At 43.5% G+C, this 115,343-nt stretch carries 102 protein-coding genes, 1 tRNA gene, 1 pseudogene and 1 riboswitch (1 of these 105 running past the window's edge); of the genes and pseudogenes, 37 read left to right on the forward strand and 67 right to left on the reverse strand.

Annotation, left to right across the window (positions count from 1 at the left end):
• From HUZ36_RS15010 to deoC, 15 genes and pseudogenes are all read right to left on the reverse strand, one after another.
• Positions 1-77: pseudogene (locus HUZ36_RS15010) on the reverse strand (GTP-binding protein); the annotation flags it as partial.
• Between the two features lie 57 nt (positions 78-134).
• Positions 135-2,249: an elongation factor G gene (fusA, locus tag HUZ36_RS15015; RefSeq protein WP_125251556.1), complete on the reverse strand. Its 2,115-nt coding sequence runs from the start codon at positions 2,247-2,249 to the stop codon at positions 135-137.
• A gap of 27 nt (positions 2,250-2,276) precedes the next feature.
• Complete coding sequence (rpsG, locus tag HUZ36_RS15020; RefSeq protein WP_099031881.1) at positions 2,277-2,747, reverse strand: 30S ribosomal protein S7; 471 nt, start codon at positions 2,745-2,747, stop codon at positions 2,277-2,279.
• A 101-nt stretch (positions 2,748-2,848) separates the two neighbouring features.
• Positions 2,849-3,223 (reverse strand): 30S ribosomal protein S12, encoded by a 375-nt coding sequence (gene rpsL / locus HUZ36_RS15025; protein WP_010387308.1) that lies wholly within the window; start codon positions 3,221-3,223, stop codon positions 2,849-2,851.
• Positions 3,224-3,608: 385 nt separating this feature from the next.
• On the reverse strand, positions 3,609-7,790 hold the full coding sequence (rpoC, locus tag HUZ36_RS15030; RefSeq protein WP_147389240.1) for a DNA-directed RNA polymerase subunit beta': 4,182 nt from the start codon (positions 7,788-7,790) through the stop codon (positions 3,609-3,611).
• A gap of 109 nt (positions 7,791-7,899) precedes the next feature.
• On the reverse strand, positions 7,900-11,925 hold the full coding sequence (gene rpoB, locus HUZ36_RS15035; protein WP_125251554.1) for a DNA-directed RNA polymerase subunit beta: 4,026 nt from the start codon (positions 11,923-11,925) through the stop codon (positions 7,900-7,902).
• A gap of 347 nt (positions 11,926-12,272) precedes the next feature.
• A complete protein-coding gene (gene rplL, locus HUZ36_RS15040; protein ID WP_125251553.1) occupies positions 12,273-12,635 on the reverse strand; it encodes a 50S ribosomal protein L7/L12 in 363 nt (120 codons plus the stop codon).
• A 71-nt stretch (positions 12,636-12,706) separates the two neighbouring features.
• Positions 12,707-13,201: a 50S ribosomal protein L10 gene (gene rplJ, locus HUZ36_RS15045; protein WP_125251552.1), complete on the reverse strand. Its 495-nt coding sequence runs from the start codon at positions 13,199-13,201 to the stop codon at positions 12,707-12,709.
• Between the two features lie 335 nt (positions 13,202-13,536).
• Positions 13,537-14,241, reverse strand: coding sequence for a 50S ribosomal protein L1 (gene rplA, locus HUZ36_RS15050; RefSeq protein ID WP_125251551.1), 705 nt, complete (start codon positions 14,239-14,241; stop codon positions 13,537-13,539).
• Between the two features lie 6 nt (positions 14,242-14,247).
• Positions 14,248-14,676, reverse strand: a complete 429-nt coding sequence (rplK, locus tag HUZ36_RS15055; RefSeq protein ID WP_099642992.1) for a 50S ribosomal protein L11 — start codon at positions 14,674-14,676, stop codon at positions 14,248-14,250.
• A 167-nt stretch (positions 14,677-14,843) separates the two neighbouring features.
• Complete coding sequence (gene nusG / locus HUZ36_RS15060) at positions 14,844-15,401, reverse strand: transcription termination/antitermination protein NusG (protein ID WP_010376230.1); 558 nt, start codon at positions 15,399-15,401, stop codon at positions 14,844-14,846.
• A 4-nt stretch (positions 15,402-15,405) separates the two neighbouring features.
• Positions 15,406-15,783 carry a preprotein translocase subunit SecE gene (gene secE, locus HUZ36_RS15065; protein ID WP_010376231.1) on the reverse strand — a complete coding sequence of 126 codons (378 nt, stop codon included), beginning with the start codon at positions 15,781-15,783 and terminating at the stop codon, positions 15,406-15,408.
• Positions 15,784-15,916: 133 nt separating this feature from the next.
• Positions 15,917-15,993, reverse strand: a tRNA-Trp gene (locus HUZ36_RS15070).
• 96 nt (positions 15,994-16,089) lie between these two features.
• On the reverse strand, positions 16,090-16,590 hold the full coding sequence (locus tag HUZ36_RS15075; protein ID WP_176033277.1) for a hypothetical protein: 501 nt from the start codon (positions 16,588-16,590) through the stop codon (positions 16,090-16,092).
• Positions 16,568-17,323: a deoxyribose-phosphate aldolase gene (deoC, locus tag HUZ36_RS15080; RefSeq protein WP_128730626.1), complete on the reverse strand. Its 756-nt coding sequence runs from the start codon at positions 17,321-17,323 to the stop codon at positions 16,568-16,570. The genes HUZ36_RS15075 and deoC overlap by 23 nt, the downstream gene beginning before the upstream one ends.
• Before the next feature lie 350 nt (positions 17,324-17,673).
• Between deoC and cysG the strand changes: the two genes are divergently transcribed.
• The 6 genes from cysG to cysQ are packed head-to-tail and all read left to right on the forward strand — an operon-like array spanning position 17,674 to position 24,592.
• Positions 17,674-19,095, forward strand: coding sequence for a siroheme synthase CysG (gene cysG, locus HUZ36_RS15085; protein WP_176033278.1), 1,422 nt, complete (start codon positions 17,674-17,676; stop codon positions 19,093-19,095).
• Positions 19,096-19,137: 42 nt separating this feature from the next.
• The gene (cysD, locus tag HUZ36_RS15090; protein WP_125251547.1) at positions 19,138-20,037 is read left to right on the forward strand and encodes a sulfate adenylyltransferase subunit CysD; all 900 of its coding nucleotides are present in this window, start codon (positions 19,138-19,140) and stop codon (positions 20,035-20,037) included.
• The gene (gene cysN / locus HUZ36_RS15095; protein WP_176033279.1) at positions 20,037-21,452 is read left to right on the forward strand and encodes a sulfate adenylyltransferase subunit CysN; all 1,416 of its coding nucleotides are present in this window, start codon (positions 20,037-20,039) and stop codon (positions 21,450-21,452) included. Before cysD ends, cysN begins: the two co-directional genes overlap by 1 nt.
• A gap of 33 nt (positions 21,453-21,485) precedes the next feature.
• Positions 21,486-23,210, forward strand: a complete 1,725-nt coding sequence (locus tag HUZ36_RS15100; RefSeq protein WP_176033321.1) for an SLC13 family permease — start codon at positions 21,486-21,488, stop codon at positions 23,208-23,210.
• Between the two features lie 11 nt (positions 23,211-23,221).
• Positions 23,222-23,818: an adenylyl-sulfate kinase gene (gene cysC / locus HUZ36_RS15105; RefSeq protein WP_147389247.1), complete on the forward strand. Its 597-nt coding sequence runs from the start codon at positions 23,222-23,224 to the stop codon at positions 23,816-23,818.
• A gap of 3 nt (positions 23,819-23,821) precedes the next feature.
• Complete coding sequence (gene cysQ, locus HUZ36_RS15110) at positions 23,822-24,592, forward strand: 3'(2'),5'-bisphosphate nucleotidase CysQ (protein ID WP_176033280.1); 771 nt, start codon at positions 23,822-23,824, stop codon at positions 24,590-24,592.
• Positions 24,593-24,671: 79 nt separating this feature from the next.
• Here cysQ and HUZ36_RS15115 read toward each other — a convergent pair whose 3' ends face one another.
• Positions 24,672-25,490, reverse strand: a complete 819-nt coding sequence (locus HUZ36_RS15115; RefSeq protein WP_254879562.1) for an arylamine N-acetyltransferase family protein — start codon at positions 25,488-25,490, stop codon at positions 24,672-24,674.
• A 98-nt stretch (positions 25,491-25,588) separates the two neighbouring features.
• On the reverse strand, positions 25,589-28,246 hold the full coding sequence (locus tag HUZ36_RS15120) for a sensor domain-containing protein (protein WP_176033282.1): 2,658 nt from the start codon (positions 28,244-28,246) through the stop codon (positions 25,589-25,591).
• Between the two features lie 156 nt (positions 28,247-28,402).
• Here HUZ36_RS15120 and HUZ36_RS15125 point away from each other — a divergent pair, with 156 nt between their 5' ends.
• Entirely contained in the window at positions 28,403-29,383 is a 981-nt protein-coding gene (locus HUZ36_RS15125) for an extracellular solute-binding protein (RefSeq protein ID WP_252095152.1), read from the forward strand.
• Here the strand turns inward: HUZ36_RS15125 and HUZ36_RS15130 are convergent.
• On the reverse strand, positions 29,360-30,019 hold the full coding sequence (locus HUZ36_RS15130; RefSeq protein ID WP_176033284.1) for a hypothetical protein: 660 nt from the start codon (positions 30,017-30,019) through the stop codon (positions 29,360-29,362). The genes HUZ36_RS15125 and HUZ36_RS15130 overlap by 24 nt on opposite strands.
• A gap of 80 nt (positions 30,020-30,099) precedes the next feature.
• Complete coding sequence (locus tag HUZ36_RS15135; RefSeq protein WP_125251538.1) at positions 30,100-30,369, reverse strand: hypothetical protein; 270 nt, start codon at positions 30,367-30,369, stop codon at positions 30,100-30,102.
• A gap of 199 nt (positions 30,370-30,568) precedes the next feature.
• Between HUZ36_RS15135 and HUZ36_RS15140 the strand changes: the two genes are divergently transcribed.
• Both HUZ36_RS15140 and acnA read left to right on the forward strand, forming a co-directional pair.
• On the forward strand, positions 30,569-30,940 hold the full coding sequence (locus tag HUZ36_RS15140; RefSeq protein ID WP_125251537.1) for an RNA-binding S4 domain-containing protein: 372 nt from the start codon (positions 30,569-30,571) through the stop codon (positions 30,938-30,940).
• 198 nt (positions 30,941-31,138) lie between these two features.
• Entirely contained in the window at positions 31,139-33,877 is a 2,739-nt protein-coding gene (acnA, locus tag HUZ36_RS15145; RefSeq protein ID WP_176033285.1) for an aconitate hydratase AcnA, read from the forward strand.
• A gap of 199 nt (positions 33,878-34,076) precedes the next feature.
• Here acnA and HUZ36_RS15150 read toward each other — a convergent pair whose 3' ends face one another.
• The gene (locus HUZ36_RS15150) at positions 34,077-34,838 is read right to left on the reverse strand and encodes a hypothetical protein (RefSeq protein ID WP_176033286.1); all 762 of its coding nucleotides are present in this window, start codon (positions 34,836-34,838) and stop codon (positions 34,077-34,079) included.
• Between the two features lie 95 nt (positions 34,839-34,933).
• Between HUZ36_RS15150 and HUZ36_RS15155 the strand changes: the two genes are divergently transcribed.
• The 3 genes from HUZ36_RS15155 to HUZ36_RS15165 all read left to right on the forward strand — a co-directional run bounded on the left by HUZ36_RS15155 (position 34,934) and on the right by HUZ36_RS15165 (position 36,934).
• Entirely contained in the window at positions 34,934-35,371 is a 438-nt protein-coding gene (locus HUZ36_RS15155) for a PaaI family thioesterase (protein ID WP_176033287.1), read from the forward strand.
• A 78-nt stretch (positions 35,372-35,449) separates the two neighbouring features.
• Complete coding sequence (locus HUZ36_RS15160) at positions 35,450-35,668, forward strand: hypothetical protein (RefSeq protein WP_176033288.1); 219 nt, start codon at positions 35,450-35,452, stop codon at positions 35,666-35,668.
• A 171-nt stretch (positions 35,669-35,839) separates the two neighbouring features.
• On the forward strand, positions 35,840-36,934 hold the full coding sequence (locus HUZ36_RS15165; protein WP_176033289.1) for an NAD(P)/FAD-dependent oxidoreductase: 1,095 nt from the start codon (positions 35,840-35,842) through the stop codon (positions 36,932-36,934).
• On the opposite strand, the gene HUZ36_RS15170 is transcribed toward HUZ36_RS15165, so the two are convergent.
• The 5 genes from HUZ36_RS15170 to HUZ36_RS15190 all read right to left on the reverse strand — a co-directional run bounded on the left by HUZ36_RS15170 (position 36,931) and on the right by HUZ36_RS15190 (position 42,972).
• Entirely contained in the window at positions 36,931-37,467 is a 537-nt protein-coding gene (locus HUZ36_RS15170; RefSeq protein ID WP_176033290.1) for a DUF4124 domain-containing protein, read from the reverse strand. The two genes, HUZ36_RS15165 and HUZ36_RS15170, sit on opposite strands and share 4 nt — an antisense overlap.
• Before the next feature lie 4 nt (positions 37,468-37,471).
• Positions 37,472-38,302, reverse strand: coding sequence for a transporter substrate-binding domain-containing protein (locus tag HUZ36_RS15175; protein WP_252095147.1), 831 nt, complete (start codon positions 38,300-38,302; stop codon positions 37,472-37,474).
• Between the two features lie 310 nt (positions 38,303-38,612).
• Positions 38,613-39,353, reverse strand: coding sequence for a phosphoadenylyl-sulfate reductase (locus tag HUZ36_RS15180; RefSeq protein ID WP_176033291.1), 741 nt, complete (start codon positions 39,351-39,353; stop codon positions 38,613-38,615).
• Between the two features lie 38 nt (positions 39,354-39,391).
• Positions 39,392-41,113 carry an assimilatory sulfite reductase (NADPH) hemoprotein subunit gene (gene cysI / locus HUZ36_RS15185; protein ID WP_176033292.1) on the reverse strand — a complete coding sequence of 574 codons (1,722 nt, stop codon included), beginning with the start codon at positions 41,111-41,113 and terminating at the stop codon, positions 39,392-39,394.
• Positions 41,114-41,157: 44 nt separating this feature from the next.
• Positions 41,158-42,972, reverse strand: coding sequence for an assimilatory sulfite reductase (NADPH) flavoprotein subunit (locus tag HUZ36_RS15190; RefSeq protein WP_176033323.1), 1,815 nt, complete (start codon positions 42,970-42,972; stop codon positions 41,158-41,160).
• Between the two features lie 297 nt (positions 42,973-43,269).
• Between HUZ36_RS15190 and HUZ36_RS15195 the strand changes: the two genes are divergently transcribed.
• Positions 43,270-44,880, forward strand: a complete 1,611-nt coding sequence (locus tag HUZ36_RS15195; protein ID WP_176033293.1) for an endonuclease — start codon at positions 43,270-43,272, stop codon at positions 44,878-44,880.
• A gap of 93 nt (positions 44,881-44,973) precedes the next feature.
• Here HUZ36_RS15195 and HUZ36_RS15200 read toward each other — a convergent pair whose 3' ends face one another.
• Positions 44,974-46,140 carry a DUF3103 family protein gene (locus HUZ36_RS15200; RefSeq protein WP_176033294.1) on the reverse strand — a complete coding sequence of 389 codons (1,167 nt, stop codon included), beginning with the start codon at positions 46,138-46,140 and terminating at the stop codon, positions 44,974-44,976.
• A 118-nt stretch (positions 46,141-46,258) separates the two neighbouring features.
• A complete protein-coding gene (locus HUZ36_RS15205) occupies positions 46,259-46,639 on the reverse strand; it encodes a hypothetical protein (RefSeq protein ID WP_125251527.1) in 381 nt (126 codons plus the stop codon).
• Positions 46,640-46,817: 178 nt separating this feature from the next.
• On the opposite strand from HUZ36_RS15205, the gene HUZ36_RS15210 reads away from it, so the two are divergent.
• From HUZ36_RS15210 to HUZ36_RS15220, 3 genes are all read left to right on the forward strand, one after another.
• Positions 46,818-47,522 carry a hypothetical protein gene (locus HUZ36_RS15210; protein ID WP_128730610.1) on the forward strand — a complete coding sequence of 235 codons (705 nt, stop codon included), beginning with the start codon at positions 46,818-46,820 and terminating at the stop codon, positions 47,520-47,522.
• A 90-nt stretch (positions 47,523-47,612) separates the two neighbouring features.
• The gene (locus HUZ36_RS15215) at positions 47,613-48,233 is read left to right on the forward strand and encodes an endonuclease (protein WP_176033295.1); all 621 of its coding nucleotides are present in this window, start codon (positions 47,613-47,615) and stop codon (positions 48,231-48,233) included.
• A gap of 63 nt (positions 48,234-48,296) precedes the next feature.
• Positions 48,297-49,901, forward strand: a complete 1,605-nt coding sequence (locus tag HUZ36_RS15220; RefSeq protein WP_176033296.1) for a S41 family peptidase — start codon at positions 48,297-48,299, stop codon at positions 49,899-49,901.
• A 216-nt stretch (positions 49,902-50,117) separates the two neighbouring features.
• On the opposite strand, the gene HUZ36_RS15225 is transcribed toward HUZ36_RS15220, so the two are convergent.
• Positions 50,118-50,999 (reverse strand): LysR family transcriptional regulator, encoded by an 882-nt coding sequence (locus HUZ36_RS15225; protein ID WP_176033297.1) that lies wholly within the window; start codon positions 50,997-50,999, stop codon positions 50,118-50,120.
• Between the two features lie 107 nt (positions 51,000-51,106).
• On the opposite strand from HUZ36_RS15225, the gene HUZ36_RS15230 reads away from it, so the two are divergent.
• Together HUZ36_RS15230 and HUZ36_RS15235 are read left to right on the forward strand one after the other, a co-directional pair.
• The gene (locus HUZ36_RS15230) at positions 51,107-51,673 is read left to right on the forward strand and encodes an NADPH-dependent FMN reductase (RefSeq protein ID WP_125251522.1); all 567 of its coding nucleotides are present in this window, start codon (positions 51,107-51,109) and stop codon (positions 51,671-51,673) included.
• 445 nt (positions 51,674-52,118) lie between these two features.
• Positions 52,119-52,811, forward strand: coding sequence for a 4'-phosphopantetheinyl transferase family protein (locus HUZ36_RS15235; RefSeq protein ID WP_125251521.1), 693 nt, complete (start codon positions 52,119-52,121; stop codon positions 52,809-52,811).
• 309 nt (positions 52,812-53,120) lie between these two features.
• On the opposite strand, the gene HUZ36_RS15240 is transcribed toward HUZ36_RS15235, so the two are convergent.
• From HUZ36_RS15240 to HUZ36_RS15255, 4 genes are all read right to left on the reverse strand, one after another.
• A complete protein-coding gene (locus HUZ36_RS15240; protein WP_125251520.1) occupies positions 53,121-53,636 on the reverse strand; it encodes a DUF2489 domain-containing protein in 516 nt (171 codons plus the stop codon).
• The gene (gene yihI / locus HUZ36_RS15245; protein WP_125251519.1) at positions 53,636-54,223 is read right to left on the reverse strand and encodes a Der GTPase-activating protein YihI; all 588 of its coding nucleotides are present in this window, start codon (positions 54,221-54,223) and stop codon (positions 53,636-53,638) included. The genes HUZ36_RS15240 and yihI overlap by 1 nt, the downstream gene beginning before the upstream one ends.
• A 6-nt stretch (positions 54,224-54,229) precedes the next feature.
• Positions 54,230-54,901: a methyltransferase domain-containing protein gene (locus HUZ36_RS15250; protein ID WP_176033298.1), complete on the reverse strand. Its 672-nt coding sequence runs from the start codon at positions 54,899-54,901 to the stop codon at positions 54,230-54,232.
• Between the two features lie 632 nt (positions 54,902-55,533).
• Positions 55,534-56,166, reverse strand: a complete 633-nt coding sequence (locus HUZ36_RS15255; RefSeq protein WP_125251517.1) for a c-type cytochrome — start codon at positions 56,164-56,166, stop codon at positions 55,534-55,536.
• Positions 56,167-56,623: 457 nt separating this feature from the next.
• Between HUZ36_RS15255 and yihA the strand changes: the two genes are divergently transcribed.
• The gene (gene yihA, locus HUZ36_RS15260; RefSeq protein WP_147391119.1) at positions 56,624-57,259 is read left to right on the forward strand and encodes a ribosome biogenesis GTP-binding protein YihA/YsxC; all 636 of its coding nucleotides are present in this window, start codon (positions 56,624-56,626) and stop codon (positions 57,257-57,259) included.
• 28 nt (positions 57,260-57,287) lie between these two features.
• Here yihA and HUZ36_RS15265 read toward each other — a convergent pair whose 3' ends face one another.
• The 3 genes from HUZ36_RS15265 to polA form a co-directional block, all read right to left on the reverse strand.
• Positions 57,288-57,818, reverse strand: coding sequence for a DUF1285 domain-containing protein (locus tag HUZ36_RS15265; protein WP_176033299.1), 531 nt, complete (start codon positions 57,816-57,818; stop codon positions 57,288-57,290).
• Positions 57,805-58,374, reverse strand: coding sequence for a YceI family protein (locus HUZ36_RS15270; RefSeq protein WP_125251514.1), 570 nt, complete (start codon positions 58,372-58,374; stop codon positions 57,805-57,807). The genes HUZ36_RS15265 and HUZ36_RS15270 overlap by 14 nt, the downstream gene beginning before the upstream one ends.
• A gap of 673 nt (positions 58,375-59,047) precedes the next feature.
• Positions 59,048-61,804, reverse strand: a complete 2,757-nt coding sequence (gene polA / locus HUZ36_RS15275) for a DNA polymerase I (protein WP_176033300.1) — start codon at positions 61,802-61,804, stop codon at positions 59,048-59,050.
• A gap of 432 nt (positions 61,805-62,236) precedes the next feature.
• On the opposite strand from polA, the gene elbB reads away from it, so the two are divergent.
• The 4 genes from elbB (at position 62,237) to HUZ36_RS15290 (ending at position 66,483) form a co-directional block, all read left to right on the forward strand.
• On the forward strand, positions 62,237-62,887 hold the full coding sequence (gene elbB, locus HUZ36_RS15280; RefSeq protein WP_147391116.1) for an isoprenoid biosynthesis glyoxalase ElbB: 651 nt from the start codon (positions 62,237-62,239) through the stop codon (positions 62,885-62,887).
• A 282-nt stretch (positions 62,888-63,169) separates the two neighbouring features.
• Positions 63,170-63,562 carry a c-type cytochrome gene (locus HUZ36_RS15285; RefSeq protein WP_125251511.1) on the forward strand — a complete coding sequence of 131 codons (393 nt, stop codon included), beginning with the start codon at positions 63,170-63,172 and terminating at the stop codon, positions 63,560-63,562.
• Between the two features lie 173 nt (positions 63,563-63,735).
• A complete protein-coding gene (locus tag HUZ36_RS21875; RefSeq protein ID WP_303246191.1) occupies positions 63,736-63,858 on the forward strand; it encodes a hypothetical protein in 123 nt (40 codons plus the stop codon).
• 54 nt (positions 63,859-63,912) lie between these two features.
• Positions 63,913-66,483, forward strand: a complete 2,571-nt coding sequence (locus HUZ36_RS15290; protein ID WP_176033301.1) for a bifunctional diguanylate cyclase/phosphodiesterase — start codon at positions 63,913-63,915, stop codon at positions 66,481-66,483.
• Here HUZ36_RS15290 and rep read toward each other — a convergent pair.
• A complete protein-coding gene (rep, locus tag HUZ36_RS15295; protein ID WP_176033302.1) occupies positions 66,469-68,484 on the reverse strand; it encodes a DNA helicase Rep in 2,016 nt (671 codons plus the stop codon). The two genes, HUZ36_RS15290 and rep, sit on opposite strands and share 15 nt — an antisense overlap.
• Positions 68,485-68,678: 194 nt before the next feature.
• Between rep and ubiK the strand changes: the two genes are divergently transcribed.
• Positions 68,679-68,948: a ubiquinone biosynthesis accessory factor UbiK gene (ubiK, locus tag HUZ36_RS15300; protein WP_125251507.1), complete on the forward strand. Its 270-nt coding sequence runs from the start codon at positions 68,679-68,681 to the stop codon at positions 68,946-68,948.
• A 174-nt stretch (positions 68,949-69,122) separates the two neighbouring features.
• Here the strand turns inward: ubiK and can are convergent, their stop codons facing one another.
• The 9 genes from can to ilvG form a co-directional block, all read right to left on the reverse strand.
• On the reverse strand, positions 69,123-69,794 hold the full coding sequence (gene can, locus HUZ36_RS15305) for a carbonate dehydratase (protein WP_176033303.1): 672 nt from the start codon (positions 69,792-69,794) through the stop codon (positions 69,123-69,125).
• 14 nt (positions 69,795-69,808) lie between these two features.
• Positions 69,809-70,981, reverse strand: a complete 1,173-nt coding sequence (locus HUZ36_RS15310) for a methyltransferase (protein WP_128730423.1) — start codon at positions 70,979-70,981, stop codon at positions 69,809-69,811.
• A gap of 36 nt (positions 70,982-71,017) precedes the next feature.
• On the reverse strand, positions 71,018-72,070 hold the full coding sequence (locus HUZ36_RS15315) for an ABC transporter substrate-binding protein (protein WP_176033304.1): 1,053 nt from the start codon (positions 72,068-72,070) through the stop codon (positions 71,018-71,020).
• A gap of 106 nt (positions 72,071-72,176) precedes the next feature.
• Positions 72,177-72,608 (reverse strand): hypothetical protein, encoded by a 432-nt coding sequence (locus HUZ36_RS15320; protein WP_176033305.1) that lies wholly within the window; start codon positions 72,606-72,608, stop codon positions 72,177-72,179.
• Between the two features lie 106 nt (positions 72,609-72,714).
• The gene (gene ilvA, locus HUZ36_RS15325; RefSeq protein WP_176033306.1) at positions 72,715-74,256 is read right to left on the reverse strand and encodes a threonine ammonia-lyase, biosynthetic; all 1,542 of its coding nucleotides are present in this window, start codon (positions 74,254-74,256) and stop codon (positions 72,715-72,717) included.
• 2 nt (positions 74,257-74,258) lie between these two features.
• Positions 74,259-76,115 carry a dihydroxy-acid dehydratase gene (gene ilvD / locus HUZ36_RS15330; protein ID WP_125251502.1) on the reverse strand — a complete coding sequence of 619 codons (1,857 nt, stop codon included), beginning with the start codon at positions 76,113-76,115 and terminating at the stop codon, positions 74,259-74,261.
• An 88-nt stretch (positions 76,116-76,203) separates the two neighbouring features.
• A complete protein-coding gene (locus HUZ36_RS15335; RefSeq protein ID WP_125251501.1) occupies positions 76,204-77,127 on the reverse strand; it encodes a branched-chain amino acid transaminase in 924 nt (307 codons plus the stop codon).
• A gap of 25 nt (positions 77,128-77,152) precedes the next feature.
• Entirely contained in the window at positions 77,153-77,395 is a 243-nt protein-coding gene (ilvM, locus tag HUZ36_RS15340; RefSeq protein ID WP_125251500.1) for an acetolactate synthase 2 small subunit, read from the reverse strand.
• Positions 77,392-79,053: an acetolactate synthase 2 catalytic subunit gene (ilvG, locus tag HUZ36_RS15345; RefSeq protein WP_176033307.1), complete on the reverse strand. Its 1,662-nt coding sequence runs from the start codon at positions 79,051-79,053 to the stop codon at positions 77,392-77,394. The genes ilvM and ilvG overlap by 4 nt, the downstream gene beginning before the upstream one ends.
• Positions 79,054-79,577: 524 nt before the next feature.
• On the opposite strand from ilvG, the gene HUZ36_RS15350 reads away from it, so the two are divergent.
• Both HUZ36_RS15350 and HUZ36_RS15355 read left to right on the forward strand, forming a co-directional pair.
• Complete coding sequence (locus tag HUZ36_RS15350; protein ID WP_176033308.1) at positions 79,578-80,453, forward strand: TraB/GumN family protein; 876 nt, start codon at positions 79,578-79,580, stop codon at positions 80,451-80,453.
• Positions 80,454-80,611: 158 nt separating this feature from the next.
• Positions 80,612-81,229: a hypothetical protein gene (locus tag HUZ36_RS15355; RefSeq protein ID WP_147389187.1), complete on the forward strand. Its 618-nt coding sequence runs from the start codon at positions 80,612-80,614 to the stop codon at positions 81,227-81,229.
• Between the two features lie 6 nt (positions 81,230-81,235).
• Here the strand turns inward: HUZ36_RS15355 and HUZ36_RS15360 are convergent, their stop codons facing one another.
• Positions 81,236-82,927: a response regulator gene (locus HUZ36_RS15360; protein ID WP_176033309.1), complete on the reverse strand. Its 1,692-nt coding sequence runs from the start codon at positions 82,925-82,927 to the stop codon at positions 81,236-81,238.
• A 208-nt stretch (positions 82,928-83,135) separates the two neighbouring features.
• Positions 83,136-83,311, forward strand: a riboswitch (Lysine riboswitch).
• 115 nt (positions 83,312-83,426) lie between these two features.
• Here HUZ36_RS15360 and dapA point away from each other — a divergent pair.
• The 5 genes from dapA to HUZ36_RS15385 all read left to right on the forward strand — a co-directional run bounded on the left by dapA (position 83,427) and on the right by HUZ36_RS15385 (position 88,659).
• On the forward strand, positions 83,427-84,311 hold the full coding sequence (dapA, locus tag HUZ36_RS15365; RefSeq protein ID WP_176033310.1) for a 4-hydroxy-tetrahydrodipicolinate synthase: 885 nt from the start codon (positions 83,427-83,429) through the stop codon (positions 84,309-84,311).
• A gap of 11 nt (positions 84,312-84,322) precedes the next feature.
• On the forward strand, positions 84,323-85,063 hold the full coding sequence (locus HUZ36_RS15370; protein WP_176033311.1) for a 2,3,4,5-tetrahydropyridine-2,6-dicarboxylate N-succinyltransferase: 741 nt from the start codon (positions 84,323-84,325) through the stop codon (positions 85,061-85,063).
• Complete coding sequence (locus HUZ36_RS15375; RefSeq protein ID WP_176033312.1) at positions 85,063-86,268, forward strand: PLP-dependent decarboxylase; 1,206 nt, start codon at positions 85,063-85,065, stop codon at positions 86,266-86,268. Before HUZ36_RS15370 ends, HUZ36_RS15375 begins: the two co-directional genes overlap by 1 nt.
• A gap of 2 nt (positions 86,269-86,270) precedes the next feature.
• Positions 86,271-87,383, forward strand: coding sequence for a succinylglutamate desuccinylase/aspartoacylase family protein (locus tag HUZ36_RS15380; RefSeq protein WP_147389191.1), 1,113 nt, complete (start codon positions 86,271-86,273; stop codon positions 87,381-87,383).
• Between the two features lie 253 nt (positions 87,384-87,636).
• On the forward strand, positions 87,637-88,659 hold the full coding sequence (locus tag HUZ36_RS15385; RefSeq protein WP_147389192.1) for a phospholipase A: 1,023 nt from the start codon (positions 87,637-87,639) through the stop codon (positions 88,657-88,659).
• Positions 88,660-88,707: 48 nt separating this feature from the next.
• Here the strand turns inward: HUZ36_RS15385 and HUZ36_RS15390 are convergent, their stop codons facing one another.
• Positions 88,708-89,607 (reverse strand): bifunctional GNAT family N-acetyltransferase/hotdog fold thioesterase, encoded by a 900-nt coding sequence (locus HUZ36_RS15390; RefSeq protein ID WP_125251490.1) that lies wholly within the window; start codon positions 89,605-89,607, stop codon positions 88,708-88,710.
• Between the two features lie 169 nt (positions 89,608-89,776).
• On the opposite strand from HUZ36_RS15390, the gene HUZ36_RS15395 reads away from it, so the two are divergent.
• Positions 89,777-90,466 carry a spermidine synthase gene (locus tag HUZ36_RS15395; RefSeq protein WP_125251489.1) on the forward strand — a complete coding sequence of 230 codons (690 nt, stop codon included), beginning with the start codon at positions 89,777-89,779 and terminating at the stop codon, positions 90,464-90,466.
• A gap of 92 nt (positions 90,467-90,558) precedes the next feature.
• Here HUZ36_RS15395 and dtd read toward each other — a convergent pair whose 3' ends face one another.
• The 3 genes from dtd to HUZ36_RS15410 all read right to left on the reverse strand — a co-directional run bounded on the left by dtd (position 90,559) and on the right by HUZ36_RS15410 (position 92,989).
• Positions 90,559-90,999 carry a D-aminoacyl-tRNA deacylase gene (gene dtd, locus HUZ36_RS15400; RefSeq protein WP_176033313.1) on the reverse strand — a complete coding sequence of 147 codons (441 nt, stop codon included), beginning with the start codon at positions 90,997-90,999 and terminating at the stop codon, positions 90,559-90,561.
• 15 nt (positions 91,000-91,014) lie between these two features.
• Entirely contained in the window at positions 91,015-91,959 is a 945-nt protein-coding gene (locus HUZ36_RS15405; protein ID WP_147389194.1) for an alpha/beta fold hydrolase, read from the reverse strand.
• Between the two features lie 109 nt (positions 91,960-92,068).
• Entirely contained in the window at positions 92,069-92,989 is a 921-nt protein-coding gene (locus HUZ36_RS15410) for a virulence factor BrkB family protein (protein WP_444428395.1), read from the reverse strand.
• Between the two features lie 115 nt (positions 92,990-93,104).
• Between HUZ36_RS15410 and HUZ36_RS15415 the strand changes: the two genes are divergently transcribed.
• Positions 93,105-93,752 carry a DUF2959 domain-containing protein gene (locus tag HUZ36_RS15415; RefSeq protein ID WP_125251486.1) on the forward strand — a complete coding sequence of 216 codons (648 nt, stop codon included), beginning with the start codon at positions 93,105-93,107 and terminating at the stop codon, positions 93,750-93,752.
• Between the two features lie 399 nt (positions 93,753-94,151).
• A complete protein-coding gene (locus HUZ36_RS15420) occupies positions 94,152-94,748 on the forward strand; it encodes a PLAT/LH2 domain-containing protein (RefSeq protein WP_176033314.1) in 597 nt (198 codons plus the stop codon).
• 77 nt (positions 94,749-94,825) lie between these two features.
• Here HUZ36_RS15420 and HUZ36_RS15425 read toward each other — a convergent pair whose 3' ends face one another.
• The 3 genes from HUZ36_RS15425 to HUZ36_RS15435 are packed head-to-tail and all read right to left on the reverse strand — an operon-like array spanning position 94,826 to position 98,093.
• Positions 94,826-95,581 carry a 3-hydroxybutyrate dehydrogenase gene (locus HUZ36_RS15425; RefSeq protein WP_128730410.1) on the reverse strand — a complete coding sequence of 252 codons (756 nt, stop codon included), beginning with the start codon at positions 95,579-95,581 and terminating at the stop codon, positions 94,826-94,828.
• Between the two features lie 13 nt (positions 95,582-95,594).
• Complete coding sequence (locus tag HUZ36_RS15430; protein ID WP_176033315.1) at positions 95,595-96,773, reverse strand: E22 family MetX-like putative esterase; 1,179 nt, start codon at positions 96,771-96,773, stop codon at positions 95,595-95,597.
• A 15-nt stretch (positions 96,774-96,788) separates the two neighbouring features.
• Complete coding sequence (locus HUZ36_RS15435) at positions 96,789-98,093, reverse strand: GntP family permease (protein ID WP_125251483.1); 1,305 nt, start codon at positions 98,091-98,093, stop codon at positions 96,789-96,791.
• 248 nt (positions 98,094-98,341) lie between these two features.
• Here HUZ36_RS15435 and HUZ36_RS15440 point away from each other — a divergent pair, with 248 nt between their 5' ends.
• Together HUZ36_RS15440 and HUZ36_RS15445 are read left to right on the forward strand one after the other, a co-directional pair.
• Entirely contained in the window at positions 98,342-100,624 is a 2,283-nt protein-coding gene (locus HUZ36_RS15440; protein WP_176033316.1) for a TonB-dependent receptor, read from the forward strand.
• Positions 100,625-100,721: 97 nt separating this feature from the next.
• Positions 100,722-101,387: a response regulator gene (locus HUZ36_RS15445; protein ID WP_128730417.1), complete on the forward strand. Its 666-nt coding sequence runs from the start codon at positions 100,722-100,724 to the stop codon at positions 101,385-101,387.
• Here the strand turns inward: HUZ36_RS15445 and HUZ36_RS15450 are convergent, their stop codons facing one another.
• The 13 genes from HUZ36_RS15450 to rpsJ all read right to left on the reverse strand — a co-directional run bounded on the left by HUZ36_RS15450 (position 101,388) and on the right by rpsJ (position 110,308).
• Positions 101,388-104,846 carry a hybrid sensor histidine kinase/response regulator gene (locus HUZ36_RS15450; RefSeq protein WP_176033317.1) on the reverse strand — a complete coding sequence of 1,153 codons (3,459 nt, stop codon included), beginning with the start codon at positions 104,844-104,846 and terminating at the stop codon, positions 101,388-101,390.
• A 168-nt stretch (positions 104,847-105,014) separates the two neighbouring features.
• A complete protein-coding gene (gene rpsQ, locus HUZ36_RS15455) occupies positions 105,015-105,287 on the reverse strand; it encodes a 30S ribosomal protein S17 (RefSeq protein WP_167508225.1) in 273 nt (90 codons plus the stop codon).
• A gap of 56 nt (positions 105,288-105,343) precedes the next feature.
• Entirely contained in the window at positions 105,344-105,601 is a 258-nt protein-coding gene (gene rpsQ / locus HUZ36_RS15460; RefSeq protein WP_125251479.1) for a 30S ribosomal protein S17, read from the reverse strand.
• Positions 105,601-105,792: a 50S ribosomal protein L29 gene (rpmC, locus tag HUZ36_RS15465; RefSeq protein WP_058031280.1), complete on the reverse strand. Its 192-nt coding sequence runs from the start codon at positions 105,790-105,792 to the stop codon at positions 105,601-105,603. Before rpmC ends, rpsQ (HUZ36_RS15460) begins: the two co-directional genes overlap by 1 nt.
• Complete coding sequence (gene rplP / locus HUZ36_RS15470) at positions 105,792-106,205, reverse strand: 50S ribosomal protein L16 (RefSeq protein ID WP_095728988.1); 414 nt, start codon at positions 106,203-106,205, stop codon at positions 105,792-105,794. The genes rpmC and rplP overlap by 1 nt, the downstream gene beginning before the upstream one ends.
• Positions 106,206-106,218: 13 nt before the next feature.
• Positions 106,219-106,920 carry a 30S ribosomal protein S3 gene (gene rpsC / locus HUZ36_RS15475; protein WP_010376374.1) on the reverse strand — a complete coding sequence of 234 codons (702 nt, stop codon included), beginning with the start codon at positions 106,918-106,920 and terminating at the stop codon, positions 106,219-106,221.
• 12 nt (positions 106,921-106,932) lie between these two features.
• Positions 106,933-107,265, reverse strand: coding sequence for a 50S ribosomal protein L22 (gene rplV, locus HUZ36_RS15480; RefSeq protein WP_010376375.1), 333 nt, complete (start codon positions 107,263-107,265; stop codon positions 106,933-106,935).
• A gap of 12 nt (positions 107,266-107,277) precedes the next feature.
• Positions 107,278-107,556 carry a 30S ribosomal protein S19 gene (gene rpsS / locus HUZ36_RS15485; RefSeq protein ID WP_010376377.1) on the reverse strand — a complete coding sequence of 93 codons (279 nt, stop codon included), beginning with the start codon at positions 107,554-107,556 and terminating at the stop codon, positions 107,278-107,280.
• Between the two features lie 16 nt (positions 107,557-107,572).
• Entirely contained in the window at positions 107,573-108,397 is an 825-nt protein-coding gene (gene rplB / locus HUZ36_RS15490; RefSeq protein WP_010607737.1) for a 50S ribosomal protein L2, read from the reverse strand.
• A gap of 17 nt (positions 108,398-108,414) precedes the next feature.
• Positions 108,415-108,717: a 50S ribosomal protein L23 gene (rplW, locus tag HUZ36_RS15495; protein ID WP_095728987.1), complete on the reverse strand. Its 303-nt coding sequence runs from the start codon at positions 108,715-108,717 to the stop codon at positions 108,415-108,417.
• Complete coding sequence (gene rplD / locus HUZ36_RS15500) at positions 108,714-109,316, reverse strand: 50S ribosomal protein L4 (protein ID WP_125251478.1); 603 nt, start codon at positions 109,314-109,316, stop codon at positions 108,714-108,716. Before rplD ends, rplW begins: the two co-directional genes overlap by 4 nt.
• Positions 109,317-109,333: 17 nt before the next feature.
• On the reverse strand, positions 109,334-109,969 hold the full coding sequence (gene rplC, locus HUZ36_RS15505; protein ID WP_010376387.1) for a 50S ribosomal protein L3: 636 nt from the start codon (positions 109,967-109,969) through the stop codon (positions 109,334-109,336).
• 27 nt (positions 109,970-109,996) lie between these two features.
• Positions 109,997-110,308, reverse strand: a complete 312-nt coding sequence (rpsJ, locus tag HUZ36_RS15510; protein WP_010376390.1) for a 30S ribosomal protein S10 — start codon at positions 110,306-110,308, stop codon at positions 109,997-109,999.
• A gap of 457 nt (positions 110,309-110,765) precedes the next feature.
• Here rpsJ and plsB point away from each other — a divergent pair, with 457 nt between their 5' ends.
• Positions 110,766-113,192 carry a glycerol-3-phosphate 1-O-acyltransferase PlsB gene (plsB, locus tag HUZ36_RS15515; protein ID WP_176033318.1) on the forward strand — a complete coding sequence of 809 codons (2,427 nt, stop codon included), beginning with the start codon at positions 110,766-110,768 and terminating at the stop codon, positions 113,190-113,192.
• Positions 113,193-113,356: 164 nt separating this feature from the next.
• Here plsB and HUZ36_RS15520 read toward each other — a convergent pair whose 3' ends face one another.
• Positions 113,357-115,343, reverse strand: partial view of a TRAP transporter permease gene (locus HUZ36_RS15520; protein ID WP_176033319.1) — the 3' portion only. It continues 113 nt past the right edge of the window; the window shows 1,987 of its 2,100 coding nt (coding positions 114-2,100); its start codon lies off the right edge, out of view — the gene reads right to left on this strand; its stop codon occupies positions 113,357-113,359.

Below are 115,343 nucleotides of genomic sequence, written 5' to 3' on the forward strand. Positions count from 1 at the left end.
GTTTTACCGTGGTCAACGTGGCCGATTGTACCTACGTTTACGTGCGGTTTTACGCGTTCAAACTTTTCTTTTGCCATTTTAAAATTTCCTATAAAGAAATTAAAGTCCAGCCCTAAGACCGGACCGAACTAAAATTACTTAACAGCGCGAGCTGCAATTATTGCATCAGCTACATTTTTAGCCGCTTCAGCATACTTTAGAAACTCCATTGAGTATGATGCGCGACCCTGAGTAGCAGAGCGTAAATCTGTTGCATAACCAAACATTTCAGAAAGCGGTACCTGAGCATTAACTTGCTTAGAGCCACCAAATGCTTCTTCCATGCCTTCAATTATGCCACGACGACGGTTTAAGTCGCCTACTACATCACCCATGTTTTCTTCAGGGGTGATTACTTCTACTTTCATGACAGGCTCAAGTAAAACTGGACTTGCTTCTAGCGCACCATTTCTAAAGCCCATCGAACCGGCGATTTTAAACGCCATCTCGTTTGAATCGACATCGTGGAACGAGCCATCAAACAAAGTGGCTTTGACACCCAATAGCGGATAACCAGCAAGAACACCTTGCTTCATCTGCTCTTGAATCCCTTTATCAACCGCTGGGATATACTCTTTTGGTACTGTACCGCCTACGATTTCGTTAACGAATTCATATATTGGCGCATCGTCATCAGAGACATCCATTGGTTCTAGCTTCAACCAAACGTGACCATATTGACCACGACCACCAGATTGACGCACAAACTTACCTTCAGCTTCAACAGAAGCTCGGATAGTTTCACGGTATGCAACCTGAGGCTTACCAACGTTACACACAACGTTAAACTCACGCTTCATACGATCGACAATGATATCTAAGTGAAGCTCACCCATACCAGAGATAATCGTTTGACCTGATTCTTCGTCCGTTTCTACGCGGAATGAAGGATCTTCTGCTGCAAGTTTACCGAGTGCAACGCCCATTTTTTCTTGGTCAGCTACTGTTTTAGGTTCTACTGCGACTGAGATTACGGGCTCAGGAAATTCCATACGTTCTAACGTAATTGGCGCTTCTTGAGCACAAAGTGTATCACCAGTAGTTACATCTTTTAGGCCGATAGCAGCCGCGATGTCACCCGCATGAACTTCTTTAATCTCTTCACGCGAGTTAGAGTGCATTTGAACAATACGTCCAAAACGCTCTTTTTTACCTTTAACAGGATTTAGTACCGAATCACCCTGGCTCACTTTACCAGAATAAACTCGGAAGAAAGTAAGTGTGCCGACGAATGGATCGGTTGCGATCTTAAATGCAAGCGCCGCAAACGGTGCATTATCGTCAGCTTCACGCGTATCTTCGGTTTCGTCATCTAAGACACCTTGGATAGCCTTTACTTCAGTAGGCGACGGCATGAATTCAATTACAGCGTCAAGCACAGCTTGAACACCTTTGTTCTTGAATGCGCTACCTGTCGTCATAGGCACAATTTCATTGGCCAATGTGCGTTGGCGAAGGGCTGATTTAATCTCTTCTTCGCTCAACTCACCATCTTCAAGATATTTTTCCATTAGTTCTTCAGAAGCTTCTGCTGCACTCTCAATTAGATGAGAGCGCCATTCTTCAGCAAGCTCCTGAAGGTCTGCAGGGACCTCTTCGTAAGTGAAAGTCATCCCCTGGTCTTCTTCATTCCAGTTAATCGCTTTCATTTTGATGAGGTCAATAACACCTTTAAATTCGTCTTCAGCACCAATCGGCAACTGAATAGGCACAGGTGTAGCACCAAGACGTTTTTTAACCTGCTCAACTACAGACAAGAAATCTGCACCCGTACGATCCATCTTATTGACAAAAATCATACGTGGCACTTCATACTTATTTGCCTGACGCCAAACCGTCTCAGTTTGCGGTTGCACACCTGATGAAGCACACAACACAACAACAGCACCATCAAGTACACGCAATGAGCGCTCTACTTCGATAGTAAAATCTACGTGTCCTGGAGTATCGATGATGTTTATACGATGCTCATCAAACTGAGCATCCATCCCTTTCCAAAAACACGTTGTTGCAGCAGAAGTGATCGTGATACCACGCTCTTGCTCCTGCTCCATCCAGTCCATAGTTGCGGCACCGTCGTGTACTTCACCAATCTTATGAGAAAGACCAGTATAGAAAAGTACGCGCTCGGTCGTAGTTGTTTTACCCGCATCTACGTGAGCACAAATACCGATGTTACGGTAGCGCTCAATAGGAGTTGTCCGTGCCATAATATCCTCTTAAAGGGTGTTAGCAGATTACCAACGGTAGTGAGCGAATGCTTTGTTCGCTTCAGCCATACGGTGAACGTCTTCACGTTTCTTAACCGCAGTGCCTTTGTTTTCAGCAGCGTCGATCATCTCTTGAGCAAGACGAAGACCCATTGATTTTTCGCCACGCTTACGAGCAGCTTCAACCAACCAACGCATACCTAGTGCGTTACGACGCACTGGACGTACTTCTACTGGTACTTGGTACGTTGAACCACCAACACGGCGAGATTTAACCTCTACCTGTGGGCGAACGTTATCAAGTGCAGCTTCAAAGATTTCTAGGTGCGACTTGCCTGATTTTTCAGCAGCCACGTCTAGCGCACCATATACGATTTTTTCAGCAGTAGATTTCTTGCCGTCAAGCATTACTACGTTAACGAATTTAGCAAGAAGCTCTGATCCGAACTTCGGATCTGGAAGAATTTTACGTTGACCTATTACGCGTCTTCTAGGCATTTTCTTTCTCCGGTATCTTCAGGTCCGTGTGTTACACGGATTCCCAAAACAATATATAAAAATTTAAAACTTAAGTGCTTGGCCTTACTAACGGAGAACCATTAGCCCTTAGGACGTTTTGCACCGTACTTAGAACGACCTTGCTTACGGTCGTTAACACCCGCACAGTCAAGCGCACCACGAACTGTGTGGAAACGCACACCTGGTAAGTCTTTAACACGACCACCACGGATTAGGATTACACTGTGCTCTTGAAGGTTGTGGCCTTCACCGCCAATGTATGAAGTTACTTCGAAACCGTTCGTTAGACGAACACGCGCTACTTTACGTAATGCAGAGTTTGGTTTCTTTGGTGTCGTTGTATATACACGAGTACATACTCCACGCTTTTGTGGACAAGCTTTAAGAGCAGCTGAGTTGCTCTTAGTAACCTTGCTACGACGTGGCTTACGCACTAGCTGGTTAATAGTTGCCATTAAATAGCTCCTGAATTAATAAATTACTACTGAAAAATAAAATCTTACCATTTAAGCGCGCTTCAATTTATTGAACGACTAAAATGGGTGGCCGAATTTTAATGACCAAAGTTTAACCTGTCAACCAAAAGTAATCATTAGCGGTCTTTAAATACCTTGAACCTAGCCTATTTTCAGCTTGAACTTATTGAAAGTTAACAAATCTTATGGGATTAGCGGAAAAACGATTATTGCAGTATACATATTCATATGACGTTTTGATGGCAACACGACAGGTCGCAACTTTGGCATGCTTTTCCTTAAATAGACCATAATAGTATAGGCATAAAAAAACCGCTGTGGAGTTAGCACAGCGGCTTTTAACTTATTTAGCTAACTGACTCGATTACTCGTTGCCACCTAGTAAATCAGCGTTTAATGCGTCTGTTAGCGCTTGAGTTGCTTCTTCCGCACTTACTGTTTGCTCTTCAAGTGCAGCTTCGCCTTGCTTACGACGATTGATACGCTCTTCATGGTAAGCAAAACCTGTACCCGCTGGGATCAAACGACCCACGATTACGTTTTCTTTCAGACCACGTAGCTCATCGCTCTTACCATTCACAGCCGCTTCTGTTAGAACACGAGTTGTTTCTTGGAACGATGCAGCTGAGATGAACGACTCAGTCGCAAGTGATGCTTTGGTAATACCCATCAGCTGAATTTCAAACTTAGCTGGGATCTTACCTTGCTTTTCTAGCTCACGATTTGCGATGTTAACGCGCGCAACTTCTGCTTGCTCACCTGCTAGGAATTCGCTGTCACCACCATCAAGGATGATACACTTACGAAGCATCTGACGAACGATAGTCTCAATGTGCTTATCGTTAATCTTTACACCCTGTAGGCGGTATACTTCTTGTACCTCGTTAGTGATGTAATTAGATACATCAGTAACACCACGCAAACGTAGGATGTCGTGCGGTGATTCTGGACCATCGGCAATAACTTCACCTTTAGCCACTTGCTCACCTTCGAACACGTTAAGCTGACGCCATTTCGGGATCATTTCTTCGTACGCATCACCTTCATCAGGTGTGATCACAAGGCGCTTCTTACCTTTAGTCTCTTTACCGAAGCTAACAGTACCTGTGATTTCTGCAAGAATTGCAGGATCTTTTGGTTTACGCGCTTCGAATAGGTCAGCAACTCGAGGTAGACCACCTGTAATGTCACGTGTCTTCGAACCTTCTTGTGGGATACGAGCTAGTACAGAACCTGGTAGTACTGTTGCACCATCTGTGATTTCAATCGTTGTGAATGAAGGTAGACGGATCTCTTGAAGACCACGCTCTTCGTTCTCAATGATTAGTTTAGGCTCTTTCGCGTTTACTTTCGCAAGATCCTTAACAACCACACGTGTTAGACCAGTTAACTCATCAGTCTGTGCTTCAGTGTTTGAATCGTCGATATCGCTGAACGATACTTTTGATTCATGTTCAATGATGATTGGGTGACTATGCGGATCCCAAGTAGCAACGATGTCGTTACCTTTAACGTCAGCACCATCTTGTACAGTTAATACTGCACCGTAAGGTACTTTATAACGCTCTTTCTCACGACCGTGCTCATCGATAATCGTGATCTCGGTTGAACGAGACGTGATAACGATTTTGCCATCAGCATTGATTACAAACTTCGCATTGTGCAGCTTCAAGTTACCATTGTTCTTAACTTGAACACTGTTCTCTGCAGACGCTCGAGATGCCGCACCACCGATGTGGAATGTACGCATCGTAAGCTGTGTACCCGGCTCACCGATTGACTGTGCCGCGATTACACCAACTGCTTCACCAGGATTGATGATATGGCCACGGGCCAAGTCACGACCGTAACAGTGTGCACACACACCAAAGTCGTTTTGACAGGTGATTACAGAACGTACTTTAACTTCGTCTACTGAATGCTCTTCTAAAAGATCACACAGTTTTTCGTCAAGCATTACGTTACGTGCAACAAGTACTTCAGTAGTACCTGGCTTACATACATCTTCCGCAACAACACGACCTAGTACTCGCTCGCGAAGTGGTTCTACAACGTCACCACCTTCGATTAGCGGCTTCATTACTAGACCTTCTTCGGTGCCACAGTCTGATTCGTTGATAACCAAATCTTGTGCTACGTCTACTAGACGACGAGTTAGGTAACCCGAGTTCGCTGTCTTAAGTGCTGTATCCGCTAGACCCTTACGTGCACCGTGCGTCGAGATAAAGTACTGTAGTACGTTTAGACCTTCACGGAAGTTCGCTGTAATTGGCGTTTCGATGATTGAACCATCTGGACGTGCCATTAGACCACGCATACCCGCTAGCTGACGGATCTGAGCAGCACTACCACGAGCGCCCGAGTCTGCCATCATAAACACTGAGTTAAATGACGGTTGCTCTTCTTCGTTGCCTTCAGCGTTGATAACCGTTTCTTTTGAAAGGTTAGCCATCATCTCGCGAGAAAGGTTTTCGTTTACACGTGACCAGATATCGATAACTTTGTTGTATTTCTCACCGGCAGTTACAAGACCTGATTGGAACTGTTGGTTGATTTCTGCAACCTCAGCTTCCGCACGATCGATGATCTCACCTTTAGTTGGTGGGATTACCATGTCATTGATACCGATAGAAACACCAGACTTCATCGCGTAGTGGAAACCGGTATACATCACTTGGTCAGCAAAGATAACTGTATCTTTAAGACCTAGACGACGGTAACACTCATTAAGAAGACCTGAAATTTGTTTCTTACCTAGTGGTTTATTGATCAGTTCAAACGGCAAACCTTCAGGGATATTCAATGAAAGGATTGCACGACCTACTGTCGTATCTACTAGGTGAGTTAACGTGCCGCGCTCACGTGTTTCTTCGTCGATAGTCACTTCTGTGATACGCACTTTAACACGAGCATGAAGCTCAGCAGCACCTACACGGTATGCTTTTTCAGCTTCTTTTGCATCTTTAAATACAGTGCCTTCACCTTTACCGTTGATGCGATCGCGAGTCATGTAGTAAAGACCTAGTACAACGTCCTGTGAAGGAACGATAATTGGCTCACCGTTCGCTGGTGCTAGGATGTTGTTGGTAGACATCATCAATGCACGCGCTTCCAACTGCGCTTCAAGCGTCAGTGGAACGTGAACCGCCATTTGGTCACCATCGAAGTCAGCGTTGTACGCCGCACACACTAGCGGGTGCAGGTGAATCGCTTTACCTTCGATAAGTACAGGTTCGAATGCTTGGATACCTAGACGGTGAAGTGTTGGTGCACGGTTAAGTAAAACCGGATGCTCACGGATAACTTCGTCTAGTACGTCCCAAACCTCAGGTACTTCACGCTCAACCATCTTCTTCGCAGCTTTGATGGTTGTCGCCATACCACGGCGCTCTAATTTACCGTAGATAAATGGCTTGAATAGCTCAAGTGCCATCTTCTTAGGTAGACCACACTGATGTAGTTTCAGCGTAGGACCAACGGTGATAACAGAACGGCCTGAGTAGTCAACACGCTTACCTAGAAGGTTTTGACGGAAACGACCTTGCTTACCTTTAATCATGTCTGCAAGCGACTTAAGTGGACGCTTGTTAGAACCTGTAATTGCACGGCCACGACGACCATTATCAAGTAGCGCATCAACCGCTTCTTGAAGCATACGCTTTTCGTTACGTACGATGATGTCAGGTGCAGCTAAGTCTAGAAGACGCTTCAAACGGTTGTTACGGTTGATTACACGACGGTAAAGGTCGTTCAGATCTGAAGTCGCAAAACGACCGCCATCTAGTGGTACTAGAGGACGTAGATCTGGTGGAAGTACTGGTAATACGCTCATTACCATCCACTCAGGGTTGTTACCTGATTGGTGGAACGCTTCCATTAGTTTTAGGCGCTTGGTGATTTTCTTACGCTTGGTTTCAGAGTTGATTGTTGGTAACTCTTCACGCATTTCAGCGATTAACTGACCCAGGTCTAGCTCGCGAAGTAGATCAAGTACAGCTTCTGCACCCATCTTAGCTTCAAACTCATCACCGTGCTCTTCAAGCGCATCTAGGTATTCTTCTTCACCTAGTAATTGACCGCGCTCAAGCGTAGTCATACCTGGCTCAGTTACCACGAATGATTCGAAGTAAAGTACACGTTCGATATCACGAAGCGTCATATCTAGCATTAAGCCAATACGTGACGGAAGTGATTTCAAGAACCAAATATGTGCAACTGGGCTAGCCAGCTCAATGTGACCCATACGGTCACGACGTACTTTTGTTAGCGTTACTTCAACGCCACACTTTTCACAGATAACACCACGGTGCTTCAAGCGCTTGTATTTACCACACAAACACTCGTAATCTTTTACTGGGCCGAAAATACGGGCACAGAATAAGCCATCACGCTCAGGCTTGAAAGTACGATAGTTGATTGTCTCAGGTTTCTTTACTTCACCGTAAGACCATGAACGCACCATGTCTGGCGAAGCAAGACCAATGCGAATTGCGTCGAATTCTTCGGTCTTATTTTGTTGCTTCAGAAACTTAAGTAAGTCTTTCACCTTAGCTCTCCTGTCGGAGGTTAATCTTGAGGGTAAACGCTGTTTACCCCTACATTCTTTTCAGTCCGGCTGCTGTTAAGCAACGCCGCAGCGCACTGCGGCGGTCGGATTAAATTTCTTCCAACTCGATGTTGATACCTAGTGAGCGGATTTCTTTCAACAATACGTTGAACGACTCAGGCATACCCGGTTCCATCTTGTGGTTACCGTCAACGATGTTTTTATACATCTTGGTACGACCGTTTACGTCATCCGACTTCACTGTCAACATTTCTTGTAGCGTGTAGGCAGCACCGTATGCTTCTAGTGCCCATACCTCCATCTCACCGAAACGCTGACCACCGAACTGCGCCTTACCACCCAGCGGCTGCTGAGTTACTAGGCTATAAGAACCAGTTGAACGCGCGTGCATCTTGTCATCAACTAGGTGGTTCAGTTTCAGCATGTACATGTAGCCCACTGTCACCTGACGCTCAAACGCATCACCAGTACGACCGTCATATAGCGTAACCTGACCACTTCTCGGATAACCACCAAGCTCTAACATGTCTTTGATTTCAGCTTCACGCGCACCGTCAAATGCTGGAGTTGCGATTGGTAGACCACCTTTAAGGTTTGCTGCCAAGCGACGGATTTCATCATCAGAGAAGTTAGCAATATCTACTTTCTGGCGACAATCACCAATTTCGTAAGCTTTCTTGATGAATTCACGCAGCTCATGAATTTCGCGTTGCTCTTTCATCATTTCTTCAAGACGTTCACCGATACCACGAGCAGCTAGACCCATGTGGGTTTCTAGGATCTGACCGATGTTCATACGAGACGGTACACCTAGAGGGTTAAGTACGATGTCTACAGTACGACCTTTGTCATCGTAAGGCATATCTTCAACAGGAACGATAGTTGAAATAACACCCTTGTTACCGTGACGACCAGCCATCTTATCACCAGGTTGGATACGACGTTTAACAGCTAGGTATACTTTAACAATCTTAAGTACGCCAGGTGCTAGATCATCACCTTGAGTGATCTTGCGACGCTTGTTCTCGAAACGCTTGTCGTAGTCAGCTTTAAGCTCGTCATACTGTGCAGCTAGTTGCTCAAGCTCTGCTTGATGCTCTTCATCCGCAAGACTTTGCGTTAGCAATTTCTCAGTATTAAAGCCAGCTATTTGCTCTTCACTCATACCTGCTTTGATCAGTAGGTTACGAGCGTGAGTTAGGATACCGCCTTCAAGGATTCTAAACTCTTCGTTGAAGTCTTTCTTCGCTTCACGAAGCTGCATTTCTTCAACTTCTAATGCACGTTTGTCTTTTTCAACGCCATCACGCGTAAACACTTGTACATCGATTACTGTACCAGATACTGAGTTTGGTACACGTAGCGAGCTATCTTTTACGTCAGATGCTTTTTCACCGAAGATTGCACGTAGTAGCTTTTCTTCTGGTGTTAGCTGCGTTTCGCCTTTAGGTGTTACTTTACCCACAAGGATATCGCCGCCTTTTACTTCAGCACCGATGTATACAACACCAGACTCATCAAGTTTGCCTAGTGCAGATTCACCCACGTTTGGAATATCCGCAGTGATCTCTTCTGGGCCAAGCTTAGTATCACGGGCAATACATTGAAGCTCTTGGATGTGGATAGTCGTTAGACGATCTTCTTTTACAACGTTCTCTGAAAGTAGGATTGAATCCTCGAAGTTGTAACCATTCCAAGGCATGAACGCCACACGAAGGTTTTGACCAAGTGCTAAGTCACCAAGGTCTGTTGAAGGACCATCAGCAAGTACATCACCACGTACTACCGGCTCACCAACCATACAAGTTGGTTTCTGGTTAATACAAGTGTTTTGGTTTGAGCGTGTGTACTTAGTTAAGTTATAGATGTCGATACCCGCTTCACCAGGGATACGCTCATCTTCATTAACGTTAACAACAATACGGCTCGCATCAGCATATTTAACAATACCACCACGCTTCGCAACGATAGTTACACCAGAGTCTTTTGCTAGTGTACGCTCGATACCAGTACCAACTAACGGCTTATCAGCACGTAGTGTAGGTACAGCTTGACGTTGCATGTTCGATCCCATCAATGCACGGTTTGCGTCATCGTGCTCTAGGAATGGAATAAGTGCCGCGGCCACAGAGATTACCTGCTGTGGAGATACGTCCATATACTGAATGCTGTCGCTTGGCATAAAGGTTGATTCACCTTTAAAACGACAAGGAATTAGTTCTTCAGCAAATTGGTTATCATCAGTTAGCGTTGTATTCGCCTGTGCGATAACGAACTGACCTTCTTCAATTGCTGATAGGTAATCAACATCGTCAGTAACGATTCCATCTACTACTTTGCGGTATGGAGTCTCTAGGAAACCATAGTCGTTTGTACGCGCGTAAGTAGATAGTGAGTTGATTAGACCGATGTTTGGACCTTCAGGCGTTTCGATTGGACAAACACGACCATAGTGCGTTACGTGTACGTCTCGTACCTCGAAGCCTGCACGTTCACGTGTTAAACCACCCGGACCTAATGCAGAAATACGACGCTTGTGCGTTACTTCTGAAAGCGGGTTGTTCTGATCCATAAACTGTGAAAGCTGTGAAGAACCAAAGAATTCTTTTACTGCTGCTGAGATTGGCTTAGCGTTGATCAAATCCTGTGGCATCACGTTATCTAGGTCACCAAGACTTAGACGCTCACGTACCGCACGCTCAACACGTACAAGACCTACACGGAATTGGTTTTCTGCCATTTCACCTACAGAACGAATACGACGGTTACCTAAGTGGTCGATATCATCTACATCGCCTTTACCGTTACGGATGTCGATTAACACCTTCATCACACTAACGATGTCTTCTTTAGATAACGTGCCTTCGCCTTCGTCTGAATCATAACCAACTCGGCTATTGAACTTCATACGACCAACAGTCGATAGATCGTAACGCTCTTCAGAGAAGAATAGGTTATCAAATAACGCTTCTGCAGCTTCTTTTGTCGGTGGCTCACCAGGGCGCATCATGCGGTAGATTTCTACCAATGCCTCTAGGCGGTTATTTGTAGAGTCAATACGTACTGTTTCTGACATGTACGCACCGCTGTCGACTTCATTGATATAAAGGGTATCAATCTTCGTGTGACCAGCTTTTACCAGTTCAGCCATAAGCTCAAGAGAAAGCTCAGCGTTCGCTTCTGCAATGATTTCGCCTGTTGACTCGTCAATATAGTTGTTAGCAACGATACGCCCAATGATGTACTCATGCGGTACTTCAAGGGTATCAATACCTTGCTTTTCGATACTCTTAATATGACGTGCAGTAATACGACGGCCTTGCTCAACTAGTACATCACCATTTGCATCTTTGATGTCAAATGCTGCGGTTTCACCACGCAGACGTGAAGGTACAAGCTCCATCAACACTTTACCATCTTTTACTTCGAAACTGGTTGTCTCAAAGAATAGTGCCAAAATCTCTTCAGTCGTGTACTCAAGTGCACGTAAGATGATAGATGCAGGTAATTTACGACGACGGTCAATACGTACGTAAAGGTTATCTTTTACATCGAATTCAAAGTCTAACCATGAACCACGGTAAGGAATTACACGTGCGTTATATAGTACTTTACCAGATGAATGTGATTTACCACGGTCGTTATCAAAGAATACACCAGGTGAACGGTGTAGCTGAGAAACGATAACACGCTCAGTACCATTAATTACAAAAGTACCGGTGTCAGTCATGAGCGGGATTTCGCCCATGTAAACTTCTTGCTCTTTTATGTCTTTGACCGTGCCAGGTGCATCTTTGTCCATTAGCACAAGACGTAGTTTAACGCGAAGTGGAGCAGAATATGTCACACCGCGGATTTGACATTCTTTAACGTCAAATACTGGCTCGCCAATACGATAACTAACGTATTGAAGCTCAGAATTGCCCGAGTAGCTCTTGATAGGAAATACAGAACGGAATGCAGCTTCCAGTCCAGTATCACCATCAGCGTCAGGCGCAATGAACTTATCGAACGATTCCAACTGCATTTGCAGTAGGAAAGGTATATCCAAAACCTGTGGACGTTTACCAAAATCCTTACGGATACGTTTCTTTTCAGAATAAGAGTAAGCCATGGGGTTCCTCAGCTTGCTGATCTTTGACCCAACCTGTCCAAAATTGAACAGACTTCACTGGCATCTAAGCCATGATAACAACATCTAAATTGTCACACTAACTTGCTTAACTAGGGACTTTAATACGCATCAGTTGCGCTTTATTGAAGTTCTAGTGTAACCAAGACAGTGTATCTTCAAACGCCATTGCGATTTTCAACAAAGATCTAAGTTATTGAAAATTACACTGAAATTTGAAGTTGTATGCACGATAGAAATACATCGCTCTATAGCGCAAAAAGGCCGGTGATTAAATAATCACCAGCCCTTGCCTGATTTCTCAGGCAGCGAACCTAGCGGGAGCTAGATTACTTGATCTCAACTTCAGCACCAGCTTCTTCAAGATCTTTCTTAAGTGCTTCAGCTTCGTCCTTAGATACACCTTCTTTGATAGGTGCAGGAGCAGACTCAACTAGCGCCTTAGCTTCTTTAAGGCCTAGACCTGTTGCGCCACGTACCGCTTTGATTGCAGCAACTTTGTTACCGCCAGCAGCAGCTAGGATTACGTCGAACTCAGTCTTTTCTTCAGCAGCTTCAGCAGGACCAGCAGCAACAACAGCAGCAGCTGCAGTTACACCGAACTTCTCTTCCATAGCTTCAACTAGTTCAACAACTTCCATTACTGACATTTCAGCAATCGCGTCAAGGATTTGGTCTTTAGTTACAGACATTTCAAATTTCCTAATTATTCACGAACCCAAGTGGTTCTAAAAATTTATTGATGAAAGGAGCGGTGCTTGGATTAAGCAGCTTGCTCAGCTTTCTGTACACGTACTGCTTCAATTGTTTTACACAATTTACCGGCAGACGCTTCTTTCATAGCGCTCATTAAGCGTGCAACAGCTTCGTCGTAAGTAGGTAGCTTAGCAAGCATTTCTACGTCAACGATGTTACCTTCGAATGCAGCAGTTTTAAGCTCAAATGCTTCGTTCTTTTTCGCGAAATCAGCAAAGATACGCGCAGCAGCACCTGGGTGCTCTGAAGAGAAAGCGATTAGGCTTGGGCCTACTAGCGACTCGTTAAGACATTCATAGTCAGTGCCTTCAACAGCACGTTTAGCTAGAGTGTTACGAACGACTTTCATCCATACACCCGCTTCACGAGCTTCTTTACGAAGAGCAGTGATCGCGTCTACTGTCACACCACGAGAATCTGCAACAACTGCAGATAGAGCACCTTTGGCAGCTTCGTTGACTTCAGCAACAATTGCCTTTTTGTCTTGAAGATTTAAAGCCATGGGTGTTACTCCTGGTTTGTTGGGAAAAACTTCCCAGTTCTACTTTACTCTACCGAAGTAGAGCTGCTTTTTACGGCGAGAACCAGAAGATTAGGAAAATCTAGCTGGGATTCACACCGTCTACGTAGGCGATTAATTAAGCAAAAGCAAGCTTTTGCACCTACGGTCTTGGACGGAAACGCAATTTATCGATTTATTGTAGACTATTAAGACAACAATTTTCGAAATTATACGCTTCAACCCGAATTCTTTGCTTTGTAAAGAAGCACACTTCTCTACAAAATGGCGCAAAATTATAGTCTAATTTTTACGCCATGTAAACGCCAAACTCTAAATTATACTACTTGAGTATTTAGTGTAGCTTGGTCTACAGCAACACCTGCACCCATCGTAGTAGAGATGCTTACTTTCTTCACAAAAGTACCTTTTGCAGTAGAAGGCTTAGCCTTCTTAAGCGCAATGATTAGCGCTTCAAGGTTTTCTTGAAGTTGGTTAGCGTCAAAGTCTACTTTACCGATAGTAGTGTGGATGATACCGTTTTTGTCGTTGCGGTAACGAACCTGACCAGCTTTAGCGTTCTTAACAGCTTCTGCAACGTTAGGTGTTACAGTACCTGTCTTAGGGTTAGGCATAAGACCACGTGGACCTAGGATTTGACCTAGTTGACCAACAACGCGCATTGCATCTGGAGAAGCAACAACAACGTCAAAGTTCATTTCGCCTTTTTTAACTTGCTCAGCAAGGTCTTCCATGCCTACTAAATCAGCACCAGCTTCTTTAGCAGCTTCAGCATTTGCACCTTGAGTGAATACCGCTACGCGTACTTCACGACCAGTACCGTGAGGTAGTACAGTTGCACCACGTACGTTTTGGTCAGATTTACGAGCATCGATACCCAGGTTTACAGCAACGTCTACACTTTCAACAAACTTAGCAGTAGCAAGTTCTTTAAGAAGAGCAACAGCTTCGTTGATTTCGTACTCTTTAGTGACATCCACTTTTTCGCGGATAGTACGCATACGCTTAGTTAATTTAGCCATTCTCTATTACTCCTCTACGTTCAAGCCCATTGCACGTGCAGAACCTGCGATCGTGCGTACAGCTGCATCCATATCAGCAGCAGTAAGATCTGGACGTTTCATCTCAACGATCTCTTCAAGCTGAGCACGAGTAACTGTACCAACTTTCTCAGTGTTAGGACGACCAGAACCAGACTTGATACCAGCTGCCTTCTTAAGAAGGTATGCAGCAGGTGGAGTCTTCATGTCAAAAGTGAATGAACGGTCACTGTAAACAGAAATAATTACAGGAACAGGTGCACCTTTCTCTAGAGACTCTGTACGTGCGTTGAACGCTTTACAGAATTCCATGATGTTCACACCGTGTTGACCTAGTGCAGGACCTACTGGAGGACTAGGGTTAGCCATACCAGCAGCAACTTGTAGCTTGATTAAAGCTTCAACTTTCTTAGCCATGATAATACCTCAATTGTGGGTCTTTGCCTCGTGCGCGCGAGGACGCGTACTCAAACGGCTTCCCAGTTAAAAAAACAGTCTTTTTGTCGCGTTTTTTTACGCAATAACAAAAAGGCCGCTGATTATAGATTAATCAGCGGCCTTTGACAACTTTTTCAAGTTAGATTTTACTTGTCTTTCTCAACCTGACCAAATTCTAGGTCTACAGGCGTTGAACGACCGAAGATAAGTACCGATACCTTTAAGCGGCTTTTTTCGTAATCCACTTCTTCAACCACACCGTTGAAGTCAGCAAATGGACCATCGGTAACACGAACGACTTCACCAGGTTCAAACAATGTCGCTGGTTTCGGTGCTTCCGCGTTTTCTTGCAGACGGTTAAGAATACGATCAGCTTCTTTCTGACTGATTGGTGCAGGGCGGTCTGACGTACCACCAACAAAGCCCATTACACGTGGTGTGCTATTCACCAAGTGCCAAGACGCATCGTCCATTACCATTTGAACCAAGACATAGCCAGGGAAGAATTTACGCTCAGATTTACGTTTCTGACCTGCACGCATTTCAACCACTTCTTCAGTCGGCACAAGGATCTCACCGAATAGGTCTTCTAGCCCTTCGATTTTAATATGCTCGATAATGGTTTGTGCTACGCGTTTTTCAAAACCTGAAAACGCTTGGATCACGTACCAACGTAATTTCTTTTCTTTATTCTCATCCGACATGGGATCAGATCTCCAATCCAGTTAAAAAGCCTACTGCACGGAAAAGTATACCATCTAATCCCCATAGGATTAATGCCATAATCACCGTTGCAATGATCACGATGAAAGTAGTGTGAGTCGCTTCCTGACGCGTTGGCCAGATAACTTTACGTACTTCAATACGTGATTCTTTAGCAAAAGCGATAAAGGTACGGCCTTTCTCAGTCGTTACCAAAATGCCCAAAGCCGCAGCGATAGCCGCAACTACGCCAACAGCGCGTACTAAAACAGATAAATCGGCATATAGATAATTACCAACTACGGCACCAGTTAGAAGTGCAATAGCAGCTAGCCACTTTACCGTGTCCATCGAGCTTGACGAGTTTTCAACATTAGTGCTCATAATCAATTTTACCTTAAATACAGACACAACAACCCTGCATAGAACAGGGTAAATCCATTCAATCCAAATTTACAAATAAGCGACTTAAGTGGTTTTGGGTCACGTTATTTTAAATGTGGACTTGTTGCTGAATTGGCAGGGGCGGCAGGACTCGAACCCGCAACCATCGGTTTTGGAGACCGCTGTTCTACCAATTGGAACTACGCCCCTGCAAAGTGGATGCCCATTATACTGACGAAGCAAACGAAAACAAGTGTAAAAGATGTGCAAAGTAGCAATTAATCAGATCTTGAATTTGTATCGCGATTAAAAAAGCTGCAAAAGCTCCCCTTGATAAAAATCACAAAGTAGCCAAACCTCCTCAAATGGATGGCTATCCGGTATCGCCCAGCTGTTTTTGAGACGTTTAAAATCCTCACTATGATAAATGGGGCTAGCATTTCGAATTAGTAGCCATACGCGCTCTGAATCATATTTCTTTTTGGCTTTTTGATTTAACAGACGTTGCAGCCCGATACTTAAAGGATCGCTATTAACAGTTTGACTCATTGCCGCCAATTCGCGTTGAATAGAAAGTGATAATGGACGCCCGAGCACCGCCATGGCTTCTTGTTCGCTGGCATAAAAATGGGCAACCTCTATATCAAGTTTGTATTCTCCTTGATAGCAGCTCGCATCCGGCTTATTCGGCTGGTTATGCCAAATATGACGCATAGGTACCGAAAACTGTTCTTCATAGCAACGTAAAAACAGTTTCACGGCATCATGCTCTAATTTAATTTTTTCAGCTTCGCTTGCTCTGTCCATTTACAACCACTGCAACATCACTCAATAAGCTTGAAGCACCGAACCTAAAATTATCAGCGTTCAACCAATTTGCGCCCATAATCTCCTCTGCCATGCGTAAATAGACTTGGGCTTCAGTTACTGACTTTACGCCACCTGCCGCTTTGAAACCAACGTCTTTACCGCTATTTTTAATGACCTGCAAGATCACTTCAGCCGCTTCAGGTGTTGCATTCACCGTAACCTTGCCTGTACTTGTTTTGACAAAGTCAGCACCCGCCATAATCGCTAATTGCGACGCTTCTGCAATTAACTTAGATGTTGCTAGCACACCACTTTCAATAATCACTTTTAGTTTGGCTTTCCCCGCACACAGCGCCTTACTAGATTGTACATATTGCCATGGCGTATCAGGGTCTCCGGCTATCAATTGTTGATAAGGCAATACCAGGTCTATCTCATCAGCGCCATCGGCAATGGCCTGCTGAGTCTGCTTCAGTACTTGCTCTAGCTTTTGTTCCCCTGACGGAAAGTTTGTAACCGTTGCTATTTTTATTGTTTGCCACTGGCGTATTTGCAGTTGCTGCTTCACCAGTGTGACGAATTGTGGGTACACGCAAATGGCGGCAGGTAAACCAATAGTTGGATCTATGCTGTCTAGCAACGCCATGATACTTTGCGTAGTGTCATTGTCTTTCAACGAGGTTAAATCCATCAAACTCAGTGCCAGCTGAGCATCAGCTTTAACTGTCATTATTGTTTTCCTTTTCACTGTATTTAGAAAGCCAAGTTAAAAGCATACGCTAAAACAGCAATAGGACAAATGTCCGCACTTTGATGGATAACTACCCATACTGTGGCTCTTGCTACTTTATAATGAATAACTCATAACCAAAGGCTATATATTAACTTAGGCTGGGTCAAAACAAACTTAACCGCATGAAAAAATAGAAAAATTAATTTAAACTGTGATTTTTATAACTTTTGGTTATATGGGGTCGGTTTAAATTATTTTTTCCTCGTTTTGCAACTCTATATGCTGCCAACTATCAATGATGCTGGACATCGGTCTGACATCCATTATCAAAAAGTTAAGAGGTCGCTGTGCAATACTTGCCTATTTTTACCAAATTAGAAAATAAACCTGTGTTAATCATAGGCGGTGGTGAAGTTGCACTAAGAAAGTGTCGCGCCTTCTTGAAAGTAAATGCAGCTGTTACGTTAGTCGCTCCAATATTTTGCTCTGAACTTGAAACACTTGCTGCCGAAGCTCAAGTGACACTTAGAAATAAAAAGTTTGACGAAACAGATTTAGATAATGCGATGCTGGTAATTGCAGCCACCGACATTGAAGCTGTCAACGCCGAAGTCGCGCAATTAGCAGAAGCACGTAACCTATTTGTTAACGTTGTCGATGACCAACCGAAGTGTAACTTTATCTTCCCCTCTATTGTCGACAGAAATCCAATTACCATCGCCATATCCAGTGCAGGCACAGCTCCGGTACTTGCAAGGCGCTTACGTGAAAAATTAGAAACACTGATACCTCAACATATCGGCCCACTTGCGAATTTAGTGGGCCAATTTAGACATAAGGTAAAGTCACGGTTTAAGCACTTTGCTGATAGACGACAATTTTGGGAATCAGTTTTCGATTCAAATGTAGTTAGTGAAGTACAAGCTGGCAATAATGAAAGTGCACAAATGCAACTTGAAGCCATGTTAGCAAGTACTCCTTCACCTGAAGGTGAGGTTTATGTCGTCGGTGCGGGCCCTGGCGACCCAGAGCTACTGACGCTTAAGGCATTACAACTAATGCAACAAGCAGATGTTGTGGTGTATGATTACTTAGTTTCTGATGAAATCATGGAACTTGTACGTCGCGACGCTGATTTGATCTGCGTCGGTAAAAAAGCAGGCAACCATAGTGTAAAGCAAGAACAAACCAATCAAATTCTGTTAGATCTCGCAAAACAAGGCAAGAAAGTTTGTCGTATAAAAGGGGGAGATCCCTTTATTTATGGCCGAGGTGGAGAAGAAGTTCAAGTACTTGCAGAGCATGGGATCCAATATCAAATCGTACCTGGGATCACAGCAGCAGCTGGCTGTAGCGCCTATGCAGGGATCCCGCTAACGCATAGAGATCATGCTCAAGCGATCCAATTCGTTACTGGCCACTGTAAACAAGATGGCCAAGAATTAGATTGGGATGGGTTAGCGAAAGCCAACCAGACCCTCGCGGTTTACATGGGTGTGATCAAATCTCCCCATATTCAAGCACAATTGCTTGCGCATGGTCGTTCACCTAGCACCCCTGTCGCCATAGTTGAGAATGGCACGCGACAATCACAGCGGGTAATAAGGACACAGCTTGACCAATTAGCCAAAGCAATCGATGAACATAGTATATGCTCGCCTGCTCTGCTGATAATCGGTGAGGTCGCTGCATTACATGAGCAACTAGCTTGGTTTAATAAGAACAATCAAATAAGCAGTTTCGCTCAACCGATTACGCAAGTTGCGTAATCACTGTACAAGATAGTTAAATTTATAAGTAGGACATAAATCATGGCTTTAACTCATCTCCAGCAATTAGAAGCTGAGAGCATAAAGATTATTCGTGAGGTTGCCGCTGAGTTTGAAAACCCAGTAATGTTGTATTCTATTGGCAAAGACTCTTCGGTACTGCTGCACCTGGCGAGAAAGGCATTCTTCCCTGCAAAAATACCATTTCCTTTGCTCCATGTTGATACTAACTGGAAATTCAGAGAAATGATTGAATTTCGCGATCGCTTAGCAAAAGAATATGGCTTTGAATTGCTTGTGCACAAAAACCCTGAAGGGCTCGAAATGAATATTAGCCCCTTCGTCCACGGCTCCGCCAAGCATACCGACATTATGAAAACACAAGGCCTAAAGCAGGCTCTTGACCAATATGGCTTTGACGCTGCATTTGGCGGCGCCCGTCGTGATGAAGAGAAATCCAGAGCAAAGGAGCGAGTTTACTCATTTAGAGATAAACACCACCGCTGGGATCCAAAAAATCAACGACCAGAGCTGTGGAATACCTATAACGGCCAAGTGAATCCTGGTGAGAGCATCCGCGTATTCCCATTATCTAATTGGACTGAGCTTGATATTTGGCAATACATCTATCAAGAGCAAATTGAAATCGTTCCGTTGTATCTCTCTAAGCCCCGCCCTGTAGTAGAAAGAAACGGTACACTTATCATGGTTGATGATGATCGTATGCCACTTGCTGAAGGTGAAGTGCCGGAAATGAAATCTGTACGCTTCAGAACACTTGGCTGCTACCCGCTAACGGGCGCTGTTGAGTCAGAAGCAGATACATTAACTGGTATTATTGAAGAGATGTTGCTATCAACGTCGTCAGAACGTGAGGGCCGAGTCATTGATCATGATTCAGCAGGGTCAATGGAGAAGAAAAAGCGTGAGGGGTATTTCTAATGTCAACGGCAAATGAAGTAAAAGAATTAGGCATTGAAACCTATTTAACGCGTCAACAAGACAAAAGCTTGTTGCGCATGATGACCTGTGGCAGCGTTGATGACGGTAAGTCAACACTGATTGGTCGCCTGCTCCACGATAGTCACCAAATTTATGAAGACCAACTAGCGGCACTACACAAAGACAATGAAAAAGTCGGCAATGCTGGTGAAGAGCTAGATTTAGCATTACTTGTTGATGGCTTACAGGCTGAGCGTGAACAAGGTATTACCATTGATGTGGCTTACCGCTATTTCTCGACAGCGAAGCGTAAATTTATTATTGCCGATACGCCGGGACACGAGCAATACACCCGCAACATGGTAACAGGAGCCTCGACCAGTGATTTAGCCATTATTCTGGTTGATGCCCGATATGGTGTTCAAGTACAAACAAAGCGTCATAGTTTTATCTGTGACTCTTTAGGCATCAAGCAGTTTGTAGTCGCGATAAACAAAATGGATATTGTTGACTTTGAAGAAGCCGTTTTTGAACGCATTAAAGCTGACTATTTAAAGTTTGCTGAGCAACTGAATGTAGAAGATATTCGCTTTGTGCCAATGTCTGCATTGAAAGGTGACAACGTTGTTAATCGCTCAGAAAAAACACCTTATTACAATGATAAGCCACTACTTGAGCTACTCGAAGATTCTCCGGCAGCAGAACCGAATCACACATTCGAAGCGCGTTTCCCAGTACAGTATGTAGTGCGACCCAACTTAGATTTTCGTGGATTTCAGGGAACCCTAACATCTGGCAGCTTACGTGTAGGTGACGCCGTTAAGATCCTACCTTCAGGCAAAACGTCAACGATTAAAGAGTTGGTGACATTTGATGGTAACCTAGCACAGGCAGAAACGGGTCAAGCATTCACCATCACCCTCAATGACGAAGTAGATGTCAGCCGTGGAGATGTCATTGTGCCAGCCAACTCCAGCGCTCAAGTTACCAATAAGCTTAGTGCTAAGCTTGTATGGATGCATGAAACACCGCTACAACTTGGTAAGAGCTACAACATCAAACTAGGCAGCAAGAAAACCACTGCAACCATAACGCACATTGACTATACAATTGATGTCAATACTCTTGAGCATGGCCAGGCAGATTCATTATCATTAAATGAAATTGCCATTGTAACACTCGAGCTTACTGAAAATGTAGTTGCTGACGAGTATAGCCACAATCATGAAACTGGCTCGTTCATTTTAATTGACCGCCTCACCAACCTAACCATTGGTGCAGGTATGGTAGCAGAGGTACAAACTGCGACCACCACATCCTCAAGTCAATTTAGCGACTTTGAGATTGAGTTTAACGCATTAGTTCGCAAGCATTTTCCACATTGGCAAGCGCTTGATATTTCGAAATTAAAATAATGCACCAGCGCCTGTTAGTCGAGGTATGACAGTATTATGGAACAAGTCATTTTAACAGGCATTATGCTAGCGTTAATCGTGTGTCTATTTGCCACACGTATTAACGCAGCTTGGCTGTTTACAGGTGCAATTGCAACGAGTTATTTGACTGGATTGATCGATTTAGAATCCATGCTAGCCAATTATGCTAATCCTTCGTTGATCACGCTTGTTTTGCTCATTTTGGTTTCCATAGCAATAGAAAAAACAACGCTGGTAAGCAAACTTGCCCAGTCAATGGCACAAGGGAGCTTAACAAAAGCGGTTTTAAAGCTTGGACTATCAACTGCATTTTTATCTTCTTTTACCAATAATACAGCTGTAGTGGCATCTCTCATTACTAAGGTTAAGGAGAGTAAAACCCACGCCCCCTCTAAGCTTCTACTCCCATTGTCATATACCGCCATCTTAGGTGGAACTTTGACATTAATAGGGACATCAACAAACTTAATCGTCAATGGTTTTGCTGTTGAAGCTGGTATGGCGCCATTTGGCTTCTTTGATTTTACCTTGGTAGGACTGGCGGTTTTGGCCGTTGGTTTGGTGACTATCACCATCATGCTTAAGTATTTGCCTGATAATGGAAAAAATGATGACGAAGTGGTGCCGTTCTATCTTGAAGGAAGAGTAGAGCCTAGCTCAAAACTCGTCGGTCGTACCGTAGAGGAAAATGGTCTGCGCGACTTGAAAGACTTATTCCTTGCCGAAATCATACGTGGAGAAAGGCGTATTTGTGCAGTTACGCCACAACAAGAGATCCTTTCAGGCGACGTATTATTATTTGTTGGAGACATCAATTCAGTCCCCCTCTTGCAACGTTTTGATGGACTCAAGATAGTCCATGATAAACACGAAAAAGACGTGGAGCATTTAGTCGAAGTCGTTGTTAGCCAATCGTCTCGATTCTTAGGGAAAACCATTAAAGAGATCCGCTTTAGAGAACAGTTTCATGCTGCGATTATCGCCATTCGTCGTGGACATGATCGACTACAAGGAGGGATCGGGCAAGTTAAGTTACAAGCAGGTGACTCATTAATTTTGGCACCGAGTAGTGACTTTTATGCACTGCCAAACCTGAAACGCGAGTTTGTCTATATTTCAGGACTAGACCTTCAAGCACACCTTTCTAGCAATAAGTCTAATACGGTGTTGGCTAGTTTTGCCACCGTCATTGGCTTGAGTATCTTTGGTATTGTGCCGCTAGTTAAAGGGCTAATTGTTTTATTAGGCGCACTTGTACTACTTGGTACTATTAAAGTACCTGAGATGAAACGTCGCTTTCCCATCGAGCTGGTCGCGATCGTCGGCAGTGCAATTGGGCTCGCCAAACTCATGATTGAAACCGGGTTGGCAGCTGAAATTTCATCTAGCCTGCTGTGGCTACTCGGAGATTTTGGTCCTTATGGTGCCTTTATCGCTATTTTTGTGATGACGGTAGTATTTACAGAGCTTATTACTAACAACGCGGCAGCCGCACTGTCATTTCCGGTTGCCTATGCACTCGCGAGCGGCTTTGGGGTCAACCCCTTGCCTTTTGTGATGGCGGTCGCGTTTGGTGCATCAGCAAGTTTTATTTCACCATTTGGTTACCAAACAAACCTAATGGTGTATAGCGCAGGCAACTACCGTATTCGTGACTACATCACCATAGGGCTGCCCTTGTCGCTGATTTATTCCGCAACGGTACTCATTGTAATTCCATTTGTCTTTCCATTTTAACAGAGCAGAATATGGACGAAAATATTGTTTGGCATCACTATGCCGTAGATAAAACCAAACGCAGCCAATTAAAAGCTCATAGACCTTGTATACTTTGGTTTACTGGCTTTTCAGGCTCGGGAAAAAGTACTGTAGCCAATGCCTTAGAACATGCACTGTTAGCGCGAAATATACATACCTATCTATTAGATGGCGATAATGTCAGACATGGGCTCTGTAAAGATTTAGGATTTAGCGATGCTGATCGTGTCGAAAATATTCGCCGGGTTGGTGAGTTAAGTAAGCTAATGGTCGATGCCGGATTGCTCGTGCTCACCGCTTTTATTTCGCCTTTTCAAGCCGAGCGAGATATGGTTCGTGACTTGGTGTCTGAAGGTGAGTTTATTGAGGTTTACCTTGATACTCCACTCGACGTTTGTGAACAGCGAGACCCAAAAGGACTGTATAAAAAAGCGCGTGCAGGCGAGATAAAACATTTTACCGGCATTGATTCTGCGTATGAGCCCCCAATTAACCCAGAAATATGTTTAAATACTTCTGAGCAGTCGTTGGAATGTTCTGTCCAGCAACTAATAGAGTATCTACTGTCAAAAAATATCATAAGGTAAGTCATGAATCATACGGATCTGCTAGAAGAAGTATTAAATCTGAGTATTCGCGCTGGTGAAGCAATTATGAAGATTTATGCCAAGGACTTTAACATTGAATTTAAAGAAGATGAGAGTCCAGTCACTGAGGCAGATCTTGCTGCACATAAAGTGATAGTTGCAGGACTAAAAGAACTTACCCCAGAGCTCCCAATTTTAAGCGAGGAAAGTGCGGTAATTGACTGGGAAGAACGCCGTCAGTGGCAATCATACTGGCTAGTTGACCCAATCGATGGCACAAAGGAATTTATCAAAAAAAATGGGGAGTTTACCGTCAACATCGCGCTTATCAACAACGGCGAACCCATTCTGGGTGTCGTTCATGCTCCGGCACTCAATGAAAGCTACCTCGCTGAACAAAGCATTGGCGCTTTCAAACAAACCGGTGAAGCGCGCATTGAACTTAAAGTCACCACTAAACCAAACCAAGGCGTAATTAAAGTGGTTGGTTCGCGCTCCCACCCGTCAGCTGATCTTGCACAATATCTTACCCGTTTTGAACAAGTTGATATGGTACCAAAGGGAAGCTCATTGAAGTTATGCTTAGTCGCAGAAGGCAAAGCCGATGTATACCCACGCCTAGGCCCCACTTCTGAATGGGATACAGGCGCTGGACATGCAGTTGCAAATATCGCTGGAGCAAGCGTAGTCCAGCTCAATGGTGAGCCGCTACGGTATAACCAAAAAGCTGACTATCTCAATCCCTACTTTGTGGTGTCTAGATTAGAAGAGTGATACCACATAGTCGCTTATACATGTTAGCCCGAGATTAATTCAACCGATACCTCCAATCTTGGCGTAGGGTTTACTTATGCTAAGTATTGGTTGGTTTATTCGCAGCCCGAGTCAGTACTTTATCGTACACCTGTTTTAAAACTTCGCTGGGTACAGTTAAAGAAAATTGTTCTCTTACTAACTTCTCAAGCTGCGCAAAGCTTTCGATCGGTTGTTCTACTACATTTCCATCGCACTCATGCCATTCAAAGTAGCTTTGGTTTCGGATCAAGTAGCGATGGCAATGACTGACACGAGATACAATCAAGTTATTAACAAACCCAGCATCAGGGTGTTGATGAGAGAAAAAATGGCCTATTTCACAATCTGATTCAAAGATTTCACCCAAGTCAACATGATACAAAGTGAGCGGAGCTTCTCCTTCCTCTAACAATGTCACTTTCACATAATCAGATGATTTTTGTACCTGATAAGTTTGGCGTCCTTGTATACTAAGCGCTTGGTTGATATTGATGGGTGCTCGGGGAGACTTTACCCCAAAACCAACGTCAACTAAGTACTCCTCCCCCTCCAGTTCTAGTAGCGTCATGCGATGAGAGCGAGGGTTGTCCTGTTGACCATTGAGCATTACCCTTGCAAGCACAGGTCGAACCGTAAAGCCTAGCTGTTGTAACGCCAAATAGGCAATCTTGTTTTGTTCAAAACAATAGCCACCTTGCTTTTGGGTGATTAGGCGATTAAATAAAGTGTCTTCATCAAGTAATAAGCGTTCACCATACATAGCATTAATACTTGAAAAGGCGTATCGATCTAAATGTTTTTGCTGCAACTCAGTTACAAGTGCAAGGCCTGAGCCCTGCTCTAGAGACAAGCTATCTAGGTAATATTTAATATTCATTGCTAATTCCATCACTGAATCCTTAAGTTGATGGGAGCAGGTTAAAACCTCGACTTAAGTTTAGGTCAATACTTAATATAAACTTTTTACCATCAACATCATGCAAACAACTGATGTATTTTTGAGTCTGATAAAAGTAGGTGCTTTGCGCGCTCTACTGATAAAGGTTTTGACATTAAATACCCCTGACTTTGCTGACAATAAAGCCGAGACATCACAGCTAATTGCGCCGCCGTTTCTATCCCTTCTGCTGTTACGACAAGATTGAAGCTCTTAGCAATAGCGCAAATTGCCTCAATAAGCTGCTCGGCTTTGTCATCATACTCAATCCCTGCGATAAATGATCTATCAATTTTTACTCCGTCAATTGGCAGATGATTGAGCCTAGCCAGACTGCTGTAACCAGTACCAAAGTCATCAATATAGATCCCAAATCCTGCGTCATGTAAGCGTTTTAATGGCTCAACTAGCATATTCTCCTCTGCCATCATCGCAGATTCGGTTAGCTCTAGCTTAATTTGTGATACAGAGATCGATGCGACTTCACACTGTTCTATCAGCCAATCCACAAATTGCTGAGAATGTAGCTGTAACGGAGACACATTGACAGCAACAAACATACTGTCATCCCCCACATCATGAATGAAACTCAGCGCTTGTTCAAAAACCCACTGACCAAGCATGGTAATTTTTCCACACTGCTCAGCGATGGGAATAAACTCAGCTGGGCTTACATCACCGAGCAAAGGATTGTGCCATCGTAACAATGCTTCAAACCCCTTCAAACATTTACCTTGCTGACAATACACAGGCTGCAGATTTAACGTCAGCTCTTGAACAGGGTTCATCACGTTCAATGCCTGCTCCAATTGAATCTTTCGTCCCGCCTCGTTAGCAATCGCGTTAGTAAAAATATGATACGTATTTTTGCCGCGCTTTTTGGCTTCATACATCGAAATATCAGCATCATGCAGTAACTTTTCAGCGTCACAGCTGATGCAAGGTGTTGTGAAATGCCTTACTCCTATACTGCCACTTACACTATGCGCTTGATCTTTTAGTGAAAAGGGTGCACGGATCTGTACTAAAACATCTTCTAATACCCCTTCTATCGGTTGCGGTAGTTGCTTATCATCAATGAGGACGGCAAACTCATCGCCTCCAAGTCGTGCAATCTCAGCGTAACCACTTAGCAACCCACGCATGCGCGAAGCAAACTCAGCTAATAACTTATCGCCAGCTTGATGTCCTAACATGTCATTTATCAATTTAAACCTATCTAAATCAATGTATAACAGTGTATATTTTGCGCTCTGTTTTTCGCGCACTTTATCAACTAAAGAAATAAAACTTTGTCGGTTAAGGAGATCGGTGAGGCTATCATGTTGTGCTTTATACCTCAGCTGCTCTTGAAGTAATTTTCCTTGAGTAATGTCTGTTACTCGGCCTTCATACAGACATGAATCAGGGAGGTGCAACCAGTTGCCTGAGTGCCTAAGCCAAATATGCTCACCACACTCAGACGTTGCCAGCCACTCCATTTCTTGGTGCGCGTGCTTATTCTTTACAGTGTCTTGCCATAGACCTTTGCACTCATAATCTTGCATGAGTGTCGCAAAACTGGTTTCAGGCTTAGGCGGATTGCCCGCAAACAAAAGCTGATTGAATGCTGGGTTTGAGTCTACTATGTTACCATCTTGATTTAAAACGAATAGCCCTTCATGACTATTGATAAACAGGCTTTTATACTTTCGTTCAGCCGCTACCTGTTGCTGCAGTGCCCCTAGTCGTTTATTTGACTCGCTTTGTAACCTTTGATTGGTAATTTCCAATCGTTTGGTTCTCTCAACCACGAGATTATTTACTGTTTTGTTGCGATTCTTTAGCTGTTGCAGCTGCAACCAAACCAAAAGAATACACACAGTGACAACGGATAAGAAAAGCACAATTAAGATTTTATGATTATTTAACCAGCTGGGATGCAAAAGAGACTCATCAAACAACTGCATGGTAATGGGCATACCATAGAAGTTGATGGTTCGCTCAGCACTTGGTGTGAATTCATCCAAAGCAAATTGCTGTTGCCAATCGGAACTATAAATAGCCTCCCCCTTGGAGGCAACCACGAGATGCTGTTTGCGTTGTTGGTAGAGTTGACCAAATAATGATTCCAGCAAAATAGGCAATTCAAAGCTTAACCCAAGTATTACGTTAAACTCGTCCCCTTTAGCTTGCTGTATTAAGAGGCTGAGCTTCTTTTGATTTGGCCACACAAAAGTAGATAGTGCATTTTGATTTTGTTGAGTAAATATATCTTCTGTCAAAAGCTCAGCCTGCCCCACGGTTTGACCAACTTCTGAGACTGGTGCAGCTTTAGTTACCACCAACCAGCGGCCAGATTCACTTACCTCGTTATGACGGATTTTAAAGTCAAAATAACCACGATTTCGCTGTGCGGTTTCAAGTGCTGAGAACTGTCCGGGCTCAACCAATACATATGTTTCCATACTCAACCCTAAATTGGTTGTAGCTAGCTGAGACTGAGCAATTTCATAAAAATCAGCACTTTGATGTCGGTTTAAATAAGCATCTATTGAATAAAGCAAATGAGCCACATGTTGCAATTTACCATTAAGTAAATACTCAAGCCTTGATAACTCCTGCTCTTGTTTATGATCTAGCTGCTCTTGGTAGTAAATATTGACAATCACGCCTACGTAGAGCAAAGACGTAAACAAAAACAATAAACCAAACATTGGCAAGCATCGCCGTATGGTACGCAAGGCTTTAACATCTTTGATATTACTAATTAGCGGTCGTTTAAATCTGGACATATTTACTAAACATTGTATGCTACTGCCATTCGATAATAATTCTTATTTACAATGAATAAAAGTAAACTTTTCCTTTTTTTGCTTTTTTGGGTACATTTTGATCAAGCCATCGCGCTGCAATCATCACAGCCACAAGTTAACGTTTATTCATTTCGAAAATACAAGCTTATCCAACCTGTTATTCACGCTTTTGAGCAAGAGACGGGCATAAGTGTCAATCTCGTCAATGGCAAGTCACAGCAGCTCCTCTCACGCTTAAGAACTGATGGAATTAACTCGCAAGCAGACGTACTACTGACTTCTGATCTGATCCAACTGCATGACTATAAAGATCTACTACGCCCATTAGATGAGATTGGAAGTTGGCACATCATTAATCCTGCGTTTAAAGATGATGATAAACGCTGGGTCAGCGTTTCGATGCGAACTCGCGCCATATTTAGAAGAAAAGCTTCAAATACACCGTTACCACAGGTTTATTCTGATCTGAATAAGCCACAATTTAAAGGGAAGTTTTGTATTCGTCAGTGGTCTCATAGTTATAACCTCGCTCTGGCATCAATACTCTATACTTCTTCATACTCTGGCGATTACATGTGGCTAGAACAAGCCAATACATTGCTAGCAAAACGCCCAGTTGGCGGTGATAGAGATCAACTTAGAGCACTTGCTCTTGGGCAATGTGAACTGGCGTTTGCTAATCATTATTACTGGCTAATGATGCACCACTCTGACAATAAAAGAGACAAGATACTGGCAGAGCAACTCGAGATCCACCATATAAAAATGCACTCGGGTAAAACTCCAGTTTCCACAACCACAGCAGCAATTTCACGACATGCGCCTAATGCCAAGGCAGCCATGCAGTTTGTGGAGTTTTTATTAAAACCAAGTACCCAGTCTATGTATGCTGAGTTACTTCACGAATATCCTGTCCTTGGCAGCGCACAATACAACCTTGTGCCGTTTCATCCAGCTATTGAACAAATCAAACAAGGTTTAAAGCAAGTAAAACGAGCACAGGCGGTGATTAAATCAATTAGCGAAAATCACCTGTAAGTCACAATTAAATATTGGTACAGGTCGTTTGGCTAATTGTATTCTGGTAAATGTTTTAGCCGGCTTTGGACCCTGTAAGGTTTGTACACTGTGCTCATGCTCTGAATATACTTGTTGATAGGGGTATTTGTTATCATTTTCACGCCACGTCAAGGTAAGATGACCACCTTCATAACGCCAGCGACCTTGGTAGTGGCTCCCAACCTGCTCCCAGCTCCCCCTTGGGTTGAGCTGCAATTGCAGCGCATCGTCACATTGATGAGAAAATAATAGGTTTGGAAGTAACTGCACGGCTCTATTTTTAACCAAGTACAGCCCAGCATTCCCGGGAGTATAGCGATGCCCTTCCATGTTAAATTCAGAAGTGGTGAGCGATTCAAAACCAACCGCTTTTACAGCCGCCTCAACTTCTCCAAGCCATCTCTCACCCGATGTCATCGGCGCAATATTCAAACGTGCACTATCATACTTTTCAGGAACAGGCAGTGAAGTAAAACGAAAATTAACCTCTCGCTGCGCTAACTCACGCATCAGATTTTGTCTCGTGGTGTCGTCTAGCCCTGATTCAAAAATGTGTAAAGTTTGGGTACTACAACCGCTCAGCAAGCAAGCGGCTACTAAATAAATATATCTCATATTCATCCTTGAGCACGATAACTTGAGGCTGAATTATATTATCCACTTGCCTTCAAGTTTGGTGCTATTTTTGCTCCAAATTAACACCTAGATAGCCAAGTTTCAACTGCGGATTTTGGATAAAGAATATCTTTGAAAAGATGGTGCTGTTGATGATGTAAATGTTGCTCTTGACTCGGTAACCCTGCTTGGATTTGACTGTGATGCTCATTAAAACGTGAGATGACTGAGAGCTTGTCTTTGGCTTGAGTAAGCGACTCATTGACATAGTGACGTACATCATCCGCGGTCATTAGATCTGTCTTATCGACCTGCATAAGCTCTTTTCTCAATGCTGTGCGAATCCCCATCGTTGCCTCCATTAACATACTGATAAAAACAAATCGCGTGGACGACCTGCAAAATACACACCAAATACTTCAGTAATGTTAAAGACACAGGTTTTAGCAAAAAAGTTTCGTCATTAATCGTAGTAATTTTATATACTGTCGTATAAGGCAATAAGACACTAGCTGTGTTAGGTAAATACGGCATGTTGAGGTTATAAAAATGCAAGATGGGTTTATTGAAATTGAGCTCGAAGAAGAGCCGATAGAGTTGTGCAACCTTTTGAAAGTGCTCGACTTAGCAGAAACTGGAGGACATGCAAAGTTATTGATCACTGAAGGTTATGTAGCAGTCAACGATGAAATATGTACGCAAAAACGTAAAAAGATTTATTCGGGCGATATTCTGCATTTTGATGGCGATGAATTTCATTTAACGTTAGCACCAGACGCGACACCACAGCCTAGAGCAGTTGCAACACCAAAACCATCAACTGCAACGCCGACTGCCAGTAAGAAAAAACGACAAAAGTCGGGAAAATCTTACACACAAGTGGACAAAAATACAGGCCGTAAGCCCATTTCTTTTGGTTAACTCGTATCGCTTTGACAGCAAACCACAACTCTTTTCTCACCGCTGTAGTGCACTAATGCCCCGCTAGAGTGCACTCATCTCTTGAAAAATTCCCTTTTCAACACTAGGACTATAAATGTACAAAAATGCAGCAGGTTTGCAATTGGTACATTCTATGCAAATTTCTTTGCATGATTAGAATAAGGAAAAGGGTCAAGCATGAACAATTCATATAATACCCTGACTCAGCTTACCGTCGGCGAGCGTCAGGTGCACATTCACTCACTACCAGCGTTGAGCGATAGGGCAAAGAGACTGCCATTTTCTCTGAAAATCTTACTCGAAAACCTACTACGCCATGAAGATGGTAAAAATGTTACTGCCAAGGACATCGATGCGCTACTTAACTGGAAGCCTGAAGAAAAACCAAGCAAAGAAGTGGCTTTTACCCCAGCCCGCGTCGTAATGCAAGACTTCACCGGCGTGCCCGCAATCGTCGACCTTGCAGCAATGCGTGATGCGATGGCAAAGCTAGGTGGTGACCCAAATAAAATCAATCCCCTGTCTCCTGCTGAAATGGTCATAGATCACTCAGTGCAAGTAGACGAATACGGTCATGATGGCGCATTTGATTTAAATGCAAAACTTGAGTATCAACGCAATAAAGAAAGGTATGAATTCCTGCGTTGGGGGCAAGGCGCATTCGACAACCTAAAGGTTGTGCCACCAGCAACGGGTATCGTGCATCAGGTAAATTTAGAGTATTTGGCACGAGTCGTGTTTGAAAAAGATATCAATGGCATGCCCTTCGCCTACCCCGACACACTTGTCGGTACAGACTCACATACAACCATGATCAACGGCCTTGGCATATTAGGCTGGGGCGTAGGAGGGATTGAGGCTGAAGCCGCAATGCTTGGTCAACCTATTTCCTTACTCATCCCTCAAGTGGTTGGCTTTAAATTAGAAGGTCAATTACCTGAAGGGACAACCGCAACCGACTTAGTTCTAACAGTAACGCAGATGTTACGTGAGCACGGCGTTGTGGGTAAGTTTGTTGAGTTCTTTGGTGATGGCTTAGCTGACCTGCCACTAGCTGACAGAGCCACGATTGCTAATATGGCGCCTGAGTATGGTGCCACATGTGGGATCTTTCCTATTGATGATGAAACCCTTGAATACCTTCGCCTCACCAACCGTGACGAAGAGAAGATAGCGCTGATTGAAGGTTACGCAAAACATCAAGGCATGTGGCGCGAGCCCGGTGATGAGCCACTTTACACCGACGTTTTGACACTAGACTTAGCGACTGTCGTTCCAAGTCTTGCAGGTCCAAAGCGCCCACAAGATAGAATCCCTCTCAATGACGCCGGTAAAATTATCCAAGCCCATTTAGGAGAATTTCAACATGAGCGCAGTGAAAAAAATGCCGCGTCGGATCAAGATGAAGCTCGCACCGTTAGTGAAGGTGGGGCTTCTCGGGTTGACCAAAACGAACCGGCAACCCTCGGTGTTGGTAAGGTTAAATTTAAAAAACAAGAGTTTGAATTAGTCGACGGTGCCTGCGTTATTGCGGCTATCACAAGCTGCACAAACACCTCAAACCCAAGTGTCATACTTGCTGCTGGTCTTGTTGCAAAAAAAGCCAAAGCACTTGGATTAAAGCCCAAGCCTTGGGTGAAAACGTCATTAGCTCCAGGCTCAAAAGTAGTCACTGATTATCTAAAACAAGCTGACCTTTTAGCGCCACTTGCGGAACTCGGTTTTGATTTAGTCGGCTACGGCTGTACAACTTGTATCGGTAACTCCGGCCCATTACCAAAAGAAATTAACGACGCCATCGTTAAGCATCAGCTGGTCGTCAGCTCAATTCTATCTGGAAATCGTAACTTCGAAGGGCGGATCCACCAAGATGTAAAAATGAACTTCCTCGCATCGCCGCCACTTGTCGTGGCCTATGCAATCGCAGGGCGAACTGATATTGACGTCTACAATGAAGCATTGTGCCAAGCTGATGACGGACAGGGTGTATTCTTAAAAGACATTTGGCCATCGGTCTCTGAAGTCAGTGAACTAGTTTCTCAAACTGTGACCCAAGCCATGTTTGCTGAAAACTATGCCGATGTTTATCAAGGGGATAAACATTGGCAAGAGATCGCTGTTAATCAAAGCGAACGCTATCACTGGCAAGATAGCTCTACTTATATTCGTAAAGCACCCTTTTTTGATGATATGAGCAAAGAGCCACCAGGGATCCCAAACATCAAAGGCGCAAGGTGCCTTGCTAAACTCGCAGATTCAGTTACTACCGATCACATCTCTCCTGCCGGGAACATTAAAGCGTCAGCTCCCGCTGGGGAATATTTACAATCACAAGGCGTGAAGCAAGCGGATTTTAACTCTTATGGCTCACGCCGTGGTAATCATGAGGTAATGATGCGTGGCACCTTTGCGAATGTGCGCTTACGCAATCAGCTAGCCCCGGGTACCGAAGGAGGGATCACTAGGTTATTACCTGATGGCGCTCTTATGAGTATATTTGATGCAGCTGAACAGTACCGACAACGTAATACACCATTGGTGATCTTAGCCGGTAGTGAATATGGTACAGGCTCATCGAGAGATTGGGCTGCTAAGGGTTCATTACTCCTTGGCATCAAAGCAGTTCTGGCAAAAAGTTATGAGCGTATCCATCGCTCTAATCTTATTGGTATGGGTGTGTTGCCTTTGCAGTTCAAACCAGACGAAGGTCATGAAGAGCTTAGTTTAAGTGGTGAGGAGGAATTTGAAATAGAAGGGATCTACGACACCGCAACTGAAGTCATCGTTACCGCCAAAAATGCCAAAGGTGAGGAAAAACAGTTTTCAGCAGACATTCGCATAGATACCCCAAAAGAGTGGGAGTACTATCAACATGGTGGGATATTACAGTATGTGCTGAGACAAATGCTCAATTAATCTAACAACATTAGAAGAGCATAGCACTTAAGCTGAAATCAGCGCTATGCTCTACTTTGATACCGAGCTTCAGCGAAGCTCGTTTGCTGTTGTCATCGCTGATATGCCAGTGCAAACTTGAATCACCTGAACTGCGAATATTTCAGGGTTTTCGAGCGTTAAAGAGTAAGCGCACCTTACCCAAACTTCAGGTTAAGTATCAAAACCGTCCCGTATAAATAAGTGTAACAGTGTTAAGGTCGGCATCGTTTAGATCCGACCCTAAACCAAATCGAACCGCTGAATGAGCATTAAACCAGTACTCTGTTTGCAGCTCAACGATTGACTCATTAAACTCTTCTTCTTGTAGCCTCGCAGACACCGCAACTTGCCAGCTTTTGTTGAAGTAATAACCAGCTTGTACTTGCCAAAAGTCCGTATCTGCTGCCACTTTTTGCATCTTCACATCCCACCCAACACCATCCTCAACCTCGGTATACCTAAAAAAGGGCGCAAGTGCTGTTTCAGTACTATGATCATCTACACCAAAGCCATCAAATTCTGAACGTTGACCGATAAATGTTAAGCCTAACTGCATATTTCGACTGACGAAACGACCCACCTGTAACAGTGCAATGGTATCTTTGGTGGACACAGAAAATGCCTCATCATCACTAAATTGAGTGACATCTACCGCCACCCGCCAGTACCGCCCAATAAACAGCTCAGCATCAGCTTGGTACAATTGCCAATCATCATTTGTAAATCCCCCAATGGAAAAGTTATCGCTTTTCTGTAAATACCCCTGCAAGCTATAAGGTGTGCTATTGTTTTTCAAAGTTGTCAGATAATGCTTATACTGAACACCTAAGAATCCATCCTCAATTTCCAAAAACTCACCGAAACCGATACTTACTTCGTGTGAATTGGCTGCACTCATACCGGAATAAAGTAATAACCCTAGTATTGGTAGTACTCTCATGTTTTCCCCTTTACGTTAATGCAAAGATTGTAACGATGAGAAAAAATCGCCATAGTAAAAAAATGTAAGCATATGTATAAGAAAAGGAGACAAACATGTCCATTTGGTTTTCCCCAATTAGCCTTGAGTTGTGTAAATCACTAGATGAGGGAGCGACGGGTAAAGGTACATTAATGAAAACTTTGGGTATCGAGATTAGCGAAATAGGCGATGATTATCTTGTAGCGACTATGCCTGCGACCCCTCAGCATCACAACCCTATGGGAATTGTCCATGGTGGTGCAAATGTGGTGTTAGCGGAAACCGTCGCAAGTTATGCGGCAAACTTTGTCGTAGATACCGAACGATTTTACTGTGTCGGTCAGGAGATTAATGCAAATCACTTAAAAGCCTCGCGAAACGGTATACTGCGAGCTGTTGCTAAACCTATCCACCTAGGAAAACGCTCTTCAGTGTGGGAAATACGCATTACTAATAGTAAAAATGAACTATGTTGTATCTCACGAATGACAGCAGCAGTGGTATCACGTTAAAGCTTGATCTACCACAATTCATAACGATGCAATTCACCTCATGATTATTGCACCAACAAGCATGGTGAGGTGAATATAATGCCGGCTTCCAAACTCTGGCCTTTACACCTACTTATCGTATCAGGGCTTGCGCTCATTGTGATAGGTCATACTATACTGACGACTCAATGGCTGCATGAGTTGGGGCCAAAGGGGCTTGTAGTAGGTGCCAGCTGTATTGCTCTTGGCCTTACTTGCTCACTACCCACCAAAATCTATCTTACTATTTTACTCATGCGCCGCGAGCATAAAGGGTGATATGTTCTGAGCTTAATTTCAGAAGTCTGTTAGTTAACTACAATAATGTCTAAGTGCAATGGAGTATTGAGTTATAACATGTGGTGCTTAATACCTAGTTGCTCAGTATTACTTGATATTAGAGTGTGATTACTGCACCCTAAACCAAGAGTTTGAGATAGGCGTTAAACAGTGGATAAAGTTGATACTATCATTATTGGCGCGGGCGTTGTCGGCCTTGCTATTGCAGCAAAGCTTAGCCATAACCGTAGTGTGCTTGTCATCGACAAGGAAACTCATGTTGGCGAACATACCAGTAGCCGTAACAGTGAAGTAATCCATGCCGGAATTTACTACTCTTTAGATAGCCTCAAGCAGCTGTTATGTGTTAGGGGTAAAGCGCTTCTTTATGCACGTTGTAAACAACTTAATATCCCTTACAAGCAACTCGGTAAGTTTATCGTCGCGACCGATGAAAGTGAGGCGCAGCAACTCGACGTAATCAAGCAGACAGCGTATAACAACACCGTCACGGATCTGAGCTTCGTTTCGTCTCAAACCATTAGCCAACAATTAAGCCATTTAAGCATTCACAGTGCGTTGTTTTCTCCTACCACTGGTATTGTGGATAGTCATCAGTTGATGCTGTCTTTGATTGCCGAAATTGAAGCCAACGGTGGTATTGTTGCAACCCAAACAGCATTCATGGATGTTCAGAAGCTGGCCGAAGGCTTTGTCATAGCGATGCGCTGTAAGGACGAGTATTATGAACTGTGTTGTAGTCAACTTATTAACAGCGCAGGGCTGTCAGCGCCTGATATACTGAACAAAATAACTGGTAATAACCCCCAAGTGGACGCTTATTATTGTCGTGGTCGCTATTACCGCTATCAAGGGAAACACCCATTCCAACACTTAGTTTATCCTATTCCTAATAGACATGGCCTTGGGGTACATGCCACATTAGATTTGGCTGGACAGTTAAAGTTTGGGCCTGACACCGAGTATGTAGACAACATAGATTATCGTTTTGACGACTCGCACAAGGCACAGTTTATAAAAGCGATAACTCAATACTGGCCACAACTCGACCCCTCTAGACTGACACCAGACTATACCGGGATCAGGCCAAAGCTCAGCCGCCACCAACAAAGTGATTTTGTGATTCAGTTCGAGGCAACACACGGTATCGCTAACTTTGTCAATTTGATGGGGATTGAATCTCCAGGCCTAACTGCAAGCTTAGCGATTGCTGAGTATGTTGAGCAGCACTTATATACTGTTTAGCGGTTTTCCTTTAGCGCCTCATCTATTTTTTTTGCTCTCTCGTCCATTAACTTTTGTACGTCTTGGGTGTCCTTCATTAACTGCTGCACCGCAGCAGGGTTTAACGCTGTCGGTACTACTTTTGAAGAGGAGTTATTGGGCTCTTGTTCAGCCTTGGCGGCAAGAACACTTGTATCTTCAGCTGCTATGACTGTAATTTTACTCTCGTCTATTTGATATGCTTGAGAATGACCATGCGGGTTTGGCTTATCGGAATAATGCCACTGTCCCTTTGCATCCTGCCAGCGATATACTTGTGTATGCGAACTCGACGCTGGCTTACTGTCACCTAACAAGTCGTTTGTATGTGATTTGACTTGATCAATTGCATCTATTCCTTGGCGCTTCAACTCATTTGCATTGTGTTCTACCGACTGGGTTATCGACTGCACACTTAACCAAGGCTTTCCATCTGGTCGTTTGAGCACAAATAAACAGGCTACTGCGACTAGCATGACCATAATCATCAAATAACTCGCGGCTTTCATTTTCATCTCTTCATTGTCCTTTGAGCCCATACTTTAGCAGTATCTTTTTAAATTGTTCAGTCTTTTTAAAGTCAGTTAGAAAATGATTAAAATCATTGCAAAGCGTTTTTGCTTTTTGACTGTATCCAAATTGTAATTGCAATGGTGCAACATCAGATATACCTTGAATCACTAGCTTCTCATCAAAATGGGCGTGTTGTAGCTGGTACCAACGTAGGGTAGGTTTGCCAATAATAGTAAAAGCGATTGCCTTATGCCCGCCACCGGCGAGCACAGATAAAACATCATGCTCAGAGTAATAATCTTTTCTTTGTAACTGGTCATGTTCTAAATACGGCTCCAACTGAGGGTAGGTATAGCCAAAACGCCCAAGAAACAAATGCGATTTTACGTCCGTCATATCAAACTGTTCGGCTTGTTTATGTGTCACGATCACATCTTCAATAACATAAAGAGGCTCACTCCAACACATCGGAGTTATACCTCGATACCACAGCTCTGATTCCATTCTAACCTCAACTGTTCCCTTTTCGATTTCAACTGATGAGCGCCTTTCAGGGTACAGTAGATAGTTGATTTTATATCGATACTGCGCTGCGAAGAGTTTAAACACATCAATAATAAGCCCTTGCTCAGCGCCATGCTCAATAATAAAAGGAGGGTAATATTGAATGGCAAAATTAACATGCTCCTCACTACTAGCAACACGCCCCGATACAACAGTTAGCAAAGTGCAAAGACATGTACAGAAATAACCCACTTTTACAAACGAGATCAAAGCCACCTCCTCGACTTTGATTAAGTAATAGTCTAAGTATGACTGATAGCCACCAATTTCCAAGTTAATGCCTTTGATAATTCGGCTCAGTTATATGAGGCATACACACAAAAATAGACGAATACGCGTCTTTGGGTAACACTGGTTTTTTCAAAATTGACTGGATGCTCAAATGAGCATAACAAGGAGGGTATTCATGAAGTACACACCGCGTTGCTTGGTGATACTCAAACTGCAGAGCGCACTTGTGCCGCTCTATCCTCGCTCACAGCAGCCAATGACTTGCATAGGCGAGGCGGCATCTTTTATACGGCCACGCTCACTATATAGTAGCCCGGCCTTCTATTAGGTTGAAACGTTGTCGTAGTTGGCATTAAATACCGTCACCATCAATATGCAACCCACATTCGCGATTCAAACCAAAGAAGCGCGTTTCTTCCTCAGTCATACCTGGCTCGAGCTTGCGAGTAGTATGTACATCCCCCATTGATACATAGCCTTGCTCCCACAGTGGATGATAAGGCAGATCAAATTTGGTGAGGTATTGATATACATCTCGATTATGCCAATCAATGATAGGGTAGAATTTAACAGTTCCTCGACTTAACTCAACAATCGGTTTGTCAGCGCGTGTCGCAGACTGTTGTCGGCGCAGGCCACTAAACCATGTACCTGCATTAAGCTCACGCAATGCTTGAGTCATGGGCTCCACTTTATTTAGGGTATTATACTGCTTAATCCCCTCTTCACCTTGCTCCCAAAGCTTGCCGTATACTGCTTCTTGCCAAGCTGGACTTTGTTTAGCGCGGTATATTTTAAGATTCAGTGCCAAGCGCTCTGTTAACGATTCAATAAATTGATACGTTTCCGGAAACAAGTAGCCCGTATCGGTCAGTACCACTGGAATATCTGGCTTTTGTTGAGTCAGAAGGTGTAGCATAACCGCTGCTTGAATACCGAAACTAGAAGACAAAAAGTGAGTATCCGGTAAATTTTCCAGTGCCCAAGCGACTCTTTGCTCGGCTGTTTTATCACTCAATAAGGCATTAGCATCAGCAAGTAACATTTGCTGGGTTGCGCCATCAAGAGTTAATATTTGTTTAAAATTACTCATTTTCTCATCCAATGGGCAGCTTAGCTGCCCGTTCTAAGTCAAGCGTGGAAATCAGTTTTTGATACTTTGACTTCCGCAACAATTTCTTTGCGGATAACATAATCACCAAAACACTCGCCTTCGTTACGCTCTTTAACCCACTGCCCAATCAGCTCATCAAGAGCGGGAAGAAATACCTCTTCACCGACATTTTCCAAGTACAGTTTAGGAATACGAGTACCCGCGCGGTTACCGCCTAAATACATATTGTATTTACCAGGTCCTTTACCAACGAACCCAACTTCAGCTAGCATCGCTCGGCCACAGCCATTAGGACAACCAACGACACGAAGAATAATATTCTCCTCAGCCACCCCGTGCTTAGCGAGCAAATCTTCGACTTGTGTGACAAGCCCTGGTAAATAGCGTTCTGCTTCTGCCATTGCCAATGGACATGTTGGTAGTGACACACATGCCATGGAGTTTTTGCGCTGCTCTGAATGCTTACTATCAATCAAACCATGCTCGCGGGCGATTTGCTCGATTTGCGCTTTATCTTCAGCTGCAACTCCCGCAATAATTAAGTTTTGGTTTGCTGTCATGCGGAAATCCCCTTTGTGGATCTCTGCAATTTTGCGACAACCTGTTTTAAGCGGTTTATCTGGGAAATCTAAAATACGACCATTTTCGATAAACACCGTTAAGTGATGTTTACCATCGATACCTTCAACCCAACCAAACCGGTCACCACGATGCGTAAATTCATAGGGGCGGCTTGATTCAAATTTCATACCGGCACGATTTTCAACTTCCGCCTTAAACACCTCAGTGCCAAATGTATCTAGCGTATATTTGGTTTTTGCGTTTTTACGGTTTACTCGGTTACCCCAGTCACGCTGCACAGAGACCACATGCTCAGCAACAGCAAGCGTGTGCTCAAGCGGGATAAAACCGAGGTCATCTGCTTTACGTGGATAGGTATTCACATCACCATGGGTCATCGCCAAACCACCGCCCACAAGCACATTGAAGCCAACTAGTTTGCCGTCATCAGCAATAGCAACAAAGTTGAGGTCATTCGCATGTACGTCTACTTCGTTATTTGGTGGAATGGTTACCGTAGTTTTGAACTTACGCGGTAGATAAGTATCACCTAAAATCGGTTCTGCTGTTGTTTCCGTTTTTTCACCGTTCAACCAGATCTCGGCATATGCTTTGGTTTTTGGTAATAAGTGCTCAGAAATCTTGGCCGCCCACTCATAAGCTTCTTGATGTAACTCAGACTCAACCGGGTTTGTGGTACATAACACGTTACGGTTTACGTCACCAGCCGTCGCAATAGAGTCGATCCCGACGCTATTTAGCAATTGGTGCATGCCTTTGATGTTTGGCTTCAATACACCATGGAATTGGAAAGTTTGGCGCGTTGTTAGACGAATACTACCGTACATGGTTTTATCAGCTGCAAATTCATCAATGGCCAACCATTGATGTGGTTTAATGATGCCGCCAGGCATACGAGCACGAAGCATCACGTTATGCAGTGGCTCAAGGCGTTGCTTAGTACGCTCTGGGCGGATATCGCGGTCGTCTTGCTGATACATACCGTGGAAGCGGATAAGTTGAAAATTATCCGCTGTAAAGCCACCGGTTAGCTGATCGGTCAGATCCGTTGAAATTGTGCCTCGCAAGTGGGCACTTTGTGACTTCAAACGCTCGTTATCAGAAAACTTTGCGTTTGCATCGAGCTTACTATTCGGTTTGATTTCAGAATTGCTCATTGTCTTTCCTACATTAAAATTGGCTGACGGTATAACAAGACGTGTTAGTAAACGTCTTTCTGATAACGGTTTGCGCTGCGCAATGCTTTTAGATATTGCTCAGCTTGTTCATCATCTTTCCCTCCATGGGTTTTAATGATGTCGATAAGTGCTTGATGTACATCCTTAGCCATTCTAGTGGCATCGCCACAAACGTAAAAATGGGCACCCTTTTCAAGCCAAGCAAACACAGCTTCGCCTTTCTCTCTCAACCTATCTTGCACGTAAATCTTTTCTGCCTGATCACGGCTAAACGCTAAATCTACATGGGTCAATAGACCCGACTTTACGTATTTTTGAATTTCTACTTGATATAGGAAATCTTCAGTGAAGTGTGGATTGCCAAAAAACAGCCAGTTTTCACCTTCAGCGTCTCGTGCTTCACGCTCTTGTAGGAAGGCTCTGAACGGCGCGATACCAGTACCTGGCCCTACCATAATCACAGGTGTTGTATTGTCACTCGGCAACCTAAAGTTATCATTATGCTCACTGAATACTTTAACTTTAGCCCCTTCTTCAGCACGATTCGCTAAGTAGCCTGAGCAGCCGCCGAAGTGTTTTTCACCAAAAGCATCAAACTCCACTAAGCCAACGGTGAGGTGTACTTCCTCTTCAACTTCCGCTTGACTTGACGCGATGGAATACAAACGCGCTTGCAATTTACGACAGCAATCAACCAACGCTTGCGCCTCAATGTTCGCAGGGTTTTGTTTAATCACATCAAAGATCTGTCGCTCTTCAATATAGGCACGTAATGCCGCTTTATCGTTTGCAAGTGCGCTTAGTTCCTCATTCCCAGTCGCTATCGCATATTTTTCAACAAAGCCTGGATATGACTGTGTTAGCTCAAGATGCTCAATTAAGGCTGTTTCTACTGAAACAGTTAGGTCACCCAGCATGACAGTTTGCGCTTTATCAAGGTTAAGTACCTCAAGAATAGCAGCCACTTCTTGTGGATCATTTAAGAAGTACACGCCAAGAGAGTCTCCTGGTTGATAAGTAATATCAGAGCCTTCAAGTGAAATCTCGATATGACGAACATCTTTACTGGAATTTCTCCCGGTTATTTTTTGAACCACATTTAGCTCTGCGGCAAACGGATTTTGTTTGGTATATTGACTGGCGGCAGGCTCTGGCATGCCATAGGGCATGTTGATGACATTACCACCTCCGGTTTGCTGCGCTTTGAGCTCTGGCTCAAATACATCTAATGCTTGTGTTATCCACTCTTGTGCTTGCGCTTCATAGTCTACATCTAAGTCAATACGGGGGACGGCAATCTCAGCACCTAACGCGCCTAGGCGCGCTTCAAAATCTTTTGCTGTCTGGCAGAAAAATTCATAACTGGTATCTCCAAGACCGATAACAGCTTGTTTCACGCCAGCAAGTTTAGGAGCTTTTTTACTCACCAAAAATTCATGTAATGCTTCAGCATCTTCAGGCGGTTCACCATCACCATAAGTTGAAACAGCAATCACCAAAAACTTTTCTTTTTTTAGGTTAGCTGGTTTGTAATCTGCCATATTAACGAGCTTGGTCGTCAATCCCCGCGCTTCAGCTTGGGTCTTGATAAGCGTTGCGACGCCTTTTGCGTTGCCAGTTTGTGAACCATATAAAATAGTTAATGGTGCAGAATCACCAACACTCGCAGTTGCTTGACCAGCTACACCTGATAAAGCAGCCGAATTGGCTGTCGCTGCTAAGTAGCCACTCACCCATGCCTGCTGGATTGGATTTAGCTCCCCAACTAAGCCTTGTAATTTTTGCAGTTGTTCATTTGTCAGCGGACTTGCTGCAGCACTAAGTTGACTTAACAACATCATGGATCCCCGTACCCAAAAGGTTTGCTTGCTCATTGCATCATTGGCTCGCTCACAGCGGAGCCTGCTTTTATAAGCCTGAAGCATACGTGGCAAAAGATAAGATCAAAAAGAATAGAATCTGCTTTTATATTCCTTTTAGTTATTGAAGATGAAAAAGTCCAAAGAAAATAACTTAAAAGAAGTGCAATATTTAGCCTTTAAAAGTATTAACATTGCCGTAACAGAGTTGATGTAAAATCAACCTGTCAAATAGACAAATCAATAATATAGATAATGATAATAATGAGAGTAAAAATGAAACACGGGAAATATAAACACCTGCTCATCGGGTCGTGCTGTTCACTATTGAGCCTAAACGCCACTGCACAAGTGCAAAATGGCAGCTTTGAAAGCTGGAGTGGACAGGCTCCAAGTGGATGGACGACGATTGATTCTGGGATAACGCTATCTTCAGTCACAAGCCCTGTAAAAGATGGCAACTATGCTGCCGCAATTCAGGTTAATACTGCAACTCAAAGTAGTACAGACTTGCAACAACAAGTTAATGTTGAAGCGGGAAAAAGCTATCAATTTAGCGCATGGGTTTATCATACTGAGGGTGGTGTCAAAGCAAGGTTAGTGGTGGATGGCTATCATGGTTACTCAGACCAGTTTAATGTCGGACAATGGCAGCAGATTAATCACACCTATACAGCAACCGCAACGACTACTATCAATGTTGGTTTACGCTTTTATGATGGAAGTGGCTTTGATGGCAGTGAAACCGTTTATGTTGACGGCTTTGCACCAAGTAATGTGACGCCAGAACCACCGACAAGTTGTCAAAGCAACAGCTTAAATCTTGCTTTGATCACTGATAACTATGCCAGTGAAACCAGTTGGAAAATTACCAATACCGCAGGTAGTACAATGGCAAGTGGCGGTAATTATAGCAACAACCAATCCGTTAACGAGGGAATTTGCCTTACCGATGGTAATTACACCTTCACTATTTTAGATAGCTACGGTGATGGCATTTGTTGTAGCAATGGTAGTGGGCAATATACTTTAACACATGGCTCTAAAACGATTGCATCTGGGGGACAGTTTACCAGCCGTCAAGATCATAGCTTTAGCCTTGGTAGCACGTTACCACCACCAACGGGAGATGGATACTACGCCACTACCGCGGGGCTAAGCGGTTATGCACTTAAAACGGAACTGCACCGTATCATCCGAAATCATCAATCTCAGGGCTACTCGGCAATTTGGGGCTTCATAGATCAAAGTGAACGAGATAACTACTTTGAAAAAGATAATAGTATTCTTGATAGGTACTCTGAAAAACCATCGGTAAGTGACAGCATCACTTATGTTTCAACCGGTTCACAGTGTGGCACCTACCGTGTAGAAGGAGACTGCTATAACCGTGAGCACTCTTTCCCTAAATCTTGGTTTGGCGGAAAAGTAGAGCCGATGAATTCAGACATCCATCATATTTTCGCCTCTGATGGTTATGTTAATTCAAAACGGAGTAACTTCCCTTTTGGTGAAGTCGGCAGTGCCTCTTATACCTCAAGTAATGGTAGTCGCGTAGGTTCTGCTACGGGTATTAACTATAGTGGTACAGTATTTGAGCCTATCGATGCTTTTAAAGGTGACTTTGCTCGCGCCTATTTTTATATGGCAACACGCTATCAAGATGTTATCGCTAACTGGCAAAATAACACCAGCTATAGTGACGCTGTATTAAATGGCAGTCAGGATCAGGTGTTCGAGACTTGGGTTGTTAATATGCTAAAGAGATGGCATAACGAAGATCCTGTTGATGCGCTTGAACAAGCTCGCAACCAAGCGGCTTATGAATTCCAAGGGAATCGTAATCCTTTTGTAGATCACCCTGAATTTGTTGAAGCAATTTGGTAATGTAAAAGTCTACAATTAGACTTTACAACCTAGTCCTCCTTACGAGGAGGACTAGTCTACACAACTTATCAAAAGTTGCTGAATGGTATTTCACTAACGCGGATTTATCGTCAACGGCTCTAAGGTTATCTTGGCGTTGCCGCTTGCCCCCATATGGTCGTTATAGCGTTGACCTTCAAATAAGGTGTAGTACACATCAACGTAATCATCGTCATTAGTAAACCAGTGACTTGGCATGGCCTTTATCAATTGGTTGGTTAGCTGTGGGATCAGCGCATATCCTTGAACGTTTGGATCAGGGATAGCACGCATCACTTGTGTCACAATATCTAAGAAAGTTGTCGCCAATTCTTGATAATTGGTGTTGTCATCCTGTTCCATCAATAACAAATCAGCCGCTTGCCAACGATATCTTTCCCAGTGAATGATAATTTGATTTGGTGTGTAGTCTCTACCATCATGATCTAGATATGGCATATCAACAATATCAAGTACAGGCTCGTCGCGCGAAGGGTTAACACCTGTCACAATACCATATACTTCTGCTGCGCCAGACACCCAAGGCTCTTGGTCATTATTCAACCTAATCTTTTTTAGCACACTGGTAGAAATCGGCGCAGCTTCGTCATTAGTCTGCATTTCAGCCGATGGCATCATCATTCCTTGCTTTGCAAATACTCGCTTCATGACCTCAAGCCCTTCAGCTTTGGTTTTCTTTGCGTCAAGCTCCACGATAAGCACTGGCCGCTCAGGCATCTTGTGTGCATCCAGTAAATGCAATTGTCCATGTTGATCGAATGCTTCGACATATTGCCACGACTTATCATCGCCCTTGGGTGCAAATGCGATTAGAGGCACTTCACCTTGCTGCCATTTTGTAAGCATTTGGCTTGAGGCAATACGTAGTTGATAAAGGTTAGACGTGTTATCAGTTAACCCTTTCAACGCACGAGTGTATTGACTAGCCTCTGTCATTAACTTTGCAGCCGCCCCACCAACTTGTAATTGTTCTAATGAGATAGTGTCTTGGTATTCACTAAGCTGGGTCTGTACTTGAGTATTAATTTGATGCAACGATAGTGCTAAATTTTTTGCTATCTGTTTCTTTATATCTGCCACCTGAACAGGTGCTGCGTTAAAAACATCAAGCCCTTGAAGTGAGCTGTAAGCATTTGTCGTCTGTGCAGTAGCTACGCTTGAAAAAGTTACACTACCAAGCATGGCAAGTGTTAGGGTAGAAAGTGTTACATGTTGTTTCATCTTGCGTTCCTAGAAATAATCCGTCTTAGTGAACAAACAAGATAAAACAACAGGAATAATTTATCAACAAGTTAACAAGGTTAACATATAAAACAATTTATTCTAAGTTTTAGAGTTTTTATTCTTCAATTGGGTAAAGCGTTATTTCTATTCCAGCACCAATTGCAGAAATTCTGAGCAACGTATCAACATGCAGTGCTTGAGAAAAGCACTTTGGAGACTTGCCAGAACTAAAACCAATATCAAAGGTGCGTTTTGTGCAACTAAGCCATTGCTTTAATGCGACCTTGGAGCAGGATTCAATCAGCTCACACAGCTGGTTAATCGCCTTATCAGGTGTTAATTCGGTAGTATTCGCTTCAATTCTAGCCAACTGACGATAATCATCTTGATCATAATGCAACACGATAGCGTTTTTCTTCAAATCTGAAACTAACGTGCTGATATCTTGCTTAGACTCTAGTTCCAAATCGACATTTAAAAATTGAATTTCAGACATGTGTTAAAAGCTACCTTGTAAAACTAAATGTTATAATGGCTTAATAACCTGAGATTTTGTAAAAGTAAACAATTACCTAATCTACACTTAGGTTATCCAGAATGCGACAATGTGACGCATTCTACACTGCGTATGTTATCGTTATCATATTCACGAATAACTAGAATAACATATTGTGATGATTAAAAAACTGCTAAAGCCTGCCCGTAAACTCCATAAATATCTTGGTTACTTACTCTTCCTCCAGATTTTTGCCTGGCTGCTTGGGGGCTTAGTGATGAGTGCTATTCCTCTAGAAAAAGTGCATGGCAAACATCTTGCTTTGCGCAAACTCGATAATCCGTTTTCCTCTGCTGACTATCGTGCTGACATCAATAAATTAGTACAGCAGTCAACGAAGTTGGAGCATATCCAGTTTAGTCACTTTCTTGGTTTACCTATCATCAAACTAAATCATGACGAGACACAAGTATTTAATGGCATAACTGGCGCCCCTCTGGCAGCACCTAGTAAAATGCAAATAATTCAGCAAGCTGATAAACATGTATTAATCACTGCACAGGTGATTAGCGCGACACACCTTGCCCAAGGGCCTAGAGAAATAGGTTATAGAAAAAACGTATGGAAAGTTGAGTATGGTGATGCGCTCAATACCACACTTTATCTGAGCGCAAGCAATGGAGAAGTCATTACAGTGCGTAGCAGCCTTTGGCGTATTTTCGATTTTTTCTGGATGTTACACATTATGGATTACGACGAACGTGAGGACTTTAATAACCCATTACTTGTCTCATTTGCGGCAACAAGCGTCTTATTCTGCATAACCGGTTTATTGCTATTACTACAGTCTCCTCCTTGGCGTAAACGCCGACGGTATACATAATACGGCGTGTACCGCCCTATTTCGTTGTTAGTATTGATGAGTTTTTTGATATAGTGATATTCCCTGTATTCCACCCTAAGGTGAGAGGTTATGTCACGCTTTTTCTACATTATAGTGCTCTACTTCTTTGCACTAACCGCCAGTGCGCAAGATTTCAGCTCTTTCTCACAAGCTAAGAAATATCTTTCAAAACAGGTCACTGAAGATAGCCGCACCTTATATTGTAACTGTGGTATCACCAAGCGGGGTAAAAAGCTGATACCCGACACCACAAGCTGTGGGTATGCCGCTAGGTTGCCTTATACAAGAAACGGCAAAGAAAATGCTCGAGCAAATCGCATTGAATGGGAGCATATAGTCTCGGCATGGGAGTTTGGTCATCAACTGCAATGTTGGCAACAGGGAGGTAGAAAACACTGTCGAAAAGTGAGTGAAAAGTTTAGAAAAATGGAAGCTGACATTCACAACCTTGCCCCTGCTATCGGCGAAATAAATGGTGATAGATCTAATTACCGTTTTTCTATGCTCCCTAATACCGAAGCAAATTATGGCGCTTGCCCTGTTAAAATCGACTTTAAACTACGTCGTATCGAGCCGCCTTACTATGCAAGAAAACGCATTGCTGACGCCTATTTTTATATGGAAAAAACCTATGGTTTGAAAATATCGACTCAACAACGAAAGTTATTCACAGCTTGGCAGAAACAGTGATTGCTAGATGAGCAAAGCGATGCTAGCTTTTAGTTATACAACTAAAACAGGAACGTAAATACGATGCAACGTATTACTCTAGTTTTCGCATCAACAGTGATAAGCCTAGTATTGGCAGCATGCGGAGGCGGTGGTAGCGACTCCTTAGGCACTGACAACCCTGGCAATAATACTGGGCAAACCGAGCCGCCAATTTGGACATTTAACCAATTTTCACCTTCGAGCCAGTTCATTAATTACTGTGCAACGCCACGCACTGGCACCGACCAATTCAACAACGACCAACCTTATCCCGATAAGGTTGGTACCGCTATGCACGAAAAGATGTGGCTCCGGTCTTTTACCAACGAAACTTACTTATGGTATGACGAGGTCATTGACAACGACCCTGCACAATTTGACACGGTTACTGATTACTTTGAACAACTGAAAACGAACCAAAAAACTCCTTCAGGTAATGATAAAGATCAATTTCACTTTTATGAGTCTTACGACAGCTTCCAAAAGCAAGCGCAAGCTGGGTTCACAACTGGCTATGGTATTCGCTGGGCAGTAATCTCTACTTTACCGCCACGCAACTTTACCGTTGCAGCGGTGGAGCCAAACTCTCCCGCCGCTGCCGCAGGCATTCAACGAGGCGATAAAGTATTATCCATTGATGGAATCAACTTTATCTCCAGCTCTGACAGTGCCACACTCAATGCAGGGCTGTCTCCTGCTCAAAGTGAACAGCATGAGTTCGTATTTGAAGACCAAGCAGGTAACCAAAAATCGGTTACTTTGACCTCTGTAGATTTCAAAACATCCCCCATTCAAAATGCTCAAATTATTAACTACGCGGGTAAGCAAGTAGGGTATGTGCAATTTAATCAGTTTATTCCAACCGCTCAAGATGGTCTAATCGAGGCGTTCAACCTATTCAAAACAAGACAAATCGATGACCTAATACTAGACATGCGTTACAACGGCGGGGGTCGTGTAATTATGGCAGCTCAGCTAGGTTATATGATTGCTGGGAATAATAGCCTAAACAAAACGTTTACGTTTAGTACCTTGAACGACAAGCGCACCGCAGAAGAAGAACGTACAGAGTTCGAGTCCAGAGTAATTAACTGGGCTGAAAACACCTTTACATCGACCAATTTACCTACAGTTTCCCTCCCTAGAGTGTATATCCTCTCAAGCCGAGGCACAGCATCGGCAAGCGAGAATGTGATCAACGGATTACGTGGTATTGATGTTGAGGTGTTTCTCATTGGTACCACTACGAGAGGTAAACCATACGGATTTGTACCAGCACAAAATTGCGGCACAGTTTACTACACAATTCAGTTTGGCTCAGAAAATGCCAAAGGCTTCGATGACTATGCTGACGGCTTTACACCCTCAGGAGCGTCCAGTAATGGTGAGATAGGTTTGTCGTCACAAGTACCAGGTTGTATTGTGGCTGATGACTTCTCAGAGTCACTCGGCAGTCAAAATGAAGATTTGCTCGCCGCTGCACTCTCTCATATAGATACTGGTAAATGTCCTGAGACTATCCAATCAGCTCCGAGGCTTGCACCTACGCAATATGGACAAGGAGATAGATCAGGTAATGCAGTGACGCTGCCACATTACCCTCTACGCGATAACGCAATCTTACTGAAGCCAAAGGAGTCACAGTGATCCGCATATTGTATTAATTGCGCTACTGTCTACAGGAAGTGCGAGCGAGCATATACTTACTTGCGCTTCCTGCTCAGCAAGCATAAAAAGCCAAACTAGCTGGGGTCTGTTGACCTTTCCTGTTTGATTTTTTTACCCTGAATATGGTTTGGTCGCGGCGCTCGGCTTACTGCCTAATAATCCAGGCAAAAAAGAAAAGCGTGCGCTAAAGAGCTGTCAGTTGTTAAAGTGGCGCTTTAACACCTCACATAACGCTTGTACTTTTGCTGTGCGATGTACTAACACATGGGTGACTAACCATACCTGACTACACCACCTTAGCTCTTCTTTTAGTATCGGCAGTAAATCAGGGTAGCGTCTCGCAACATTGTGCTGAACACCGCCAATACCAAGACCATTCACAATTGCCCGTGTAGCATCTGAAGTTTCTGATACTCTGAAGGTGACTTGAGACTCTGCAATATGCTCATCGACCCAAGCAAAATAAGGGACTCTAGCATTAAACCCACTCACCCCCGAGACGAAATTATGCTCCCGTAGTGCGTCTACTGTCGTCGGTATTCCCATACGCTTAATGTAATCGGAGGACGCGTACAATCCAGCTTCTAAAGTAGTCAATTGTTGCACCACGTAATCTGGTTCATCCGGCTTAGGTCCGGCTCTTACTGCAACATGTGCTTGACCGTGATCTAACCGCAAACGCTTTTGATCAAGCAACACTTCTAGTTGCACCTGGGGATGTTGCTGCTGAAAAGCAAGACAAGGCTCTGACAATATATCCATAAAACCACTGACTGTCGTCACTAATAGCTTGCCTCTTAGCTGACTATCTGATGCAACGATTGAGGTACTCAATTCCATCAAACGCTCGTCGATAATCGTCGCCGTTGCTAACAGCTTTTCCCCCGTTTGTGTCACTTGATAGCCACGAGCATGACGGTGAAACAAACGCGTACCTAACTCTTTTTCTAAGTTATTAATACGCCTAAGTACTGTACTGTGATGTATGTGCAGATACTCAGCTGCTGCAGACAGCGTGCCGAGCTTCGCTACTGTGTAAGCGACTTTGAGATCTTGCCAATCTGTGAATTTATCCATAACCACCTCTGTGCATATATGCACACAAGCTTTGCGTTTATTCAGCTTTTATGCAAGTGAAATTTTGCTACTATAAATTCAACGAAACAAAATAAGGTATCAGCAAGATGACTACAGCTAAAATTATCGCTCTAGCAGGCAGTTTAAGAAAAGACAGCTATAACCAACTTCTCATTCAAGCCGCGGCAAATTATGCACTGGAAAGTGGTGCCGAGGTAGAGGTCGTAAAATTACGGGATTTAGATATTCCAATGTTTGATGAAGATCTAGAAGCTCAAGGTACACCACAAGGTGTTCAACTACTCAAAGAAAAGCTTCGTAATGCCGATGGGATCCTATTGGCTAGCCCTGAATACAACGGCTCATTTACCGCTGCGCTCAAAAACGCAATTGATTGGGCATCGCGTACAGAGCAAGGTGCAGTACCTGCGTTCAGAAACAAAGTTGTTGCACTTTACGCCGCATCACCCGGTGGTCTTGGCGGCTTGCGTGGTTTAAACCATGTTCGTGACGTACTATCAGGAATTGGCAGCCTAGTACTGGCAGATCAGCTCGCGGTTCCAAGTGCATTTAATACCTTTGACGAACAAGGTAAAATTAAAGACCCAGATCTAGCAGAAAAAGTTTCTAACCTTGCTCTGCAACTAGTATCTGTTGCAAGTAAACTAAAATAACGGACAGATAGCTTTGCATATATCTTGCTATGGACGTTTAGCTCATGCACACTAAGCGTCCAAAGCAAATGACAACTTTAACCAAACAGGTAATAATACCAATTTGACTTAATACTTGCTCAATTTGAAGGAGTCAATCTGACGCTAACCACGTTAAAAATTTCTCATTTAGAACCACTAAATAGCAAATTTTTTACCTAGTTATCGACAAGGTTTTCTCGCCTCACAATAGACCACTTAATTAAGAAAATTGATATCACGCTAAGTTTCGATAACGAACACCTCTTTGGTTGCCGGTTTTATCGCCTGCTGTATTAATCTCACTAAACATGCTCGCCAGTATTTACAGTGAACGTTACAGGGCAATCAGCCAGCTCTTCTCAACTTTAGGCTAAGTAGATAGCTCGCAAACTGGCATTATGGACAGGAATAACAGGAGCTAGCTTTGCAAAGCAATCACAGCCATCTATTTACCCCGTTTTTGCAACATCACTTTCATTGTATTCAGTTTGACCCAGATAGTTATTCTGAGCAGTCTTTTGAGCAACATAACATCTTCCTTCCTGATACTTTAGAGAAAGCAGTTGCAAAGAGAAAAGCTGAATTTTTAGCAGGAAGGATCTGCGCGAAAGCGAGTTTAACAGCATTAGGTCATGATAACTTTACCGTACTGAACGGCTCTGACCGCGCCCCAATTTGGCCCAACAATGTAGTCGCGAGTATCACCCATACCCGTGGAATTGCTGCTGCTATTGCCACTAACAATACGCATACCATTGGTTTAGGTATTGATATTGAAAGAGACATGAAGCCAAAACAAGAAATCGAATTACAACGACAAATTTTACATCCGGCTGAGTTCGAGAGCTTTCGTGGACTGGCAAAACACGTACATTGCCCGTTAACCGTCATCTTTTCAGCTAAAGAGAGCATCTACAAAGCACTTTACGGGACGGTAAATCGATTTTTTGGATTCGATGCGGTGAAATTGAGTCAATTCGATACCCATACCTTGTATTTCACTCTTATGGAAAATCTACATCCACAATTGAGCATGGGTCAAACTATCAAAGTATTTTATCAATGCACGACAGGATTGGTTTTGACCGAGTGTGAATACCATATCACCTCAGCATGACATAATGAATAAACGCCCCGCTGGGCGTTTATTCATTATGTTCAACTTTTGCTTAGATTACTGGGCGGCAAGTTGAGCGCTGCGACCAAAACGCACTCAGTGGAACAAAAATCAAATAGCAAGGGTCAACAGACCCTAGTTTTACGTTATACCAATTTGCTTAATTAAGTGGTCTATTGTGAGGCAAGAAAACCTTGTCGATAACTAGGCAAAAATTTTGCTATTTAGTGGTTCTAAATGAGAAATTTTTAACGCTGTTAGCGTCAGATTGACTCCTTCAAATTGAACAAGTATTAAGTTAAATTGGTATTATTGAAACACCACGTTCTCACTGCCTGCCGCAGCTTTAAAACGCACGATCAATTTTTCACAATCTTTCAAAATCTCTGATTCCAAACGCTCTTCTGCTCGCCAGCGCTGACTGTCCATTTTATAGATTTCTTTTTTAGAGTATTTCTTGCGTGCGTCATGAGTCGGCATTTCCTTAACCTCCTCATACATCTGATAGACACCAGGGTAATCTAGCTGTAAATCCACCTCATTATCAAAGCTATATTGAGAGATAAGCACCCAGACTCTGAGACAGCCTTCAGAGTACTCACACTGTTTCTCTTTCATCGCCCGGGCGATAAGGTTAACGCTATCAGCTATCTTGCTATTGCGCTGTTGACGCGACTTCTCTAATTCTATCGCTTTTTCTTCACGATGCTTGGCAATTTTTTCTTTTTGCACCTTCAACTGCCATAGCAATTTACCAGCGTAAAATGCCAAACCAGCAATGATCACAGCGCCGATAAAAAGTGCGACAATCCATGCAGTGTTCATTATTTGTTATCTTCCTCTAAGTCATCATCTAGCCATTCATTTGCTAAGTCATTACTCATAAATTGATCTAACGGATCATCTTCTTCCATGTCACCTTCTTCAAATTCATCATCAATACCTAAAAGTTCACATAATTCTTGATGACGTGCAATACCACGATTGAAGTATTTAGCATCTTTGCCTGTGAGTAATTCACCCTGCTCATGGCGCTCAAGTAACGACATTAGACGTTCGTCATTTTCAAGTTGCTCTAACTCTTGCTCTGGCGTCAGCACCTCAGCGGCGTTATGTAACTGCGCTTGCGGCTGTAAATGACGCTTCATTTCAGGTTGTGTATTTTCTTTAACCGGTTGCGACTCAACAACCAGAGAAATAGGTTTTTTACTTCCAGTTCGAGGATCTTTTTTTGCTGTCACTTCAGACTGCGCTTTTGGTGATATGTCTGGCGCATTTCTTGAGCCAGGCTTTTTACCTTTCGTTTTTTTATTACGCATCTCTTTCATTGCGCGTAACTCTTGAAGCTTTTCTTTACTTAACCTAGGTGTACCGTTGGTCGCAATTTTACGTGTCTTTTTCTTTCTGGTCATAATCAATTACTCAAAATTCTGGCGTGTATTACGCTTGGTGAGAATGATGACATCATTCCCTATAAATTCTAAATCACAATCTTGTTGCGCAGCAAAATACGCAAAGGTTTTCTGACTAAAAAACGAAATATGTGTTAAGTCATTCTTATAATGCCAATTAGCAAAGCGCGATTTATCTATCACGAGTTTAGTCATTAATACGAGCGGTTGCCCGCAATCTAGCAGTGCCAATAATTGCTGTAGTACCTGTCCTGGTTTGGAAAGATGCTCCACCACTTCGGTACTAACAATAAAATCATACTGTTGTTTTAGCACCTCGGGATTATTGGCGTAGTACAAGTCAAACAATGAAACTTGATGTCCTGCCTCTTCCAACATTTTTGCAAGCAAGGGGCCAGGTCCACAACCAAAATCTAACCCTAAACTTGGCTTCGATAGGCGAGCTATTAGCGGTTCAGAAACCCGAGTTAAAAAGCGGCGATAGCCTGCATCTTCCAAATCATTCTCATGACTATCATAAATCGCTTTTTCTTGCGCTGGTGTTAGCCTTGAATTTGGATCCGCCATAACCAGATGGCAGCACTGACATTGCCAATATAGTCTATGTTTGTCTTGGTGATAGGTTTCAAGCTGCTCACCTAGACATAGGCCACAACTTATCAGAGTTGAATCTTGCAATGGTTAACAATAATTGCTTAATAAGAAGGCTATTGTATCAGGTAAGCGAAAAGCAACCAAATAAAAAGGCGGCAGAGATTACTCTCTACCGCCTACTAATCTGAGCGTCACAACTGGACACTTCTCCCTTCGACTTTTAAGCCTTATTATTCTTATTATTTTATTGTCGTCCGTATTGTTTTTATTTTAGACTTCCGTGACATTTCCATATTGTTATTGTTATGAGACTTCCATGAATTTCTTATTCTCGGTCTTCCTAACGCTTTCTTGATAGTCCTTTGTATCAATCTAGATACTAAATATTGCCACCTACGCTTCCGTATCGCATTGTCCCTTTTTTTGTATTGCTTGGCGACAACGAATAATTTACGCTCCTGAGCCTGAGTTACAACTGTTCAATAACAAATTTCTTACCTTAAATTTTTTAATCAAACAGAAATCATATTAATTACATTAACTTACAATGAACCAAAGCTTAAAATTAAGCTAAAACTTACAATTAAGCAAAGACAATATCTCACAGAAAAAGTGAGATATATCTCACATTTTAGGATATAAAAAAAGGCAGCGTGTGCTGCCCTTTTTTCAATAGTAGGAGTTTACAACGAGCGCCATAAACTCAATATACGACTTTAGTGTAGTCCACCTAAATATTTAGATAGTACTTCGATATCTTTGTCAGTAAGCTTTTTCGCGATGTCACGCATCATGCCGTTCATATCGTTATTGCGAGTACCGTCGCGGAACTTTTCAAGCTGGGCTTTGATGTACTCAGGATGCTGGAAAGATATCTTAGGAAATTTAGCCAATGATGTACCATTGCCTCGAGGACCATGACATGCTGCACAAGAAGGGATCCCTCTTTCAGCATCACCCGCTTTATATAATTGCTGACCAACAGCAACCACATCTTCAGGTGTTGTACCAGCAGACATAGATAAGGTAGAGAAATACGCAGCTAAGTCTTTCATGTCTTGATCTGAAAGAGGCATAGCCATACCACTCATTACCGGATCCATACGCCCTTCTTTACCACCTGAGGTCATTCCTAGCTTAAACTCTTGCAGTTGCTTGTAAATATAATCGGCATGCTGTCCTGCGATTTTTGGATACATAGTCACAGGGGCGTTGCCATCTGGACCGTGACATGCTGCACACGTTGCAGATTTCGCCTTACCTGCTTCTGCGTCACCATCGAATGCCGATGCGTTGCTTGCTGACAACGTACCAAGCAACATTGTTAAAGTTAATGCTATTTTTTTCATGGTAAATTCTCTGTTTCCGACCCTGTAATTTGCACCCATGCGAACTAAAGTCGCTCTCTTTATCGCTTGGGTAAATAATACCAATCAGTACTAAAATTAGGTTGTTATCTTAATCAGATGAATCTTACATGCAGTACTCAGCAATAATAACGCCAAACAGCACCGATCCACCCAAATATGCCTCGTTCAGTAGTGACTACTGATGGGTATACTCTTTAGATTGACATTGCAATTTCTACATTCTACACGATATTACTTTCTCTGGCACGTTTTCTGCCCATATTAAGCTTATAATTTACAGGGATTTGACCTAGATTAATTAATAATGGCGCATCAATCCCCGCCTTACGCTCAAAAAGCAGCACCCATAACTGTTAGCGTAACGCTTTTGGTTTCAGCCAGACTGTTATAAAATACGCAATTCAATCCGCGAAAGTTTAATCAGTTAGGAGTCAGCGTGCTAAAATCTCGCGTGAAATATAATCAGGCACAGTTTATTACCAGTGCCCCAGATATCAGTAAACTACCACCGGATACTGGAATTGAAGTGGCTTTTGCGGGTCGTTCTAATGCAGGTAAATCAAGTGCTCTCAATACATTAACCGATCAAAAGCTTGCTAGAACGAGTAAAACCCCCGGCCGTACCCAGCTTATTAATACCTTTTCTTTGGGCGAGGATCAGCGCCTTATCGATTTACCTGGCTATGGCTTTGCCAAAGTACCACTAGAAATGAAAAAGAAGTGGCAAAAAGCACTGGGTGAATACCTACAGCGTCGTAAATGCTTAAAAGGGATTGTGGTGCTAATGGATATTCGCCACCCGCTGAAAGATCTTGATATGGATCTTATCAATTGGGCAATTAGTAGCAATATACCCGTGCTTGCGCTACTGACCAAAGCGGATAAGCTAAAACAAGGTAAGCGCAAAGCTGAAGTGCTTCAAGTTCGCCGTGCCTTAGCAGAGCTAAATGGCGACATAACGGTACATGCGTTTTCGTCTTTGAAAGGTATCGGCTTGAATGAGCTGGCTTGGAAATTAGACGAATGGTACCTGGGCCCTTTTGTTAAAGACAAGACTGAAGCTACAGAGTAAAAAGCGCCATGACGAAATAGAGGCGCGCCTATCCGAGATAGAAGCGCGTCTTTGCCGACATTAGATAAAATCCATTTTTATCTTCTTGCAACATCTCCACCCACTGGTAGTAGACATTTCGTGACACTCTAGCAGTTAATCCGTAATTGAGCCGCAAACAGGGAATATCAACGCCATTTACTCGTTCTAGCGCCAGTGGAAACATGCTACTAATCGGCCATTCACGTCCTATGTTGTCCACAGCAATGATGCACGGAGCAAGTGACAAACGTGAAGCATGTTCACAAAAGTACCACTGCTCAATCACAAAAGGATGTGCCATCACCTTCACAATGCAGCTTTCTGCCGGAGTTTTTAGCCAATAATGTGTTCCATCATAGCTTAATACACTCGCGAATAACGCAACGAGCGATGCTCTTTTTATCTCACTTTTTTGATGAAACCAGCGTCCATCCGTATCAATCACTATCTCGGAAAAGCCACACGAAGGTGCCGACCAGCTTTCTGTCGGCGCATGGGCTGTCACATACTGTGCAATTAATTCATCAATTTTGTTCATCAAAAACTAAATTAAAGGTGATAGGCACACTGGTGGAAATCGTTTTTAACCCAGCGATCTTGGTGAGCGCTTCGATCCCCGCACTAAAACCAAACTGTGTTGCATCCAGTACAACCGCGTTTACTGGAGTAACGACTAAACCGTCAGCATTTTTAGTCACGAGCAAGTCTAGGGTGATCTCTTGAGTTTGACCGTGAAGCGTCAGCGCAGCATTAACTCCAGTGACCGTCTGAGGCCCCATAACTAAATTACTAAGTGATTTAGAGACATTGGCCGTTATCTTCGCGTGTGGATGATCCGCAACATTGAATAACATGGTTTGCATCCGCTCGTTACGGATGGGGATCATGGTTTCTACACTGGCAAGATCAATGTTGATCTCAAGTTCACCTTGCTTAGATAGCGAGCCTGCTATTTTCTTGAAATGATGTACTTCCGCAATATGTGTCTGTTTCACAGAAACAAAGCTGACATTACTATGTTGTTGATCAAGCTGCCAAGACGCAAAAGACTGAGCAGAAAAAAGTGCACTACCTAACAGTAGGTATTTAAGCATGACGACTTCCTTATTAATTGAGAGAACATAACGTTTGTGCACCCAGTGTAAAACGCAGTTAAAATTAAATAAAGCCCTTCTCGCTAAGGGTTTTAATACCTAGTTGCAGACTATTGCTGAAAAGGAAATTGAGACGATAATTGGAAGACACTAAAGCAGAGAAAAAGACGGCTCGTCAAAATAACGAGCCGCTATAGCAATCTGGGGAGAAGCTATCAATACACTGTATCCTCTTACGAGAGATACATCATCAACAGGATGTCCTACAGGATGAGGACGGCGCGAACTCTAACAAATAGATGTCCAGAAATAAACACCAAAAAGCAAAACTTAAGCCAATTTGATAAACTTTCAACGTTAAGTTTTTTTTTGTTACTGGAGATTAACAGAAGCTACAAATTTAAGACGCTATACCGCTAGTGTTTACTTGCACACATAAGTTAAGTCATCCACAAAAAAACCGTATCACCTAGAAAGATGATACGGCGCTAATACAATAAAGTTCGCGGCTTTGCCTCTCGTGGTAAGCAGTGAGTTAATCCGCTAAGTCACCTAAGCTCAACATGCGCAATATCAAGCTAGCCAGAGATTATTGCTTAATACACGGCAAACTTGTGCGTCAATAGCCCAGGATAACAGCTGCTAGAGAATAGGCTATTATCCCGATTTCTAGTTAGTGTGCCTGTTCCCAATTATCACCACTGTCAGCTTCTACCAGTAACGGGACATCTAGTGATGCTGCAGCACTCATTAACTCACAGATCTTTTCACTGTACTCTGCCACTTTATCGCTATGGACTTCAAACACCAATTCATCATGCACTTGCATCAATAATTGAATGTCGTCACGGCTGCACGTTTGCAGCCACTCATCCACTTTAATCATGGCCTTTTTAATAATGTCAGCAGCAGTACCTTGCATAGGAGCATTAATCGCAGCACGTTCAGCAGCCTTTCTGCGAGCACCATTACGCGCTTTTATATCGGGTAAATACAAGCGTCGGCCAAATAAAGTCTCAACATACCCTTTCTCGGCCGCTTCTTCCCTTGTACGTTCCATATATTCCAGCACTCCAGGGAAACGTTCAAAGTAAGTATCCATATAATGCTGTGCTTCGTTTCTTGGAATATCGAGTTGTCGCGAAAGACCAAAGGCACTCATGCCATAAATCAAACCAAAGTTAACCGCTTTAGCTTTTCGACGCATATCTGATGTCACTTCTTCAAGCGGCACAGAAAACACCTCTGAAGCTGTAGCACTGTGCACATCTTTTCCTTCTGCAAAAGCGCTAAGTAGCCCCTTGTCTTGAGATAAGTGCGCCATGATCCTAAGCTCAATCTGGCTATAGTCTGCTGCAACAATTTGTTTGTTGGTGTCTGCAACAAATGCTTGGCGAATACGACGACCAGCTTCATTGCGAATTGGAATGTTTTGTAAATTCGGATCACTTGAACTTAAACGTCCTGTCGCCGTTACAGCCTGATGATATGAAGTATGTACACGACCAGTATCAGCATTCACTAACTTCGGTAGTTTATCAGTGTAAGTAGACTTCAACTTCGATAAACCGCGGTGCTCGATGATAAGCTTAGGCAATGGGTAGTCATGCGCTAACTCTTGCAGCACCTCTTCCGCTGTTGACGGCGCACCCTTTGGAGTTTTCTTGATCACCGGTAGCTCAAGCTTGTCGAACAATATTGCCTGCAGTTGTTTGGTCGAACTGAGGTTGAATTCCTCACCTGCAATTTCAAAAGCTTGCTGTTCCAACTCTCCTAAACGCTTCTCTATCTCAACACTTTGTTTTGCAAGCATATCACCATCAATGTGTACGCCTGTGCGTTCAATTCGAGACAACACGCTTAATAGCGGCAATTCAATCTCTGTGAAGACCTGTTTTAGACTATTTTCTTTCTCAATTAATGGCCAAATGTGTTGATGTAACCTAAGCGTAATGTCAGCATCTTCTGCTGCATAAGGTGCCGCTTTTTCCAACTCAATCTGGTTAAATGTCAGTTGATTCTTGCCTTTGCCCGCAATGTCTTCAAAGCTAATTGTTTTATGACCCAGATATTTAAGCGCCAATGAGTCCATATCGTGGCGAGTTCCCACGCTGTTAAACACGTACGACTCTAGCATAGTATCAAAAGCGATTCCGTTTAGCTCAAGCCCTGCACGGGCAAGTACACTTTGATCGTATTTTAGATTTTGACCCACTTTTTTGATCTGGGGATCGGCAAGTAATGGCGCCATCACCTCAAACACCGCTTCTTGGGTAAGTTGCTCTGGTGCGCCGACGTAATCATGATGGATGGGTAAATAAGCTGCTTCACCCGGTGCAACAGCAAAACTCATTCCAACCAGATCCGCTTGCATATAATTAACACTGGTCGTTTCGGTATCAAAAGCGATTAAATCAGCAGCTTTTAGTTTACTAACCCACTGCTCAAGTTGTGCTTTTGTAAGGATCGTTTCGTAGTGAGTTTCTACTTGGGCTGCCGCTGGTGCAGATCCCTCCGCTTCAATGGTAACGATATCTGATTGTTGTTGACCATCCAATAACTCAGCCAGCCAGCGCTTAAATTCACACTCACCATACAGCTCAATCAGGCGATCTTTGTCCATTTCTGCAATTTTAAATTGCTCTAGATCTTGCTCAACCTCACAATCAAGCTTAATCGTTGCCAATTCGTATGAGAGCTTCAGTTGTGCTTGATGTTCTTCTAGCTTCTTCGCCATGGTTTTGGAACCACGGAAACCCAAACCAGCGATTTTATCTAGATTATCATACAGTGAGTCTATCGACCCTAACCCTTGGAGCATGGCAAGTGCAGTCTTTTCACCCACTCCAGGTACACCCGGAATATTATCTACTTTGTCACCCATCAGCGCGAGATAATCAATGATCAGTTCAGGACCGATGCCAAATTTTTCCACCACGCCTGCGGGATCTAAAATGGTGTTTGTCATCGTGTTGATCAAAGTAACATGCTCATTAACCAATTGCGCCATATCTTTATCACCTGTACTTATTAGTACGTGACGACTTTGCTCTGAGGCGATTTTAGAGAAGGTGCCGATCACATCGTCAGCTTCTACACCACTGATACTGACAAGTGGCAAGCCCATTGCTTTTATAATTTCATGGATTGGTTCGATCTGCGTTCTGAGATCATCAGGCATAGGTGGGCGATGTGCTTTGTATTCGCTGTACATTTCATTACGAAAGGTTGGCCCTTTTGCGTCAAAGACTACAACCATATGACTAGGCTGATATTGCTTCAGTAAACTCTTGAGCATATTTATCACGCCATAGATTGCCCCCGTCGCCTCACCTTTTGAGTTAGTTAAATGCGGTGGCGCATGATAAGCACGGAACAAATAGGAAGAACCATCAACCAAGATCAAAGGGTTTTGAGGGATCTGAGACATAAATATTGGATCCTAAATTAGTCTTTTACAGAGTAGAATGTAAGGATGCCACAAGGCACAAGATAAAACGAGTTTCACGTTAGCCTATCATTTGGATATTGCAAGTTGAGCCTGTGGATAACTTTGTAGACAAACACGAAAAATTGCTCCAGAACTTTCAACTTGAAGTCAGAGTACGATTTAAGGCTTTGGTTTACTTGCGTTTTTAGAGCTTTTTTAGTTGTTATTATCTTTAGCCATTTGTGGATAAAGAATTTTATTGGCCACACATTTTAGAACGTATGAACAAAAAATAGCCTGATTTTCTCAAGCGGAGGAGTATACTACCACAAATGATCAAAGATCATAGAAGATCCTTTATAATTTTTTAATTAGGCCATAATTCTTTTTATGTATATAGCGCGCGCAACAAGACGTTAGAAGGAGAAATGAATGAAAAAAGTAGCAGTAATTTTTAGTGGCTGTGGTGTATTTGACGGTGCAGAGATCCATGAATCGGTACTAACCTTACTTAATCTAGAAAAAGTAGGAGCAAGCTACCAGTGTTTTGCACCTAATATTGATCAGTTCCATGTGATCAACCACTTAACAGGCGAGACACAAGAAGAACGTCGTAATGTACTAGTGGAAGCTGCACGTATCGCGCGTGGAGAAATAGCAGACTTGGAGACTCTCAATGCAGATGAATTTGATGCACTTGTCATACCTGGCGGCTTTGGGGTCGCGAAAAACCTGTCTGATTTCGCTTTTAAAGGTGCCGAATCAACGATTTTAGAAAGTATAAAAATCGTATGTCGTGCGTTTAACAGCCAACAAAAACCAATAGCATATTTATGTATTGCACCGGCGCTCATCCCACATATTCATGCACCAGGTACGCTTGCAACCATAGGCTCTGATGTTGATACCGCAGCTGCTATTAATACGTTAGGAGCAAAGCATGTTGAGTGTACAGTATCTGACATCGTAGTTGATGAAGGTGAAAAAGTGATATCAACACCAGCGTATATGTTGGCATCCTCGGTGCTAGAGGCAGCTTCTGGAATTGAAAAAGCCATCTCAAAGTTAGTAGAAATGGCTTAATATAGAAATTTACGAGTCTGTCAGACTTATCCAAGTTAGCAGGCTCTAATCCATTCTTAGGTAAATTGCGTATCTTACTTAAAGCGTATTCGTGACAACCACAAAACTTGGCTGTGGTTCTACGAATTTGGGCAAAAAGCTTGCCCTAACGCAATAAATTAATGGTTTTAACCATTTATACTCAAGTTTACGTTTTATAAATGAACAGGTGGCGTTATAATCGCAATAATTCCGTCATCCATCATCGTGATTGAACACGTTCAAACGAAGTGAGCAAGGTAAATGAAAAAACTTTCAGCAGCACTTTTATTGCTATCAACAGCCGCAGTTGCGCAACCATATGACAATTCTTTAACTGAAGAAGCGATTAAACAACGCCTTCAGCCAATCGGTTCAGTATATTTAGCTGGTGCTGAAAGTGCAGCAGCAGCGGTACCAACTGGCCCTCGCTCAGGCGAACAAGTTTACCAAGCTTCTTGCTTTGCTTGTCACGGTACTGGCGCGCTAGGTGCTCCTAAAACAGCTGATGACTGGGCTGCACGTCTAGCCAAAGGTTCTGAAGTATTACTAGACCATGCGATTAATGGGTTTAATGCAATGCCACCTCGTGGTACTTGTATGGACTGTTCTGATGATGAAATCGCAGCAGCTATCGAGTTTATGACAAAAAACTAGGTATTAGCTCGTCGCTGTCATGGTAACTGAAAATACGTTAAAAAAGTGCAGCCTTTGTCGCTGCACTTTTTCTCTAAAACATCATGACGATCTATATCAATTACCCTAATTAAGTGATCGATTTTAAGGCGTGAAAAACTTGCTATTTAGTTGTGCTGAATAAGAAATTTTTAATGCAGTTAGCGTCAGATTTACTCCTTCAAATTGAGCAAGTATTAATGCTAATTGGTATGACAGATCAAGCCACAAAACAAGCTTGTAGGAATGAGAAAATTGCACTTGACCACTTAGGTTAAAAGTGAAATTATTAAGCTCAATAATTAAACAAAAATAAGAACCGGTTTTCATCATTGGAAGAGCCACAACAACAGGTTAAGAGACTATCTCGACGAGCCGCAAGATTAGAGTCTTTACTAGAAAAATATAAAAGAAAGTCTCAACTTCAATACACATTAATTCAATTATCAGAACAGGCAAGTACTGTTGCTGAGTTAACCCTGTTGTACCCCGCAATTCATAATATTCTTTCTCAATATCTACCAAGCAAGAGCTTCTATGTGGTATTACAAAACCGCTTTACACAAGCACTTGAACTTTCTTACTTTGTAGATGAAAAAGATGCTGTGGCTATTCCCTTACATGAGGCACATCACTTCAAAGATGGCGTTACAGGTCATGTTTTTAAAACTGGCACAACAGTTTACCTCACCAAAGAAGAGATGTTGTCGCGAGCAAAAGCTGGTGAGTTCAAAATCCTTGGTAGCCAAGCAGAACATTGGGTAGGGGTGCCAATATATCGCGATGGTGCGATTATTGGTGTCATGGTGTCACAAAGCTATGAGGCTGAACAGTCATACAGTGAGCATCAAGTTGAGCTGCTTGAAGTGATGTCGCTATACCTAGCGACTGCAATCGAGAGAGTCAAAAAACGCGAATTACTCGAGTCAGAAGTTAAGATACGCACTCGCGCGTTAATGCAAAGCAATGAAGCGCTGAACAAGGAAATTGATAATCGTAAACGTGCGCTAGAAAGGCAGCAGATCTTGTTTCAAATATCAGAACTGGCAACTCAGTTTTCTGATATCGATGATGTTTATAAACAGGTTCATGACATTATCCGGTCAATTACCTTTGCCGATAACTTGTATATCGCGCTTTATAATAAAGAAGAACAATGGCTAACCTTCCCCTATAGTGTTGATGAAAAAACTCGCTATAAAACCAGATCTTTTGCAAAAGGATATAGCGAGCTGGTTATTCGCACGGAGCAAAGTCAACTGATCGACTGCACTCGAGCCAAAGCTCTCGCGATGGAGGGGGTTGTAGAGCGACCAGCGGGATACAACCATAATTTAGCCGCGACAAGTTGGCTCGGTGCTCCATTAAAAACCGCCACTGGCGTTATTGGCTTAATAGCATGCCAAGCGTATGATCATAAATATGAATTTGACTATGACGATGTTGAGCTAATTTCGTTTGTATCAAATCAGATTGCATCGGTATTACAGACTCATTTAGCAAATCAGGCATTAAAGATCAGTCACCAGCAACTCGAACATCGCGTTGCAGAGAAGACCAAAGAATTACAGCAAACGAATTTGCATTTACAAATGCAAATGGAAGAGCGCAAAAAAATAGAGCAGCAGCTATATCACGACGCCCACCACGACTCACTTACCGGTCTACCAAACCGCAGCCTATTTTTAACCCAACTTGAAAAAACATTGAAGAAACATCACCGCTATCCTGAAGATAACTTTGCTGTGCTGTTTATTGATTTAGACAAGTTTAAAGATATTAATGATGAACTTGGTCATCAGGCTGGCGATCAGTTTTTGGTTTGGGTATCACAATCATTCTCAGAGTGTATTCGTGAACATGATTTGCTAGCCAGACTAGCTGGTGATGAATTTGTGGTTTTACTTGATCATCTAACCGATCGCCAACAAGCAGAAGACGTGGCGAAACGGATAATCAAGGTAATGCAACAGCCATTTTGCCTCAAAGGCGTATGTATGCAAAGCGGTGCAAGTATCGGCATAACGTATAGTAACAAGCTATATCGCAATACCGATGAAATTATTCGAGATGCAGATGCTGCAATGTATTACGCAAAGAATGCCGGTCGTGGCCGCTACGAGTTTTATCATCCGCTACTCAGTGCCAGCTCTAGCGCTCAGAAACAACATGATCAGCACCACCTTGATAAGCTACCAACACATTTTCGCTATACCGAGATAGTCAACTGGTCTGACAGTGCAGAGCCCATCGGATTTATCGAGGCTTTTGGTGAACACCCAGTACTAGGTAGCACAAGCTTTGATATTCTAAAGAAGTTTGCAGCTGAAAAACCCCAACACCTTGAGATCGAATTGCAATTACTTAAAAAAGCTCAAGATGTTGCGGCTTGTCGGAATGACGACATTTTATTTAACTGTTCAACCATGTTGTTGGAAAACAACCATTTTGATGTACTAAAGCAACAGTTAGTCACTGAAGGTAACGCACTTTGCTTATTGTTTGAAGAAAGTGAAATTCGTTTTGCTTCTAGTCAGCAAATTTTAAACTTAAAGTCGTTGGCTGAAATGGGGATCCCTATCGGGTTAAATAACTTTGGCAAAGATCGTTGCGATCTTACCCTGATCAGCCAAATTGACTTTACCTATGTTCTACTTAGCTCTACCTTTAGTAAACGTGTACTTCAGCAAACGAGCTATGAGGTTCAATTGCAGGGCATTTTGGCCGTTACCCAAGTAAAAGGCATTAAAGTCATTGCTCGCGGACCTGCAATATTAAATTTCAGAAGTTTGTTAGAAAAGCATGGCTTGCAGCTGTTTTTTGGCAAGCAACAAGCTTTAGATAAAGGGCAAGAAACATGCGCCTTTATCCCCACTTTTGATAACGAATCAATCCCTTCTTAACATAGCGCGTAGATTCGCCACGTTAGATTTTCCTTTTTCCATTCGTTCTGCCTGTGTCGCCACAGGCTTTTTACCTTCAATTTGCAGATCGTCTTGAGGTAACTCTTGCACAAAGCGGCTCAACTCAGGAGTGATCTGCTCACCAAATTGACGGCGACTTTTTGTATAAGTCAACGTTAACGTTTGCTGAGCACGAGTGATCCCTACATAAGCCAAACGCCTTTCTTCTTCAACATTGTCTTCATCGATACTAGTTTGATGAGGTAACAGGCCTTCTTCCATGCCAACCATAAACACGTGTGGGTATTCTAATCCTTTAGAAGCATGTAACGTTAACAGCTGCACGGCATCAGAATCATCCTCTTCCTCATTGCGCTCAAGCATATCCCTCAGCGTCAGTTTACTAACAACCTCTGGCAAGGTCATCGCCGGATTATCTGCATCCCCTGTTAGCATATCACTGATCCAGCGATATAATTCCGAGACATTTTTCATCCTCATCTCTGCCGCTTTAGCACTTGGGGATGATTCGTATAGATAAGCCTCGTAGTTGATTTCTCGGATCATATCTTTAACGGCTTCCAAAGTATCACCCCGAGTGGCTCTATCAGAAAGCTCAACTACCCAACGAGCAAATCCCATTAAGGCCTTTAGCCCTCGTCCCGTCATACGCTCTAAAAGTTCAGACTCAAAGCATGCTTCAAATAAACTAATATGACGTTCATTGGCAAAACTGCCAAGCTTTTCTAAAGTCACCGGGCCAATCTCACGTCTTGGTGTATTAACTATACGCAAAAACGCATTGTCATCATCTTGATTTACCAAGAATCGTAAATATGCCATGATGTCTTTGATTTCACTGCGAGCAAAAAACGACATACCACCACTGATTTTATAAGGGATACGGTTGGTCATTAAAGCTTTCTCAAATACCCGAGCTTGGTGGTTTCCGCGATAAAGCAAAGCATAGTCCCGATAGCTCGTGCGCTTCATAAATTTATGCGAAATAATTTCAGCTACTACTCGCTCAGCTTCGTGCTCTTCGTCACGGGTAGCAATCACCCGAATAGGATCACCGTACCCTAGTTCACTAAATAGTTGCTTATCAAACTCGTGTGGGTTATTCGCGATTAGAATATTAGCTGCTTTTAAGATCCGTCCAGCACTACGGTAGTTTTGTTCTAATTTAATCAGCCTTAAACCAGGAAAATCTTTACTTAGTAGTACTAGGTTTTGTGGTTTAGCACCACGCCATGAGTAAATCGATTGGTCATCATCACCTACCACAGTGAAGCGAGCACGCTCCCCCACTAAGCGCTTTACCAGCTGATATTGGCTGGTATTGGTATCCTGATATTCGTCGACTAATAAATAACGAAAACGCTGCTGCCAACGCTCTCTAACATCAACCGACTGATTCAGCAGCAATGTTGGGATCATGATGAGATCGTCAAAGTCTAGTGCGTTATATGCACGAAGCTGAGTCTGGTAACGGGCATACAACTGAGCGAACAGCGCTTTTTGAGGCTCTCGAGCTTCTCGAATAGCACGTTCGGGTAAGATCAGTTCATTTTTCCAATTACCAATTTGCATTTTTAGCAAGTTAAGCAGATCTTTGTCACGCTCCAGCTCTTTTTCAGTCAGTTCACTTAACAACTGGTTGGTATCTTGATCATCAAACAAAGAAAAGCCTGGCTTGTAGCCTAAGGTTTTAACCTCTTTTTTGATGATCTCCAGACCCAATGTATGAAAAGTCGAAACCCACAGCCCTTTAGCTTCTTGTTTGCCTAATGTTTGCGCTACACGTTCACGCATTTCTTTGGCGGCTTTGTTGGTAAAGGTGACCGCAGCGATATTTCTCGCTTTGTATTCACACTGTTGTACTAAGTAGGCAATTTTATTGGTAATAACACGGGTTTTACCAGAGCCTGCCCCCGCTAACACAAGGCATGGGCCACTAATATACTTTACTGCTTCGTCTTGTTTTGGGTTGAGCTTCATGCAACTAATCCGGTTATCTTCTCGCTTGACGCACTTTTGGTTACAACTTTGAGTGCAGAGGGGTTGAGGAATTCTTATAAACTAAGCGCGCTAGTTTACCGTATCAATGTAAAACTATGAAGCGAACCTTTTCGACCTCTCGTGCATAAGGTAAGATGGTACATGTATACTGACTCGCAAGCTAAGGTAAGAAAATGATTAACCCAGCCAAAATTGAAGAGATTGCCAAACAGATTTCAAGCAATATGCCACAAGGTGTTAAGAGCCTTGCCGAAACGTTTGAAGCCAGAACCAAGCAAGCTATTCAAAGTAAACTATCAGAGATGGACTTCGTCAGCAGAGAAGAATTCGATATTCAAAGCAAAGTATTGATCCGCACCCGTGAAAAGCTAGTAGAGCTCGAAGAAAAAGTAGCACAGCTTGAAGCGCAACTGGCTGACAAGCAAACAGACTCTCACGAGTAATACCGTACTGGCAGCACTGCGTTGGTGTTTTGCTGCCATCTCATTGTCTGGTGTTTAATACCAATTAGCCTTAATTGTTGATATAACATCAAGGTTTTGTGGACGCAGGATATTAGTGCTGCAACCTGTATAGCCTGACGCTAATATCATAGACATCCGTTGTTCGCTTGCAGTTTAAGAGCAATAGCGTTGATTCACACCGAGTAACGACTTTTCATAGCACAAAGATAGCTGCTCACTGTCAGCCACTGCACCAACAACCTCATTTAATAATCCATCAGCAAGGCCATATACCCAACCGTGTACGGTCAGTGTTTGACCACGTAACCACGCATCCTGCACAATGTTGCTCTGACAAACATTGCGCACTTGCTCCACCACATTAAGTTCACATAATGCTGCGCATTGTTGCTCATCAGCTATGCGCTCAATAATTGCCTGATGCTTCTCTTTGACATCAGCAACATGACGAAGCCAGTTGTCAATTAGTCCAAACTTTGCATTGTCTAGCACCGCTTGAACACCACCGCAACCATAGTGGCCAACTACCATAATATGATCGACTTTAAGTACTTCTACTGCATACTGCATTACCGATAAACAATTATGATCAGTATGTACCACTACATTTGCAACATTACGGTGAACAAATAGTTCACCGGGCATTAAATCAACAATTTCGTTGGCCGGTACTCGAGAATCTGAGCACCCTATCCAGAGATAATCAGGGTTTTGCTGCTGCGACAACTTTTTAAAAAATTCAGGGTCACTGGCATTTGTGCGCTCTGCCCATTGCTTATTGCTATTGAGCAAATGGCTCAGCGGGCTCGAACTAGAATTACACATTAGTGGTTCTCCGGCTAACGTTCAGCCTGTATCAAAATATTCCTTGGGGTGAGTGACTTTTCGCAAAAAGTACTAAGCTCAACATCATACCCCGATGCTTGTAAATATAAAGCTCTATCTAGCACTAACCATATTTCAATAGCACGGCGGAACAAATGACGAACCAACTCAACTCTGTCAGTAACTTGCTTTCTCTGGCGGCCAATTCGCTCATACCTTTCAAAGTCGATGCTTGCAGGTAAGATGATTTGTTTTTGCTCTGCCGCCCAGTAACAAAACTCATCAAACGTTCCTGAAAAAATGGCTTTATTCACAGAGGGAACCGAGACATAGTTATCACTACCGTCCAACTCTCTTCTCAACGCATCAAAACCCAGTCGCCAACTCACTTCTTTTTTGCGAACTGCCGCGACTCTGCCCGGTGCGGTGACGGTTTCTTGTAATGCTAGCTTCATATCATGATGAGATAAGTTCAGCGCACTGGCGCTAGCTTCTACGCTCATCGCTTCATACTGTTGTGGTGTAAAAAGGTGATAGCAGCAAGGAGAAAGCGATAGCTTTTTCATTCCATTATCAACAGCTTGGCGGATAAATACACGGTGTAATTCACCACAAGCATGTAATGCAATACCATGGCGATTTTCAACAAAATGGTGATGAATATCATCTTTGAGTACATCAGCACAATGAAAGTGAAGGTTTAGATTCTGCCGTTTTGCACTCTCCTCTCCTTGACGACATAAATCTTGTTGTAGCTCAATACTATTGACTTCAGGCGCACCATGGTAGGCAAGCATACGCCCTAAGTGCCCTTTACCAGCACACCATTCAAGCACAGCAGACTTGGTTTCGTTTATAGCAGCAACAAAGTCTTGTAGCTGCTCAAGCTTACGCCCTTTAATTCCATTACTTAGCCAAAATGGCAGTGCATCTCGATGACCTTCAATCTTGGGCAGCATACAAAGGGTATGTAATTGCTCCAGTTCAGGGATAGTACTTTTGAAGAAATCACGATGCGCTTGCTCGTTGTTGTCTAACTCATGTACTGCCTGATCGCTAAGTTGCAGTAACGTAGACTCAAGCTCAGGCCAAGGTATGGCTAAATGCTCAAATGCAACGATCTGCCAATACTGACGAGTATCAAATAATAATTTATCTAAACGTAGAAAACGCGTACTTAAGTCCACAGTAGTTACAACCACCAGCAATACAATATGCTTATTCTAGCGTAAATGTGACTTATTTTTCCGAGAAAAGATGAGCTGAATATACATGGGAATACAAACTAAGGTTAAAACAGCGGCAATTATTAACACCCAAGATGATGAGGCCGGATCTTGCTTGACTTCTGAGTAAATAAAATCAGCCTTATGTTCGTGAAATTGGCTTACATCCAAATGATACAGCTGTGCTATCCACAGCCACTTTGCAGCTGACATTTTTCCGATAGGGATACCCGAAACCCTAATAAAATCTTTGAGCTTCTCTGCTTCATAAGCCAATTGTGCGAGTGACTTATGGGTTGCATAGTTCGCTTTGGTAACGGCAAGCGACTCTTCTAAATGGAGCATCGCATATCGCCAACCTTTGAGACTGGCACGACGAAATCGCATTACCTGCTGCGGACGATCGCGTAACATTGCTTCGGTCGTAAATAGCACGTCTGCGTAGACATTTAAACCAAACTGTTTAGGGCAAATTTCTCGAGTCGCCACGCCCAATTGCTGTGCCTGATAAGGTTCGTTTGTGCTATAAACCTGCATCGCATCAAACTTTCCAGCGATGAAATCATCAAAGGGTTTCTTGCCTGAATAGAGCAACATGCTGTCGGTATTTACACCAGCTCGTTGCAACATCATCAGCAACTCACCATTTTCAGTATGCCCAAGGTGGCTGATGCGCTTTCCTTGAAAATCACGTGGGACATATATCCCGCTTTGCGCTTTAACCATCCAACAGTAAGGAGAGGATTGTAATAATGCAGCCAGCGCCACAAAAGGTTTTCCTTCAAGGCGTTGTTTTAGTAAACCAGAGTGAAACACACCAAATTGCGCTTGTCCGTATAGCACACGAAAGTCAACATTAGGGTTGTTCGGATCAGCGGGGACGATGATAACGTCAAGCCCTTCTTCTTGATAAAAGCCCTTTTCTTTTGCCATATAGTATCCAGCAAACTGGAACTGATGTGTCCACTTCAACTGAAGCGTTACCTTCTCTAATGCCTGTATTTGGGTACTGAAGATAAGAAGCAATAACACTGCAAAATACTTAGACATTATGTCCTTATTTCTTGTGCGAGAATAATGGCTAACTATAGTCGATGGGCAGAAGCTTGCCATAGCAATAGCCGCGATTTCAAAAACAGCTTAAGGAAAGTGAGTGCTATATACTATGTACAGTACAGTTTTCAAAATGCTCTGCGAGTAGATTTTTAATATGATGATGAATTTGGTCGCGACTTCCTGTGCATGTAATGTCGTAACCATTACCGTTGTTTTGTTCTATCAGCCCCAAGTAGTTTTTGCCTATCGCAATAGACTCTATACGCGCTATCGGTATGGTTACTTTTCCGATCCCATGTGAGATGATCAGTGTATCGCCTACCTTTGTTAATAATGATTCCACTCTTTGGTTACCATATCCGTCACCGCCTAATACCATAGATAACATCAGCATTAAGCAAGCTGTAGAGAAGAAGATACCACTTTGAAAATCTGGCCAACATGTCACTAGCACTATGTAAAGGCCTGCTAGTAACACAAGCTTCTTTATTAATGCAGCCCATCTTGATTTAGTTTTACCAGACTGTAACACTCGTCTCTCCCGCTAAATAAACTCCTCGAGATGGCAAAGCGCCCTCTCATTGCTCTGTGAAATTAAATTGGCAATAATATTCTCTAAGCGCCCAAACATAACCCCACTAGCCTGCTTTTTGCTTTTGCAACTGCTCACCATATAAAAAGCGTGCAAAGCAAGGGTTCTGTGTTTCCTCTTGAAATTGATACGCCAGCTTAGCTAAATGAGCATCAAAACATTCATAATCCTTTGGTTCTACCTCAAACGCTGCTAATACATTACCCTGTGCTGCACCGTGATTTCGATAGTGAAATAATGTTATATTCCAGTTACTACCTAGCATGTCTAAAAACCGCGCCAACGCCCCTGGATATTCTGGAAACTCAAATCGTAATAGACGCTCGTTCATTACCGCAGGAGGCTTTCCACCTACCATGTATCTAACATGTAATTTCGCAAGCTCGTTGTCTGATAGGTCATCAAACTGATACCCATTTTGATGTAATGAAGCCCTCAGTTCATCTAGCTCACTTTGCCCATTTCTCAAACCTACGCCAACAAAAATCTGTGCTTCTCCACAGCCAGCATAGCGATAGTTAAACTCAGTGATTGCGCGTCCACCTAGAGAGTGACAAAAGCGTTTGAAGCTACCTTTTTCTTCAGGAATTGATACGCCAAGCAATGCTTCATGCTTCGCGCCTAATGCTGTTCTTTCAGCAATATATCTAAGCCTATCAAAATTCAGGTTAGCTCCAGATAGGATTGCAGCAACACTTAACCCTTTTTCACCAGTTTGTGCCAGCCACTTTTTTAAACCTGCTGTTGATAACGCCCCAGACGGCTCTGCAGTTGCTCTTATTTCAACAAAAATATCTTGCACCGCAGCGCATATTTCATCGGCATTAACTGTGATCACCTCATCACAAAACTTTTGTGCCAGCCTGAAGGTCTCAGTACCAATAAGCTTAACTGCAACACCATCGGCGAAGCCACCAACCCTCTCTAATTCCACAGGCTTGCCAGCTGCCATTGCAGCCTTAAGACAAGCACTGTCATCAGCTTCTACTCCAACAATACGAATGTCTGGCCGCAGTGATTTTAAATACACCGCCATACCCGCGAGTAGACCACCACCACCAACCGGTATAAATACCACATCCAACTCATCAAGCTGTTGAATAAGCTCTCGCGCTACCGTACCTTGACCAATGATCACGTCTTTATCATCAAATGGAGGAACAAATACACCACTTTGCGCTTCACACAACTCCAAGGCATATTGTTTTGCAGCATCAAAGTGATGGCCATGTAAAATCACTTCACCACCAAGTTTACGCACGGCATTCACTTTAATTTCTGGCGTAGTCACAGGCATTACAATAGTGGCATGCTGACCTAAATGCGTTGCACTTAGTGCAACTCCTTGAGCATGATTACCCGCTGAAGCGGTATACACCCGAGACCCTTTCGGCAACTGACGCAGTTTGTTGTACGCACCACGTAATTTGAAAGAATAAACCGGTTGTTGATCTTCTCTCTTTAGCCAAATCTGATTACCAAGCTGGGCTGACATTTGCTCTAATTGATTGACTTGCGTTACCTCAACGAGCGGTGCCACATTCGCTTGAATGATGGCTCTGAAGTAATCAAGCTCTTGGGAAACCATCGCTAGCTCAACTCCTCAAGTTTTTGTAAGTCACGAACAGCACCTTTGTCAGCACTCGTTGCAAGCAGTGCATAAGCTTTCAATGCGGGACTCACATAGCGCTCTCTATTTAGTGGCTTATAAGCATCTTTACCACGAGCCAGCTGTTTTTCATGGCGCAGTGCTAGCTCAGTTTCATCCAGCTTTACATCAATACTGCGGTTATAGATGTCGATAGCGACAACATCGCCGTTTTCAACCAGCGCTAAATTACCACCACTGGCAGCTTCTGGAGACGCATGACCAATAGAGAGCCCTGAAGTACCGCCAGAAAAGCGGCCATCGGTGAGCAAAGCGCAGTCTTTGTCTAGACCCATCGACTTCAGGTAACTGGTTGGGTATAACATTTCCTGCATACCCGGGCCGCCTTTTGGCCCTTCGTAACGAATGATCACTACATCACCTTTTTTAACTTGGCCGCCCAGTATCCCCTCGACTGCATCGTCTTGAGATTCGAATACCACAGCAGGCCCCGTAAAGCGCAGCATTTCATCGGCCACTCCTGCACTTTTCACGATACAGCCGTCAGGCGCTAAGTTACCTTTTAATACGGCAAGGCCGCCGTCTTGTCTAAAGGCATGCTCGATAGAGCGAATACAGCCGCCTTCACGGTCTAAATCTAGCTCGTCCCAGCGACACGCTTGACTCATTGCTTGAGTAGTACGGATCCCAGCAGGTCCCGCACGATAGAAAGTTTGTGCCCGTTCATTATTACTGTCTGCGGCATTCCAGCGTGCAATAACCTCACCTAGATTTCCGCCAGCCACATGCCCTACCGACAAGTCTAATTTATCCCCTTTAGCAAGCTCGTTTAGAATGGCCATAATGCCACCTGCACGGTGTACATCTTCAATATGATATTGCTGTGTTGCTGGCGCCACTTTACACAAAAATGGGGTACTGCGAGATAAACGGTCTATGTCGTTCATATCAAAGTCGACAAAACCTTCTTGTGCCGCCGCCAATAAATGCAGCACCGTATTGGATGATCCACCCATCGCAATATCTAATGTCATGGCATTCATAAATGCCGCTTGATTTGCAATATTGCGTGGCAGCACTTGCTCATTGTCTTTGCCATAGTATTCATCACATAAAGCCATGATGCGCTTTGCTGCGCCCAAATACAGCTGTTGGCGGTCTTTGTGTGTCGCTAGTGTTGTACCATTACCAGGCAACGCTAAACCCAGCGCTTCTAATAAGCAGTTCATCGAGTTTGCAGTGAACATACCTGAGCATGAGCCGCACGTAGGGCAAGCAGAGCGCTCTACTTGCTCAGACTCCTCATCACTGACTGTTGGATCCGCTCCTTTTACCATGGCATCAACAAGATCCAACTTTAAATCGATATCCGCTAAGCGAGTTTTACCCGCTTCCATCGGGCCGCCGGAAACAAAGATCACCGGAATATTCAACCGCAGTGCGGCAAGTAGCATACCTGGGGTGATCTTGTCGCAGTTAGAAATACAGACCATAGCATCAGCACAATGGGCATTGACCATGTATTCGACTGAATCAGCAATTAAGTCTCTCGATGGCAGCGAATACAGCATACCGCCGTGCCCCATGGCAATGCCATCGTCAATTGCTATGGTATTAAATTCACGAGGTACGCCGCCTGCTTCTGTTATCGCATCAGCCATCAATGCGCTGAGTTGATTGAGGTGAACATGACCCGGAACAAACTGGGTATATGAATTTACAACTGCAACTATAGGTTTATGAAAGTCACTGTCGGTCATTCCTGTTGCTCGCCACAACGCACGGGCGCCCGCACGTTGCCTGCCTTCAGTCGTTGTTTTACTCCGTAATTTAGCCATGTCTCACCTTACGCTCGGTTTTCCGAGTTCCTCATTCCCAAAATTTACAATGCTTTGCTTCAGGGTGCATCACCCTGAAGCAATAAGATTAATCGTTTACGTACTCTAACCAGCCGTTTTCGTCTTCAGCCTCACCCTTTACAAGTGCAAAGTATGCTTGCTGCAGTTCCTCTGTGATTGGACCACGCCCGCCGTTACCGACAGGGATTTTGTCAACGCTACGAACCGGTACAACTTCAGCTGCGGTTCCAACCATAAAGAATTCATCCGCCAAATACAGGGCTTCACGTGCAATCGCCTCTTCACGCACTTCATAACCTCGCTGCTTAGCTAAATGAATAATAGTGTCACGGGTTAGGCCCGGTAAGATACAGGCTGTCGTGGGTGGCGTATAAAGCACGCCTTTTTTCACCACAAACAAGTTTTCGCCCGCACCTTCACTGAGATAACCATTCACATCTAGCGCAATTCCTTCAGCATAACCATTGCGTTTCGCTTCGCCTGAAATAAGCTGAGAAGACAGATAATTACCACCAGCTTTTGCTGCCGTTGGCATGGTATTTGGCGCCAAGCGACTCCACGAAGACACACATACATCCACACCTTGCGCTAAGCCCTCTTCACCTAGGTACGCGCCCCACTCCATTGCAGCAACTGTCATATCAGCGCGATGTGATTTTGGATTCAAGCCAAGACCTACATGACCTAAAAAGGCAAATGGACGAAGATACGCATTGGTAAAGTTGTTTGCTCGTATCGTCTCTTTACACGCAGCAATTACTTCCTCTTTTGTATATGGGATCTCCATACGGTAGATTTTTGCAGAATCAAATAAACGCTGGATATGATCGTTTAAACGAAAAACCGCAGGGCCATTTGGCGTGTCATAAGCACGGATCCCTTCAAAAACTGAGCTGCCATAATGCAGAGCATGACTAAGCACATGAGTGGTTGCTTGAAAGTAAGGAACCATTTCACCGTTGTGCCAAATAAGTTCTGATGTCTGTGTCATTGTTTAACTACCTTAATTAATTCTTTTAAATTGCCTGTTTCTGTAGTGTGTGCAAGTCAACTGCCTGCACCTCTACTAGCTTACTCAGTTGTGAGGTTAATAAATAGATAGGTTTGTCACTATCTACTGTCATTTTGACGTGGAATAAGTCATCTTGCCCTTGAAGCTCTAAATTAGTAAGACGAAATCCCCGATGTCTAGCCACTCGTAAAAAGCGCTCTATCGCAATACTCTGTTGTTTTACTGCAACGGTTAAATGGTGTTTCATGAAAAGTTCTCCGTCATCATTTCATCATTGGCAGCACCTGGAGGAACGAGTGGCCATACGTTTTCTTTATCATCAATACAAGCGTGAAGAATATAGGGGCCTTGCGCACTGACCAGTGCATCCACAGCCTCATCAACTTGACTGGCGTGAGTAATTGTCTGCCCTGGAATACCAAACACAGCAGCCAATGCGACAAAATCTGGATTATCTGACAAGTCTGTTTCGCTGTAACGACCGTCAAAAAAGAGCTGCTGCCACTGCCTCACCATACCTAATCTTTGGTTATCAAGTATCAAAATTTTAACGGGTAAGTTGTTTCTACGAATAGTTGCCAGCTCTTGAATATTCATCATGATGGAGCCATCGCCAGATACCGTGATCACTGTGTTATCTGGACGTGCTATTTGCGCGCCAATAGCCGCTGGCAGGCCAAATCCCATAGTGCCCGCACCACCGCTACTTAAGTGGTTACTCGGATGGCTAAATTTCATGTGCTGCGCCACCCACATTTGATGTTGACCAACATCGCAACATACCACTGCAGTTTTTGGCAGCTTTTGGCTAAGTTGATTTAGTAAATAAGGGGCAAAAACTTTTTCACCGGGATAGTCATAACGCCACGCATGTTGTCGTTGCAGGGTTGCAATTGTTTCAAGCCATTGCGTGTTAGTAACCACACACTCAAGCTGTGGTAGCGATTGCTTCAAATCAGCAATCAGTGATGCAGCTGCTGGTTTTCGTTTACCGACTTCAGCAGGGTCAATATCTAAGTGGATCACCTTAGCGCCAGCAGCAAACTTTGCTAAATTCCCCGTCACGCGGTCGTCAAATCGAGCCCCGATACACACCAATAAATCACATTGCTGTACAGCTAAGTTGGCAGCCTGAGTGCCGTGCATACCCAACATACCAAGGTCAAAGTCATAATCAGGTGTAACACTGCCTAGTGCTTTTAGAGTCGACACTGCCGGCATCCGTGTTTTCTCTAAAAACTGCATCAACTGAAGCTGAGCATCAGCGTTTTGCACACCACCGCCGATGTATGCAACTGGCCTTTTTGCTTCACATAGTAATTGATTAGCTTTCCCTACCTCGGCTTGTGATAGCATTGGACATTCATCTTGTGGCGCTGCAAATGGATGAAAATGCACATTTGCGAGCTGAATATCTTTTGGAATATCAACTAAAACTGGGCCTGGGCGACCGGATTGGGCAAGGTACATGGCTTCTTGGAGCACTTCTGCAAGGTCTTCTGAGCGTTCAACCATGTAACTGTGCTTTGTACAAGATAAGGACATACCTAGTACATCGACTTCTTGAAACGCATCCGATCCAATCGCAGCAGTTGGCACTTGGCCTGTAATGGCAAGTAAAGGCACTGAATCCATCATCGCATCTGCAAGCGCAGTGATAAGGTTAGTCGCTCCGGGGCCTGATGTTGCAAAACATACCCCTAACTTCCCGGTACTACGCGCATAACCGACGGCAGCAAATCCGGCACCTTGTTCGTGGCGAGTCAAATAGTGCTTAACAGGCGCACCGTACAAAGCGTCGTAAATTGGCATGATGGCTCCCCCTGGGTAGCCAAATACGTGTTTGACGCCTTGCTCTTCTAGCACCTTGATAACAAGTTGTGCGCCGGTTGTTGAATTGCTCATGTTCTGCTCTCAGTTGCCTTTTTTGCCCTAAAACGAAAACGCCCCCCGAACCTTGTGGTGCGGGGGGCGCTTATGCTGATGGTTTTCTTACAGCACTAACTAGCCCCCGCGGTAATAATAATCACCACGCTGATAATCACGACTAGTAGAGTTGCTGTTAGTAACATTGCTTGAATTCCGAAAATTTAACTTTGCTAACGACTAGGTATAAACACTGCGTTGCCTCTTTTTCTATTAATACCGCGCGAACAGCACCCAAGTCAACATAAAAAACTATGCTATTTAAATTTAAAAAAGCACACTGAAAACATAAAAAAACCCCAAAAACACCATAAGCAGAATTAAAAAAGCAACAAATACTAAATTGAGAATTTTATATTGGTTTTGCTTAACGATAACGAAAAATTTACTTTCTTATTTTGGCAATATGAAATTTTCTATACTTCTTGCCCATTTCTTTTTTAGTGACATTCGCTAGGCTATATCGCAGACTACCTTTTTAATAAAATCAACAGGGGATCAAAGTGGTAAAATTCCTTTCTCCATTTATATTTTTTTGTTTTTTCCTAAGCCTTTTTAGTGCTTTTGCAAATGCAGAAGTTGGCCTTTGGAAAGTAGAAAAAGGCCAAAAAACATCCTACTTGTTTGGAACTGTGCATGTTGGTGATAAACAAATGCAAGGGTTGCCAGTCAAAGTTAAAACCGCTATCAAAAACAGTGACAAAGTGATGGTTGAGGTGAACCTAGAAGCCTTATCTCAGTTGGCAATCCAACAACGCTCCATACCTTTTATGCTACTAAAAGGCAATCAAACCTTAGCGTCTCAACTAAGCCCCGAAGTCTATAACAAGCTGAAAGCCTATTTTGCAGCAAAACAAATAGATATTGCTTTATTTGAACGTTATGCCCCCTGGGCTGTTATGGTGACTATGCTACAGCTGGAATATCAGAAGTTAGGTTTCACGGACAAAAATGGGATAGACAAGCAGGTTATCGCGTTTGCAAATGAAAGCAATATTGCAGTTGATGAATTTGAAACGCTTGAATATCAGCTTGAGATGTTTAGTCAATTGAGTGTACATAGCAACGACATGCTAAAAGAGACGTTTGCACAGATGGCGGACTTAAATACTTACTTTTTGGATTTAGTCGCGGCATGGCGTTCCGGCGACTTGAAAAAGCTATCTCATTATTACAATGTGAGCTTCTCTGATGATAAATATGGTCAATTAGCCGAACAATTGATGATCATTGAACGTAACAATAATTGGATTGAAATACTCAAAGAGCAATTACCGAACACCTCCTTATTTGTCGCAGTAGGTGCTCTGCACCTGGTCGAGCAGTACGGACTGATCGCTCAACTAAAAGCTGAAGGTTATACCATAACGCCGCTTTAATATGGCCATAACTTGGCAAAGAGCCAAAGCGCAGGTCACCTTTCAAGGCTCGTTGATACAACACTGCACCGAGCCTTCAAAAAAATTAAAATCTATTTAAACCTTTTCACCTGACACTGCGACTTACCTTACAAAGACACTCCTTAAAGGTAAAAAGAATGAAAAGAATCATCTGCGCTTTATTGGTGAGTAGTGCAGCAATCACTGCTCACGCAAACGAAACAAAAACAATTACAGCATCATTTTCAGGTAGCGATGTAATTGAACTCGGAATAGATGTTGCGGTGGGTAAAGTTGATCTAGAAACTTATCATGGTGACACCATTGAGGTTGAGATCCTAGTTGCACCAAAGGACTCTGACAGCTGGTTTAGCACACCTGACGTCAATGATGCCGAATTAACCAGTAAAAGCCATGCTGATAAGCTCTCTCTTGAAGTACCGTCAGATGATTATGAACTCTCTTGGCACGTAAAAGTACCGCAAAGTGTGGCTCTAGATATTGAGGTTGGAGTGGGAAAAATCGAAGTAAATGCCCTTAATAATTCTGCCGAGCTGGAGGTAGGTGTTGGTAAAATAAAGGTTGCCGCGATGGCCTCTGACTTTAAACAGGTCTCGTTAGACTCAGGTGTGGGTAAAACATCTATGTCAGGGTACCCCGCTAGTAACACAGCGAAAAAAAGCATGGTAGGATCAAAAACTGATTATTCCGGTGCTGGACGCTATGCTATCGATGCTGAAGTTGGTGTGGGCAATATCAGCCTGATAAAAAAATAGCAGAGATTATCTTTTATCAAGCATAGCGGTGAGTTTATCTGTTAATACTTCTGTTTGTAGCGGCTTATACAAATGAGCCGTTGCGCCCAACTCATATACTTTGTCTAAGTCTGCACTATTGGTATTTGCGGTCACAACGAGAATAGGAATGATAGGGTCGATTGCTCTGATCTTTCTTGTCGCCTCAAAGCCATTCATGATTGGCATATTTAGATCCATCAGTACCACATCAAACTTTCCAACCTGATATATTTCAAGTGCTTGCTCACCATGTTCAGCATGTGTTACTTGCTTAGCTATCGGTTGCAGCATTTTTTCAATCACTCTGGCGTTGATTAAGTTATCCTCAACGAGTAAAACATTGGTAGATAATTTTTCACGCTTGCTTGAGCGCACGTTCTCGATATCAACTTCTACCGGGATCTGAAGCTCTGCTCTCGTCCCAAATGGCTTTCGAGCTGTAAATTTAAGCTGTCCACCCAGCGCGGACACTAGCAACTGACAGCGTTGTAGTCCAAGTTGCGACCCCTGAAAATGCTCTGTTCGCATTGACTCCTGTAGACGTTTATAATCAAACCCCTCTCCTGTATCTTCAACAATAAACTCAAGATAAGACGCCTCTTGAGTCATCACAATATCTGCAAACACTTGAATACCACCACGCTCGGTAAATTTAATCGCATTGTTTACAAGTTCTCCAACGAGCCAAGCTATCCGTTTTGCATCACCGAAACAAGCCATATTTAGCGCATTCCCAAGGGCTAAATTAAACGTGAGAGACTTGTTATGTGCGCTCAGTTGGAACGAGATACAAGCTGTTTTTATCACATCGTGCAGCTGTATTTGATGCCGCTCAATGACAATATCTTGCTGAGATAAACTATTGAAATCTTCTACCGAGTAAAGCAAAATATCTAACTGATTAGCGGCACTCTTTACATGCTCCAATTGTTTTGCATCTGCACTTTTTATAAATTCATCCAAGTAACCATGGAGCGCTTGAAGTGGAGTTCGTAGTTCATGACTAACACGAGCCAAAAAGCGCGATTTCGATTGTAGCGCGTCATCCGCGAGCTTTTTTGATGCTTCAAGCTGCCTAAAAGCTTCGGTTATCTCTTTTGTCATTGGGCGAAATACAAATTTAGCCTCAATAAATAAAACCGTCAGCCCTAATAGCCAAATTAATAACTCTATTTTTCTAACCCGCTCGGTGTTTAACTTAGCTTGATGTTCAAACAGAGAGACCGCTTGGTTTAAGTTAGGTAATAAAGTCTGTGATAATGTAAGTATGCCTTCTGACAACTGAGTATTTGGCTGTTTTAAGTGGCGTTTTGCCAAAGTAATAAACGTAAGACTCTGCTGATGTAATTGTATTGGGTTTTCATAATACAGTGACTCAAGCGACTCATTTAAGTGGTGATACTGACCCCCCTCTTTTTCTGTTAAAAAGTGATGGTTACCTTCAAAGTCATCAATAGCTAATCTGAGCGTCTCCAACCCTTGCGGCGAATCTATCGAACTGAACAGTGCAATCCGTTGAGATAACATCCGCTGCATACCAGCAAGATTGATCACTCGAGCATCCTGGCTCTGCTGGTGGAGGAGGTATTGCATCACTACCATGGCCATCGACAGCAATAAAGCCATAGCCAACAGCGCCCCTATGTAGCGAAACTTCATGTTAGGTATTAACGACATATTGGTATATTTGTTCCCTCTTTAAAAAATGCCCACGCTTATTCAGTGTAGTGGACAATCATATTATTTACAGTCCTATACTTGACACCTAGACGGCCAAAATGTTTCAATGCGAGCTCACCCTATTTATGCAGTTTGATGCCAAAGCGTCAAACTTATACCAATGGTGCTTAATTAAATCGAATAGATATTAAGACCAAATGGTATTAGGGCTGGAAGAGGTGCGTTATTCAGGTAACTAAGTGAAGGAGAGCAAACTCCGTTGCAGCTTAGTAAGGGGAATACACGCCGAGAAACAGACAACTTTGCTATTCTCTGTTTCGGGCGACTGGGCTGAATCCCAGCGACTGTCACCAACACACTTGGTGGAGAGCTTCTGGTCTTAGAAAAATAAGGCCACAGGCTGCCTTATCCTTTTTAAGTCCATTGCTCTTCGAATTTTAACGGTTCGAAGTTTGGACACCCTCCTTACTACGAACATGATTTAAGTTCGGTAGAGATGAAATTACAATTCAACTTATCTGACTATCCATTATGGACGGCTTTAGTTACGCCTTTTGATGCTGAAAATCAGATCGATTTTAGCGCGTTGACGACCCTTGTACGGGATCAAGAGCAGGCACAAAATGGTATTCTGTTACTTGGGAGTACCGGCGAAGGGCTTGCGCTTACTCAGCCAGAGCAACAAAAAATCGTAGAGTTTGTTTGCCAACTTGCGCCTTGCGTACCATTAATGGTCGCAGTGGGTGGCAGCAACCTTGAACAACAAATACAGTGGGTGCAGTTTTGCAACACACAGCCCATTGATGCTTTGTTACTCGGCTCACCAATTTATGCCAAACCCGGTAAAGTGGGACTTGCACATTGGTTTAATTCCCTCTTAAACGAGAGCAACGTGCCATGTATGCTCTACAATGTACCAGGGCGAAGTGCCGTTGCCATCGCCCCTGAATTATTAGGGGAACTTGCAAATCACCCAAACCTTTGGGCACTCAAAGAAGCTAGCGGCAATATCGCAACTTTCGAAGCATTTCGCCAAGCAGCCCCAAATGTCGCAATCTACAGCGGTGATGATAGCTTAATGCCTTACTTTGCCCAAGCGGGAGCAACTGGCTTGGTGTCTGTCGCTGCGAATGCTTGGCCGCAACAAACAGCCGAATTTGTAAAGCGCTCTCTTAGTGGCACGTCCCCTAATTTATTCACTACATGGTCGAAAGCTGCGAACAGCTTATTTGCAGTGGCAAACCCTATTCCGGTTAAGGTCTTGATGCATTTACAAGGAAAGCTGACAAGCCCAAACCTACGCCCTCCTTTGACACATTTAGAACTTACTCACACAGATGCGCTGACACGCGCCAACGAAACAATTTTATCTTGGAATTAAGGCAGTAAAACATGAGCTGGTTAACACTACTAAACAACCTCGAAAACGGCACTGTACGTGCGGCAACACAAGACGAACAAGGTCAATGGCATGCAAATGTAGAAGTAAAAAAAGGGATCCTTGAAGCATTCAAAAATGGCGTAAATACGGAATTCCCAGGTGGTTTCGTGGACAAAGATAACCTAGCGCCACGCGGTTTTGCAGCACAAGATGGCGTGCGCATGGTACCCGGTGGAAGCAGCGTAAGACGTGGTGCGTATGTCGCTGCAGGCACCATCATCATGCCACCGGCTTATGTAAATATTGGCGCATATATTGACGCTGGCACTATGATAGATAGTCATGCTTTGGTCGGTTCATGCGCGCAAATTGGTAAAAATGTTCACCTAAGTGCTGCTGTTCAAGTTGGTGGAGTTTTAGAGCCTGTTGGTGCAAGCCCGGTTGTTGTTGAAGATGATGCTTTTATTGGTGCGGGCTGTGTATTAGTTGAAGGTGTTGTCGTAAAGCGTGGTGCTGTCTTAGCGCCAGGTGTTCGTTTATCTGCCAGTATTCCAGTTTATGATTGTGTCAATGAGCGTTTACTAGATAAAGACGAGGCGATCCCTGAAAATGCAATTGTGATCCCAGGCTCTCGCCCAGCCTCTAGTGAGTGGGCGCGCCAACAAGGTTTAAGCATGTCCTGTGCACTTATAGTCAAGTACCGTGATGAGCAAAGCGATGCGTCACTTGCACTAGAAGAGGTATTACGCTAATGAGCTGGTTGAGCACGTCACAACGAGCTGTTGCACAAAGCTTAGTACAGCAACAAGATACCCCTTTTTTCTGCTACGACTTAGATAAACTCAGCGCACATGTAAAGCCGCTAGTTGATCAACAAGTTGTAAAGCTATGGTATGCCGTTAAAGCCAACCCACTGTCTCACATTATTAAAACCCTAGATCACGCTGGGTTTAACTTTGATGTGGCCTCTAGTGGCGAGTTGGATCAGGTTTTATCACAAGGTGTCACTCCAGCGCGCGTGCTCAACACAGGTCCGGCGAAATCACTAAAGCAAATCCGCCACTTTGCAAACCAAGGTGTTCGCATCTTCGTAGCAGAGAGTCACAACCAAGTTGTATGGTTAAATCAAGTAGCCTGTGAGTTCGACCTTCAATTTGATGTGTTGTTACGGGTTCAGTTACGTTTTGATAAAGCACAACACAATCCACTAGGTGGTAATACATTGACCCCTTTTGGCCTAGGTAGTGAACAGTGGCAAGCTTTAACTTTAAGTGATTACACCCATTTAGATTTTGTCGGTCTGCATATTTTCCAATGGGGCAATATGCTCTGTAGCGATACCCTAGCTGAACTTTGGCAAGCCATGGTGTCACCCTTAGTACAGTTGGCTTCTGAACTTGGGATAGCGCTTAAAGTGCTCGACCTAGGCGGTGGTCTTGGGATCCCTTATGACGCGCACAGCACCGCACTTAATTGGACAAAGCTGCTAGATACACTCGCATCAATTAAATCCGCCACTCAAGTTGATGAGCTGTGGATGGAATTAGGACGCTATGCTGTCGGCGAGTGCGGTTTTTACCTCAACCCAGTGGTTGAACAAAAACAGAATTACGGTGCTCACCAACTTATTGTCGCGGGCGGTGTGAACCACTTATTACGTCCAGCAGTTACTGGACAAGCATTCCCAGCTGAACTGCTACGTCAGTCTGATGCCAACACAGCTGATTTTCATATTCATGGTCCACTTTGTACTGCGCTGGACAAGTTAGGCACTTTAGCTTTACCCAGTGACAGTGCAGATGGTGATTGGTTGGTGTTTAGTCAATGTGGTGCCTATGGTTACACTGAAAGCATGCCATTTTTTCTGTGCCACGAATTACCAGCGGAGTTTGTGATCTCTGGCGGTGAAGTTACCTGCGCTCGCGCAGCGCAACCTGCATCCAGCTATTTGAGGTAGAGATGAACATAATTACACAACAGAATATTCAAGTTGGTGAAATAGCGAACGGCTTGCCGTTAACCATTCCTGTATATCGCATCAAAGGCGATGGTAACGGCCCAAAGGTTTATATCCAAGCCAATATGCACGGTGCAGAAGTCCAAGGTAATGCAGTCATTTATCAACTTCTTGAGCAACTTAAAACATTGTCACTAGCAGCCGATATTACTCTAGTACCTTATGCAAACCCCATCGGTTGTAATCAAAAGTCGGGAGAGTTTACTTTGGGTCGCTTCGATCCAATAACTGGAACCAACTGGAACCGAATGTATCAAGACCATAGCTCTTTGGCATATGAATTTGTCGAAAAGTATGTTGATCTTCCGTTAGAGCAAATAAAGCCGCAGTTTCGCCAAGTGTTGCTGGAGCATACAACAGCACAATTAGACGCCCCGCTAGATAGACTCACCACGGGAAAACGCATTGCATTAAATTTGCAACGCTTGGCTCATGAAGCCGAGCTAGTATTAGACCTACATACCGGCCCCATTTCAGCAAAACACCTTTACTGCCCTGAATATGCCAAGGAAAGTGCCCGCTATTTTGATATTCCACATGTGCTACTTATTCCCAACGAGTTCGATGGGGCTTTGGATGAAGCAAGCTTTTGTCCATGGTGGCACTTGAAATTAGCATATGAAGCAAAAGGACGAAACATCCCTGTATTCACTGAAGCATTTACTGTTGAACTCGGCTCGCAAGAAAAAATTGACCTGACAGAAGCACAGCATGATGCTAACAGCATTCTCAGCTATCTCAATTATAAACAAGCTTTTTATGGTGCTCACTTCGCGCCAAAAGAGATTGCTCGTTACACTTGCCAATTAGAAAACTACCGTACTTTTTACGCACCGATGGGTGGTATGGTCGAATACACAGCAACACTTGGAGAGCATATCAAAGCAGGGCAAACAATTGCCAAGATATTAAGAATGGAACGCTATTTATCGGAAACGCCCTTGAACGAAATCAAGTTAGACGAGGATGCAATTGCCATTTTGCACTTTGCCTCTGCGAGTGTGAACCAAGGTACAGAGCTATACAAGTTTTTTACCCAAGTTGAGCGACTGTAATTTACGTAACCAATTGCGTGAGAGTAAGTCAAATAGCAACAATCAAAGGTTAGAAAGATGTTTACTGACCTATTATCTAGCTCTTTCGGTTGTTTCTGTAAACACTTACTAAGGTATGGCGGCAGCCGCCGCCACCTTTTTATCGAGACCTGTTTTTAGCTATCAGGGCATAGTTGACCTTACTGATTCATTTCCCTTTCATTATCATTGGTTAATAATGTAATCAATTGTACTCACTCTCGGCGCAAAGATAATGAAACTGACACACCTATCCCTACCCGCTTTGGCGTTATTGGCGTTACCGCTTTACGCTCAAGATACACAGCAAGAAGATGAAATTGACCTTGTTAAACAATGCGTACTCAACGCGGTCTTAACCGGTGAAAAAGACAAAACCATTGAACAAGTTCGTCAAGAATGTGCAGAAGCAGACGCCGATAAAAACTTAAGTCAACTCGATAAACGTATGGCGCGGGAACGTGTCACAGAAAAAAACCGGAATGTCCTTACGCCACATAAGCGCAATTACATCTTACCAGTTTCCTATATGACCAATGTAAATAGCCGACCTTTTGACGGTTTAAAAGCGATTGACGATGAAGAGGGGGAACCAATTGATAACTTTGAGGCTAAGTATCAAATTTCATTGAAAGCACCCATTTATAAGAGCTTTTCTGACAAAGATCAGGCTATCTATTTTGCTTTCACACTGCAATCATACTGGCAAGTCTACAACAAAGATGTCTCTTCGCCCTTTCGTGAAACCAACTATGAACCAGAAATCTTTTGGATCAACTTTTTAGATGACGAGAATGTACTTTGGGGTGATGAGATGGCCTTTGTACTTGGTATTTCTCATCAATCAAATGGTCGTAGTCAACCTAACTCGCGTTCTTGGAACCGTATCTATGCTAACTTTATATGGGAGAATCGAGGCTTTGTATTTAGCTTCAAGCCTTGGTATCGACTACCTGAAAACACGAAAGACGATCCATTAGATCCACGCGGTGACGATAACCCTAATATTGATGAATATCTCGGACATTTTGAGTTTAACAGCGTATATCGTTATGAGGATCACGAATTTGGCATCATGTGGCGTAATAACTTACGCAGTGACAACCGAGGTGCTATTCAATTGGATTGGTCCTTCCCTATTTGGGGAAGATTACGTGGCTATGCACAGTACTTCAATGGTTATGGCGAAAGCCTAATTGACTACAACACGCATACGCAAAGGTTTGGCATTGGGGTGTTATTAACAGACATACTCTAATGGTTTAAAAGCTCTGGCGCATCACCAGAGCTTTAACTTCAGCTCTATTTATTGTGGCTTTATCACCACAAACTGCCCTTCAAACTTGGCAACTAGAACATCTCCATCATAAACATTTACTGGCACGACATACTTAGCCTTTGCATCACTTACCAAAGCTTGTAGGTCACCTTCACAGTCTGCAATGGTTACTGTCGCCGCAGGCGCTGTTGTTAGCGGTTTTAAGTACTTGATATTAGCATCTGCCAACACTATATCACCTTCAAGCCCAAGCTCTTTGAGCGCTAAGTATGTTGCTCCCCAACCCGTTAACGTCGCCATACTGTAAATGGAACCTGCGAACATTGAGTTGTGTAAGTTTAAGTTCGCTTTTAAGTCTGCCTTGGTAGAAAACTGCCAGTCAGTATAGCTTTCTACTTTAATACCCATGGCGTCACTGATGGGGATAGACTCACGCCATGTATTTTGCAGTACATGTGTCCAGTCTGGTTGTCTAAACCAACCAGGTTCAGTTGGCCGCTGTTTAACCATTTTCCAATGCTGAACATCACCGTAGGCTAAATGCGCTTTCTCGACTACTTCATAGCCGTGGCGCTGGTAAAATGATAAGGCTCGTTCACGCGCAAATAAAACTAACTCTTGCGCTTTTTGAGTCCAAGCGATGATCTCTAACTCGTGCAGTAAACGACTACCTAAATGATGGCCTCTATGCCCTTCAGCCACAGCCATATATCGTACTTGAGCTTGCTGATGATTATTGAAGTGGAGCCTAGCAACCCCCAGCACTTCACCTTCGTTGTTTTTTATATAGCGATGCTCTGCTTCTTGCTCTAAGTCATCCTGTTCGCTACCTCTCGGTTGATCCCATGGCGCTCTAAGTACTTGCCAACGTAATTGATAGTAAGCTTGCCAATCTTCGCTACTTTGCGGTGAAGTTACCTCAAACATCACTGACTCCTGTTTTTTGTTAGCCTTATCGCTATTATTCTTAGGTTGAATACACCCTACAAGATAACCTCAGTGTAGGGAATAAAATGCGCTAAAACACTTAGTCTTTAGTGTAAAAACTAATGAACAAGCTGGCATTCACAAAATCCTCGTCTATGCTGATGTTATCATGGGAGAATTTATTACTCATTCAGGCACTATTAGTAACGATTTTGTGGTTCATAGCCACCAGCTAGGGCACTTGCTATATTGGCACAAACAAGGCCGAAACAGCATTCAGGTTCGCCAAGACAAGTCGTTGCGATGGCTGCTAATAAACAACACCTTACAATCCGTTGTGGAGCTAAACCACCCGGAACACTTGCTATTTCCCCACTTAAAAACATTTGCTAGCCGCTGGCAATTAGCAACACCACCGACAAGCGTATTAGAATTAGGACTTGGCGCAGGCGCTATCCGTGACTATCTGAAGGCCACGTATCCAAGTTGCCATATCACTACCATTGATAACAACCCTGATGTCATCCATTGTTATAAGCGTTATTTTGGCGGCGATCCCTTGTGTGATGTTAACTGTATTGATGTGTTCAAAGCACTACAGCAGGGCAAGCGTTATGATTGGATAGTATTAGATTTATTCAGCGAGTTAGAGCCTCCTCTTTTCTTGTTTCAGCATCAATTTTACCGCTTATTACGAGCAGCTATAAATGAAGGCGGGAGGCTATATATCAACTTTTTAACCGACCATGAATCGCAATTAAAGCAACTTCAGCATTTACTTATCACTAATTTCGGTAAAAAGCCTTATATCGAGAGGGTACCGGATTACGCAAATATCATCATTGATGTAAAGCGCTAGACTCGAGCTTTTATCTGTACATTATTGCTGCTTCAGCGGCGTTACTATACCTGCGCTCAATTGTAAAAAGCGCTCAATCAAAAGCAATTTGTTTACGTAATCGCGAAATTAAATGTGACGGGGCCATCGTTTACCAAGCTAACTTTCATATCTGCCGCAAATTGTCCTGTGGCAACTTTAAGCCCAGCTACTTTAGCCTGCGCCACAAAGTATTGATACAAGGTATTTGCTTGTTCAGGCATCCCAGCACTTGAAAAGCTCGGCCTCATACCTTTTTTGGTATCGGCTGCCAAAGTAAATTGCGATACAACCAATAACTCGCCTTCAATATCTTTTAGACTCAAATTCATTTTGTCATTACTGTCTGTAAAAATACGATAGTTGCTTACCTTATGGAGTAGCTTATCTGCCGTTTGCTCCGTGTCTGCTTTTTCAACCCCTAACAGTAACACTATACCTTGACCTATCTGCCCAACTACTTTCCCCTCAACTTCGACTTTTGCTTCTGTAACTCGTTGAATTAGTCCTTGCACACTCTACCTCTATTTTTAATGATGCTGGATTTTGCACAGTAATAGATCCGCTGCACGTCGGATAGCTTCTGCATACGCAGAGGTTGCTCCACAATGCGCTACACCGTCGACAATAAACAACTGTGCGTTAACTTTTTGCGCCAGCTGATAAACAGGCGCATATCGGCACATTAAATCATGACGGCCATGAATAAACCAGATGGGTAAATGACGGATACTTTCCCCATGAGAGAGTATTTGCTGGGGCTGCATAAAGCAGTTGCGACTAAAAAAGTGCACCATTTGCTGCGCCTTGATGAGCTGTTTGTCCCCTTTACATAGTCTGATTTTTTCAATGTCGCCATCCATAGCAATTAAGTTATCCCATTCGCACCAACGTGTTGCCATGGTTCTTTTACGCAGCTCATCCTCGCCAAAAAGTGCTTGATGATAACAATTCAGGATAGATGTTAACGTCTCTAGGTTTTGTGCAAATTTATGATATTGTTCAGGATACATTTGAGCAGGTGCGCCGTGTCTACCATACAACCAATGTAAGTCTTCCTCTGTTCCCAAAAAACTTGACCACAATACCATTCCAGCAATCTGATCCTGATACTGCTGAGCGTAAAGTAGTGCCAACATTGCACCAAAAGACTCTCCTGCAAGTATCACCTTTGACAACCCTAAGTGTATTTTTATTGCAGTTATATCATTCAATAGGGCGACAGTATTAATGTGGCAAATATCACTTGGCGTTGAGTTGCCACACCCCCGCTGACTGAACAAAATAACGCGATACTTTTTGGGGTTAAAGTAACCTAGTACCGCTGTGGAATGACCTTGCCCAGGTCCCCCATGGAGTACGATGATAGGAATGCCTGCAGGGTCACCATACTCTTCAATGTCGAGTTGATGACCATGACCAACAGCTAAGTGGAAGCGACGCAAAGCGTTGCTATGCTGATACAATAAGCTCATGATCCCCCTTACTTCGCACCAGTAAGCCTGATCTATGGATAACTAAGTGGCTTTGTTGAAGCAAGAAACTTAGCCATTACCCTTATTGTGTCACTTATATTTTACGGCACTACAATCCTTGCGCATCTGGTGGGTCAAACTCGGAGCGAGTATCCACTCCTGCCGCTTCTATATCTTGAGTTAAACAAACAGTAAACTCAGCGCCCAAGAGCACGACTATCCATGACAAATAAACCCATACAAATAAAATAGGTACTGTTGCGAGCGCCCCGTAGATTACTTCGTAAGACGGAAAGTGGCTGATATAAAGTGCAAAACCTTTTTTGGTAAGCTCAAATAACAGCGCAGCAAATAACGCTCCCGGTACCGCCGCTTTAAATGACACACTTGTGTTTGGTACTAAAGTATAGAGCATGATGAAGCCAATCATGGAAATTAAGTAGGGCAACATTTTAATAATTGCACCACTAAAGCCCGGGATCCCTTGATCTGCAAACGAGACCAAAGAAACAATATAGGACGTCATCCCAATACTTGCCCCCAGTAGCACGGGGCCAAGTGTTAATACCATCCAGTAAATAGCAAATGAAATCATCAGGGGGCGTTTTTTTTCAATCCGCCATATTCGATTGAGCGTTGTATCTACATTGCGGATAAGTAACAAAGCAATAACCGCAAGAAAGCTTACACCTATGGCTGTCATCTGATTTGCATTACCTGTAAACGCGCTAATATGCTCTTTGATAGTATCAGTCGAGGTAGGCACAAAGTTATTAAAAATAAAGTGTTCAATTGCTACTCTGGTCTCTTCGAACCCGGGAAAAGCAGAAAATATTGCAACGCCAACGGCAACAAGTGGCACCAATGAAAGTAGCGTCACATATGCTAAATACCCAGCGTTGACCGTTATTTGATCTTCCACACAACGCTTAGCATAGCGCTGCCACCAGCGTGGTTGAGCACGAGAAAACCATAAGGCAACAGCTTTCATTTCGGTGATTGTTTGCTTCATAATCAAGTTAATATTCATGGATCACTTTACACATCATAACAATCCCCCCCATAATTTATAGCGGTAAATCGTAATAAAATGACGGTCGTTGACCACTTACTGATTAATCACCCTTGATAGTCTGGGAGTACGAATGAAGAAACTGACCTTGAGTGTAGCGTTACTTTTGTTAGTAACTGGATGCCAAAGCGCTTATTACGCCACCATGGAAAAATTTGGTGTACACAAGCGAGAGATACTCGTTGATCGAGTAGAAGAAACCAAAGATTCTCAACAAGAATCGCAAAAGGAGTTCCAATCAGCATTAGATAGGTTAACGACTCTAATAAATTTTGATGGTAAGGAATTACAAGAAGCCTATAATTTACTCAATGATGACTATCAAGCAAGTCTTGCTGCTGCCAGTGCAGTAAGTGCGAATATAGACAAAGTCGAAGATGTGGCAAACGCACTATTTGACGAGTGGCAAGATGAACTTGAGCAATATTCGAGTGCAAACCTAAAACGCGAGAGTGCTAAGCAATTAAGTCAAACACAACGCCAATTTGAACGCTTACTTCGCTCTATGCGCAGTAGTGAAGCAAAAATGCAGCCCGTACTCGACTCACTACAAGACAATGTGCTGTATCTTAAACATAACCTAAATGCACAAGCGGTAAGTGCTATTAAAGGTGAGTTTACAGGACTAAAGCGTGATATAAGCGCCTTAATTGCAGATATGAATCGCTCAATTGAAGATTCTAACAAGTTTATTGCTGAGATGAATGCACGTAGAACTTGATACTGCAAAGTGCTTGGCTCTCTGAACTATTATTGAAATACAGTTGACTGTAATTTGATACCACTAAAGCCAAGAGCCTGAAAGTGGGACCACAACCTTCTGCCCACTCTCAGGATTTTTAAGCCACAGCCCTACAAAAAATTACAAATAATTATTATTCAACATCAATAAACAATATGTGAGGCGTCTTCTCTACTTTTTCAGGAACCACCTCGTATTTCTAGCCTCCAATTAGAGCTTTGGTGCATAGCGCAAAACAATAAAAAACACATAAAAGAAACAACCATGAAACAATATTGAAACAAAAAACACCTATTGATACTCTCTTCGCGTTGTCACTTCACAAGCTAGGCAACAGCACAATTTGAAAATCAAAAAGGAAATTTTAAGATGAAATATATGTTGAAATCGCTACTAGCCGCAGGGATATTAATCTCACCCATTTCATTTGCCAAAGAACAGACTGAGCACTTACCAACACCGAAAATTTCAAAACAGATATCTAACTTCGAAAGCAAGATGGCACTCTCTGGCTACCAAGATGAAGAATCTTATATTCAAGAATATATTTTTGAATTTGGAAATGGAGAAGCCGAGAAAGTATTAGAACGCTCATCATTCTGTCAAGGACAAAATACTGAGTATATTGTTACTGTGTATACCTCAACTATCAAGTCAGCAGGTACTGATGCTGATATTAAAATGAAAATCAACTGGGCAGCGAACTCTCCTTCAGCATGGAAATATTTAGATGATACGGGCAGAGATGACTTCGAAAAAGGCTCTGTAGACGATTTCTATATTTTCATGCCCAACGGTGGTCAACTACGCAATTCATCACTCACTATCAATAGTAATAACGCAGGTGATAAGGCTGGCTGGTTTGTAGAACGCATTTCTATTGAGGACACATGTACTGGAGAAATAGCTACAGCCCAATTTAATCGTTGGATTTCAAAGTCTGTTGGCTTAACTTCAACAAGAAGATTGCGTTAATTCACTGTTTAGGCCACTCTGTTTGAGTGGTTTTTGCGGTATTTCTACCGCTGCACATGACTGCAGCGGTAGCCCTGCTACTGCACTGTCCAGCCGCCGTCTAGCACAATGGTTTGCCCTGTAATGTTGCGAGATTCATTTGCGAGTAAAAAATTGACTGCATGGGCAATTTCATCCAACCCAATAAAAGCCTTTTTCGGCATTGGCGCTAGCATAATATTGTTTATCACTTCATCTTCGCTGATCCCATGCTGGTTTGCTTGCGCCGTAATTTGCTGCTCCACCAAGGGAGTTTTTACATAAGCGGGGCAAATGGTATTCACGGTGATATCGCTGTCTGCGGTTTCCAGTGCCAATACTTTACCAAACCCGATCAATCCATGTTTTGCAGCAACGTAAGCTGACTTATATTTAGAAGCGACTAGAGCGTGGATAGAACCGATATTAACAATACGACCAAAGCCGCCTTTGCGCATATGTGGCAATACCGCCTTACACAGCATGGCAGGCCCTGTTAGCATCACGTCTTGCAATAGTTGCCATTTATCTTCTGGAAAATGCTCCAGTGCTTCAACGTGTTGCACGCCTGCATTATTGATAAGCACATCTATGTTATCGTGCTGACGGATAAAGTCAGCGATGTCTTGCTTATTGGCAATATTGAGCGCAAACGCTTGTGCGTTTCCGCCTTCACTGACGATAGACTCAGCCACCGTCTGTGCTTGCGCTAAATTCAAATCTACAAGCAATAAGCTGTAATCTTGTTTGCTCAAGGCCATCGCGATATAGCGACCAATGCCACTTGCAGCCCCTGTGATCAACGCTGTCTTCATCGTCACTCCTTGATTATTTTGCTAAGAACTGAGCAATGGTGTCAGCCTGCGATTGAATTGAAAAAATACCGTCCAAATGCCCCCAAGCGCCTTCTATCTCTGTAATTTGCACGTCTTTATTCTTGACTTTAAGGGTCTGTGCTAATTTACGAATGGGCTCAGGCCTTAATAACAAGTCATTGCTTGCAGGCATCAATAAAACCTTTGCTGTGATTTTATCAATAGCGCTATCAAAATTACCTTGCATACCTGCGGTGTATAGTTGCGAGGCGCGGACTAAATACAAGATTGAATTCGCATCTTGCGTTTCGGCCCTTGCTCGTGCGCGCGTTGCTAGCGTTTGGCTGAGTTTAGGAAGCTGACGAATATCTTGTTTTGCTTTGGGATCAAGCACAATAAAGTCTGGAAAACTGGCGTTATAAATAGCGGGGTGCATCGCGTCTTGAGTGATATTAAGCATCGTGGCCGTCAATCCAGCAAGTGGCCTTTCCCCGTCGTAATAGTCCCCGCCCTGCCAATTTGGATCAAGGCGGATGGGTAAAGCCCATTTCTCTAACGCCGCAACGGTCCAAGCATCCATCTTTGCCGCGCCAATCACATGAATTAAACGTGACACTTTTTCGGGGTAGCGCACCGACCATTCTAACGCTTGGAAAGATCCCATAGACGCGCCCATCACCGCATGTAGTTTGTCGATACCTAAGCTATCCAATAGTTGCTTTTGTACTTCAACAAAATCACCTATGGTCACCACGGGAAAATCCAAGCCGTAAGGTTTACCTGTCTTTGGGTTAATGGAGGCAGGACCCGTTGTGATCACATCTTTATTATGCCAGTTTGCGTTGACCAAAGTATCTGAACTTATCACAAAGTACTTGTTCGTATCTATCGCTTTCCCAGGGCCGATAATGGCATCCCAGTAACCGGCTAATACGTCAGACTCTCGATACTTACCCGCCGCGTGAGAGGTGCCAGAAAAGAAATGCGTGATCAAAATTGCATTGCTTTTGTCGGCATTTAATTTGCCATAGCTTTCCCAGCCGACCGTAACGTCAGGAATGCTGACTCCAGACTCTGTAGTAAAATGCGCGAGTGTAAAAACTTGCTTTTCAACCAGCATAGATTTGTTTGTCTCACTGCCATAGAGAATATGGCTGGCAACGAACAAAAGTAACAGGAAAATCCGCTTCATTGCTGTATCACTCCATTAAAATAAGATAAATAGGGTTAATGCGAGGGCAACCCCCACTAGCGGCACGACCGCAGTCAACGCTGCCATAGACCAATAGGCTCGTTGATGTGTTTCTTTACAGATAGCGCGAATGGTTGTAACCACATAACCATTGTGCGGTAAGGTATCCAAAGCACCTGAGCTGATAGCGACAACGCGGTGTAATTGCTCTGGATTGACACCTGCATCGATGTAGTGCGGTGCCACTAGAGGTAATGCAATGGCTTGCCCACCAGATGCCGACCCGGTTAAACCGGCTATCACACTCACCGCCACAGCGGCGCCAAGCAGCTCATTACCCGGCATGTGTGTCATCATTTCAACCGCTAATTGAAATGCCTCAGTGTTTTTTGCGACCGCACCAAACCCCACTACAGCACTGGTATTACCGATAGCAACTAGCGCTCCTGTGGTGCCTAAGTTAATGGCATTCCCCATGTTGTGAAAATGCTTAAAGTTGATCGCGACAATACTGAGTACACCACCTAACAAGGCTACAATAAGTGCACTTTGCTGCAGCGCATCATGAAGGGTAAAAGACAAAATCAACACCACAATCAGAGGTAATACACCTGTGATTGGGTGGGGATAATGGCGGTCATGAATTTCAGGGTCGTCATCTCTCGCTTCAAAGTGCTCACCATTTGCCACCGCTTTGGTTATCATCTTTTTCAACCACCAATAGCCAGTAATAGCCATAAATATGGCAACCACTAAACTGACTTCCCAAGCCGCATAAGGCGAAGTACCTAAATACTTTATTGGGATCCAGTTTTGAATTTCAGGAGAGCCTGCTGAAGTCATGGTAAAGGTGACAGAGCCGAAAGCCAGAGTTGCGGGAATAAAGCGCCTTGGTAAATTGGCATCTTTAAATAAGCTGAGCGCCATGGGGTAGACAGAGAAAGCCACAATAAAAACACTTACACCGCCATACGTTAATACCGCACAGGCAATCACTACCGCTAACACAGCATGTTTCATACCGAGTTTATTAACAATATAACGCGCTACACTATCAGCGGCACCGCTGTCTTCCATAAACTTACCAAATAAAGAACCAAGCAAGAACATAAAAAACCAAGCGCTCAAAAAACCTGCAAAGCCGTCCATATACAGTGTAATAAAGCTACTTTGCACCACATCTGAAGGAAATAAAGCAACGCCACTGGTTAGTGCGACCAATAATGCGCATAGTGGAGCTGCAATAAACAAATTTACACCACGAAGAGTTAGCCAAATAAGTAGGCCAAGTCCTCCTGCCAGTCCAAGCATACTGAGCATAAGGGCTTCCTTTTATTGTTATTAATGCCCGTTATAAATTGATGTGTTGGGCATACTGTTGATGAATATCAGTGTGGCGTGCAGGCGCAATAAAAACCATAGTACTAAGGTTATAGAAGCCTTACACCCCATGTTAATCCTAGCGTATCAAGGTATTAGTACTAAGGTACTAATAGAAAAACTTTACAACTCCCCTATGCTTTGGTGTGACAACAAGCCCCAAATGAAAATAATAAAGGGATCACTGGATGAACATTTACCAACCTAGATATTCAGCTATCGCGTTGGCTATTATACTGGCAACTCAAGTCAGCCCAGCGGCAGCAGAACAAGCAATACAATCACAAGGCAAGTTAGAGCGCATCGAGGTCACGGCACGAAAGACGGTAGAAAACCTTCAAACCGTTCCGGTGACAGTGACTTCTATCGGTGAAACCGATCTACTCGAAAATGGCATTTCGGTACTCTCTGAAGTCCAGCAGTTTTCACCTAATACCACACTTCAAGCCAGCCGTGGCACTAACTCTACCCTCACAGCCTTTATTCGTGGTGTTGGGCAACAAGATCCATTATGGGGTTATGAACCTGGTGTCGGTATTTACGTCGATGACATTTACTTAGCAAGGCCGCAAGGGGCTGTACTAGACCTCCTTGATGTACAACAGATTGAAGTACTACGTGGACCGCAAGGAACGCTATATGGCAAAAACACTATTGGTGGCGCTATAAAATATGTCACTAAGGAAATGTCTGGCGATGCGACTTTTAACGTGGAAGGGACTGTTGGTAGTTATAATCAACGCGATCTTAAGATCACAGGTCAACTGCCGCTCGTGGAAGATACACTCTACCTAGGTTATGGCTTTGCGACTTTGAATCGAGATGGCTTTGGTGAGTTCAAGGTTTCAACGCTGCCCGGCCAAGACAAGGAAAACTACAATAAAGAAATTCAAGCTGCGCGGTTAACCTTGGAATATCGTCCAGGCGATGATTTGTTCTTCCGTTTAGCATGGGATAAAACCGACGATGACTCCAACTCTAAAGGGGGTTACCGCTTGTTGCCGAGCTTACTGACTGACGCTCCCGTGCCTGACAGCGTATTTGATTCTTACACCAGTATGCCAACGTGGAATAAAGTCGAGCTTGAGGGATATAGTTTGACCGCTCGCTGGGATCTTTCTGACGCCACCACAATAAAATACATCGGCGCTAGCCGAGATAGTTATTCCCCGACCAATATTGACTTTGATAATACGCCATTGCGGATCTTTGATGTACCCGCCGTTTATGATGATGAACAAACCACCCATGAGATACAGCTAAGCCATGCAGGTAACGGCTATAAATTTGTCTCAGGTCTATATTATTACGATGGTGAGTCATGCGGCCAATTCCAAGCAATTTTGGAGGTATTAGGACAAAGCTTGGGCGCTCCCGGTCTTACGCGAGAAGTGAGTGGTTGTAATAACTCAAATAGTAAAGCTGCGTATATTCAAGGCACCATTGATTTAGCAGAGCAGTGGTCGCTCACATTAGGCGCTCGTTACACTAAAGACAGTAAAGAAGCACAAGTCAGTAATGGTTTGGTCTTTGATGTCGTGTATCCCGAATCAAATTGGATCCCAGGTTATACACGCCCTGCCGGTGAGCTCGTACCGTCAGTGCTTGATGATGAAGAAGATTGGTCACGGTTTACGCCAAGAGTGGGAGTGGAATATCAATACAACCGCGATATCATGTTCTTTGCCAGCTATGCTCAAGGATTTAAATCCGGCACCTTCAACCCCAGAGCTAGCACCGCAGAGCCTGCTGCAGACCCTGAAATCGTAGATTCATTCGAAATCGGTATGAAAAGCGAATGGAACGACAATCTAAGAGCCAATATCACGCTATTCACATTAGATCACAAAGACCGCCAATATATTTCCGTATTGCCCGGTGCAACTTCTGCCGATCTAAACCAACGACTTGGCAACATAGGTAAGTCTACAGCAAATGGTATTGAAGCCGAGCTGAGCTATGTCGCCACAGAGGCGCTGAGTTTTGACGCCGCGATAGGATATATCGACAGCGACTTTGAAGAGGTACTCGATACTAACCCAGACACGGGTGCGACATTTGATAAATCAGACCGCTTTAGTATTTCTAACACCCCTGATTTAACTTTTAACCTTGGGGCGACCTATAAACTCTACAGCGATATTGGCGATTGGGTATTCAATGCCAGCTACTACCATCGTGGTGATTATGTCTTATTTGAGGAAGATAGCCTACTGACGCAGGACAGCTATGGTTTAGTCAATCTGAGTATTAATTGGTATAGCACAGATGGCAATTGGCGTGTTGGTCTTCATGGGAAAAACCTGACCGATGAAGAATATATGATAGGAGGCTATCAGTTCGTGACACCAGATCCGAGCGATCCGAGTAATATGAGTAAATACACGCCAGGACTTGGTGGTGATAATACTTTGATAGGCTACTTTGGCGACCCAAGAACCGTTTCGCTTACCGTAGGTTATCGTTTTTAGCACCGAAAGCGAGGCTACAAGAGAGTCTCGCTATCTCAATCGCTTGATGTAGTTTTGGAAATACCCTATAACAACGGATACTAGGAGTTAGTTAAGGATGTCTCAGGTGCAAGCAATCATCGCTGATGACCACCCATTATTTCGCAGCGCACTTAAACACGCTGCTGCACAAGCGATTGGTCATGACCCCATTAAAGAAGCCAGTACCTTAGACAGCTTATTCGAGATGTTGCTCGCGCATCCTGAGACAGAGCTAGTATTTTTGGACTTGTCTATTCCTGGGGCGAAAGGCCTCGAAGGTCTTGCCCGGTTAAGAAATCAGTATCCAGACATACTAGTGATCATGGTTTCAGCCAACGAATCAGCATCCATTATTAGTCAATGTGTTGCCCTCGGGGCAAGCGCTTATATTCCCAAGTCTTCCTCACTAGAAGTGATTAGTGATGCTATCAAGCTCGTTATTGAAGGAGAAACTTGGTTGCCTGAAATCGTGGATATCGCGCCAGAAAGTGACAGCGAACAAGCGCAATTTGCACGTAATTTAGAAAAGCTAACACCGCAGCAATATCGCGTGTTAACGATGATTGCCGACGGCCTTTTGAATAAGCAGATTGCGTATGCAATGTCGATTCAAGAGACCACCATCAAACAGCATGTTTCAGCAATTTTAAAAAAGCTCAATGTGTATAACCGCACCCAAGCTGGGATCCTCTTTAATCAGCTGGCTACGGATGTACACCTCGACGATGAAGCGAGTGCTTAACTAAATTAGTCGTTTAATCATGCGCTTTAGGGCTGGTATTTTAAGCGGTTTATAAAGTAATGGGATCCCCGCATCACTTACTTGCTCGCGAATAGCCTCGTCGTGGTTAGCTGTGTTGATAATGATTGGCATATTGTCCAGCGCAAGCGCCGTAATTACCTCAAGTCCGGTGACACCATGATCAAGCTGATAATCCGCGATCAACATATCAGCCCGACTCGTTGCTTGCAGTGCACTAAGCGCTGCTTCATCTCGCGCTACGGCCACCTTACACCCCCAACTTCGCAATACTTGTGATAGTGCATCAAGTGCGTTGGCATCATTATCGAGTAGCCAAATAGACAAACCCGATAATTGCGCATCACCACTGGGTTTGTCAGCAATTACTTCGCTCTTTTGATCCGTCGGCATTCCATAACTTGGCAGTGTTAAGGTAAATTGCGTGCCTTTATTAAGTTGTGAGCCAAGGGTGATGGGTATTTCCAACACTTCACATATCCGTTTACTGATCGCAAGTCCAAGTCCTAATCCCTGCGCTAGCTCTTTACTATGCAGCTGTTTGAATTCTTGAAATATGGCGTCCTGATCTTGCTTTGCAATGCCTACGCCTGTGTCTTCAACAATGATTGAAACACTCTCTCCCTGAGATTCAGCGATAAGCCTTATCGTACCAGACTCAGTGTAACGAATCGCGTTACTCAGTAAGTTTCCCAACACCCTTTTTAGGAGTGCTTTATCGGTGTAGAGCATGGCATCACAAACCCGCACAGTAAACGCTAACCCTTTGTCTTTCGCTATCGCCCCATATTCATTTTCTAATGGCTCCAACAGTGACGATAATACAAAGCGCGAGCGATTAACCTTAAACGCACCGGCTTCTAACTTTGTGAGTTCAAGAATGCTCGACAACAGCTCTTCAGCACTTGCCAATGAACTTTTGATGCTATGCGAAAGCTCAGCTAGTTCAGTCCCGTGGGCTTTTTCACTCATCAATGAACAAAACAGGCTCGCTGCGTTAAATGGCTGTAACAGATCATGGCTTGCTGCTGCGAAAAAACGGGTCTTACTCTCCGTTGCCTGCTCAGCTTGGCGTTTCGCAGTAGATAAAGCATGGTTGGCGTCTATCAACTCTTTGGTTCTTGCTGCGACCGTTTCTTCTAGGTTTGTATTAACTTGTTCTAGTAGGGACTGCTGTTTCACAAACTCCGTGATGTCAGTGTAGGTTGTTACAAACCCGCCACCCGGAAGCGGGTTACCTTGTATTTCAAACACGCGACCATCGTGGTGCTCGCGGCGGTAACGATACGCATTGCCTCGTCGTAAATGTGATAGACGCTTCTGTACTTGCTGCTCGACATCAGCATCACCAAATAGTCCGCGCTGTGCATTGTAACGAATAAGCTCAGCCACAGGGCGACCAATAAACAGTGCATTGTCTGGATAGTTAAACATTTCTGCATAGCGCTGGTTCCAAGCGACCAGTTGCAGTTGGCTATCTACTACACTAATCCCCTGACTGACATTTTCTATGGTCGACTGTAGCAAGTCACGATTAAAACGTAATACCTGTGACGCTTCATCGACAAACTCTGCAACTTGCTCTAAAGGCTGACGCTTTTCATCTTTGGCGACATCTAAAATCAGTTTCGCAGATGCCCCACCAACGAGGGTCGACATCTCCCGCTCAATGATACTTTCAACTTGCAAAGGTGCTGGCAGTTTCCAGTTTCCGGGCTCTTTAGGGAAATGAAGCTCTACAAGCTGCTGTGCTCGCGCCTGCTCGCTAAAGCGCTGCAGTAATGCTGCCAAGTCGTGGTAACTCAACACCGTGTTTGCAGACTGTGCAGATTTGGATGGCATAACAAATTTATTGCTTTGTAAGCGCTCAGCAAGACGTGCTGATGAAATAAATGGCACCAGAAAATAAACCAACAAATTTGCACTTAACGAGATCAGCACAGACTGACTCGTACTGTCTAACCCCAGACTCAAAAAGTCTAACGGTGCTAACCATGTGATACCCATAGGCCCCGCGCTCAACCAGTGACTTTCGAAGTTAAGGCCACTGATCAAGCTCGGTAACAACAGGGTGTAAAACCAAATAGCAAAACCTGTCACAATACCTAATTGCGCGCCTAAGCACGAAGCTCCTCGCCACCACAAACCAATCACCATCGCGGGCGAAAACTGTGCTACCAAAGCAAATGACATGAGTCCCATATTGGCTAATGTGTTACCCTCAGCAAGCACACGATGACTGGCGTAACTCAACAATAAAATGCCAACAATGACCACCCGTCTAGCATTGAGCAGATTAAACTTAGATAAACCACGATGGTGTGAATTTAAGTGCGAGCGGCGCAACAAAAATTGATTGATAAAATCATTGGTGATCATAATAGATAGCACGATGGCTGAAACTATTACCATGCTCGTCGCCGCAGAGAACCCTCCCAGAAAGGCAGTTAAAGCAACCAAAGGTGCATCAGATCCCAGCGGTAAGGCGAGCACAAACGTATCGTAACCAATATCTTGACCATTAAAATACACCAATCCGGCGTAAGCGATTGGCAAAATAAATAAATTAATCAGCAGCAAATAAACGGGAAATAGCCAGCGTGCGGTTTTAAATTGGTTTTGTTCGTCATATTCAATAAAAGAGGTATGGAATTGTCGTGGCAAACAAAGCGTTGCCAATGCACCCAAGAGAACATGGACTAAATAAACATAGGTTGGGCTGGCGGTTGCCTCTATTTGCTTGGTAATTCCCTGCTGCTCTACCTGGTTAAATAAGTGAGCTGGCGATTCAAAGAGCACAAAACAGACGTAAACACCAACGCCCATAAACGCCAGCAACTTAATTAATGACTCAAAGGCGATTGCAGTCATCAACCCAGGGTTATGCTCACTGGGTCTCAGCCTACGTGTGCCAAACAAAATGGCAAATAGAGCCAACAGTAACGTAATGTAAAAAGTACTATCTTGCCAAAATGCGGAACTCACCAGCTGGGTTTCGCTTGTTAGCATACCGATACTAGCACTGGTGGCATTAAGCTGAAGGGCAATATAGGGGACGACTGCAATGACAGAGATCAGAGAAATTAACCCTGACAGACTAGAGGAATTACCGTAACGCGTGGCAATAAAGTCCGCCATAGAGGTCAGTTGCTGCTGGCGACAGATTTCAGCAATACGAGTGTAGACTTGCCAACCAAATATAAACAGTAAAATCGTGCCAACATAAGTTGGCGCTAGCCACCAACCATTATTTGCAGCTTGCGCGGTAGTACCAAAAAACGCCCAAGAGGTGCAATATACCCCAAGTGACAAGGCATAGGTAACTTGCTTGGCATGATAAGAGCGAAATTTAGTACTTACCCTATCCGCGCCCCATGCAATGGTAAATAAAAGCGCTAAATACAGCAGCGCAATAAGACTGATAAGTCCAATAGAAAACATAACTGTGATGATTTTTTATTATTTTTTCTAGCATAACGACTGTATCGTAAAAAGACAGCACACTTTAGTGCTACCGATCATCAAGGCGATAAAAAACGTCCCAGAAACGCAAAAGCCCCAGCTAATGCCGGGGCTTTATCAAAAGTCTAATTTAGTTAAAAACTAAAATTAAGCTTTCTTAGGACGTTCAATAACGTCAACTAGCATCCAAGATTTTTTCTTAGAGATTGGCGCACATTCGCGAATAGTCACGACGTCACCTGTGAGTAGCCGTGTTGTTTTCATCGTGTGCGTGCAACTTAGTTGTACGCTTGATGCTTTCTTTTTATAACGAGTACCGTAGATCGGGTGCTTAATACCAATTTGACTTAATACTTGCTCAATTTGAATGAGTAAATCTGACGTTCGATAGCCATTTATAAAAATTATCCAGGAACGCAAAAGCCCCAGCATGTGCTGGGGCTTTATCAAAAGTCTAATTTAGTTAAAAACTAAAATTAAGCTTTCTTAGGACGTTCAATAACGTCAACTAGCATCCAAGATTTTTTCTTAGAGATTGGCGCACATTCGCGAATAGTCACGACGTCACCTGCTAGTGCCGTGTTGTTTTCATCGTGTGCGTGCAACTTAGTTGTACGCTTGATGAACTTACCGTAGATCGGGTGCTTAACCTGACGCTCGATAGCAACAACAATTGATTTGTCCATTTTATCGCTTACTACACGACCTTGAAGAGTACGGATCTTATCGCTCATTATGCACCTGCCTTCTGGTTAATAACCGTTTTAACACGCGCAATGTTGCGACGTACTTTTCTCAGTTCGTGAGTTTGAGCTAGCTGACCAGTGCTCGCTTGCATGCGCAGGTTAAACTGCTCACGAAGTAGCTCAAGAAGTTCAGCATTTAGCTCTTCTACGCTTTTGTCTTTTAATTCGCTAGCTTTCATTACATTACCGTCCGAGTTACGAAAGTTGTCTTGAATGGTAGTTTACGAGAAGCAAGGTTAAATGCTTCACGAGCAAGCTCTTCAGAAACACCTTCCATTTCGTAAAGCACTTTACCAGGCTGAATTTCAGCAACCCAGTATTCAACAGAACCTTTACCTTTACCCATACGAACTTCAAGCGGCTTTTCTGTAATTGGCTTATCTGGGAATACACGGATCCAGATTTTACCTTGACGCTTGACGTGACGTGTCATAGCACGACGAGCTGCTTCGATTTGACGAGCAGTCATACGGCCACGGCCAGTCGCTTTCAAGCCGAAAGAACCGAAGCTAACTTTGTTACCGCTGGTAGCCAGACCACGGTTGCGGCCTTTGTGTACCTTACGGAATTTTGTACGTTTTGGCTGTAACATTAGTCGCTACCTCTTACTTAGCACTTTTTTTAGCTTTCTTCGGCGCACGTTTAGCTGGCTTCTCTTGCTCTTGAACTAGTGGAAGACCACCAATTACTTCGCCTTTGAAGATCCAAACCTTAACACCGATGATACCGTAAGTGGTCAAAGCTTCTGAAGTTGCGTAGTCGATATCAGCACGTAGAGTGTGTAGAGGCACACGACCTTCACGGTACCACTCAGAACGTGCGATTTCAGCACCGCCTAGACGGCCGCTTACTTCAACTTTGATACCCTTCGCACCTAGACGCATTGCGTTTTGTACTGCGCGCTTCATAGCACGACGGAACATAACACGACGCTCTAACTGAGAAGAAATACCGTCAGCAACTAATTGTGCATCTAGCTCTGGCTTACGTACTTCTGCGATGTTGATTTGCGCAGGTACACCAGCAAGCTTAGTTACAGCTTGGCGAAGCTTTTCAACATCTTCACCTTTTTTACCGATAACAACACCAGGACGAGCTGTGTGAATTGTTACACGGATTGATTTAGCTGGACGCTCGATAACGATCTTAGCTACAGAAGCACTTTTCAATTCCTTAGTAAGGTATTGACGTACTTTGTGATCGCCAAAAAGCTGTTCAGAGAAATCTTTTGTATTCGCGTACCAAGTAGATACCCAAGGCTTTGAGATACCTAGGCGAATACCAGTAGGATGAACTTTTTGTCCCATTACTTATATCTCCTAGCTATCCGATACCACAACAGTGATGTGGCTTGTACGCTTAAGGATGCGGTCTGCGCGTCCTTTAGCACGTGGCATAATGCGTTTCATTGTAGGACCTTCGTCTACAAATACTTTAGCCACTTTAAGCTCATCAATGTCAGCACCTTCGTTGTGCTCCGCGTTCGCGATAGCAGACTCAAGTACTTTCTTAACTAATACAGCCGCTTTCTTCGGGCTGTACGCCAGGATTTCTAGCGCGCGATCAACCGGAAGTCCACGGATCTGATCTGCCACTAGACGTGCTTTCTGCGCCGAACCAGAGGCGAATTTGTGTTTAGCTAATGCTTCCATCATACCCTCCGATTAACGTTTCTTAGCTTTCTTATCCGCAGCGTGACCGCGGTAAGTACGTGTAGGTGCAAATTCACCTAGTTTGTGACCGATCATTTCGTCTGTGATGAACACAGGAACGTGCTGACGACCATTATGGACAGCGATGGTCAATCCGATCATGTTAGGTATGATCATTGAACGACGGCTCCAAGTTTTAATTGGCTTCTTGTCACCGCTTTCCAACGCTTTCTCTACCTTCTTCAGCAAGTGTAGGTCAATAAATGGACCTTTCTTGAGAGAACGTGGCATGGCAATTCCTCAACTATTATTTAGTACGACGACGTACGATGAACTTATCAGTACGCTTGTTCTTACGAGTCTTGTAACCCTTAGTAGGTACGCCCCATGGAGATACAGGGTGACGACCACCAGAAGTACGACCTTCACCACCACCGTGTGGGTGGTCAATCGGGTTCATGGCAACACCACGAACTGTAGGACGGATACCACGCCAACGATTTGCACCAGCTTTACCTAGTGAACGTAGCATGTGCTCTGCGTTACCTACTTCGCCAAGAGTCGCACGACAATCAGACTCAACCTTACGAACTTCACCAGAGCGAAGACGTAGTGTTACGTATTGACCTTCACGAGCAAGGATCTGTACGTAAGCACCAGCAGAACGTGCAATTTGTGCACCTTTGCCAGGTTTAAGTTCAACGTTGTGTACTGTAGAACCTACAGGGATATTACGCATAGGTAGTGTGTTACCAACCTTGATTGGTGCATCAACACCAGATTGGATTGCATCACCTGCTTTAAGACCCTTAGGTGCAATAATGTAACGACGCTCACCGTCTGCATATAATACAAGAGCGATGTTTGCGCTACGGTTTGGATCGTACTCTAGACGCTCAACTTTAGCAGGAATGCCATCTTTTGTGCGTGTAAAGTCGATTACACGGTAGTGTTGCTTATGACCACCACCGATGTGACGAACCGTGATACGACCGTTGTTGTTACGACCGCCTGATTTAGAGTTTTTCTCTAGTAGCGGAGCGTAAGGCTTACCCTTGTGTAGATCAGGGTTAACCACTTTAACGACGTGACGACGACCCGCAGAAGTTGGTTTACACTTTTGAAGTGCCATAATTCTAACTCCCCTTATTACTCGGCGCCGCCGACAAAGTCTAGCTCGCTACCTTCTTTAAGAGTAACGTATGCTTTTTTCCAATCGCTACGACGGCCAAAACGCATACCAGTACGCTTTGTCTTACCCTTAACATTTAGAGTGCGAACACCAGTTACTTCTACTTCGAAAAGCTTTTCAATAGCAGCTTTAATTTCTGCTTTGTTTGCATCTTTTGCTACTTTGAAAACAATCGTGTTGTTTTCTTCAGCAGATACAGTGCTCTTCTCAGAGATGTGTGGAGCAAGGATTACTTTTAAAAGACGTTCTTCACGGATCATGCTAGCGCCTCCTCAAGTTGCTTAACAGCAGCAGCAGTAATCAGAACCTTATCGAAAGCGATTAGGCTTACTGGGTCGATGCCAGCTACGTCACGCGTGTCAACCTTGTACAGGTTACGTGCAGAAAGGAATAGATTCTCATCTACTTCTTCAGTCACGATTAGTACGTCTTTAAGCTCAAGTTCTTTAAGCTTAGCTACTAGTTCTTTAGTTTTTGGTGCTTCTAGACCAAAATCTTCAACAACTACTAGACGATCTTGACGAACAAGCTCAGAAAGAATGCTCTTGATCGCACCGCGATACATCTTACGGTTAACTTTTTGGCTGTGATCTTGCGGCTTAGCTGCAAAGCTCACACCACCGCTGCGCCAGATTGGGCTGCGGATTGTACCAGCACGAGCACGGCCAGTACCTTTTTGGCGGAATGGTTTCTTACCACCACCGCGTACTTCAGAACGTGTCAGTTGAGCTTTAGTACCTTGACGAGCACCTGCTGCGTAAGCAACAACTACTTGGTGTACTAATGCTTCGTTAAACTCACGTCCAAAAGTAGCTTCGGAAACTTCAAGCGCACCAGCGCCTTTAATTGCTAATTCCATCACTAAATCTCCAGGACTTATGCTTTAACAGCTGGTTTAACGATAACGTCACCGCCGATAGCGCCAGGTACTGCACCTTTAACTAAAAGCAAGTTACGCTCTGCGTCAACACGTACTAGTTCAAGGTTCTGTGTCGTAGAACGAACATTACCCATTTGACCGGCCATTTTCTTACCTTTGAAAACTTTACCAGGAGACTGGTTTTGACCGATTGAACCAGGAGCACGGTGAGATAGAGAGTTACCGTGAGTTGCGTCTTGCATGCTGAAGTTCCAGCGCTTAACACCACCTTGGAAACCTTTACCTTTTGAAGTACCAGTAACGTCTACTTTTTTCACTTCAGTGAAAAGTTCAACAGTTAGCTCTGAACCTACTTCAAATTCACCTTCACCGCCGTTAAGACGGAATTCCCACAGGCCGCGACCCGCTTCAACGCCAGCTTTAGCGAAGTGACCCGCTGCTGGTTTGTTTACACGGCTTGCTTTTTTCTCGCCTGCAGTAACTTGAAGCGCGTTATAACCGTCAGTTGCGTCAGATTTGATCTGCGTAACACGGTTAGGAGTCGCTTCGATAACTGTCACAGGGATAGATACACCATCTTCAGTGAAGATACGTGTCATACCCACTTTACGACCGACTAGACCTAATGCCATTTTCCTAAAACCTCTCTAATCTTCCGATTAACCCAGGCTGATTTGAACATCAACACCAGCAGCAAGGTCTAGGCGCATTAGCGCGTCTACAGTCTTGTCAGTTGGTTCTACGATGTCGATCAGACGTTTGTGGGTGCGGATTTCATACTGATCACGCGCGTCTTTGTTAACGTGCGGAGAGATCAATACTGTGAAACGTTCTTTGCGCGTAGGTAGTGGGATTGGACCACGAACCTGTGCACCAGTGCGCTTCGCTGTTTCCACGATTTCCGCCGTTGATTGGTCAATCAAACGGTGGTCAAAAGCTTTTAGGCGAATACGAATGCGTTGATTTGACATTCTTAAACCTCAAATAAAAAGAGCATTTAAAAAGAGCATAAAAAAACGACCGAGACTAGCTCAATAATTTCTGAGAAGTCGGTTGTTAATTTATTTCTACCATTGAACTCACAATTGGAGTTCCTGTTCATATGGTCTGAAATCCAGACCTTTCATTTACTTTCAAAGACACTATGGTCAAGAAAGTCTGCATATTATAGTGATATTGGTGATAAATGCAACAACTATTATAAAGTAATTTTATGACCGTAAAATAACCAGCGTTTAGGCGCAGCCTTAGCAACTTTAGAGTAAAAGTAACCTGCACAAACAGCTTTCTATCATTGTCCGTTAAGATAACTGTGCTACTTTTTAAAGCATCAAAAAACAGAGCAAGATGGCTGAAAATAGCAGTTGAAATGGTCAGTCCAGTTAAATCTTGGTATTCTATAATTAATGATAATTGTTCGGTATTTCCATGCAGATTTTTTCTTATTTGCTCACCACTATCGCTCGTTGTAGCAATTGGCTTTTCGTCAAAAGTAAAGTATTGCCAGAAAATCCCATTAATGACTATGAGCTTGACCCAAGCATACCTACTTTTTATGTGGCGACGTTAGATTCAACTTCAGATATGGTCGCGTTGGATATAATGTGTAAGAAGCTTGGCTTGCCAAGACCTTCCCAAAAAGAAAAAATAGGAAATAAAGAGCTCAACCGGTTTGTTGGGATCCAAGCGCCACCGAGCGTATTTGGCAATAGCCACAAGCCAAGCAATGCCCTTGCTCATAGCAGGGCAATTTTTGAAGCGTTAAAAGCCGATATCAATCAAAATGTCCAAGTTATCCCTGTGACTATTCTTTGGGGTAGAAATCCAGGCAAAGAAAAACCAGGTGTGGGCACGCTGTTATCAAATTCACTGACCCCAAGCTGGTTGCGAAAGTGCTTTGTAGTGATATTTTCAGGTCGTGACAACTTTGTTCGATTTTCACGCCCTATTGAACTTAACCAACTACTTACTGATAAAGCCGATGTTGAAGAGCTTCCTCATAAGCTTTTACGCGTTGCCAGAGTGCACTTTAGACGCCAAAAACTCGCAGCAACTGGACCAAAGCTCCCTTCTCGTGAGCAACTATTCAGTTCAATATTGGCATCACAAAGTATCAAAAAAGCCATTGCCGACGAAGCCAAAGCAAAAGGCCTTAGTCAAGAAGAGGCACGCTTACAAGCATTATCTTTACTTGATGAAATCGCGGCGAATTATTCCGATGCCATGGTGCGCGTAGCAGATAGGGCTCTGACTTGGCTTTGGAATAAACTTTATAATGGCATTGAGGTAAATAACTCAGATAAAGTCCAAGCACTTGCTGATAAAGGTCATGAAATCATCTATGTCCCCTGTCATCGTAGCCATATGGACTACTTACTACTTACCTATGTCATTTATCACCAAGGCTTAGTGCCTCCACATATTGCGGCAGGTGTTAATCTTAATTTCTTCCCTGCAGGCCCTATTTTTAGACGCAGCGGTGCTTTCTTTATTCGCCGCTCCTTTTCTGGAAATAAGCTGTATTCTGCGGTATTCAAAGAGTACCTCAGCCAGCTCTTTATTAAAGGCTACTCTGTCAAATTTTATACCGAAGGTGGGCGCAGTCGCACAGGTCGCTTATTGCCACCAAAAACGGGCATGCTGGCTATGACGCTTCAGTCTATGCTACGAGGTATCGATAGACCTATTTCGCTAGTACCTGTTTACCTCGGTTATGAACATGTGATGGAAATCAATACGTACCTAAAAGAGTTAGCCGGCAACAGCAAAAAAAATGAGTCTATATTTGGCATTTTTAAGGCTATTAAGAATCTGAAAAATTACGGACGAGGCTACTTAAATTTTGGCGAGCCAATTTCTGTCAATCAATTTTTAAACGAACAGCAGCCTGACTGGCGTGCATCAATCCACCCAACAGAAGCGCAAAAGCCTGTGTGGCTAAACAAACAAGTGGCTGATCTCTCTGAGGTGATCATGACCGAGATAAATAACTCTGCAGCGCTTAACTCTGTCAACCTTCTTGCCACAATATTGTTAAGTAATGAACAGTTTGCATTACCAAAGCCGCAGCTATTACAGCAGCTCGAATTGTACCTAGAGTTACACAGACAAGCCCCCTATCACAACAATGCTACAATCCCAGCTTGTAGTGCTGAAGCACTCTTGAGTCATGCTTTAAAGCTCGATAAGTTCGATGTCATTGACGATAGCTTTGGTAGCATCATCAGTGTTAAAGAACATGAGCGTGCGCTGCTAAATTATTATCGAAATAATATTCTTCATTTATTTGCAGTACCTAGTTTAATAGCGCAACAGCTTTTCAACCGCTACAGCTTAAGCATTGATGAATGCAGAAAAGAAGTTGAGTTGCTATACCCTTTATTCGCTAAAGAGTGGTTTTTAACCGATCTTCAAGACAATTATATCGAATCTATTTTATCCTTCTTTGCAGCCCAGAAGCTTATTTCATTTGACGGACATCTGGCTTCTGTTAACAAAGAGGGGGCAGCCTTAGCTCAACTTGAAATGCTAGGTAAAGTGATCCATTTGACCCTAGAGCGTTATGCAATCACCATCAACCTAGTTAAACACCATCAGGGCTTGAGTCGCAGTGAGCTCGAAAGCGAGAGCGCACTACTGGCCGAGCGACTTGGGACATTGCATGGAGTCAAAAGCCCCGAGTTTTTTGACAAGAAAGTACTAAGCGCTTTTGTTTCTAGTTTGAAAGAGCAGGGCTTTATTGAGCAAGATGAAGGTACAGGTATTCGTGGCACAACGACTTTGCTGACATTGGAGCAACATTTAAAAGCACTCCTTCCTGCTAGGATTTATCAGTCCATTCAACATATCGTATAAAGGTAAAAGGCCCATGTTTTAGGGCCTTTTTACCAACTTGCTTAATTAAGCGAGCTACTTTGAGACGAGAAAACCTTATTGGTAGCACCGTCGCCACCTAAGTACCTACCCCCATGAGAGCAAGAAATAACTTTGCTATTTAGTTGTTCTAAATAAGAAGTTCTTTATACTCTTGCCGTTCTAGCAGTCCAAACTTGCGTTGCAATCAAGGAAATCACCATCATTGCTGCACCAATGTCTAGATAGTACATTTGATGTGGCCATACTAACGACACGCCAGCAATCGCAATAACTCCTCTTATCAATGGCTTCAATTGAGACTCTGCATATCCATAAATTGCAGCAACCAGTGCATAGATACCGATGAGGGCAGTAAAAAATATTTGCATCACTTCAACGTGAGTACCGCCTATAAAAGGAGTGTAAGCAAATAATAGTGGCACTATATATAAGGCTTTAGCTGTCTTCCATGCTTCTACTCCCGTTGTCATTGGTGGAGTTTTTGCGATCCCTGCCGCAGTAAAGGCTACCAAGCACACCGGTGGGGTCACGTTACTATCTTGCGACAGCCAAAAGATAATCATGTGCGCTGATAGAAGCATCATCGCCAAGTGCGAGGCATCGAATTGATTGCTACGAATAATCTCAATAGCTTCTGGTGGTAACCCAGCCAGTATAGTCATGACCTCATTGGCGCTGGTTGTAGGCAAGTTATAAATTTCACTGAGGCTTGGCGCCATCATCTGCATCATCATGTTCGCGGTATCGTTGAGTTGGCCGTTGACTATCACCTCTACCAATGCAGATTGACTGATCAATCCGTACAGTGCAGGCGCTGAGAGTGTCGCTAACACAATATAAGATGCCGTAACAGGTAAGCCCATTCCAACGATTAGAGATGCCAATGCAATCAACACCAGCAACAACATCAAATTCGACCCAGCCCATTCATTGATCATCAAAGAGAAAGTAACCCCAAGTGAGCTGATAGATATAGAATTAATAAGTACACCTATGGTTACCAATAACACCGCTGTTTTGGCGCTATTCTCTGTTGCCGAGGCAAGTGCTGCGAGTACTTTTGAATAACCCATTGGCGTGCGAGACACCAAAGAAAATAAGTATACACTGAGGGTTGCAATACTAACGGCGTAGGTGGGTGTAAAGCCATAAACCATAAGTGCAACCAGCAGCAATATAGGTAACAGATGATGCCAACCCGCTTTTAACTCTTGCCATGCACTCAATTGCTCGGCGTGTTCTGGTGGTTTAATACCTAATCGCTTTGCCTGAATTCTTACAAAAATAGCAATGGAAGCAAAGTACAGTATCGCTGGCATAAACGCCGCCGCAATAATTGTGAGATATGGGATCTGCGTGTATGAAGCCATCACAAACACACCGGCTCCCATAATTGGTGGGATCAACTGGCCACCAGTTGAGGCTCCAGCTTCAACAGCAGCGGCAAATTTTGCCGGAAATCCGGCTTTCTTCATTAAAGGGATTGTGATCACACCAGTTGCAGCTGTATTGGCAATCGCAGATCCAGACACTGACCCCATCATGCCTGAACTCACCACAGCAACCAAACCTTGGCCACCAACCATGCGCCCAACAAGTGCGTTAGATAGACGAATAATAAAATCACCGGTTCCCGCTTGAACTAAAAAGCTACCGAACAGGATGAACATAAATACGAATGTCCAAGAGATCTTGGCAATAGGCCCAAAGAGCCCGTCATCAAAATAATTTCGAAACAGTATTGTTTCAGCGCTGAGTCCTGCAAAATGAAAAATACCGTCAATATATTGCCCAAGAAACAATACATAGCTCATCGCCAGCATGATCATAACGGGAATAAACCATCCCATACTTCGACGAACTAACTCTAGCGCCACTAACGTAGCGGTAATCGATGCTAGCCAGTCAGCTGTTGCAAATTCATAGTTACGTGCTGCCAATGCGTCACTATAGAGCACGAGATAGCCACAACTGAGTACTAAGCTTACACATAGCCCAACATCAATCACATGAGCAACCCATGTCCATCTGCCACTATTAAGCGGCACAGTCAGTAATAAAAAGCTCCCAAACAACATAAAGTGAATGGCTGAAATATAATTGTCTGGCCAGGTAGCAACTAAATTAAAA

This window comes from Pseudoalteromonas sp. McH1-7, from assembly GCF_013366255.1.
Classification (GTDB): Bacteria; Pseudomonadota; Gammaproteobacteria; order Enterobacterales; family Alteromonadaceae; genus Pseudoalteromonas; species Pseudoalteromonas peptidolytica.

Coding starts and splice junctions, on each gene's coding strand:
- HUZ36_RS15210 (WP_128730610.1), top strand. CDS start 46,818: ATGATTAAAAAACTGCTAAAGCCTGCCCGTAAACTCCATAAATATCTT.
- HUZ36_RS15385 (WP_147389192.1), top strand. CDS start 87,637: ATGAAACTGACACACCTATCCCTACCCGCTTTGGCGTTATTGGCGTTA.
- nusG (WP_010376230.1), bottom strand. CDS start 15,401: ATGTCGGATGAGAATAAAGAAAAGAAATTACGTTGGTACGTGATCCAA.
- rpsJ (WP_010376390.1), bottom strand. CDS start 110,308: ATGTCAAATCAACGCATTCGTATTCGCCTAAAAGCTTTTGACCACCGT.
- HUZ36_RS15440 (WP_176033316.1), top strand. CDS start 98,342: ATGAACATTTACCAACCTAGATATTCAGCTATCGCGTTGGCTATTATA.
- yihI (WP_125251519.1), bottom strand. CDS start 54,223: ATGACCAGAAAGAAAAAGACACGTAAAATTGCGACCAACGGTACACCT.
- rplW (WP_095728987.1), bottom strand. CDS start 108,717: ATGATCCGTGAAGAACGTCTTTTAAAAGTAATCCTTGCTCCACACATC.
- HUZ36_RS15410 (WP_444428395.1), bottom strand. CDS start 92,989: ATGAATATTAACTTGATTATGAAGCAAACAATCACCGAAATGAAAGCT.
- fusA (WP_125251556.1), bottom strand. CDS start 2,249: ATGGCACGGACAACTCCTATTGAGCGCTACCGTAACATCGGTATTTGT.
- rpsG (WP_099031881.1), bottom strand. CDS start 2,747: ATGCCTAGAAGACGCGTAATAGGTCAACGTAAAATTCTTCCAGATCCG.
- HUZ36_RS21875 (WP_303246191.1), top strand. CDS start 63,736: ATGCAGTTAGCGTCAGATTTACTCCTTCAAATTGAGCAAGTATTAATG.
- HUZ36_RS15425 (WP_128730410.1), bottom strand. CDS start 95,581: ATGAAGACAGCGTTGATCACAGGGGCTGCAAGTGGCATTGGTCGCTAT.
- acnA (WP_176033285.1), top strand. CDS start 31,139: ATGAACAATTCATATAATACCCTGACTCAGCTTACCGTCGGCGAGCGT.
- can (WP_176033303.1), bottom strand. CDS start 69,794: ATGTGTAATTCTAGTTCGAGCCCGCTGAGCCATTTGCTCAATAGCAAT.
- elbB (WP_147391116.1), top strand. CDS start 62,237: ATGAAAAAAGTAGCAGTAATTTTTAGTGGCTGTGGTGTATTTGACGGT.
- HUZ36_RS15205 (WP_125251527.1), bottom strand. CDS start 46,639: ATGTCTGAAATTCAATTTTTAAATGTCGATTTGGAACTAGAGTCTAAG.
- HUZ36_RS15375 (WP_176033312.1), top strand. CDS start 85,063: ATGAGCTGGTTGAGCACGTCACAACGAGCTGTTGCACAAAGCTTAGTA.
- HUZ36_RS15195 (WP_176033293.1), top strand. CDS start 43,270: ATGAAACACGGGAAATATAAACACCTGCTCATCGGGTCGTGCTGTTCA.
- HUZ36_RS15225 (WP_176033297.1), bottom strand. CDS start 50,999: ATGGATAAATTCACAGATTGGCAAGATCTCAAAGTCGCTTACACAGTA.
- HUZ36_RS15390 (WP_125251490.1), bottom strand. CDS start 89,607: ATGTTTGAGGTAACTTCACCGCAAAGTAGCGAAGATTGGCAAGCTTAC.
- HUZ36_RS15420 (WP_176033314.1), top strand. CDS start 94,152: ATGTTGAAATCGCTACTAGCCGCAGGGATATTAATCTCACCCATTTCA.
- HUZ36_RS15180 (WP_176033291.1), bottom strand. CDS start 39,353: ATGAGTAATTTTAAACAAATATTAACTCTTGATGGCGCAACCCAGCAA.
- deoC (WP_128730626.1), bottom strand. CDS start 17,323: ATGACAGTTAAAGCTGATGCTCAGCTGGCACTGAGTTTGATGGATTTA.
- rplK (WP_099642992.1), bottom strand. CDS start 14,676: ATGGCTAAGAAAGTTGAAGCTTTAATCAAGCTACAAGTTGCTGCTGGT.
- rpoB (WP_125251554.1), bottom strand. CDS start 11,925: ATGGCTTACTCTTATTCTGAAAAGAAACGTATCCGTAAGGATTTTGGT.
- HUZ36_RS15285 (WP_125251511.1), top strand. CDS start 63,170: ATGAAAAAACTTTCAGCAGCACTTTTATTGCTATCAACAGCCGCAGTT.
- rplD (WP_125251478.1), bottom strand. CDS start 109,316: ATGGAATTAGCAATTAAAGGCGCTGGTGCGCTTGAAGTTTCCGAAGCT.
- HUZ36_RS15075 (WP_176033277.1), bottom strand. CDS start 16,590: ATGGACAGAGCAAGCGAAGCTGAAAAAATTAAATTAGAGCATGATGCC.
- ubiK (WP_125251507.1), top strand. CDS start 68,679: ATGATTAACCCAGCCAAAATTGAAGAGATTGCCAAACAGATTTCAAGC.
- HUZ36_RS15445 (WP_128730417.1), top strand. CDS start 100,722: ATGTCTCAGGTGCAAGCAATCATCGCTGATGACCACCCATTATTTCGC.
- cysI (WP_176033292.1), bottom strand. CDS start 41,113: ATGAGCAATTCTGAAATCAAACCGAATAGTAAGCTCGATGCAAACGCA.
- HUZ36_RS15220 (WP_176033296.1), top strand. CDS start 48,297: ATGCAACGTATTACTCTAGTTTTCGCATCAACAGTGATAAGCCTAGTA.
- HUZ36_RS15270 (WP_125251514.1), bottom strand. CDS start 58,374: ATGCTTAAATACCTACTGTTAGGTAGTGCACTTTTTTCTGCTCAGTCT.
- HUZ36_RS15315 (WP_176033304.1), bottom strand. CDS start 72,070: ATGTCTAAGTATTTTGCAGTGTTATTGCTTCTTATCTTCAGTACCCAA.
- HUZ36_RS15215 (WP_176033295.1), top strand. CDS start 47,613: ATGTCACGCTTTTTCTACATTATAGTGCTCTACTTCTTTGCACTAACC.
- plsB (WP_176033318.1), top strand. CDS start 110,766: ATGCAGATTTTTTCTTATTTGCTCACCACTATCGCTCGTTGTAGCAAT.
- rpsC (WP_010376374.1), bottom strand. CDS start 106,920: ATGGGACAAAAAGTTCATCCTACTGGTATTCGCCTAGGTATCTCAAAG.
- HUZ36_RS15435 (WP_125251483.1), bottom strand. CDS start 98,093: ATGCTCAGTATGCTTGGACTGGCAGGAGGACTTGGCCTACTTATTTGG.
- HUZ36_RS15395 (WP_125251489.1), top strand. CDS start 89,777: ATGGGAGAATTTATTACTCATTCAGGCACTATTAGTAACGATTTTGTG.
- ilvM (WP_125251500.1), bottom strand. CDS start 77,395: ATGAAACACCATTTAACCGTTGCAGTAAAACAACAGAGTATTGCGATA.
- HUZ36_RS15240 (WP_125251520.1), bottom strand. CDS start 53,636: ATGAACACTGCATGGATTGTCGCACTTTTTATCGGCGCTGTGATCATT.
- HUZ36_RS15140 (WP_125251537.1), top strand. CDS start 30,569: ATGCAAGATGGGTTTATTGAAATTGAGCTCGAAGAAGAGCCGATAGAG.
- HUZ36_RS15430 (WP_176033315.1), bottom strand. CDS start 96,773: ATGAAGCGGATTTTCCTGTTACTTTTGTTCGTTGCCAGCCATATTCTC.
- polA (WP_176033300.1), bottom strand. CDS start 61,804: ATGTCTCAGATCCCTCAAAACCCTTTGATCTTGGTTGATGGTTCTTCC.
- cysD (WP_125251547.1), top strand. CDS start 19,138: ATGGCTTTAACTCATCTCCAGCAATTAGAAGCTGAGAGCATAAAGATT.
- rep (WP_176033302.1), bottom strand. CDS start 68,484: ATGAAGCTCAACCCAAAACAAGACGAAGCAGTAAAGTATATTAGTGGC.
- HUZ36_RS15450 (WP_176033317.1), bottom strand. CDS start 104,846: ATGTTTTCTATTGGACTTATCAGTCTTATTGCGCTGCTGTATTTAGCG.
- rpmC (WP_058031280.1), bottom strand. CDS start 105,792: ATGAAAGCTAGCGAATTAAAAGACAAAAGCGTAGAAGAGCTAAATGCT.
- HUZ36_RS15335 (WP_125251501.1), bottom strand. CDS start 77,127: ATGACACAGACATCAGAACTTATTTGGCACAACGGTGAAATGGTTCCT.
- HUZ36_RS15120 (WP_176033282.1), bottom strand. CDS start 28,246: ATGTTTGGTTTATTGTTTTTGTTTACGTCTTTGCTCTACGTAGGCGTG.
- HUZ36_RS15135 (WP_125251538.1), bottom strand. CDS start 30,369: ATGGGGATTCGCACAGCATTGAGAAAAGAGCTTATGCAGGTCGATAAG.
- rplC (WP_010376387.1), bottom strand. CDS start 109,969: ATGGCATTAGGTCTAGTCGGTCGTAAAGTGGGTATGACACGTATCTTC.
- HUZ36_RS15200 (WP_176033294.1), bottom strand. CDS start 46,140: ATGAAACAACATGTAACACTTTCTACCCTAACACTTGCCATGCTTGGT.
- rplB (WP_010607737.1), bottom strand. CDS start 108,397: ATGGCACTTCAAAAGTGTAAACCAACTTCTGCGGGTCGTCGTCACGTC.
- rpsL (WP_010387308.1), bottom strand. CDS start 3,223: ATGGCAACTATTAACCAGCTAGTGCGTAAGCCACGTCGTAGCAAGGTT.
- HUZ36_RS15230 (WP_125251522.1), top strand. CDS start 51,107: ATGACTACAGCTAAAATTATCGCTCTAGCAGGCAGTTTAAGAAAAGAC.
- HUZ36_RS15130 (WP_176033284.1), bottom strand. CDS start 30,019: ATGAGATATATTTATTTAGTAGCCGCTTGCTTGCTGAGCGGTTGTAGT.
- rplJ (WP_125251552.1), bottom strand. CDS start 13,201: ATGGCTTTAAATCTTCAAGACAAAAAGGCAATTGTTGCTGAAGTCAAC.
- HUZ36_RS15255 (WP_125251517.1), bottom strand. CDS start 56,166: ATGAAAAAAATAGCATTAACTTTAACAATGTTGCTTGGTACGTTGTCA.
- HUZ36_RS15360 (WP_176033309.1), bottom strand. CDS start 82,927: ATGTCGTTAATACCTAACATGAAGTTTCGCTACATAGGGGCGCTGTTG.
- cysC (WP_147389247.1), top strand. CDS start 23,222: ATGGACGAAAATATTGTTTGGCATCACTATGCCGTAGATAAAACCAAA.
- rplV (WP_010376375.1), bottom strand. CDS start 107,265: ATGGAAGCATTAGCTAAACACAAATTCGCCTCTGGTTCGGCGCAGAAA.
- dapA (WP_176033310.1), top strand. CDS start 83,427: ATGAAATTACAATTCAACTTATCTGACTATCCATTATGGACGGCTTTA.
- ilvD (WP_125251502.1), bottom strand. CDS start 76,115: ATGGCTAAATTACGGAGTAAAACAACGACTGAAGGCAGGCAACGTGCG.
- rpsS (WP_010376377.1), bottom strand. CDS start 107,556: ATGCCACGTTCTCTCAAGAAAGGTCCATTTATTGACCTACACTTGCTG.
- secE (WP_010376231.1), bottom strand. CDS start 15,783: ATGAGCACTAATGTTGAAAACTCGTCAAGCTCGATGGACACGGTAAAG.
- rpsQ (WP_125251479.1), bottom strand. CDS start 105,601: ATGAGCGATAAGATCCGTACTCTTCAAGGTCGTGTAGTAAGCGATAAA.
- HUZ36_RS15170 (WP_176033290.1), bottom strand. CDS start 37,467: ATGAAAATGAAAGCCGCGAGTTATTTGATGATTATGGTCATGCTAGTC.
- HUZ36_RS15150 (WP_176033286.1), bottom strand. CDS start 34,838: ATGAGAGTACTACCAATACTAGGGTTATTACTTTATTCCGGTATGAGT.
- HUZ36_RS15265 (WP_176033299.1), bottom strand. CDS start 57,818: ATGAACAAAATTGATGAATTAATTGCACAGTATGTGACAGCCCATGCG.
- HUZ36_RS15405 (WP_147389194.1), bottom strand. CDS start 91,959: ATGAGCTTATTGTATCAGCATAGCAACGCTTTGCGTCGCTTCCACTTA.
- HUZ36_RS15370 (WP_176033311.1), top strand. CDS start 84,323: ATGAGCTGGTTAACACTACTAAACAACCTCGAAAACGGCACTGTACGT.
- HUZ36_RS15160 (WP_176033288.1), top strand. CDS start 35,450: ATGCCGGCTTCCAAACTCTGGCCTTTACACCTACTTATCGTATCAGGG.
- ilvG (WP_176033307.1), bottom strand. CDS start 79,053: ATGAGCAATTCAACAACCGGCGCACAACTTGTTATCAAGGTGCTAGAA.
- cysN (WP_176033279.1), top strand. CDS start 20,037: ATGTCAACGGCAAATGAAGTAAAAGAATTAGGCATTGAAACCTATTTA.
- rplL (WP_125251553.1), bottom strand. CDS start 12,635: ATGTCTGTAACTAAAGACCAAATCCTTGACGCGATTGCTGAAATGTCA.
- HUZ36_RS15355 (WP_147389187.1), top strand. CDS start 80,612: ATGAAAAGAATCATCTGCGCTTTATTGGTGAGTAGTGCAGCAATCACT.
- HUZ36_RS15155 (WP_176033287.1), top strand. CDS start 34,934: ATGTCCATTTGGTTTTCCCCAATTAGCCTTGAGTTGTGTAAATCACTA.
- rplA (WP_125251551.1), bottom strand. CDS start 14,241: ATGGCTAAATTAACTAAGCGTATGCGTACTATCCGCGAAAAAGTGGAT.
- rplP (WP_095728988.1), bottom strand. CDS start 106,205: ATGTTACAGCCAAAACGTACAAAATTCCGTAAGGTACACAAAGGCCGC.
- cysQ (WP_176033280.1), top strand. CDS start 23,822: ATGAATCATACGGATCTGCTAGAAGAAGTATTAAATCTGAGTATTCGC.
- ilvA (WP_176033306.1), bottom strand. CDS start 74,256: ATGGTTTCCCAAGAGCTTGATTACTTCAGAGCCATCATTCAAGCGAAT.
- HUZ36_RS15190 (WP_176033323.1), bottom strand. CDS start 42,972: ATGTTGTTAAGTCAACTTAGTGCTGCAGCAAGTCCGCTGACAAATGAA.
- HUZ36_RS15115 (WP_254879562.1), bottom strand. CDS start 25,490: ATGAATATTAAATATTACCTAGATAGCTTGTCTCTAGAGCAGGGCTCA.
- HUZ36_RS15380 (WP_147389191.1), top strand. CDS start 86,271: ATGAACATAATTACACAACAGAATATTCAAGTTGGTGAAATAGCGAAC.
- HUZ36_RS15415 (WP_125251486.1), top strand. CDS start 93,105: ATGAAGAAACTGACCTTGAGTGTAGCGTTACTTTTGTTAGTAACTGGA.